Source organism: Nocardia sp. NPDC052566 (genome assembly GCF_044547285.1).
Lineage (GTDB): Bacteria > Actinomycetota > Actinomycetes > Mycobacteriales > Mycobacteriaceae > Nocardia.
In genome coordinates, this window is sequence record NZ_JBIUAF010000005.1 from 306119 (window position 1) to 421087 (window position 114969).

101 protein-coding genes and 1 pseudogene (2 of these 102 only partly in view) are annotated in these 114969 nt (G+C 68.2%); 57 read left to right on the plus strand and 45 right to left on the minus strand.

All coding sequences use genetic code 11. The annotated features are described in order from the left end of the window. Positions 1-234, minus strand: partial view of an alpha/beta fold hydrolase gene (locus ACIG5A_RS26330; RefSeq protein ID WP_397244554.1) — the 5' portion only. The gene continues 603 nt to the left of window position 1, outside the view; 234 of the gene's 837 nt are visible here — the first part of the coding sequence; the start codon lies at positions 232-234; its stop codon lies off the left edge, out of view. Positions 235-385: 151 nt separating this feature from the next. Between ACIG5A_RS26330 and ACIG5A_RS26335 the strand changes: the two genes are divergently transcribed. Both ACIG5A_RS26335 and ACIG5A_RS26340 read left to right on the plus strand, forming a co-directional pair. Further along, the gene (locus tag ACIG5A_RS26335; RefSeq protein ID WP_397244556.1) at positions 386-982 is read left to right on the plus strand and encodes a class I SAM-dependent methyltransferase; all 597 of its coding nucleotides are present in this window, start codon (positions 386-388) and stop codon (positions 980-982) included. A gap of 123 nt (positions 983-1105) precedes the next feature. Continuing rightward, positions 1106-3025 (plus strand): MFS transporter, encoded by a 1920-nt coding sequence (locus ACIG5A_RS26340; RefSeq protein WP_397244558.1) that lies wholly within the window; start codon positions 1106-1108, stop codon positions 3023-3025. On the opposite strand, the gene ACIG5A_RS26345 is transcribed toward ACIG5A_RS26340, so the two are convergent. Both ACIG5A_RS26345 and ACIG5A_RS26350 read right to left on the minus strand, forming a co-directional pair. Further along, complete coding sequence (locus tag ACIG5A_RS26345; protein ID WP_397244560.1) at positions 3022-4437, minus strand: amidase; 1416 nt, start codon at positions 4435-4437, stop codon at positions 3022-3024. The two genes, ACIG5A_RS26340 and ACIG5A_RS26345, sit on opposite strands and share 4 nt — an antisense overlap. A gap of 121 nt (positions 4438-4558) precedes the next feature. After that, on the minus strand, positions 4559-5209 hold the full coding sequence (locus ACIG5A_RS26350) for a hypothetical protein (protein ID WP_397244562.1): 651 nt from the start codon (positions 5207-5209) through the stop codon (positions 4559-4561). A 221-nt stretch (positions 5210-5430) separates the two neighbouring features. Here ACIG5A_RS26350 and ACIG5A_RS26355 point away from each other — a divergent pair, with 221 nt between their 5' ends. From ACIG5A_RS26355 to ACIG5A_RS26390, 8 genes are all read left to right on the plus strand, one after another. Then, complete coding sequence (locus ACIG5A_RS26355; protein ID WP_397244564.1) at positions 5431-6324, plus strand: TauD/TfdA dioxygenase family protein; 894 nt, start codon at positions 5431-5433, stop codon at positions 6322-6324. Beyond that, positions 6321-6851 carry an FcoT family thioesterase gene (locus tag ACIG5A_RS26360; protein ID WP_397244566.1) on the plus strand — a complete coding sequence of 177 codons (531 nt, stop codon included), beginning with the start codon at positions 6321-6323 and terminating at the stop codon, positions 6849-6851. Before ACIG5A_RS26355 ends, ACIG5A_RS26360 begins: the two co-directional genes overlap by 4 nt. Beyond that, the gene (locus tag ACIG5A_RS26365) at positions 6848-8380 is read left to right on the plus strand and encodes a long-chain-fatty-acid--CoA ligase (protein WP_397244568.1); all 1533 of its coding nucleotides are present in this window, start codon (positions 6848-6850) and stop codon (positions 8378-8380) included. The genes ACIG5A_RS26360 and ACIG5A_RS26365 overlap by 4 nt, the downstream gene beginning before the upstream one ends. Positions 8381-8385: 5 nt before the next feature. Further along, complete coding sequence (locus ACIG5A_RS26370) at positions 8386-8625, plus strand: phosphopantetheine-binding protein (protein WP_397244571.1); 240 nt, start codon at positions 8386-8388, stop codon at positions 8623-8625. Then, positions 8589-13562 carry a thioester reductase domain-containing protein gene (locus ACIG5A_RS26375; protein WP_397244574.1) on the plus strand — a complete coding sequence of 1658 codons (4974 nt, stop codon included), beginning with the start codon at positions 8589-8591 and terminating at the stop codon, positions 13560-13562. Before ACIG5A_RS26370 ends, ACIG5A_RS26375 begins: the two co-directional genes overlap by 37 nt. Continuing rightward, positions 13559-14596, plus strand: a complete 1038-nt coding sequence (locus ACIG5A_RS26380) for an ABC transporter substrate-binding protein (RefSeq protein ID WP_397244576.1) — start codon at positions 13559-13561, stop codon at positions 14594-14596. The genes ACIG5A_RS26375 and ACIG5A_RS26380 overlap by 4 nt, the downstream gene beginning before the upstream one ends. A gap of 214 nt (positions 14597-14810) precedes the next feature. Then, positions 14811-15815 carry a FecCD family ABC transporter permease gene (locus ACIG5A_RS26385; protein WP_397244578.1) on the plus strand — a complete coding sequence of 335 codons (1005 nt, stop codon included), beginning with the start codon at positions 14811-14813 and terminating at the stop codon, positions 15813-15815. Positions 15816-15918: 103 nt separating this feature from the next. After that, positions 15919-16728, plus strand: a complete 810-nt coding sequence (locus ACIG5A_RS26390) for an ABC transporter ATP-binding protein (RefSeq protein WP_397244580.1) — start codon at positions 15919-15921, stop codon at positions 16726-16728. Positions 16729-16789: 61 nt separating this feature from the next. Here the strand turns inward: ACIG5A_RS26390 and ACIG5A_RS26395 are convergent, their stop codons facing one another. Next, a complete protein-coding gene (locus ACIG5A_RS26395) occupies positions 16790-18088 on the minus strand; it encodes a hypothetical protein (protein WP_397244582.1) in 1299 nt (432 codons plus the stop codon). 280 nt (positions 18089-18368) lie between these two features. Continuing rightward, positions 18369-18935: an RNA polymerase sigma factor SigC gene (gene sigC / locus ACIG5A_RS26400; protein ID WP_397244585.1), complete on the minus strand. Its 567-nt coding sequence runs from the start codon at positions 18933-18935 to the stop codon at positions 18369-18371. A 144-nt stretch (positions 18936-19079) separates the two neighbouring features. Between sigC and ACIG5A_RS26405 the strand changes: the two genes are divergently transcribed. Both ACIG5A_RS26405 and ACIG5A_RS26410 read left to right on the plus strand, forming a co-directional pair. Further along, positions 19080-19826 (plus strand): zf-HC2 domain-containing protein, encoded by a 747-nt coding sequence (locus ACIG5A_RS26405; protein ID WP_397244587.1) that lies wholly within the window; start codon positions 19080-19082, stop codon positions 19824-19826. 38 nt (positions 19827-19864) lie between these two features. Further along, complete coding sequence (locus ACIG5A_RS26410; protein WP_397244589.1) at positions 19865-22123, plus strand: heavy metal translocating P-type ATPase; 2259 nt, start codon at positions 19865-19867, stop codon at positions 22121-22123. Here the strand turns inward: ACIG5A_RS26410 and ACIG5A_RS26415 are convergent. Together ACIG5A_RS26415 and ACIG5A_RS26420 are read right to left on the minus strand one after the other, a co-directional pair. Further along, a complete protein-coding gene (locus ACIG5A_RS26415; protein WP_397244591.1) occupies positions 22120-24066 on the minus strand; it encodes a cytochrome c oxidase assembly protein in 1947 nt (648 codons plus the stop codon). The two genes, ACIG5A_RS26410 and ACIG5A_RS26415, sit on opposite strands and share 4 nt — an antisense overlap. A 118-nt stretch (positions 24067-24184) precedes the next feature. After that, positions 24185-24619, minus strand: coding sequence for a GNAT family N-acetyltransferase (locus ACIG5A_RS26420; protein ID WP_397244593.1), 435 nt, complete (start codon positions 24617-24619; stop codon positions 24185-24187). 111 nt (positions 24620-24730) lie between these two features. Here ACIG5A_RS26420 and ACIG5A_RS26425 point away from each other — a divergent pair, with 111 nt between their 5' ends. Next, positions 24731-25639 (plus strand): NADP-dependent oxidoreductase, encoded by a 909-nt coding sequence (locus tag ACIG5A_RS26425; protein WP_397244595.1) that lies wholly within the window; start codon positions 24731-24733, stop codon positions 25637-25639. 80 nt (positions 25640-25719) lie between these two features. Here the strand turns inward: ACIG5A_RS26425 and ACIG5A_RS26430 are convergent, their stop codons facing one another. Next, positions 25720-26466 carry a HEAT repeat domain-containing protein gene (locus ACIG5A_RS26430; RefSeq protein WP_397244597.1) on the minus strand — a complete coding sequence of 249 codons (747 nt, stop codon included), beginning with the start codon at positions 26464-26466 and terminating at the stop codon, positions 25720-25722. 144 nt (positions 26467-26610) lie between these two features. Here ACIG5A_RS26430 and ACIG5A_RS26435 point away from each other — a divergent pair, with 144 nt between their 5' ends. From ACIG5A_RS26435 to ACIG5A_RS26445, 3 genes are all read left to right on the plus strand, one after another. Further along, positions 26611-27048, plus strand: a complete 438-nt coding sequence (locus ACIG5A_RS26435) for a PaaI family thioesterase (RefSeq protein WP_397244600.1) — start codon at positions 26611-26613, stop codon at positions 27046-27048. Between the two features lie 54 nt (positions 27049-27102). After that, the gene (locus ACIG5A_RS26440; protein ID WP_397244602.1) at positions 27103-27465 is read left to right on the plus strand and encodes a cupredoxin domain-containing protein; all 363 of its coding nucleotides are present in this window, start codon (positions 27103-27105) and stop codon (positions 27463-27465) included. 78 nt (positions 27466-27543) lie between these two features. Then, on the plus strand, positions 27544-28449 hold the full coding sequence (locus ACIG5A_RS26445; RefSeq protein WP_397244604.1) for a LysR family transcriptional regulator: 906 nt from the start codon (positions 27544-27546) through the stop codon (positions 28447-28449). On the opposite strand, the gene ACIG5A_RS26450 is transcribed toward ACIG5A_RS26445, so the two are convergent. The 5 genes from ACIG5A_RS26450 to ACIG5A_RS26470 all read right to left on the minus strand — a co-directional run bounded on the left by ACIG5A_RS26450 (position 28442) and on the right by ACIG5A_RS26470 (position 33640). Beyond that, positions 28442-29254, minus strand: coding sequence for a carbohydrate ABC transporter permease (locus ACIG5A_RS26450; RefSeq protein ID WP_397244606.1), 813 nt, complete (start codon positions 29252-29254; stop codon positions 28442-28444). The two genes, ACIG5A_RS26445 and ACIG5A_RS26450, sit on opposite strands and share 8 nt — an antisense overlap. Then, positions 29244-30182: a carbohydrate ABC transporter permease gene (locus ACIG5A_RS26455; RefSeq protein ID WP_397245904.1), complete on the minus strand. Its 939-nt coding sequence runs from the start codon at positions 30180-30182 to the stop codon at positions 29244-29246. Before ACIG5A_RS26455 ends, ACIG5A_RS26450 begins: the two co-directional genes overlap by 11 nt. 5 nt (positions 30183-30187) lie before the next feature. Beyond that, on the minus strand, positions 30188-31042 hold the full coding sequence (locus tag ACIG5A_RS26460) for a metallophosphoesterase (protein ID WP_397245906.1): 855 nt from the start codon (positions 31040-31042) through the stop codon (positions 30188-30190). 128 nt (positions 31043-31170) lie between these two features. Continuing rightward, the gene (locus tag ACIG5A_RS26465; RefSeq protein ID WP_397244608.1) at positions 31171-32538 is read right to left on the minus strand and encodes an ABC transporter substrate-binding protein; all 1368 of its coding nucleotides are present in this window, start codon (positions 32536-32538) and stop codon (positions 31171-31173) included. 10 nt (positions 32539-32548) lie between these two features. Beyond that, a complete protein-coding gene (locus ACIG5A_RS26470; RefSeq protein ID WP_397244610.1) occupies positions 32549-33640 on the minus strand; it encodes an ABC transporter ATP-binding protein in 1092 nt (363 codons plus the stop codon). Positions 33641-33860: 220 nt separating this feature from the next. Here ACIG5A_RS26470 and ACIG5A_RS26475 point away from each other — a divergent pair, with 220 nt between their 5' ends. Further along, complete coding sequence (locus ACIG5A_RS26475) at positions 33861-34289, plus strand: hypothetical protein (RefSeq protein WP_397244612.1); 429 nt, start codon at positions 33861-33863, stop codon at positions 34287-34289. On the opposite strand, the gene ACIG5A_RS26480 is transcribed toward ACIG5A_RS26475, so the two are convergent. The 4 genes from ACIG5A_RS26480 to ACIG5A_RS26495 form a co-directional block, all read right to left on the minus strand. Then, a complete protein-coding gene (locus tag ACIG5A_RS26480; RefSeq protein ID WP_397244614.1) occupies positions 34262-34783 on the minus strand; it encodes a hypothetical protein in 522 nt (173 codons plus the stop codon). The genes ACIG5A_RS26475 and ACIG5A_RS26480 overlap by 28 nt on opposite strands. Then, entirely contained in the window at positions 34768-34890 is a 123-nt protein-coding gene (locus tag ACIG5A_RS26485) for a hypothetical protein (RefSeq protein WP_397244616.1), read from the minus strand. The genes ACIG5A_RS26480 and ACIG5A_RS26485 overlap by 16 nt, the downstream gene beginning before the upstream one ends. Continuing rightward, on the minus strand, positions 34875-35495 hold the full coding sequence (locus ACIG5A_RS26490) for a class I SAM-dependent methyltransferase (RefSeq protein ID WP_397244618.1): 621 nt from the start codon (positions 35493-35495) through the stop codon (positions 34875-34877). The genes ACIG5A_RS26485 and ACIG5A_RS26490 overlap by 16 nt, the downstream gene beginning before the upstream one ends. Positions 35496-35573: 78 nt before the next feature. Continuing rightward, positions 35574-36545, minus strand: coding sequence for a GlxA family transcriptional regulator (locus ACIG5A_RS26495; RefSeq protein WP_397244620.1), 972 nt, complete (start codon positions 36543-36545; stop codon positions 35574-35576). Positions 36546-36811: 266 nt separating this feature from the next. Between ACIG5A_RS26495 and ACIG5A_RS26500 the strand changes: the two genes are divergently transcribed. Continuing rightward, a complete protein-coding gene (locus ACIG5A_RS26500) occupies positions 36812-37249 on the plus strand; it encodes a hypothetical protein (protein ID WP_397244622.1) in 438 nt (145 codons plus the stop codon). A 257-nt stretch (positions 37250-37506) separates the two neighbouring features. On the opposite strand, the gene ACIG5A_RS26505 is transcribed toward ACIG5A_RS26500, so the two are convergent. Further along, complete coding sequence (locus ACIG5A_RS26505) at positions 37507-37950, minus strand: SRPBCC domain-containing protein (RefSeq protein ID WP_397244624.1); 444 nt, start codon at positions 37948-37950, stop codon at positions 37507-37509. Between the two features lie 113 nt (positions 37951-38063). Then, on the minus strand, positions 38064-38360 hold the full coding sequence (locus tag ACIG5A_RS26510; protein ID WP_397244626.1) for a hypothetical protein: 297 nt from the start codon (positions 38358-38360) through the stop codon (positions 38064-38066). Positions 38361-38697: 337 nt separating this feature from the next. Here ACIG5A_RS26510 and ACIG5A_RS26515 point away from each other — a divergent pair, with 337 nt between their 5' ends. Together ACIG5A_RS26515 and ACIG5A_RS26520 are read left to right on the plus strand one after the other, a co-directional pair. Further along, complete coding sequence (locus ACIG5A_RS26515; protein WP_397244628.1) at positions 38698-39114, plus strand: hypothetical protein; 417 nt, start codon at positions 38698-38700, stop codon at positions 39112-39114. 62 nt (positions 39115-39176) lie between these two features. After that, positions 39177-39944 carry an SDR family NAD(P)-dependent oxidoreductase gene (locus tag ACIG5A_RS26520; protein WP_397244630.1) on the plus strand — a complete coding sequence of 256 codons (768 nt, stop codon included), beginning with the start codon at positions 39177-39179 and terminating at the stop codon, positions 39942-39944. A gap of 46 nt (positions 39945-39990) precedes the next feature. Here the strand turns inward: ACIG5A_RS26520 and ACIG5A_RS26525 are convergent, their stop codons facing one another. From ACIG5A_RS26525 to pruA, 3 genes are all read right to left on the minus strand, one after another. Beyond that, positions 39991-41430, minus strand: coding sequence for an amino acid permease (locus ACIG5A_RS26525; RefSeq protein WP_397244632.1), 1440 nt, complete (start codon positions 41428-41430; stop codon positions 39991-39993). Positions 41431-41585: 155 nt separating this feature from the next. After that, positions 41586-42542 carry a proline dehydrogenase family protein gene (locus ACIG5A_RS26530; protein WP_397244634.1) on the minus strand — a complete coding sequence of 319 codons (957 nt, stop codon included), beginning with the start codon at positions 42540-42542 and terminating at the stop codon, positions 41586-41588. After that, positions 42542-44179 carry an L-glutamate gamma-semialdehyde dehydrogenase gene (pruA, locus tag ACIG5A_RS26535; RefSeq protein ID WP_397244636.1) on the minus strand — a complete coding sequence of 546 codons (1638 nt, stop codon included), beginning with the start codon at positions 44177-44179 and terminating at the stop codon, positions 42542-42544. The genes ACIG5A_RS26530 and pruA overlap by 1 nt, the downstream gene beginning before the upstream one ends. A gap of 162 nt (positions 44180-44341) precedes the next feature. Here pruA and ACIG5A_RS26540 point away from each other — a divergent pair, with 162 nt between their 5' ends. Both ACIG5A_RS26540 and ACIG5A_RS26545 read left to right on the plus strand, forming a co-directional pair. Next, complete coding sequence (locus ACIG5A_RS26540; protein ID WP_397245908.1) at positions 44342-45562, plus strand: PucR family transcriptional regulator; 1221 nt, start codon at positions 44342-44344, stop codon at positions 45560-45562. Positions 45563-45638: 76 nt separating this feature from the next. Beyond that, complete coding sequence (locus ACIG5A_RS26545) at positions 45639-46097, plus strand: hypothetical protein (RefSeq protein WP_397244638.1); 459 nt, start codon at positions 45639-45641, stop codon at positions 46095-46097. 442 nt (positions 46098-46539) lie between these two features. On the opposite strand, the gene ACIG5A_RS26550 is transcribed toward ACIG5A_RS26545, so the two are convergent. The 3 genes from ACIG5A_RS26550 to ACIG5A_RS26560 all read right to left on the minus strand — a co-directional run bounded on the left by ACIG5A_RS26550 (position 46540) and on the right by ACIG5A_RS26560 (position 49866). After that, on the minus strand, positions 46540-47697 hold the full coding sequence (locus tag ACIG5A_RS26550; protein ID WP_397244640.1) for a cytochrome P450: 1158 nt from the start codon (positions 47695-47697) through the stop codon (positions 46540-46542). A gap of 487 nt (positions 47698-48184) precedes the next feature. Beyond that, positions 48185-49369 (minus strand): MFS transporter, encoded by a 1185-nt coding sequence (locus ACIG5A_RS26555; protein WP_397244642.1) that lies wholly within the window; start codon positions 49367-49369, stop codon positions 48185-48187. A gap of 74 nt (positions 49370-49443) precedes the next feature. Further along, positions 49444-49866 (minus strand): Rrf2 family transcriptional regulator, encoded by a 423-nt coding sequence (locus tag ACIG5A_RS26560; RefSeq protein WP_397244644.1) that lies wholly within the window; start codon positions 49864-49866, stop codon positions 49444-49446. A gap of 149 nt (positions 49867-50015) precedes the next feature. On the opposite strand from ACIG5A_RS26560, the gene ACIG5A_RS26565 reads away from it, so the two are divergent. Both ACIG5A_RS26565 and ACIG5A_RS26570 read left to right on the plus strand, forming a co-directional pair. After that, positions 50016-50405 carry a hypothetical protein gene (locus tag ACIG5A_RS26565; protein ID WP_397244646.1) on the plus strand — a complete coding sequence of 130 codons (390 nt, stop codon included), beginning with the start codon at positions 50016-50018 and terminating at the stop codon, positions 50403-50405. Then, positions 50402-54889, plus strand: a complete 4488-nt coding sequence (locus tag ACIG5A_RS26570; RefSeq protein WP_397244648.1) for an AAA family ATPase — start codon at positions 50402-50404, stop codon at positions 54887-54889. Before ACIG5A_RS26565 ends, ACIG5A_RS26570 begins: the two co-directional genes overlap by 4 nt. On the opposite strand, the gene ACIG5A_RS26575 is transcribed toward ACIG5A_RS26570, so the two are convergent. The 4 genes from ACIG5A_RS26575 to ACIG5A_RS26590 form a co-directional block, all read right to left on the minus strand. Then, entirely contained in the window at positions 54874-55779 is a 906-nt protein-coding gene (locus tag ACIG5A_RS26575; RefSeq protein WP_397244650.1) for a glycosyltransferase, read from the minus strand. The two genes, ACIG5A_RS26570 and ACIG5A_RS26575, sit on opposite strands and share 16 nt — an antisense overlap. A 435-nt stretch (positions 55780-56214) precedes the next feature. Next, positions 56215-57090 carry a glycosyltransferase gene (locus tag ACIG5A_RS26580; RefSeq protein ID WP_397244652.1) on the minus strand — a complete coding sequence of 292 codons (876 nt, stop codon included), beginning with the start codon at positions 57088-57090 and terminating at the stop codon, positions 56215-56217. A 191-nt stretch (positions 57091-57281) separates the two neighbouring features. Beyond that, positions 57282-58160: a bile acid:sodium symporter family protein gene (locus tag ACIG5A_RS26585; protein WP_397245910.1), complete on the minus strand. Its 879-nt coding sequence runs from the start codon at positions 58158-58160 to the stop codon at positions 57282-57284. A 166-nt stretch (positions 58161-58326) separates the two neighbouring features. Then, a complete protein-coding gene (locus tag ACIG5A_RS26590; RefSeq protein WP_397244654.1) occupies positions 58327-58977 on the minus strand; it encodes a helix-turn-helix domain-containing protein in 651 nt (216 codons plus the stop codon). 611 nt (positions 58978-59588) lie between these two features. Here ACIG5A_RS26590 and ACIG5A_RS26595 point away from each other — a divergent pair. From ACIG5A_RS26595 to ACIG5A_RS26615, 5 genes are all read left to right on the plus strand, one after another. After that, positions 59589-59939, plus strand: coding sequence for a hypothetical protein (locus tag ACIG5A_RS26595; protein ID WP_397244656.1), 351 nt, complete (start codon positions 59589-59591; stop codon positions 59937-59939). A gap of 133 nt (positions 59940-60072) precedes the next feature. Then, positions 60073-64134 carry a hypothetical protein gene (locus tag ACIG5A_RS26600; RefSeq protein WP_397244658.1) on the plus strand — a complete coding sequence of 1354 codons (4062 nt, stop codon included), beginning with the start codon at positions 60073-60075 and terminating at the stop codon, positions 64132-64134. Positions 64135-64182: 48 nt separating this feature from the next. Continuing rightward, positions 64183-64734: a hypothetical protein gene (locus tag ACIG5A_RS26605; protein ID WP_397244660.1), complete on the plus strand. Its 552-nt coding sequence runs from the start codon at positions 64183-64185 to the stop codon at positions 64732-64734. Positions 64735-64858: 124 nt separating this feature from the next. Further along, positions 64859-65143 carry a hypothetical protein gene (locus tag ACIG5A_RS26610; RefSeq protein ID WP_397244663.1) on the plus strand — a complete coding sequence of 95 codons (285 nt, stop codon included), beginning with the start codon at positions 64859-64861 and terminating at the stop codon, positions 65141-65143. 37 nt (positions 65144-65180) lie between these two features. Further along, positions 65181-65723 carry a hypothetical protein gene (locus ACIG5A_RS26615; RefSeq protein ID WP_397244665.1) on the plus strand — a complete coding sequence of 181 codons (543 nt, stop codon included), beginning with the start codon at positions 65181-65183 and terminating at the stop codon, positions 65721-65723. A 38-nt stretch (positions 65724-65761) separates the two neighbouring features. Here ACIG5A_RS26615 and ACIG5A_RS26620 read toward each other — a convergent pair whose 3' ends face one another. Next, the gene (locus ACIG5A_RS26620; RefSeq protein WP_397244667.1) at positions 65762-67618 is read right to left on the minus strand and encodes an alpha/beta hydrolase; all 1857 of its coding nucleotides are present in this window, start codon (positions 67616-67618) and stop codon (positions 65762-65764) included. 75 nt (positions 67619-67693) lie between these two features. Continuing rightward, on the minus strand, positions 67694-68917 hold the full coding sequence (locus ACIG5A_RS26625; RefSeq protein WP_397244669.1) for a tetratricopeptide repeat protein: 1224 nt from the start codon (positions 68915-68917) through the stop codon (positions 67694-67696). A gap of 280 nt (positions 68918-69197) precedes the next feature. On the opposite strand from ACIG5A_RS26625, the gene ACIG5A_RS26630 reads away from it, so the two are divergent. After that, a complete protein-coding gene (locus tag ACIG5A_RS26630; RefSeq protein ID WP_397244671.1) occupies positions 69198-70520 on the plus strand; it encodes an FG-GAP repeat domain-containing protein in 1323 nt (440 codons plus the stop codon). A 125-nt stretch (positions 70521-70645) separates the two neighbouring features. Continuing rightward, positions 70646-71023, plus strand: coding sequence for a hypothetical protein (locus tag ACIG5A_RS26635; protein WP_397244673.1), 378 nt, complete (start codon positions 70646-70648; stop codon positions 71021-71023). Positions 71024-71090: 67 nt separating this feature from the next. Here ACIG5A_RS26635 and ACIG5A_RS26640 read toward each other — a convergent pair whose 3' ends face one another. Beyond that, positions 71091-72851 (minus strand): FAD-dependent oxidoreductase, encoded by a 1761-nt coding sequence (locus ACIG5A_RS26640; RefSeq protein WP_397244675.1) that lies wholly within the window; start codon positions 72849-72851, stop codon positions 71091-71093. Between the two features lie 69 nt (positions 72852-72920). Continuing rightward, positions 72921-74576, minus strand: a complete 1656-nt coding sequence (locus tag ACIG5A_RS26645; protein WP_397244677.1) for a bifunctional 3'-5' exonuclease/DNA polymerase — start codon at positions 74574-74576, stop codon at positions 72921-72923. A gap of 162 nt (positions 74577-74738) precedes the next feature. On the opposite strand from ACIG5A_RS26645, the gene ACIG5A_RS26650 reads away from it, so the two are divergent. Continuing rightward, positions 74739-75224 (plus strand): peptidylprolyl isomerase, encoded by a 486-nt coding sequence (locus ACIG5A_RS26650; RefSeq protein ID WP_397244679.1) that lies wholly within the window; start codon positions 74739-74741, stop codon positions 75222-75224. Positions 75225-75290: 66 nt separating this feature from the next. On the opposite strand, the gene ACIG5A_RS26655 is transcribed toward ACIG5A_RS26650, so the two are convergent. After that, on the minus strand, positions 75291-75878 hold the full coding sequence (locus ACIG5A_RS26655) for a TetR/AcrR family transcriptional regulator (RefSeq protein WP_397244681.1): 588 nt from the start codon (positions 75876-75878) through the stop codon (positions 75291-75293). 174 nt (positions 75879-76052) lie between these two features. Between ACIG5A_RS26655 and ACIG5A_RS26660 the strand changes: the two genes are divergently transcribed. The 6 genes from ACIG5A_RS26660 to ACIG5A_RS26685 all read left to right on the plus strand — a co-directional run bounded on the left by ACIG5A_RS26660 (position 76053) and on the right by ACIG5A_RS26685 (position 83773). Continuing rightward, positions 76053-76889 (plus strand): CoA transferase, encoded by an 837-nt coding sequence (locus ACIG5A_RS26660; RefSeq protein WP_397245912.1) that lies wholly within the window; start codon positions 76053-76055, stop codon positions 76887-76889. 7 nt (positions 76890-76896) lie between these two features. Then, on the plus strand, positions 76897-78063 hold the full coding sequence (locus ACIG5A_RS26665; protein ID WP_397244683.1) for an acyl-CoA dehydrogenase family protein: 1167 nt from the start codon (positions 76897-76899) through the stop codon (positions 78061-78063). A gap of 14 nt (positions 78064-78077) precedes the next feature. Next, positions 78078-79292: an acetyl-CoA C-acetyltransferase gene (locus ACIG5A_RS26670; RefSeq protein WP_397244685.1), complete on the plus strand. Its 1215-nt coding sequence runs from the start codon at positions 78078-78080 to the stop codon at positions 79290-79292. A gap of 36 nt (positions 79293-79328) precedes the next feature. Continuing rightward, positions 79329-81479, plus strand: coding sequence for a 3-hydroxyacyl-CoA dehydrogenase NAD-binding domain-containing protein (locus ACIG5A_RS26675; protein WP_397244687.1), 2151 nt, complete (start codon positions 79329-79331; stop codon positions 81477-81479). A gap of 7 nt (positions 81480-81486) precedes the next feature. After that, positions 81487-83250, plus strand: a complete 1764-nt coding sequence (locus ACIG5A_RS26680; RefSeq protein WP_397244689.1) for an AMP-dependent synthetase/ligase — start codon at positions 81487-81489, stop codon at positions 83248-83250. A 157-nt stretch (positions 83251-83407) separates the two neighbouring features. Further along, a complete protein-coding gene (locus tag ACIG5A_RS26685) occupies positions 83408-83773 on the plus strand; it encodes a hypothetical protein (RefSeq protein WP_397244692.1) in 366 nt (121 codons plus the stop codon). A 267-nt stretch (positions 83774-84040) separates the two neighbouring features. Here ACIG5A_RS26685 and ACIG5A_RS26690 read toward each other — a convergent pair whose 3' ends face one another. Then, positions 84041-84433: a hypothetical protein gene (locus tag ACIG5A_RS26690; RefSeq protein ID WP_397244694.1), complete on the minus strand. Its 393-nt coding sequence runs from the start codon at positions 84431-84433 to the stop codon at positions 84041-84043. Between the two features lie 196 nt (positions 84434-84629). Between ACIG5A_RS26690 and ACIG5A_RS26695 the strand changes: the two genes are divergently transcribed. Genes ACIG5A_RS26695 through ACIG5A_RS26705 form a run of 3 tightly spaced genes read left to right on the plus strand, consistent with a single transcriptional unit; the run spans position 84630 to position 87390 of the window. Continuing rightward, a complete protein-coding gene (locus tag ACIG5A_RS26695) occupies positions 84630-85502 on the plus strand; it encodes a VOC family protein (RefSeq protein ID WP_397244696.1) in 873 nt (290 codons plus the stop codon). Further along, positions 85502-86767: a carboxylesterase family protein gene (locus ACIG5A_RS26700; RefSeq protein ID WP_397244698.1), complete on the plus strand. Its 1266-nt coding sequence runs from the start codon at positions 85502-85504 to the stop codon at positions 86765-86767. The genes ACIG5A_RS26695 and ACIG5A_RS26700 overlap by 1 nt, the downstream gene beginning before the upstream one ends. Continuing rightward, positions 86764-87390, plus strand: coding sequence for a GNAT family N-acetyltransferase (locus ACIG5A_RS26705; RefSeq protein WP_397244700.1), 627 nt, complete (start codon positions 86764-86766; stop codon positions 87388-87390). Before ACIG5A_RS26700 ends, ACIG5A_RS26705 begins: the two co-directional genes overlap by 4 nt. Here the strand turns inward: ACIG5A_RS26705 and ACIG5A_RS26710 are convergent. After that, positions 87326-88315, minus strand: coding sequence for an Lrp/AsnC family transcriptional regulator (locus ACIG5A_RS26710; RefSeq protein ID WP_397244702.1), 990 nt, complete (start codon positions 88313-88315; stop codon positions 87326-87328). The two genes, ACIG5A_RS26705 and ACIG5A_RS26710, sit on opposite strands and share 65 nt — an antisense overlap. A gap of 129 nt (positions 88316-88444) precedes the next feature. Between ACIG5A_RS26710 and ACIG5A_RS26715 the strand changes: the two genes are divergently transcribed. Then, positions 88445-88768, plus strand: a complete 324-nt coding sequence (locus ACIG5A_RS26715; protein ID WP_397244704.1) for a hypothetical protein — start codon at positions 88445-88447, stop codon at positions 88766-88768. Between the two features lie 7 nt (positions 88769-88775). Here the strand turns inward: ACIG5A_RS26715 and ACIG5A_RS26720 are convergent, their stop codons facing one another. After that, complete coding sequence (locus ACIG5A_RS26720) at positions 88776-90314, minus strand: phytoene desaturase family protein (RefSeq protein WP_397244706.1); 1539 nt, start codon at positions 90312-90314, stop codon at positions 88776-88778. A 65-nt stretch (positions 90315-90379) separates the two neighbouring features. Here ACIG5A_RS26720 and ACIG5A_RS26725 point away from each other — a divergent pair, with 65 nt between their 5' ends. Further along, positions 90380-90790, plus strand: coding sequence for a nuclear transport factor 2 family protein (locus ACIG5A_RS26725; protein ID WP_397244708.1), 411 nt, complete (start codon positions 90380-90382; stop codon positions 90788-90790). Between the two features lie 95 nt (positions 90791-90885). Here the strand turns inward: ACIG5A_RS26725 and ACIG5A_RS26730 are convergent, their stop codons facing one another. Beyond that, positions 90886-91668 carry an IclR family transcriptional regulator gene (locus ACIG5A_RS26730; RefSeq protein WP_397244710.1) on the minus strand — a complete coding sequence of 261 codons (783 nt, stop codon included), beginning with the start codon at positions 91666-91668 and terminating at the stop codon, positions 90886-90888. A gap of 88 nt (positions 91669-91756) precedes the next feature. Between ACIG5A_RS26730 and hutH the strand changes: the two genes are divergently transcribed. The 5 genes from hutH (at position 91757) to hutI (ending at position 98816) form a co-directional block, all read left to right on the plus strand. Then, positions 91757-93304, plus strand: coding sequence for a histidine ammonia-lyase (hutH, locus tag ACIG5A_RS26735; RefSeq protein ID WP_397244712.1), 1548 nt, complete (start codon positions 91757-91759; stop codon positions 93302-93304). 35 nt (positions 93305-93339) lie between these two features. Further along, positions 93340-94992 carry a urocanate hydratase gene (gene hutU, locus ACIG5A_RS26740; RefSeq protein WP_397244714.1) on the plus strand — a complete coding sequence of 551 codons (1653 nt, stop codon included), beginning with the start codon at positions 93340-93342 and terminating at the stop codon, positions 94990-94992. Between the two features lie 196 nt (positions 94993-95188). Then, positions 95189-96388, plus strand: coding sequence for an allantoate amidohydrolase (locus ACIG5A_RS26745; RefSeq protein ID WP_397244717.1), 1200 nt, complete (start codon positions 95189-95191; stop codon positions 96386-96388). Further along, positions 96385-97689 (plus strand): formimidoylglutamate deiminase, encoded by a 1305-nt coding sequence (locus ACIG5A_RS26750; RefSeq protein WP_397244720.1) that lies wholly within the window; start codon positions 96385-96387, stop codon positions 97687-97689. The genes ACIG5A_RS26745 and ACIG5A_RS26750 overlap by 4 nt, the downstream gene beginning before the upstream one ends. Next, positions 97677-98816 (plus strand): imidazolonepropionase, encoded by a 1140-nt coding sequence (hutI, locus tag ACIG5A_RS26755; protein ID WP_397244723.1) that lies wholly within the window; start codon positions 97677-97679, stop codon positions 98814-98816. The genes ACIG5A_RS26750 and hutI overlap by 13 nt, the downstream gene beginning before the upstream one ends. A gap of 7 nt (positions 98817-98823) precedes the next feature. Here the strand turns inward: hutI and ACIG5A_RS26760 are convergent, their stop codons facing one another. Beyond that, positions 98824-99390: an adenylate/guanylate cyclase domain-containing protein gene (locus ACIG5A_RS26760; protein WP_397244725.1), complete on the minus strand. Its 567-nt coding sequence runs from the start codon at positions 99388-99390 to the stop codon at positions 98824-98826. A gap of 217 nt (positions 99391-99607) precedes the next feature. On the opposite strand from ACIG5A_RS26760, the gene ACIG5A_RS26765 reads away from it, so the two are divergent. Further along, positions 99608-100645 (plus strand): AraC family transcriptional regulator, encoded by a 1038-nt coding sequence (locus tag ACIG5A_RS26765; RefSeq protein WP_397244727.1) that lies wholly within the window; start codon positions 99608-99610, stop codon positions 100643-100645. Here the strand turns inward: ACIG5A_RS26765 and ACIG5A_RS26770 are convergent. Both ACIG5A_RS26770 and ACIG5A_RS26775 read right to left on the minus strand, forming a co-directional pair. Beyond that, positions 100623-101702: a PQQ-dependent sugar dehydrogenase gene (locus ACIG5A_RS26770; RefSeq protein WP_397245914.1), complete on the minus strand. Its 1080-nt coding sequence runs from the start codon at positions 101700-101702 to the stop codon at positions 100623-100625. The two genes, ACIG5A_RS26765 and ACIG5A_RS26770, sit on opposite strands and share 23 nt — an antisense overlap. An 83-nt stretch (positions 101703-101785) precedes the next feature. Continuing rightward, the gene (locus tag ACIG5A_RS26775; RefSeq protein ID WP_397244730.1) at positions 101786-103507 is read right to left on the minus strand and encodes a serine/threonine-protein kinase; all 1722 of its coding nucleotides are present in this window, start codon (positions 103505-103507) and stop codon (positions 101786-101788) included. A 171-nt stretch (positions 103508-103678) separates the two neighbouring features. On the opposite strand from ACIG5A_RS26775, the gene ACIG5A_RS26780 reads away from it, so the two are divergent. Then, entirely contained in the window at positions 103679-104149 is a 471-nt protein-coding gene (locus tag ACIG5A_RS26780; protein ID WP_397244732.1) for a hypothetical protein, read from the plus strand. A gap of 147 nt (positions 104150-104296) precedes the next feature. On the opposite strand, the gene ACIG5A_RS26785 is transcribed toward ACIG5A_RS26780, so the two are convergent. Beyond that, positions 104297-105235, minus strand: a complete 939-nt coding sequence (locus ACIG5A_RS26785) for a pyridoxal-phosphate dependent enzyme (protein ID WP_397244735.1) — start codon at positions 105233-105235, stop codon at positions 104297-104299. Between the two features lie 110 nt (positions 105236-105345). Further along, entirely contained in the window at positions 105346-105897 is a 552-nt protein-coding gene (locus tag ACIG5A_RS26790) for a carboxymuconolactone decarboxylase family protein (protein ID WP_397244737.1), read from the minus strand. A gap of 70 nt (positions 105898-105967) precedes the next feature. On the opposite strand from ACIG5A_RS26790, the gene ACIG5A_RS26795 reads away from it, so the two are divergent. The 5 genes from ACIG5A_RS26795 to ACIG5A_RS26815 all read left to right on the plus strand — a co-directional run bounded on the left by ACIG5A_RS26795 (position 105968) and on the right by ACIG5A_RS26815 (position 112945). Beyond that, entirely contained in the window at positions 105968-108877 is a 2910-nt protein-coding gene (locus ACIG5A_RS26795) for an AfsR/SARP family transcriptional regulator (RefSeq protein WP_397244739.1), read from the plus strand. 9 nt (positions 108878-108886) lie between these two features. Then, a complete protein-coding gene (locus tag ACIG5A_RS26800; RefSeq protein WP_397244741.1) occupies positions 108887-109021 on the plus strand; it encodes a hypothetical protein in 135 nt (44 codons plus the stop codon). Positions 109022-109198: 177 nt separating this feature from the next. Continuing rightward, complete coding sequence (locus ACIG5A_RS26805; protein ID WP_397244742.1) at positions 109199-109822, plus strand: TetR/AcrR family transcriptional regulator; 624 nt, start codon at positions 109199-109201, stop codon at positions 109820-109822. Positions 109823-109830: 8 nt separating this feature from the next. After that, on the plus strand, positions 109831-110655 hold the full coding sequence (locus tag ACIG5A_RS26810; RefSeq protein WP_397244744.1) for a class I SAM-dependent methyltransferase: 825 nt from the start codon (positions 109831-109833) through the stop codon (positions 110653-110655). Positions 110656-110893: 238 nt separating this feature from the next. Then, complete coding sequence (locus ACIG5A_RS26815; protein WP_397244746.1) at positions 110894-112945, plus strand: CocE/NonD family hydrolase; 2052 nt, start codon at positions 110894-110896, stop codon at positions 112943-112945. A gap of 48 nt (positions 112946-112993) precedes the next feature. On the opposite strand, the gene ACIG5A_RS26820 is transcribed toward ACIG5A_RS26815, so the two are convergent. Further along, positions 112994-113914: an LLM class F420-dependent oxidoreductase gene (locus tag ACIG5A_RS26820; RefSeq protein WP_397244748.1), complete on the minus strand. Its 921-nt coding sequence runs from the start codon at positions 113912-113914 to the stop codon at positions 112994-112996. Between the two features lie 67 nt (positions 113915-113981). Here ACIG5A_RS26820 and ACIG5A_RS26825 point away from each other — a divergent pair. Further along, positions 113982-114128, plus strand: a pseudogene (locus ACIG5A_RS26825) (DUF6596 domain-containing protein); the annotation flags it as partial. Positions 114129-114260: 132 nt separating this feature from the next. On the opposite strand, the gene ACIG5A_RS26830 reads toward ACIG5A_RS26825, so the two are convergent. Next, a complete protein-coding gene (locus ACIG5A_RS26830) occupies positions 114261-114572 on the minus strand; it encodes a pyrimidine/purine nucleoside phosphorylase (RefSeq protein ID WP_397244750.1) in 312 nt (103 codons plus the stop codon). Positions 114573-114727: 155 nt separating this feature from the next. Between ACIG5A_RS26830 and ACIG5A_RS26835 the strand changes: the two genes are divergently transcribed. Next, positions 114728-114969, plus strand: partial view of an MFS transporter gene (locus ACIG5A_RS26835; protein ID WP_397244752.1) — the start only. 1153 nt of this gene lie beyond the right edge of the window; only the first 242 of its 1395 coding nucleotides appear in the window; it begins with the start codon at positions 114728-114730; the stop codon falls past the right edge of the window.

The window sequence follows — 114969 nt, forward strand, 5'->3', positions numbered from 1 at the left end:
GACGCTGTCGGCGGGCTTGCCTGTCGATGCCCCGATTCCGGCATTGTCGAAAACGATGATTCGCCGCTCGCACGCCAGCGCGTCGAGCAATGCGGGATCCCAGTGGTCCATGGTGCCCCGGAACCGATGCGTCAGCACCAGTGGTACTCCGTCCTCGGCCCCGAACATCCGGTAGGCGATGTCCGCTCCCGCCACCTCGATGAATTGCGTTGCCGCGCTGCCCGATACCGACATGTCATCGCCCTCCCCGCGGGCAATCCCGCTGAGCTCATGGATCTGAACTGCTGAGTTGTTTTACGCAACTTACTATACCCGCGTACTGGGCACACGGTGAGCCGCTCTTCGGCGGCTGGCGAACCACGAAGGCCGATGGCAGTATTGGCGCGTGCTTGTCGCCGATGCGGACCGATGGAACGTGAACATCCATTTCCACGACCTGCTCGTGGACGCGGTATCCGGCGCCGATGCCGTCCTCGATGTCGGTTGCGGCGAGGGGATGCTGGCCCGCCGCCTGCGGACCCGGTCGTCCGCGGTCACCGGGATCGATCTCGACGAGCCCGGTATCGACTCGGCGCGGGCGCAGTCGCCCGACGGCGAGATCGACTACGTCCACGCGGACTTTCTCGACCACCCCTTCGAGCCCGCGTCGTTCGACGGCATCGTGTCGGTCGCGACGCTGCACCACATGGACAACGTGGCGGCGTTGACGCGGATGAAGGAGCTGCTGCGCCCCGGCGGCACGCTGGCGGTGGTCGGCCTCGCCCGCAATGAATTGCCCGCGGACGCACTGGGTTTCGCGGGCTCGATCGCGGCCTTCGCCTGGTATCGCACCTTCCGCAAGCGGTGGGATCATCCCTCGCCCATCGTGTGGCCGCCGCCGCAGACCTACCGGCAGGTGCGCGAGATCGCCGAAGGCGTCTTGCCCGGTGTGCGATTCCGCAGGTATCTGATGCCGCGGTACTCGATCGTGTGGACGAAGTAGATCGTCGAAACCGCTGAGCGGGACTCGTGATCCGAACAGTGATACGGATCACTCCGAATTCGCCTACCCTGTTTCCACCCGGCATCTCGTTCTGTACGCCGTGGTCAGAAAGGCATTTCGGCTATGAATTCGTCCCAGGTCACCAGCCCGCCGACCCTGCTCACCGGGCTGTGGCAGCGAAAGCTACCGCACTATCCCGAAACTCCCGCCCGCTCCTGGTATTTGGCCATCGTCGTCATCACCTCGGTCGCGCTCTACTACCAGCTATTCGTCACCGGTGCGGTGGGTAATGAGCTGATCGCCTACTTCCACCTCTCGTTCGCGTATTTCGTGTGGATCTTCATCATCGGTGCGGCATTCGGCGCGGTCGCGTCGGTGATCGCCGGTGTGCTCGATCGATGGGGCCGGGCGAATATCGTCGCCTACGGCGTGGTGATCTGCTCACTGCTGACCCTGTTCGCGGTGCCCGCGACGACGACCAAGGAGGCGTACCTCGCGGTCTACTGCCTGGTCAGCATTGTCGAGGGCGCGGTGCTCGTCGCGACGCCCGCGCTGATCCGCGATTTCTCTCCGCAGCTCGGCCGTGCCTCGGCGATGGGCTTCTGGACGCTGGGGCCGGTGATCGGCGCGCTGGTCACCACCGAGATCTCCACTCAGACATTGGACGCGCATCCGGACTGGCAGTATCACTATCGGTTGTGCGGCATTATCAGCCTCGTCATCGCGGTGGTCGCGGTGCTCGGATTACGTGAGCTGAGTCCGCAACTGCGCGACCAGATCATGGTGACACTGCGCGACCGGGCGCTCGTCGAGGCACGGGCCCGCGGACTCGACATCACCCAGCTGGAGCGCGATCAGTGGCGGCAGATGTTGCGCCCCAACATTATCGGCTCGGCACTGGCGATCAGTTTGTTCCTGGCCTTCTTCTACACCATTGTTTCGTTCCTGCCCGTCTATATGGCGACAAATTTCGGATTCACCGCCAAACAGGCCAACGCACTGGGGAATTGGTACTGGATCGCCAACGCGCTCGCGCTGGTGCTCGCCGGAATCGCCTCGGACTATCTGAAGGTGCGCAAGCCGTTTATGCTGGCGGGCGCCGTCATCAGCATCTGCGGCCTGTTCATCTTCATCGGCTACACCGATCAGCCGAAGACCGGATACTACACGTTCGCAACGGTGTTCATCGTGATCGCGGTCGGCACCGGCATCGCCTACTCCACCTGGATGGCGAGTTTCACCGAGACGGTCGAGGAGCGCAATCCGGCGGCGACCGCGGTCGGGCTCGCGGTGTGGGGCGGTGTGCTGCGCAGTGTGGTGACCGTGGTGCTGTTCGGTCTGCTGATCGTGGTCAACGCGGCGGGGCCGCTGGTCAACTACGGGCCGAAACTCGCCGAGATCCGGCACGAATTCGGTGCCGAACTCGCGACGATCCAGAAGGTCGGTCCGGAAGCCATGGCGGCGCTGGGCAAGAACCCCGACGATAAGCCGACGCAGGCCGCCGCATTGGCGAGACTGACCGGAGCCGCACCCGCCGATATCCTGACGGTGCTGAAGTATCAGCAGGAGCTCATGACGCTGCAGGCCATCGACCCCGCGACGCAGGTCGCGCTCGTCACCAACCCCGGTGATCAGCAGGCCCAGCTCGCGGCCGTCGGTCAGGTGGTGCAGAAGTTCAACATCACCCCGGACCAGGCGGTCGCCAGGCTGCTTGCCGCCCAGCGGGTTCCGGTCGCCGACCTCATGGTCGCGGCACAGGTGGGCCCGGCGGTGGGCGCGGCGTCCGCGAAACTGCAAGCGGTGGGCGCGATTCCGGCCGAGGATCGGGAATACCTTGCCGCACATGGGAAGCAGGTGCAGAAGGCGCAGGCAGACTCGCCGAAGCAGTGGGAGCGCTGGTGGTGGATCTGCCTGCTCGCGCAGCTGATCTTCCTGCCGTGTGTGTTCTTCATGGCCGGCGAATGGAGCCCGAAGGCGGCGGCCGCGAAGGCCGAGGCCCACGACCAGCTGGTCGAGCGCGAACTCGCCGCGCTCGCCGATTAGTTCGCCGACAGATCGGGCCAGCGGTCCGCCCACGGCCTGACCTGTTCGAGTTGCCTTGCGACGCGCAGGATTCCGAGCTCGTCGTTGGGCCGCCCGACGAGTTGCACGCTCAGCGGCAGCCCGGACTTCGACCAGCCCGCCGGTACCGCGGCGGCGGGATTGCCGGTGATGTTCCACAGCGCGGTGTAGCTGGTCATCGGCAGGCTTCGCTGCATCGCGCGCAGCACGCCGACGCTGTCGAGCCGGCCGACCTTGGGCGGCAAGGTCGGCAGGGTCGGCGTCAGCAGTAGGTCGTAGGCGTCGAAAGTCTGGTTGACGGTGGCGGCGATCTGTTCGCCGCGGCGTTCGGCCCACCGCAGCACGGGTTCCGGCGCGACCACCCGTGCCGCGGCCGCGATGGTGCGGGTGCGCCGCTCCAGCAGATCCGGGCGATCGACCCGGTCGGCCTCTTCCCTGATGCCGCCGAGGAATTGCGGGAGGAAGGCCGAGGTCACATCGGGGACCCGCGGGTCGAACTCCTCGACGTGATGGCCGAGCCCCGCCAGTACGTCGGCGATATCCCGCACGGCCGCAACGACTTCCGGTACCGGGCGGACGAAAGCGACGGTGGGCCGCAGCGATACCGCGATGCGCAGCGGACCGGTGGGTTCCAGTGCGGTGAACCGGGTTTCGGGCGCGCGGAAGCGATCGCCCTCGATATTGCCGCTGATGATGTCGTAGAGCAGGGCGCTGTCGGCGACCGTCCGGGTCAGTACGCCGAGGGTGCCAAGGGCGCGCCACAGATCACGGGCCGGTGCGGTGCTGACCCGGCCGCGCTGCGGTTTGAGTCCGAACAGCCCGCAGCAGGCCGACGGGATGCGGATCGAGCCGCCGCCGTCACCGCCGGTCGCGGCCGCGACGATCCCCGTCGCGACGGCGGCCGCCGTGCCTCCACTGGAGCCGCCGGTGGATCGGCTTGTGTCCCAAGGGTTCCTGGTGTAGCCGTTGGCGGCGGATTCGGTGAACGGCCAGGTGCCGAACTCCGGCATGGCGGTCTTGCCGACGATGATCGCCCCCGCCGCGCGCAGCCTGCGCACCATCTCGGAATCGGCGGCGGCCGGTGTCGTCGAGCCCGCGCCGCCATAGGTGGTCGGCATACCCGCGACATCGACCTCGTCCTTGATCGCCATCGGCACCCCGTGCAGCGGGCCGAGCGGCGTGCCGTTCGCCTGCTGCTCGTCGCGGGCTCGCGCGTCGGCCAGCGCCTGTTCGGCCAGCACCTGGGTGAAGGCGTTGAGGCGCGGCTGCAGCCGCTGGATCTCGGCCAGTGCGCGCTCGGTCAGCTGGACCGCCGAAATAGCGCCCGTGCGAATCGCCTCGGCCTGTCCGGTGACCCCGGTGCGGCCGAGACCCTCGGTCATCTGCTCAGTCATACCTGTGCCACGATTCGCTCGCTGCGCTCGTTCATTGCGACCCTCTCGGCATGGCTGGACGATTGTTCAGCTGCCGAGTACACGCTGGATCGCCAGGGGTGTCAACCGCACGCGCGGACGATCAGCTCGTCGCTTGCTTGCCGAGCGCATCGAGGAACAGGAGCGCACCCGTGGCGGCCACCGGGATCCCGACGACGACCGTTCCGACGACCGCGCCGATCGCGCCGAGCGCGGCGGCGGTGACCAGGCAGCCGCCGAGGAATCCCGGAATGGCGAGCGTGCCGATGGTCGGCACCGCCGCGGCCGCGCCGACCGCCAGGCCGCCCGCGACGCAGCCGACCGTCGCGCCGATGGCGGTGCCGATCAGTGCGCCGAGCGAGACGCCGAGCCCCGCCTGGGTGGAGAAGTTCATCAGGGCGGTGTTGAAGGCGGTCGACTGGGGATCGATGGCGATCTCGCGGAGGTCGGGCGCCGGTCCCTGGGCGGGTTTCGCGTGGTCGGGGGCGGTGTCCGGGGTGAGCGTGACGGTGCTGCCGTCGATCGCCGCCGCGATCGGCCAGATCGCGCCGCCGCGCTGGTAGGTGAGGGGGAGCGAGGTCACCGGCGCGCCGGTGCGGTCCTTCAGCTGGAGTTGCCCGTCGCCCGCGGTGAGCGACCCGGCATCGACGGTGAGCGTCACCGACTTGTCGACCAGCCGCAGGGTGTAGCCGATGGTTTCGGGGGCCGGATCCGCGGTGGCCGTGGCGCTCGCGATCGTCGCGATCGCGGTCACGGCCGACACGGAAACGACGGCAAGCTGCATTGCACGCATTGGGATATCTCTCGCCTTCTCGGCTCGGGCACTGTCCGCCCATGAATGAAAGGTGTTGTCCGACACCTGAAATCGGGGGGTGTCGGTCATTTGTCGGCCCCGTGGTCCGAGAAGTTCCCGCAGTGGTGCACCGATGTGAGGTGTATCACCGCATCGGTGTCGCCGGGAACTACAGGTCGTAGTTGTCCGACCAGCTGACCATGCAGCGAACAGCCATGCGGATCGGACCGCAGGGAGATTTCGGCGTCGTGGTCGAGGGCTTCGACCCCACCTCCACCGACGACGTCCGCGAGGTCAAGCGAGCGGTCTATCGGGAGCGGATCGCGCTGGTCAAGGGCGTCGAATTGGAACCGCGCCAATTGCTGGCGCTGGCGGGCGCATTCGGTACGCCGGTGCCGTACTACGAGCCGATCTACCATCACCCCGACCTGCCCGAGGTGTTCGTCTCATCGAATATCGACAGCGGGCCGCAGCGGATCGGCGTGCCGAAGACCGGGAAGTTCTGGCATTCGGACTACCAGTTCATGCCGCGCCCATTCGATCTCACCTTCATCCAGCCCAAGGTGGTGCCGACCCGCGATCGCGGCACGTATTTCATCGACCTGGCGCGTGCGCACGACGAACTCGATCCCGCGCTGCGGCGCGCGGTGGCCGGCACCACGGCGACGCACAGCGTGCGGCGGTATTTCAAGATCCGGCCGGACGACGTCTACCGGCCCATTCACGAGGTGCTGGACGAGATCGACGCCAGGACACCGCCGGTCACGCTGCCGACCATCCACGCCCACCCGCACACCGGACGGGAGGTGGTGTACATCAGCGAGGGGTTCACCACCACCATCACCGAGCCCGACGGTACCGAGCGGCCCGATCTGCTGCGTGAATTGTTCGCCGCGACAGGGCAACTCGATGACACCTTCGAACATCCGGCGATCCGGTTGCAGACCTTCGAGGCGGGCGATCTGCTGATCTGGGACAACCGCAGCCTGATCCACCGCGCACTGCACACGACGACTCCCGAACCCGCTGTGTCGCACCGCGTCACGGTGTTCGACGACGCGGGGATTCCGGCATGAGGTATCCGCACGATCCGCAGCTGCTCGCGCGGGTGCTCGACTGCTACAAGCCGCACTGCCGCTATCTGCGTGAGCTCACCGTCGAGACATCCGGCCAACATGCCTGTGCGACAGGGACATTCGAGATTCCGGAGTCCTGCTACATCGACGCGACCGGTCACCTCAACTCGGTCGAGGTGAATATCGGCTACAACCAGATGCTGTACCAGACCATCGCGGTGCTGGTGCGCCATCAGGACGGTCCGCTGTTCGACGGCTGGACCATGGACGAATTCTGGCGGCGGCAGCTGCCCGACATCCTGATCACCCGCTTCGACAGCACCTTCCGCCGTCCGATCGACCCGCGCCGGTTCCACGGCGACATCACCTTCGCGGGGTTCGAGCACCGGGTCAGCGGTGCGGACGGCACGCCGTACCTGGCGCTGGACACCGAATTCCACTGCTGGGACGACGCGGGCGGGAACTGTTCGGGCAATGCCAGGATCGCCGTCGTCGGTGCGCCGCGTCGACTGGAGGCAGTCCAGTGAGCCCGCGCACGATCACCTCGATCCTCGACGATCATGCCCGGCACCGGCCGGAGACGACCGCTATCGTCTGTGCCGGAAGGGAACTCGACTACGCGACGTTGTGCGCGGACAGCAGGCGAGTGGCCGGTGCGCTGGCCGAAGCGGGCGCGGGCGTCGGGACACGGGTGGCGTATCTCGGGACCGAATCCGTGGACTACTACCGGGTGTTCTTCGCGTGCGCACGGCTCGGTGCGGTACTGGTCCCGATCAATTTCCGGCTGACCGCGCCGGAAGTCGAACACATCCTGCGTGATTCGGCGAGCGCGCTGGTGCTCGCCGACGCGGGCACCGCCGAGATCGCACGCGCCGCCGCGCCGGAGTTGCGGATCGTCCGCATGGACGGTGCGGAGTTCAGCGGCTGGTTCGACCGACCGGCTCTCGGCGATGGGTACCCCGCGGGTCGCGACGACGCCGTGATCCAGCTGTACACCAGCGGAACCACCGGGCTGCCCAAAGGTGTCGTGCTGGCGCAGCGCAGCTTCTTCGCCATCGCGGACGCGCTTGCCGGCGCCGGACTGGATTGGATCGACTTCCGCGACGGGGACCGCAGCCTGATCGGCATTCCGGGCTTCCACGTCGGTGGCATCTGGTGGGCCATGCAGGGTTTCGCGGCGGGCGTCACCAATGTGGCGCTGCCGCGCTTCGACAGCTCGACCGCCGTCGAGGTGATCGAGCGGGCCGGGATCACCACCATGTGCGTCGTCCCGTCGATGCTGCGGTTGATCCTCGGCGAACCCGGTGCGGGGCCCGCCGCATTCCGCACCGTGCGCAAGGTCGTCTACGGCGGCTCGCCGATATCGGAAACATTACTGCGCCAGGCACTTTCGGACTTCGATGCCGAGTTCGCGCAGATCTACGGGCTCACCGAGACCGGGAACACCGCGATCTGCCTGCCGCCCGCCGACCACCTGCCCGGCACGACCCGATCGGCCGCGGCCGGCAGGCCGTATCCCGGCGTCGGCGTCAAAGTCATCGACGGGGCGGGCCAGGAGTTGCCGTCCGGCGCCGTGGGGGAGGTGTGCCTGCGCACGCCCGCCGCGATGCTCGGTTACTGGCGGCGCCCGGATGCCACCGCGGACACGCTGATCGACGGCTGGATCCACACCGGTGACGCAGGATATCTCGACGCCGACGGGTATCTGTTCATCTGCGACCGGGTGAAGGACATGATCATCGTCGGCGGGGAGAACATCTACCCGAGCGAGATCGAGCACGCGCTGGCCCGCCATCCCGCGGTGGCCGACTCCGCGGTGATCGGGGTGCCCGACGAGGCGCTCGGTGAATCGATGCACGCGTTCGTCGTCGGCAGACCCGGCCATCAGGTCACGCCACGCGAGCTCATGACGTTCTGCCGGGAACGATTGGCGCTGTTCAAGATTCCGACGCGCTTCGAACTCGTCGACCACATACCCCGCAACCCGAGCGGCAAGGTGCTGCGCAGGCGGCTGCGCGAACCGTACTGGGCGGAGCGGGAAAGGCAGGTCAACTGAACGCCATGGCGCAACCACTGACCTACGACCTGATCCGTGCCCAGGTCGCCGAACTGCTGTACCTCGAGCCCGCCGAACTCGGCGACACCGACAACCTGTTCGACGCGGGCCTCGACTCGGTGCGCCTCATCGGCCTCATCGAACGCTGGAAATCCCACGGCGCCACCGTCGGTTTCGTCGATCTGGCCGAAGCGCCGACCCTGACCGCATGGTGGCCGCTGCTCGCGCCACGGCCCGCACCGTGAGGCCGCTGACCGCGGCCCAACTCGGCGTCTGGCTCGGGCAGCAACTCGACCCGTCGTCTCCGGAGTTCAATATCGCGGAGTACGTGGACATTTCGGGTCCGGTGTCGATCGATTCGCTGGTCGCGGCCATCCGCACCGCGACCGCCGAAGCGTCGGCTTTGCACGGGCGCTTCGTCGAGACCGCCGACGGTCCGATGTGGATCGAGGGGGCGCACGCGACCGGTCGGCCTCGGGACAGCTCGGGTGCGTCGAGCGAGCCCGGCTACGCGGACCGGCCGCGCGATGCGGACGGTCCGAAACCGCTGGACGTCCAAGAGGTGTGGCGATACGCCGCGAGGCCCATGCTGGACGCCGGGACGATCGACCAAGCGGGCCCGGTCGATCCAGCACCGGGATGCGCGGTCGAGGTTGTCGACCTGACCGGCGATCCCGATCCGCTGGGTGCCGCGCGCGCCCGGATGGCCGCGGACGTCGCTGTGCCGCGAGCGCTCACCGGGTCGAATCTGTTCGCGCACATCGTGTTCCGGCTCGGCGATGTCCGCACGCTCTGGTATCACCGGGTGCACCACATTCTGCTCGACGGGTACGGTATGGCACTCATCGCCCGTCGCGTCGCCGATCTGTACACCGCCGCGCTCGCCGGGGCACCACAGCCGCCATACGCTTTCGGCTCCTGGGATGCGGTGGTTGCGGCAGATCATGCCTACACCGGATCCGCCGATATGGATCGCGACCGAGCTTTCTGGCTGGACTACTACAGGAAACGTCCTGTGCCAGTGAGCCTTTCGGGGGTGTCGAAGGGCTCGGCCCGAAAGGATGGCCGCGGGCTGGCCCTGCCGGAATCGTCGAGCCCGCAGTCCGGTCGGGACCGGCGAGCGGTTACGCCGCAAAGCGCGTCGATCGACGACGCCGGAAAGGACGGGGGTGCGGTTGCGGCATGGAGTGGGCAGCTCGCGGCAGCCGGGGAACTATCGGGAATATCGGAGGTCGAGAGCGAGGGCGGCGAGTGGCAGCGCCCGAGTCCGTCGCGGGAATCCTTGATCGCAGGACGCGCGGTCGGTCCGCTGCGTGAGTGGATGGTGCTCGAAGCGGATGTTGTCGCTGCCTTGCGCGATGTCGGTCGGGCCGCTCGGGCCAACTGGACGGAGGTGCTGACCGCGGCGATCGCCGCGTTCCTGCACCGGATGACCGGTGCGGCGGAGATCTGTCTCGCACTGCCGGTGATGCTGCGTACCGGCTCGCCCGCGTTGCGCGTTCCGTGCATGACGCTCAACGGTATTCCACTGTGGGTCGACTTCGCCGGGGCGCCGAGCCTCACCGAGGCGACCGTGCAGGTTGCCAAGCACCTGATGCGCAGCAGACGCCATCATCGCTACCGCAGTGAGCAATTGCGCCGGGACCTAGGCCTGGTCGGCAGCGACCGGCCCATGTACGGCCCCTCCGTCAACATCATGCTCTTCGACTACGACCTGCGAATTCCACACTGCACCACCACGATGCACAACGTCTCCGCGGGCATGATCGACGACCTGGTCTTCAACCTCTACGACCGCTCCGACGGCGCGGGCCCCATCCTCTACCTGGACGGCCACCCCGACGCCTACACCTCCACCGACCTCACCACCCACCTGGCCCGCTTCCGCACCTTCCTGCGCGCCCTGCTCGCCACCCCCGATCGTCCGGTTCGCGGTGCCGAGTTGCTCCTACCCGGCGAGCAAGAGTTGTTGCGCACCTGGGGAAGCGGCGCCCAACAGACCTGGCCCGAAGCCACCGTCGTCGACCTGTTCGCCAGCTGCGTCGACAGTGCGCCCGCAACCACCGCGCTTGTCGTGACCCAAGCGGACAGCGCGGTGGACGTCTCACGGCCCGCGCAGGTGCTGACCTACGGCGAGCTCGGCGCGCGGGCAGCGGTGTTGGGTTCGCTGCTTGCCGACCGGGGAGCCGGGGCTGGTCGGGTGGTCGCGGTGCTCTTGCCACGCACGGTGGACGCGATTGCTGCCGTCTTCGCGGTGCTCGGGTGCGGGGCCGCGTATGCGCCGCTGGATGCCGGGCAGCCGGATCGTCGGCTCGCGCTGTTGCTCACCGGGTTGGCGCGCGGCACGCACGGGCTCCGGTTGGCCGCCGTAATCACCACTGCGGCAATCGCTTCCCGCATTCCGGGGGAGTTCCGTGAGCTGCTGGTCATCGTCGATGGCGCCGAGAGCGCTGTGCGGCCGCGGGATAGCCGGTCCAGAACCGCCGTTGATCGGGTCGCGCGGACCATCGTCGGGTCGGGCGGTGCCGGATCGCCCGGAGCTCAGGTGGCCGCGCATGATGCGGTCGGACAGGCGAGATCCGAGGGGGCGCCGAGCTCGGCTGTTGCCGATGCGGTGGCGGGGCGGGCGCGGATTCGATCCGATCAGCCTGCGTGGCTCATCCACACGTCCGGCACCACGGGAACACCCAAAGCGGTGGTGATAACCCATGGTTCGGTGATGAATCTGTTTCAGCATCATCGGCTGCGGATGATCGAGCCGACGGTGGCGGCGCGTGGTGGGCGGCGGATGCGGGCGGCGTTGACGGCGTCGTTGTCGTTCGATACGGCGTGGGAGGGGATGCTGTGGCTGCTCGCGGGGCATGAGCTGCACCTGATAGATGACGAATTGCGCAGGGATCCGGCCGGATTGGTGCGCTATGTGCGGCGGGCAGAGATCGATTTCCTCGATGTCACACCGACTTTCGCGCGCGAGCTGCTCGGCGCGGGGCTGCTGGCGGGTGCGCGCCGACCGGGGGTGATCGCGCTCGGCGGCGAGGCGGCGGATCATGCGCTGTGGGGTGAGTTGCGTTCGGTGCCGGGGACGTCCGCCTACAACCTGTATGGGCCGACGGAGTGCACGGTCGATGCCACCTGGACGACGCTGGGGGCGCATGCCGAGCCATCCATCGGCGTGCCGATCACGAACGGGCGCTGCCTGGTGCTGGATTCGGCACTGCGGCCGGTGCCGCCCGGCGTGGTCGGCGAGTTGTATATCGGCGGTGCGCCGGTCGGACAGGGGTACCACGCGGATCCGGTGGCGACCGCGTGCCGGTTCGTGGCCGACCCGGAGGGGTCCACCGGCGCGCGTTTGTATCGGACCGGGGACCTGGTGCGGTGGAAACGGGGCGGCCATTTGGAATACCTCGGACGCGGCGACAGCCAGATGTCGTTGCGCGGGTATCGGATCGAGGTCGGCGAGGTGGAGGCCGCGCTGGTGAGCCACCCCGGCGTGGCGGCTGCGGCCGTGCGGATACATGGCGACCTGCTCGTCGCGTACCTCGTCCCCGTGCCCGCTGGATCGCGGATCGAATCCGCGCAGGTGCGGGTGTTTCTCGCCGAGCGGCTGCCCGACTACCTGGTGCCCTCGGTCTGTGTGATGCTGGATCGACTGCCGCACAATGCGAATGGCAAACTCGATCGGTCGGCCTTGCCCGCGCCGTCGGCCGCGGTGACCGCGTCGCGCCCTGCGCGCACCGCCGCTGAGCGCGAGCTGGTGAAGCTGTTCGCCGAAGCCCTGGACCGTTCCGAAGTGGGGATCGACGATGACTTCTTCGCGCTCGGCGGCCATTCGCTGCGCGCCGCGCGGGTGCTGAACGGTATCCGGGAAACCTTCGGTGTGCGCTGGGATCTGCGCGCCATGTTCGACACCCCGACCGTGGCCGGGCTCGCTGAGCGCCTGATTACCGGTGCCACTGACGAATCACCGTGGGCCGGGCTGGATCTCGCGGCCGAGGTAACTCTCGACGATACGGTGGACGCGACCCGTGCCGACCCGCCCCGCCCTCGTCCGCGCACCGTGCTGCTGACCGGTGCCACCGGGTTCCTCGGTGCCTTCCTGCTCGCCGAACTGCTCGAACGCACCGATCTGGACGTGTACTGCCTGGTCCGTGCGAACGACGATGCCGAGGCCGCGCAACGGATCCAGCGGACGTTCGACCGTTACGGCTTGAGTACGGACTCGCTGTTCACCCGGGTCACGGCACTGGCGGGGGATCTGGCGCACGCGGGGTTCGGCCTCGATCCGAGCCGCTATCACGAGCTGACCGAGCGCGTCGACCTCATCGTGCACAACGGCGCCCGCGTCCACCACTTCGAGTCCTATTCGCGGTTGCGTCCGGCGAATGTCGAAGGCACCGAACGTATTTTGCGGCTGGCGGCCACCGGGGTGCTCAAGCCGGTGCATTTCGTCTCCACCTGCGATACCGCCTGTGCGGTCGACGGTAATCCGCCCGTCCTGACCGAGGATCGGCGAGTCGGTGCAACCTCGCTGCCGCACAACGGATATGTCGCGAGCAAATGGGTCGCCGAAGGGTTGGCCTACCTCGCGGCGACGCGCGGGGTACCGGTTTCGGTATACCGCCCGGGCCGCGTCGGCGGGCATTCGGCGACCGGTGCCATCGGCCCCGACGACGCGTTCTGGAGTCTGATCAGGGCGATGGTGCTGACCGAGGCCGTCCCCGGCGACGTCTACGAGCACGCCGCCGTCGACATGGTCCCGGTGGATTGGGCCGCCGCCGCCATCGTGCGCTTGATGACGCACGAAACCAGCGGGCGCACATACCATTTGACCGCCCGTGCGCCGCTCGCCTTCGCCACGGTTGTCGACGGCCTTCGGGCACGGGGCTTTCCGATCGCCACGGCCTCGTCGAGCGAATGGCAAGCGCGCCTGACAACTCAGGCCGAACAGGCCGACGCGCAGGGCGACCATTCCCTCACCATCGCCCGCGCCCACACCGCCCATCTCGGCCCGAGCGCGGCGCGTGTGCGATTCGGTCGTGACAACACCGTGGCGGCACTCGCGAACGCGCCACTGCCACCACCGGATTCGAGCGCCGCGCTGGTCGCGGGCATCGACCACCTCATTCGGATCGGCTTCCTGCCCGCAGCGCCGGAGGCATCAGTATCGAAAGGCTGCTCATGAAACGTGCCGTCGCACTGGTCGCGGGTGTACTCGCCATCGCGGGGTGCTCGACCACGGTCACGGAATCGACGACCGGGTCCACCACCGCCGCCGCGACCGAAGGCGTTACGAAATACCCACTCACCCTGGATAATTGCGGCACGGTCGAGAGTTTCTCCGGTGTGCCGAAGCGTGTCGTCGTGATGAACGGCGGGTCCATCGGCGAGGTGTCGTCGCTCGTCGCCCTCGGTGTCGCCGATCGGGTGGTGGCCAACGCCCAGTCCTATGGTGTCTCGGACGTGCCGGGCCGCGCGACCGCCATCGACGCACTGCCGACCGGTGGCATCACGCCGAACAATCAGCAGGACATTCCGCGCGAGGCGATGCTCGCCCAGCGGCCGGATCTCGTGATCTCCACCGGCGGTGGCGGTTTCGCCGCCGACTACGGCTACGCCACCCGAGCCGATCTCACTGCGGCAGGCGCGAATTCCTATGCGCCGCGGGCGAACTGCGGCATCACCGGCGCGGTCAGCGGCACCCCGACCATCGAGGACAGCTACGCCATGCTGCGCGATTTCGGCACCATCTTCGATGTGCCAAGCCGCGCCGACAAGCTCATCGCCGAATCGAAACGCAAGATCGCCGAGAGTGCGTCCCACGTCACCGGCCAGCCGAAGAAGAACGTGCTGATCGTCTTCCCCGGCATGGGTATGGGCGACTCCTCGGACTTCTCCGCCATCGCCGCCGACGGCATCTGGAACGACATCCTCGGCAAGGCGGGCGCGGTCAACCCGTTCGCCCGCACCGACGGCACCACCTTCGTCACCCTCAGCAAAGAACAGCTGGCCGCCACCCCCATCGACGGCCTCATCGTCGTGAACTACCGCAACCCCGACATCGACGCCGCCGCCCGCCGAATCCTGGACCAATTTCCGCAATGGGCCGCCACCAAGACGAAAAACTATGCGGTCCTGTCGGATTCGATCTACCTGGGCCCCAGCAACGACATAGCGGTCGACAAAATCGCCCGCCTCGTACACCCCGGACAGTTCTGACATGGTCGCCCGAGACCCCGCTGCCACCCTGACCGACTCGGAGTGCACCAACCGAGCCCGCCTCGTCCCTGGACATTCGCCGGGGCGAGGTGCCGATGCGGCGAAGCAGGACGACGGCGCTGGGCGGACGGAGGGCCGAGCGGGGCGATGGCGCAGGGGGAGGGAGGCGCGGGCGAGGAAGGAGCGCGCTCGTGCGCCGTGGGCGGCGCTTCCGTTGCCGCTGCTGCTTACCGTCGCGGTGGCGCTGCTGGCGGTGGTGATGGTGGTCGCCGTGGGGGCAGGTGCCGCGACGGTCTCCGTAGCCGATACCGCCCGTGTGATCGTTGCCCACTTGTCCGGTAAGACAGCGGATGTCGGGTTCACCGTCGATCAGATCGTGTGGCAGTTCCGGCTGCCCCGGGTGATCCTGGCCGCGCTCGTTGGTTGCGGATTGGCTATCTCGGGCGTGATTCTGCAAGCGCTGGTGAACAATCCGCTGGCCGACCCGTACGTGCTCGGCGCATCGTCCGGCGCGTCGCTGGGGGCGGTGCTGGTGATCGTCACGGCGGGTGGTGCTCTCGGTGGTGTCGGAGTGTCGACCGCCGCGTTCATCGGTGCGATGGCGACGATCGCGGTGGTGTTCGTGCTCGGTCAGCACCGCGGCACCGTCGTGCCAACCCGCCTGGTTCTGGCCGGTGTCGCCATCGGCTATCTCTTGCTCGCCGTCACCAACTACCTTCAGTTACGGGCGTCGCCGAATGAGCTACGGGCGGTGCTGTTCTGGACAATGGGCAGCGTCGCGGGTGCGAGCTGGGATCGGCTCGGCCCGGTGACACTGGTGGTCTTGCTGACGGTGGCCTTCATCCTTGCTTTCGGTCGGCGACTCAACGTGCTCGCCACCGGGGACGAGCAAGCCACCGCCCTCGGCGTCGATGTACGCCTGCTGCGCATCACACTGCTCGTGCTGACCTCGCTGCTGACCGGTGTGCTGATCGCCGCGGCAGGTGGAATCGGCTTCGTAGGGTTGATGATTCCGCATGTGGTCCGCCTCGCCTTCGGCGTCGACCACCGCCGTGTACTACCACTGTCCGCCTTGCTCGGGGCGGCGTATCTCGTGGCGGTCGACCTACTTTCGCGCACCGTCGATGCCCCGAACGAACTACCGCTCGGCATCTTCACCGCCGCGTTCGGCGCGCCGTTCTTCCTGTGGTTGCTTCGTCGCAATGGGAGTCAGACATGAGGTATGCCGAAGTCCGCTTGCGGATCTGCGCACCCGCCAGTCCGGGCTGTCGCCGCAGTGACCGGGGCTGGGCATGACGCGCGCTGAATTTCCTACGCCGGCAGTGCGTCCCCGTGCGGACACTCGCGATATCGCGTACGCCGAATTATCCATCCACGGAGTGCATCTCAGCTTCGGGAACACCCGGGTACTCGACGATGTCGGCTTGCATGCACCACCGGGAGCGGTGGTCGGCGTGGTCGGCCCGAACGGCAGCGGCAAGACCACCCTGCTGCGCACGATCTACCGATCATTGCGTCCCGACTGCGGCGCGGTGCTGATCGATGGCGCCGACATCAGCGGACTCACCGCACGCACGGCCGCCCGCACGACGGCCGCCGTACTCCAAAATGGCACCGGCGCACCGGAACTCACCGTCGCCGAATTGGTCGGCCTCGGCCGCAACCCGCACCACGCGCTGTTCAGTCGCGACACCGCCGCCGACCGTGCGGCCATCGCCGACGCCATGGCACGCACCGGCGTCACCGGCTACGCGCAGCGCCACGTTGGCTCGCTCTCCGGCGGCGAACGCCAACGCGTCCTGCTCGCCCGAGCACTCGCCCAGCAACCACGCCTGCTCGTCCTCGACGAGCTCACGAACCATCTCGACGTCCGAGCCCGCTTCGAACTCCTCGACCTCGTCCGCTCCACCGGCATCACCACCCTCGCCGTCCTGCACGAGCTGGACCTGGCCGTCCGCTACTGCGACCACCTCGTGGTCATGGACAGGGGCCGCGTCACCGCCGCAGGCGAGGTACTCGAGGTCATGACCCCCGCCCTACTCCGCGGCAACTTCGGCGTCACCGCCACCGCCGAACGCCACCCCGACGGCATCATCCGCCTGCACTACGCCGCCAACCCCCTGGCTCCCTAACCCCCGCACACCTGCTGGTTCCCGCGCACCAACTTGCCGAGCGACGCGCGGAGCTCCAGACTCAACCGTTGAGGACGGGCTTTCCGTCGACGGACGGCCTGGTTCTGTGCGCGTGGTAGAAGCGGAATGCGATGAGGCCGATGACGAGTAGGGCCGTCGATGTGCCGGTCACCCAGCCGATGCGGATCGGTCCGTGCCAGAACGTGCCCGGCGCCCCGACCAGCCATCCACCGGCCGCGAGTCCTAGTAGCAGCCAGGGCATGAGGTTCGTGAGCGTGCGGCCGATCGAGGCGGTCACTGCGACGATCGGCAGCGCCGAGGCCAGCCATACGGTGGCACTGATCGCCATCACCAATAGGCCCATGAGCGCGAAGACCTCGACGATATCGGCGATCGCTCCGGCGTGCAGGTATGCGCGCGTGTGTGCCGCGGCGGCGTACTCGCAGCCGACGGCTCCGACGACGGTAACGGTGATGAACAAGAATCCGCGCGCCGCTTTCCGCACCGCGCGTGCCGCAATCGTCAAAGATCTGGCGAGGGTGCGGGCGGTATGAACGGCAATTGCCCAGAGATAGGTGGCGATATAGATCGTGAACTCGGCTATCTCGATGGCAATCGCAATGGCGCCGTTGATGATCAGATATCCTGCGGCGACCGCGCCATCGATGAGAAATGCGCCGATCAGAACGCAAGCGCGGGCGAGTTGCACGACGAAAATCGCGACCGCGCGCTCGATACCCGCGAACCCACCCGGTGCGCGCGGTGCATCCGGCATCTCCGGACCGTGCCACGGAACTGGGCGTGGGCGCTCGAATCGCCTGCGTGCCAGCTCTGTTCCGGTTGTTTCCTCGAAGGCGCTGATGACTCCGCCGAACAGTGCGGCAACGAAACCGAGTCCGAGCAGTAGTGCCGCGGCAAGTAGCGGAACCAGGGTGATCAGCCCGGCGCCGCGAAGGAGCGGCCACAGCACGCATGCCCCGATTGCCCAGGCAAAACAGCTGGACACCAGCATGTCTCGCCGTTGGCACGCCGATTCTACGGTATGTAGCGTGGCGGTAACCGCGAAAAGCACGGCTACCGAGATCAGCAGGATCGCCGAAACGATCGAGAAAACTCCGCCGCGTCCGTAATGAGCGAACAGCGCGGCCACGACGGCGCACAGCCACGTGACGGACATGAACGTGGCATTCGTCTCGTAATTGCGCAATAGATCGCCGGTCAGATAGGCGGCGGCAGCGGTATAGATCAGGAACACCGGAATGAGGCTGTTGTTGGTCGCTGCCAGGTAGAAGAGACCGCACGCGGCGAAAAAGGCGGCGATGCCTGCCCAGTTTCGCGCCGTACTCGTCGATGTGGTCACATGCAATCCGTGATCGCGACAGTACAGGTCGATGGGCAGAATGGAACTCGTATCGCACGGAATGATATGACAACCGGATCGGAAGGCGAGTGGTTCCTCGTCGCCGAGGCGTACCAACCAGAAGTCGCTGTCCCGCAATCGCCGACGGTTGCCACGGTAAGTGGACATATCCAAGCCTGGCACGAAAACCTGCGGTACTGAGCGATAGGAATCAGATGGGGGGATATCGACGACGACTTGGGTACTTGATGAAACCTGGTCCCGGTTTGTGACCGAGCGGTCAGCCGTTGGCGGCGCGCTTGCCGCCGAAACGGCTTGCGGCGATGAGGTCTTCGCGGGCGCGGGCGACGCGGGAGCGGACGGTGCCGACGGGGCAGCCGCAGACGGTGGCGGCCTCGGCGTAGGAGAGGCCGAGGATTTGGGTGAGCACCAGCGCTTCCCGGCGTTCGGGGGCGAGATCGTCGAGCAGCATGTTGAGTTCGACGATCTCGGTGGGGCCGTGGTGACGCGGGGTCTGGCCGTCGGCCGCCGCGACCCAGTCGACGCCGTGCGCGATGCGCGGCCTGGCCACCGCCATCCGCACCTGATCGACGACGACGCGGCGCGCGATGGACAGCAGCCAGGTGCGTGCGCTCGCGCGGCCCTCGAAACGTTTGATGCTGCCGAGCGCGCGCAGGTAGGTCTCCTGCGTCAGATCGTCGGCACGCGACACCTCGGTCAGGTGGGCCAGCAATCGCCACACATCACCTTGGGTGGCTCGAATGAATCCTTCGAGGGCCCGGCGATCTCCGCGGGCCGCGGCGAGAGCTAGCCGGGTCGTCTCGTCATCCTCGGCGGGCGTCGGCATGGCGTCGACAATAACTGGTTGCCGCGGCGGGAGCGACGGGGCCCGGAGGCGGCAGCTTGCGTAACCACGGAGGGCCACCGCGGACGCCGCCAAGAAAACACAGCCCGCGGGAACTTCGGGCCGCGTCCACACGACAATTTAGACGTGGAGTGCAAAGTGTGCCGGACGGCGCTGTCGGCCCGGATCGACGGCGAGCGTGAGACCGTCCCCGCGGCCAGGGTGGACGAGCATCTGGAGCAGTGCGCCGCCTGTTGTGCCTGGTACGCGGTGGCGGTGGAGACGACGGCGCGGCTGCGCGGCGCGTCGTCCTATGCGCCCGACCTCACCGACGCGATCTTCGCGGCCGCCGAGCTGGAACGTCCGCGCCGCTCGCTCGCCGCACTGTGGCGCATCCCACGTCCGATCGCCCGGCTCGCGTGGACGCGGGTGCTGCTCGGTGTGCTGGGGATCGTCCAGTGTGTGCTCGCGCTCGGCCAGGTCGGCGGCGTCGACTTCGGCATGAGCCATCACGGCGCGGAGATGACCCAGCATCTGCTCAACGAGAGCACCGCGTGGAGCCTCGCGATCGGCATCGGCTTCATCTACTGCGCGCTGCGCCCCGTCGCGACCGCGGGCGTGCTGCCGGTGCTCGGCGTGCTGGTCGCCGCGCTCACGGTGTTCGTCATCGGCGATCTGAGCGAGGGCGTTGTCCCGGTCTCGCGGGTCATGTCCCACGGCGTGCTCGTCGTCGCGCTGGTGCTGGTCGCCGTCGTTCATCGCACCCGGCGGCCGCGGCCCGCGCCGCCGAGCCGCGACAGCCTCACCGAACCCACCGAGCTGGTGCTGCCGCCCGGCGCCCGCCTCGGCCGCCGCACCGGCCATCTGCGGTCCATGCAGGACCCCGCCGCCTGACCTCGCGCACGACTCCCGCCGCCTGATCGAACGGAATCATGACAACCGACACCATCGATGCCGCCGTCCGCACGGAACCGGCCCGCATCTCGCTGAACGTCTCCGGAATGAGTTGCGCCGCTTGCGCGACCAGGGTGGAGCGCAAACTCAACAAGGTCGACGGCGTCACCGCGTCGGTGAACTACGCCACCGGCGTCGCCACCATCGACGCCGCCGACGGAGTGACGTCCGAACAGCTTTGCGCCGAGGTGGTGTCCGCCGGATATGGCGCGCAACCGGTTTCGGATACGCCGGGCCCGGTCGACTCCGCGCCCGAGGACGCCGCCGTGCGAGATCTGTTCCGCCGCTTGGTGGTAGCGCTCGTGCTGTTCTTCCCGCTGGCGGATCTCTCGGTGATGTTCGCCACCGTGCCCGCCACCCGCATCACCGGCTGGCAGGTGATCCTGACCGTGCTCGCGCTGCCGGTGGTGGTGTGGTCGGCGGCGCCGTTCCATCGCCGCGCCTTGGCGGGTGCGAGAAACTTTGCCGCGAGTATGGATACGCTCGTCTCGGTCGGCGTGCTCACCGCGACGCTGTGGTCGCTGGACACCATGTTCCTGCAACCCGAGCGCGTCGAGTCCGCACCCGACGGTGTGTGGAACGCGATCTGGTCCAGCGATTCGATCTACCTCGAGGTGGCCGCGGGCGTCACCGCGTTCGTGCTCGCCGGACGGTATTTCGAGGCGAAGGCCAAGCGCTCGGCGGGCAGTGCGCTGCGTGCGCTCGCCGCGCTCGGCGCGCGCGAGGTGACGGTGCTGACCAGGGGTGATCGCGAAATGCGGGTCCCCATCGGCGAACTCGTCGAGGGACAGCGCTTCGTGGTGCGGCCGGGGGAGACCATCGCCGCGGACGGCCTCGTCGTCTCCGGCGAATCCAGCGTCGACGCCAGCGCGATGACCGGCGAATCACTGCCGGTCGACATCGGGCCCGGTATGGAGGTGATCGGCGGCACCACCGCGCTGACCGGGCGGCTGATCGTCGAGGCCGCCGCGGTGGGCGCGGACACCAAGCTCTCCGGCATGATCCGGCTTGTCGAGCAGGCGCAGACCGGCAAGGCGCGCATGCAGCGCGTCGCCGATCGGGTCTCGGCGGTGTTCGTACCGTTCGTGTTCGCCGTCGCCGCAGGCACTTTCGCGGTCTGGGCGCTCACCGGCTCCGGTGCCGACCGTGCGGCCGCGGCCGCGCTCGCGGTGCTCGTCGTCGCGTGCCCGTGCGCGCTCGGGCTCGCCATTCCGACGGCGCTGATGGTGGCGTCCGGGCGCGGCGCGCAGCTCGGCATCTTCATCAAGGGGCATCAGGCACTGGAGGCCACCCGCGATGTCGACACGGTGGTGCTCGACAAGACCGGCACCGTCACCGAGGGCGCGATGAGCGTGGTCTCGGTGATCGTGGACAGCGCGTTCGCCGAGGCCGAAGTGCTGCGCCTGGCCGGTGCGGTGGAATCGGCCTCCGAACATGCCGTCGCCGCGGCGATCGCCCGGCACGCCGCGGCCGCGTTCGACGAGCTGCCACAGGTCGAATCGTTCACGGCGCTACCGGGATTGGGTGCGCGCGGCCTGGTCGACGAGCGCACGGTCACGGTGGGCAGGCTGCGCCTGTTCGAGGACATCCAGGTGCCGCAGGCGATGAAATCCGCGGTGCGCGAACAGGAACGGGCCGGGCGGACCGCGGTGCTCGTGGTCGTCGACGGCGCCGTCGCCGCGGTGATCGCGGTCGCCGACACCGTCAAGGCCACCGCAGCGGACTCTGTCGCGCGGCTGCACAAGCTCGGCCTGCGTGTGCTGATGTTCACCGGCGACAACGCCTACGCGGCGCAGACGGTCGCCGACGAGATCGGCATCGATGAGGTTGTCGCCGAACTGCTTCCGGAGGGCAAGGTCGAGCTGATCGCCGCCATGCAGGAGCAGGGCAGGCGCGTGGTGATGGTCGGCGACGGCATCAACGACGGCGCCGCGCTGGCCACCGCCGATCTCGGCATGGCCATCGGCGCGGGCACCGATGTGGCGATCGCGGCCGCCGATGTGATCCTGGTGCGCGAGGATCTCGGCGCGGTGGCCGATGCCATCGAGCTGGCGCACGCGACGCTGCGCACCATCAAGGGAAACCTGGTGTGGGCCTTCGGATACAACGTGGTCGCCATCCCGATCGCGGCGCTCGGCTGGCTGAACCCGCTCATCGCGGGCGCGGCCATGGCGTTCTCCTCGTTCTTCGTCGTCTCGAACAGCCTGCGGCTGCGGCGGGTTCGGCTGGAACGTTAGCGGCGCGACCGCGCGAGCTGTTCCAGCATCGCGTTGTAGGCGGCGAGTTCGGAGTCGCCGTAGGAGTCGTCCTTGCGGTCGGTGCGCACCGCGGTGCGCCGGTCCTGCGCCACCCACTGGCTCAGCAGCGCACCGACCACGAGCAGGACGGGGACTTCGCCGGACACCCAGGCGATGCCGCCGCCCATCCGCTGATCCGCGAGCAGGTCGAGATGCCACGGCAGGTCGAGCTGGCTGTAGAAGCGGTCGCCGATCACCGAGGTCATCGACATCACGGCCACGCCGAAGAAGGCGTGAAAAGGCATGATCGCGAACAACATGCCGAGCCTGCCGAGATGGGGGAGCCTGCGCGGTCCCGGATCTATGCCGATGATGCCCCAGTAGAACAGGTAGCCGATGATCAGGAAGTGCACGTTCATCAGCACGTGCCCCCAGTGATAGCGGATCAGGCCTTCGAACACGGGCGTGAAATACAGGCCGTACAGCGAGATCACGAACGCCGAAAGCGCCGTCGCGGGATGGGCGATGATCGCGGTCGGCCGGGAGTGCAGGATGGACAGGATCCATTCGCGCACACCGGGAATCGTGTCGCGGGCGGCGGCGGGGACCGCGCGCAGCAGCAGCGTCATCGGCGCGCCGAGCACGAGCAGCACCGGGATGAACATATTCAGCAGCATGTGCTGGAGCATGTGGAAGCTGAACATGCCGTAGCCGTAGGCGCTCAGCCCCGACGAGGTCGAAATCAGCAGCACCACACAGCCGGTCAGCCACGACACCGTGCGCCACGGCGACCATTCGTCGCCGCGGCGGCGTAGCTTGACGACACCCATCGCGTACAGCGCGATGCCCGCGAGCGCGGCGGTGCCGAGCACCATGTCGAAGCGCCAGAACGTGATCAGCCGCGCGACGGTGGGGGCATCGGGCAGGTCGAAGCCGAGGAACACCTGCTGGGCGGTGAACGTGCGATCGGCGAAGGCGGGAGCCGGTTGCACCGCCATGGCCACCATGGCGACGTGCGCGAGCACGGCGAGCGCGCCGGCGACGGTGAGTGTTCGCGCGTTCGGGGTACCGCGCACCAGGAGCGCGATACCGGCCGCCGCCGCGATCACCACCAGTGCGAGGCGTCCGTATCCCGTGGTCAGCACCGCCGACCACGGCAGCAGCACGAGGACGAGCACCAGCCCGCTGAACGCCGCGGCGATCAGGCACAGCCGGGTGATGGTCACCGCGCGCCGGATCGCGGCCGCCGCCGGTTCGCCGCCGCGGCGCGCGTGCGCGGCCACGCACCACAGCAGTCCGGGCAGTACGGAGGCGGCGATCTGGAAGAGGATCATCGCACCGGTGCCGTAGTCGTGATTCGGTCCCTCACCGGCATTGCCGACCATCGCCGGCGGCAGCACCGCCAGACCGGCGAGTACGAGCAGCACCACCGATCCGTTCCAGGACAACGTCATTCGGGTACCGAGCGCGACGATACCGGCCAGCGCCGCGACCACGATCCAGGCCCGCGGCTTCTCGCTCGCGTCGACCAGCGCACCGAGCGCGCCGAGCCGGAACAGCGCACCGGTCGTCATGCCGCCCGCCTGCGCCGCGGCCACCGGGATCAGCGCGAGCGCCGACACCAGCCAGACGACGCTCGCGCGTTCGGCGATCCGGACACCGGCATACCCGTCCACGTCGACGCGGCCCTTGGTGATCGCGGTACAGCAGATCGCGTAGACGAGCGCACCGAGCGTCAGCGCGCCCGCCACCTCGGCGACCACCCGCAGCAGTACGAAACCGAGCGCGTCCGCGAGTCCCGGATACGCCGTACCGGCCAATCGATAGGGCGTCTCCCCGGAGGCCACCACCGATCCGATCACGAGCGCCAGCGAAACAACCGCCGCACCCAGCCAGACGAATCGGTCGGTCGAGCGCGTCACCTGCACGTTGTTTGCCACCATCCTCGCAACCGGATCCTCGTGCCCGCACGAAACGAACAGCATTCGACCACACGTCGGATCCGGAACCGGGGAAGTTCCCGCCACCCACCGTGCGGTGTGTCACAGTGGGCCGGATGTGTCAGGGCGTCAGTCGGTAGGTGACCGAGTCGCGAGCGGTGAAGCCCGCGCGCTGGTAGAGCCGGTTCGCCGCTTCGCGTTCGGGGCGGGAGGTGAGGTCGACCGTGCGCGCGCCTGCTCGGCGGGCGATGTCGACGGCGGCGCGGGTGAGCTCGAACGCAATGCCCTTGCCGCGGGCGGATTCGTCGACGACCACGTCTTCGATGCGTGCTCTGATACCGGTCGGGATCGCATACGTGACGAGGGTGAGCATGCCGACGATGTGCTCGTCGGACGACGCGAGGAGCAATGTCGTGGATTCGGACTCGATGAGCGTCGCCAGCGTTTCGACGGTGAGGGGTGCGGCGGTGGTCGAGAGCTGGCGAACGAGAGCCGTCACTGCGCGTGCGAGGTCCGGTGTGGCGTCGAGTGCTGTCGAGATCCGGATGTCGGCCATCCGCACAACGTAATCGACGGGCGATCCTAGGACGACGGGGGCGCGTGTCGGACAAGGGAACTGACCTATCGTGGCACAGGGAATCACATTCGAAGACAGACAGGCGGCGAGATGCGGGCGATCGCGTTCAACGAATTCGGCGGGCCAGAAGTATTGCAGGTGGTGGACATTCCCGTTCCCGAACCGACCGGTGCCGAGGTGCGGGTCGCGGTGCGCGCGGCGGGCGTGAATCCGGCCGACTGGAAGATCCGCTCGGGCGCACTGGTTTTCGGTACGCCGACGTTCCCGCAGTTTCCGGGCGGCGAGATCGCGGGAGTGGTCGACGCGGTGGGGCCGGAGGTCACCGATCTGGCCGTCGGTGACGAGGTATTCGGTTGGGCGCGTGCGGGTTACGCCGAGTACGCACTGGCGACCGAGCTGGCGAAGAAGCCGGAGGGGCTGTCCTGGGTGGATGCCGTATCCCTTCCGGTGGCGGTGAGCACCGCCGCCAAGGTTCTCGACCTGCTGAAGTTGCAGCCGGGGGAGACCGTGCTGCTCAACGGCGCCTCCGGCGCGGTGGGTTCGATGGCGGTCCAGCTGGCGGTGGCCGACGGCGTCACGGTGATCGGCACCGCATCGGCGGGCAATCAGGACATCGTCCGCGGCTTCGGCGCTGTTCCGACCACCTACGGTGACGGCCTCGCCGACCGCGTCCGCGCACTGGCCCCCGCGGGCATCGACGCGGTCTTCGACGCCGCGGGCCACGGCTTCCTGCCGGTCGCGATCGACCTGCGCGGTGGCACCGACCGCATCGTCACGATCGTCGACCCGGCGGCCACCGACCTCGGCATCGCCTTCCCCACCGGCGGTGGCGGCCCCCGCCCCACCGCCCTCGCCCACCAGGTCGCCCAGCGCCTCGCCACTGGCGAATTCCACCTCCCCGCCCCGGCCCGCACCTTCCCCCTCGACCAAGCCGCCGCCGCCCAGCAGGAAAGCGAAACCGGCCGCACCCCAGGCAAAGTAGTCCTCACCCTCACCTGAGGCTCGCCGAGCGCAGTCGAATGGCCCTCCGACACGCCGTATCAAGGGGCCATTCGACGGCGCTCGGTACATCCGTTCGCCTATTGTTTTGCGGCTTCGCGGACTTCGGGGTCGGGGTCTGCGGCGAGGCGGGTGCGGAGGCGGCGGGCTTCGGCGCCGCGGTATGTGCGCAAGGCCACGGCGAGGGCGTTGCGGACTTCTGGGTTGGGGTGGGCGATGAGGTGGGCGATGTCCGCGACGTCGCCGCGGCTTCTGCCGGCGAGTCCGTAGAGTGCATCGATGAGGTCGTCGTCGTTATCGGCGCTGCGTAATTGTTGCAGGAGTTGAGGTTTCGTCAGGGGTGGTGGGTCGATGGGGTATCGGCGGCGCAGGTCGGCGGCCTTGAACTCGCCACGCCCCAGGCACGCCGGACACGCGCAGGGTTGGCGGCCATGCGCATCCGGGCGGTATCGCCACCCTGTCACCTGACGCACGTGCCGAACCCGATGAAGCTCGGCGGGCGCGATCGCGCGGGGCACAACGATCTCGTACCCGCGTGCGTCCTCCGCGCGCATGATGACCGAAACAGCCTCGGCCGCAGTCATTTCCGCGCCAGCGTCGCGATAATGTCCGACGAGGACCGTCTCATCGTCCGGTATACGGAAATCCACCGCGACGAACAACCGTTGCCCACCCCGCCGCAACTCCCGCAGCCACTGATGTGACAACACGTACGACGGCATCACCGGCAGACAGAACACCCCGCGCCGGTATCCGCTCACCGCGATCCCCGCTCGGCGAATCCGCCGCGCGTTCTTCTCGGGCGTCAGATGCACGAGCAGCGCCACGGCACGATCCTAGTAGGTCTACCTCACCAGCGACGCGGCAACTCGGACCGGACCCTCGGGATACCTCGCAGAGCGTAGGAGGCGAATCAAACCGACCTTTCGGCATACCCTCGACCCTGTGCCTCGTATGAACGCCGATATCGGATGAGTCAGATCCTGAGCCTGGAGCAGGAGGCGCGGCTGCGAGAGAGTATCGGGCGGCAAACGCTGCTCACGACATTGGGGATTCGGATCGCGAGCCTGGGGGCCGGGCGGGTGGTGCTCGAGCTCCCGTTTCGGGACGAACTGTGCCAGCAGAACGGGTTCGTGCATGCCGGGGCGATTACTACGATGGCCGATTCGGCATGCGGGTACGCGGCGATGTCGTTGCAGCCGCTCGATCACGACGTCCTCAGTGTCGAGTTCAAGGTCAATTTCATGAGTCCGGCTGTGGGGCAGCGCTTTCAGGCCGTGGCCACCGTGGTCCGCGCGGGTCGCACGCTGACGGTCTGCAATGCGGAAGTGATCTCCGACCGTGACGCCACCCGGCCCATCGCACTCATGCAAGCGACTCTCATGGCAATTCCCTCGCCCGCGGAGTGAACCGGCGGTGCCTGCGCGTCGTCTATCGATCAGGGGGTTCGCGCAGGAGGAATCATGTCCACTCCACTCCGTCGGCGCACACGGTTCGCCCAGGCCGCCTGCGTCACCGCGGTTGCCGCGTTCGCGGTCGCCTGCGGCTCGTCGACCGGTGACAAGATGCCGGAGGCGGTCAGCACGCAGATCACCATCGCCGAATTCCATTTCCAGCCGCCCGCTTCCGTCGCGCCGGGTGCGAAGATCACCATCCGCAACCAGGATCGGGTCGAGCACAGCGTGACCTCCGATGCCGCGGGGCTCTTCAGCACCGACGTCGAAGGCAACGAGACCGCCACCTTCACCGCGCCGTCCACGCCCGGCGAATTCACCTTCTTCTGCAAATATCACCCGGCGATGCGCTCGACCTTGATCGTCAAGTGACTTCACCGAGCTGCCACGCGCGGTTCACGGCGGGTTATTTCGCGCCGCTAGCGTCGATGACGGGCGGAAGGAGGCGGCGTGGAGTTGCGGCATCTGGTCTCGTTCGTGGCCCTGGCAGAGGAGTTGCACTTCGGGCGGGCGGCGCGGCGGCTGCATCTGACCCAGCCGAGTTTGAGCGCGCAGCTGCAGCGGTTGGAGAAATCGCTTGGCGTGCAACTCGTTTCGCGCAACTCGCACGAGGTGGCACTGACCGCCGCCGGGCGGGAGCTGGAGAGTCACGCACGGGTGATCGTCGCACAGCTGGAGCGGGCGACGCGGCTGGTCAGGGCGACGGCCGAGGGGCGAACCGGTGCGGTGAACGTCGGCTACAACCTGCCCGCCAGCAAGCATGTGCTGCCGGACGCGCTGGCCAGGATGACCGGCACGCATCCCGATGTCGCGGTGTCGCTGTGGGAGAAGCGGACCGGGCCGCAGCTGGCGGCGCTCGCGGACGGTTCGCTCGATATCGCGCTGGTCTACGGTCATCCGAGCACCACCGAGTTCCGGTATCGGCGGCTGTTGCATCGGGTGCCGATGGTGGCGGTGGTCGGGCGCAGGCATCGCTGGGCGGACCGGTCCGGCGTGCGCTTCGCGGAGCTGGCCGAGCAGGAGTGCGTGCTGTTCGCGCGTGAGCAGTGCCCGGCGATGTACGACACCATCGTGCACGCCGCCGCGGACAGCAAGATCTCGCTGCGGGTCGCGCACACCGCCGACGACCCCGGCGCGACCGCGCATCTGGTCTCGGTGCGGCCGCTGGTCGGTTTCGCGTCGTTGACCAGGGCGATCTCGATGGGTGTCGGCGTGCCGGGCAGCGGCACGGTCGCGGTCAAACTGTTCGACCCGGTGCCGACGCTCGACCTGTACGCCGTCTGGCGCGCGACCGAGTCGAACCCCGCCGTGGCCGCATTCCTGGCCTGTCTGGAACCCACCGCGGTGCCTATTTGAGTCCGGAGCGGACGAAGGCGTTCACGATGTGGCGTTGCAACAGCAGATAGAGAGCGAGGACCGGCAGGCAGGCGAGACCCGCGACGGCCATCATCGGACCCCACTGGTCGCCCTCGGTGCCCATGAAACTGCGCAGGCCGAGTTGCAGGACGCCGTTGGATCGGCGCAAAACCACTGCGGGCCAGAAGTATTCGTTCCACGCGTTGATGAACAGCAGGATGGCGAGCGCGGCGAGCGCCTGGCGCAGGTTGGGGACGACCACCGTCCACAGAATCGACCAGGAGGAGCGCCCGTCGATTTTCGCGGCGGCCACGAGTTCCTTCGGGAAGCTCGCCATGTGCTGGCGCAGCAGCAGGACCGCGAGCGCCGAGCACAGCGTCGGCAGGACGACGCCGACCAGCGAATCGATGAGTCCGAGCCGGGTGAGCAGCACGTAGTTGGGCAGCATGGTCACCTGGAAAGGGACCAGCCAGGTGCCGACAAAAGCGAGATACAGCAGGCGCTGGCACGGGAAGGTGTACATCGCGAAGGCATAGGAGGCGAGCAGCGCGATGAGGAGCTGACCCGCGGCCGACAGGGTGGCGACGAGGAAGGTGTTGCCGAGCAACCCCGCGATGTCGACCTTTTCGGCGGCGTCCGCATAGTTGGCCGGCGAGATCGGCCACGGGAACGGCGACAGCGACGTGACATCCTCCGGCCTGCGCAGCGAGGTCGCGAACAGCCAGTAGATCGGGAAGGCGCACACCACCGCGGTGCCGGCGAGCAGCAGGTGACTGCCCGCCGCGCGGATTCGCTCAATCATCATGGAAGGCAACCTTTTCCGAGAACCACACCAGCAATCCGGCGACCGTGCCGAACCCGGCGAACAGCAGCACGCCCGCGGCGGCGCTGAGCCCGGCGTCGAAGCTGTGGAAGGCGTAATCCCACAGCAGGTAGTAGATATTGGTGGTCGCCTGTGCGGGGCCGCCCTGTGTCATGGTGTCGATGAGCGGGAACGTCAGTGTCGGGCTGAGCAATACGGTGGTCAGCACCAGGAACAGCAGCGTCGGCGAGAGCAGCGGCAGGGTGATCCAGCGGCGGATCTGGCTCGGCGTCGCGCCGTCGACGCGCGCCGCCTCGTCGTAATCGCCACTGATACCGGCCAATCCGGCCCACACCACGAGTACCGCGAACCCGAGCAGCTGCCAGCCGGTGATCACGATGATCACCCCGTGCGCGGTGGTGGCGTCGTAGACCCAGTTGCGGTCGGAATCGAGTGCGCGATCGACGATGCCGCCGCCGGGATGCAGCAGCCAGCGCCACACCGCGGCGGCGGCCACCGGCGCGACCAGGAACGGCGCGAAGATGAAGGCCTGGTAGATGGTTCGGGCCCGGCCGGTGACCCGGCGTCCGGCCAGCGCGATCAGCAGCGGAAGCACGACGGTGAACGGCAGCATGCCCGCGATCAGCACGCCGGTCCGGCCGAGCGAATCCCAGAATGCCGGAAGCTGGAGCAGCCGTTCGTAATTGGCCGTCCCGACCGGTCGCATCGGCGCGGTCGGCAGCAGATTCCAGGAGTAGGTGGACAATTCGAGCGCTTGCAGCAGGGGCCGATACGTCCACACCACCAGCAGTGCCAGCGCAGGAGACAGGTAGAGGTACGGCACGATGCCACGGCGGAACCGAGCGAGGCGTGACGGCCGGGCGGCCACGGCGGGCACCGTGACCGTCTCGGGTAGGTCGACGACGAACACCGCGGTCACCGGTATTCCGCTGCCAGCGCGGCCAATTGATCGAGCACCTCGCGCTCGGGCCGGTCGTAGACCGCCGGGGCCGGTGTCGCCTCGATCGCGGTGGCGATCAGCGTGGCGCCGAGCAGATCGATGCGGGTGTAGCCGAAACCGGCGAGCCCGCGCTGGCGCCCGGCCGGCGCCAGCGGATCGATCCGGTAGGACAGCGCGGGCCCGATCCAGACCGGGACACCGGCGAACGAGGCGCTCGCGGTGAGGTGGTTGTGGCCGCACACGATCATCCGCACATCCGTTCCCGCGAGGACGGTTTCGAGTAGTTCGGGCCGCTGGAGGCGGAGGAATTCCGTGGTGGCCAGCGGTGAGCGGATCGGTGGATGGTGCAGGACGAGCAGGGTGCCGCGCGGCGCGGGGTGGCGCAGCTGATCGGCGAGCCAGTCGAGTTGCCCCGGCGTCAGCCAGCCGTCGTGGCGGCCGGGCATGGTGCTGTCCAGTGCGATGATCCGCAGTCCGCGCACGTCGACGACGCTGTCGTGCGGTGCCGACGGGTCCTCGTCCGGCCCTCGATCGAGCAGCTCCGCGCCGAAAGCCGTTCGCTCGTCATGGTTTCCCATCACGTACACCAGCCGTGCGCCGAGCGCGGCCGCCGCCGGTTCCATCGCCGCGCGCAGCCGCCGGTACGCCGCCGGTGACCCGCTGTCGGCCAGATCCCCGGAGAGCACAAGCGCGTCGACAGGCTGCCCGGCAGCGAGGATCTGGGCGAGTACCAGCGTCAAGTTGGCGTAGGTGTCCACCGCGCCATGCACCAACTCGCCCTCGGTACGCAGATGCGTATCGGTCAGCTGCACGATCGTCAAGTCGCTCAGGCCCGCATCGCCGCGGCGGTCGGGCCGCACGGCGCGTGCGGTATCGCAGGCTCGCTCGTTCATGCCCACCCCTCGCTCACGAACAGCCTCGGCATGCGTGACGCCCGCGCTGTTGCCGTTTCCCTCGCTCATGAGACCGGCAGCAATCCGGCGCCCTGTGTACGGGCCGCGCCGAGGGTGGACCGCGGATCCTTGCCCTGGAACACGATCGACTCGACCGCGTCCATCATGCCGTCGCGGATCTGCAAATAGTTGTTTCCGGGCAGGGAGATCCACGGTTCCATGGTCGCCAGCTGTGCGACATTCGGTGCGAGCAGCGGGTTCTGGTTCGCCCAGTCCCGCAGTCCGTTCGGATCGTCCATCAACCCGGTGCGCAGCGGCAGGTAGCCGATCCGCTGCGAGATCTTGGTGTACGCCGCCTCGCTGGTGAGAAAGGTGATCAGTTCCCAGGATGCGCGCTGTTTGGCCGGATCGTCGGACAGGACATACAGCGACGCACCGGAATTCGTCGGCACGGTCGGCCTGCCCTGGAAGCTCGGCATCGGCGCGGACCGCAGATCCCACTTGTCCTTCGCGCCGGCCACGAAAGTGCCTTGGATGGCGCTGGTTTCGAGGATCATCCCGATATCGCCGCGCGCGAACGCCTCGTAGCCCTGCTTCTGGTTCAGCTTGGGCATGGCGCCGGACTCCACCAGCTGCTTGGCCATCGCGGTGACCTCGACGGCGGGCGGGTCGGCGAAGGTGAGGTTCTTGCGATCCTCGGAGATCACCCGGCCGCCGTTGGAACGCACCAGCGACTGGAAACACCAGTCCTTGGCGGCCTTGGTCAGGCAGTCGATGTACACGCCGTCCTTGCCGGTCCGCTTGATCGCCGCGGCGGCGTCGGCCACCTGCCGCCAGGTGGTCGGCGGATGCGCCGGATCGAGCCCGGCGGCGGCGAAGACGGTGGCGTTGTAGTACAGCACCGGCGTCGAAAAGACGAAGGGCACACCATAAGTCGTGCCGTCCCAATCGGCGAGCGTGCGCGCCCTCGGCGCGTACGGATGCCTCGCGCCATCGAAATTCCGCTGCACCCGCTGCTTTCCGATCAGCCGGTCCAGCGGCTTGGCCCGCAGCTGATGGACGGTGAAATCGAGATCGCTGAATCCGAGCTGCGCCACATCCGGTGGACTGCCCGCGACGATCTGGTTCTGGATGCTGGAGATGGTGTCGGTGGCCGGATTCGGGCTGTTGCCCTGCGGTTTCCGCGCGGTCACCGTGATATTCGGGAACTCGGCGCCGAATTCGGCGATCAGCTCGTCGAAGGTGTCGGTCCACGCACCGGCCATGCCGTAGTTGTAGGACTCGAAGACGATCGAAACCCGCTGCCCCGGTGCGAGTTCCGGGACGAGCGCGGTGGCGGATTCGGACGGGGCGGTGCTGCCGAGCCCGCCGCATGCGGTGAGCGCGACGGTGGTGGTGAACACCAAGCCGAGCAAGGGCGCGGTGCGTTTCACGGAATTCTCCTCATCGGGTAGCCATGGCGGGCTGGCGGCGCAGGCGCAGCCCCGAACCGGGATGGAACAGATGGATGCGATCCGGATCGACGTCGAGCGCGATATCGGCGCCCACCGCGACTCCGGCCGGACGGGGCGCCCGCGCGCACAACCGCTGTGCACCGACCGTGACGTGCACGAGCTCTTCGCTGCCGAGGTTTTCCACCATCGACACGCGCCCGCGGATACCGCCCGCGCCGATGCGCAGATGCTCGGGCCGGATTCCGGCGACGACGGCGGTGTCGCCGCCGGAATCCGGATCGTCGAACGGCAGCGCGACATCGACGCCGTCGGCGATGACGCGCAGCCCTCCGTCGCGCCCCGTGACCAGCGCGGGGAACAGGTTGGCCGGTGGGGCGCCGAGGAATCCGGCGACGAACGTCGAGCGCGGCCGGTCGTACAGTTCGGCGGGCGTGCCGACCTGTTCCACCCGCCCGTCGTTGAGCAGCGCGATCCTGGTGGCCATCGTCATCGCCTCGACCTGATCGTGGGTGACGTACAGGAAGGTCGCACCGAGCTCGCGGTGCAGCGCGATCAGTTCGGCGCGGGTGGCGCTGCGCAACTTCGCGTCGAGATTCGACAGCGGCTCGTCCATCAGGAACGCGCCGGGCTCGCGCACCATGGCCCGCGCCAGCGCCACCCGCTGGCGCTGCCCGCCCGAGAGCGCGGCGGGTTTGCGCCCCAGCAGCTCCGACAGTTCGAGCGTGCTCGCCACTCGCGAAACACGCTGCGCGATAGCGGCTTTGGGCACGCGCCTGGCGCGCAACGGGAATCCGATATTCTTCGCGACGGTCAGATGCGGATACAGCGCGTAGCTCTGGAACACCATGGCCAGATCCCGCCGCCGCGGTCCGAGTTCGGTGATGTCGGCGCCGTCGAGCAGGATGCGCCCGCCGCTGGGCTGCTCCAGGCCGGCGATCATGCGCAGCAGCGTGGATTTGCCGCAGCCGCTCGGACCGAGCAGCACCATGAATTCGCCGTCGGCGATATCGAGGTCGACCGCGCGGACCGCGTGTGTCGCGCCGAACATCTTCGATACCGCGTCGATCTGTAATCGCGCCATCGGTAGCCCCTCAACCGACCGAGTGCTGCACAGTTGTCATGCGGTCAGTCTCGGGCCGGCATGGGGCGCCGGGGCGTGGCGATAGGCGATATCGATCGCGCGAACGTTGCCGGATTCTGTCTGAGTCGGCGATTCACGCCCGCGCGGCGGCCTCGACGGGTGAGGATCTAGGGGTCTCGCCCGCGCTCGGCGCCGGCACCACACAACGAGGACCGAATACATGAGGTACAGGACGAACAGCTCGAACCGCGCGCGTGCCGCGGCCGTCACCGCGGTGCTCGGTGCGCTGGTCTTCGCGATGCCCACCGCGGGCGCGACGGTCACCAGGGTCAGCGTGTACTCCGATATCAACTTCGGGTCGGCGACGAACTTCGGCACCAATTGCACCTACACCGCGAAGGCGACGCTCACCGCCGCGGAGGGGCCGGTCGCCTTCTACGACAACGGAATTCGGTTCGGAGTGGTCCAGCCCTCCGGCGGCGTCGCGCTGATCCAGTGGATTCCGAGGACCACGGGCAAGCACACGCTCACCGCGCTACAGCACCCGGACGAGGTACTGCACCCGGACGACTATCCGCTGGTGAGCGTCGACGTATCGGTGGGCACCGGCGTCCATCTCGGCTACGGCTGCAACGTCTTCGGCGGCTGACGGATCAGCCACAGCCCGGCCGCCCACGCCGCGAACCCGACCGCGAGCTGCGGCCAGCCGTAACCGTGCGGCGCCGCGCCGATCGGCAGCCCGCGCGGATACAGGGTCAGCGTGCTGAGCAGGGCGATCGCGGCGGCGGCCAGCCAGCCGATGCCCATCGCGCGCACCGCCCACCGTTCGGCGCGCCGGAACCTGGTCAGTGCGATACAGCCGAGCGCGAAGAATCCGGCGGTGGCCAGCAGCGCGGAGTCGAGGACGTGCGCCTGGGTCGCCTTCGTGACGAACGAGGCGATGCCGTCGTGATCGGTCTCCGGTGTCGACAGCGCCCAGAACGCGGTCAACAGCGGCTCCTCGACGGCGACCAGGACGAGCCCGAGGACGACGAGCCACGCCGCACTGCGCTCCCGCCCTATCCAGCGCATGGCCGCGAGCAGCGCCGCGGCGATCACCAGTCCGGCGACGGCCCAGACCAGCACGATCAGTTGCGTGTCCACGCCGCACTGTCCTCCCTGGTCATCGAGTAGGCGGGGATGAGCCGCCGCATCGATGGCCGGTTGTTTCCGGCGAGCGCGCAGACCGGCATGATCAGTTGGGTGTCCACGCCGCGCTGTCCTCCTTGGTCATCAGATACGCCGCGAAGCCGGGGATGAGCCGCCGCATCGACGGCCGGCCGGTTCCGGCGACGCGCTCGATGGTGAATTGCCCACCGAAACGGCGCTCGACCTCGCCGGGCGCCATGGGGCCCAAGCCGATCCAGCGTTCCCAGCGGCGCGGCGGCCACTCGAAACACCACAGCAGGAATTGCGCGCCGGGGCGGGCGAGCGGTGCGATCTCGCGCGTGTAGCTGTCGCGCTGCGTGCCCGACAGGTCGTCGAGGACGCTGTAGTCGATGAGCAGGTCGAAGGTGCCGAGGTCGTTGCGCAGGCCGGTCAGGTCGTCCTCGATGAACCGGATGGAGACGCCCGCCGCGGCGGCCGCTGCCATGGCCTTGGTCAGCGCGTCGGCGGAGAAATCGAGGCCGGTGACGTCGAATCCCTTGTCCGCCAGATAGATAGCGTTCGCGCCCGAGCCGCAGCCGAGATCGATTACCCGGCAAGGGCGTAGGCGTCCGGTGACGACAAGGTCGACCAGTTCGTCGCGCGGTCCCACCTCCCACGGCATCCGGAAGTGGCGGTAGCCGAAGTTGTAGAACCAGCGCGCGGGCATGATCTCACGGTGTGCCCGAACGCGTTGCCCGGCAAGGGGTGCGGTGGGACGCGGCCGAATTCCTGGTGATCGCGTCCGTTATGCCCCGTTTTGGCCGCCGACCGCGGTGCGGAAGCGGGCGGGGGTGATGCCATATCTGGTGAGGAACGCTTGGCGCAGCGTTTCCGCCGAGCCGAAACCGCAGCGGGTGGCGATGGCGGCGACGGGGAGCCGGGTGGTGAGCAGCAATTGCGCCGCTGCTTCGGTGCGCGCCTTGCGGACGTAGTTGCCGGGGGTGTGGCCGAGTTCGATGCGGAACAAGCGCGTGAGATGCCTTACGCTGACCCCGATTTCGGCGGCGAGTGTAGTCGCGGAGAGATCGCCGTCGAGGTGGCTGCCGACAAAGGCGACGGCGCGCCGCACCGGCTCCTGCCCACCCGGCGGTGCGGCGACGAAGATGCTCATCTGCGCCTGGTTGCCCGGCCGCTGCAGATAGGTCACGAGGGCGCGGGCCACCATGCGGGCGGGTTCCGGGCCGTGGTCCTCCTCGATGAAGGCGAGGGTCAGATCGAGCGCGCTGGTGACACCGGCCGCGGTGGCGAGTTTGCCCTCGCGGATGTAGATCGGTTCCGGATCGACCGTCACCCGCGGGTAGCGTGCCGCGATCTCGTTCGCGTAGATCCAGTGCGTCGTCGCCCGCCGCCCATCGAGAAGCCCGGTGGCAGCGAGGACTTCGGCCCCGGTGCACACCGACGCGACCCGCCTGCTCTCACCCGCCAGCCGCCGCAGATGCCCGACCAGCCGCGCGTCACCCGCGGCATCCGCACTGCCGAAGCCGCCCGCCACGATCACCGTATCCAGCGGACCGGTCAACCGTTCCAGCGCGACCTCGCCACGCAACGTCATCCCCGAATGACAGGTGATATCCCGCCCGCCCGGCGTAGCCAGCCGCACCCGATACGGCGGCGCGACCCCGAGCCGATTGGCCGCATCCAAACTGCTGGATATCCCCGCGATTTCGAGCAACTCGGCCCGCGGGTAGCCGACGATCACGACCTCCCTGACCTCCACCCCAGCCACGCTACCGGGTTCGTGAAGGTGTCCGCCGTCGCACGGGAACGAGATGCCGAGGCGCGGGTTCGCAGGGTTTCGCCCTGGCAGTGGCCGGTCTCGTCACCGTCTGCGTGGGGATGCGCGCTGTGATCATCGCGGCCTGGCCCGACCAGTCCGGACCGTGGCGCGGAAACCTATTGGCGCGAGACGTGATTCGCAGGGTTCCGGCCATCGTTGGCCGCTGCTGTTGCTCGTCGGTATTCGGCGCGCGCAGCGTGTTGGCCATGATCATCGAACCGCGGACGTCACCAGATCGGTCCGGGAAGCTCGTCGAATTCGCCGCGCGGCGGTGGCCAAGCCTCGCGGGCATCGGATTGACCGTGGTGTTCGCCGTCGCACTTCCCGACTCACCATGGGTCGGCCGGACAGCTCTGATCGCCGCCACCGCGGCCTACCCCGTCGCGGGCTTGCTCCGGCACCACCTGCACGGCCGGAAGACGATCGCACTTCAGGCGGCCGCGCTCGCCGCGTTCACCACCGCCGCCGTGGCAACCCCGCTGATGGACCCCGGCACAGCCCGAATCCTGCTGGCCGCAACGTGGTTCGCCCACGCCCTCTGGGACCTGGCCCACCACCGAGCCGACCGCATGGTCCCCCGCTGGTACGCCGAAGGCTGCGCGGTAATCGACACCCTCACCGCCCTCTCCCTACTCCTCCTCTGACCCCACCCGAATCTGCCCGCCGAGATCACCCCCGCCGAGCACAGTCGAATGGCCCTACAACACGCCGTGATCAGGGGCCATTCGACTGCGCTCGCCGAGCTTGCCGCGCCGTTGACCGGGCCGGCATGGGTCCGCGTGGTGTGCGGCCGATGCGCACCACGTGAACCCACCGTCGGCCACGCCCATCGAGGTGGTGCGAGGGCGACCGGCAATGCCGCTCTGGGGTAGCGGCTCGGTGAGTGTGTGCTCGGCGGGGGTCAGGGGTGGTCGAGTAGGGCGCGGAGGCGGGTGAGGGCGGTGCGCCAGCCTCGTTCCATGGCGTTGCGGGCCATTTTTTGGCGGCGGTCGTCGATGTCGAAGCCGGTGTGGGTGAGGAGGAGACGGGTGCCGCGGCCTTGGGGCTGGATGGTCCAGTCGAGGATCCAGCGGGCCGGGTGCTTCGCCCGGAGGTCGACCCAGCTGATGGTCAGTTGTTCGTTGGGGCGGGCGGTGAGTACTTCGCAGGCGATCTCGGCGGTCGGCTGGGTGGGGACGGCGAAGATGAAGTGCGTGCCGACCGACGTGGCGAAGCCGACCGACCGCATCAACCACTGCTCGACCAGGTCCGGTTCCGTCAGCCCGCGCCAGACGGTCTCCGGCCGGTGCGGGAAGAAGCTGCCTATTTCGACCGCGGCAGGATCCAATTCCGCATCAGAAACCATGCGCCCACCTCCTCGCCCAATCTCCCGCCATGCCACCAGCATTCCACGACTCGACCGTCATTTGCGCAGGTCGGGCAAAGCTGTGAGTGTCTCGATGCACGACGGTTGCCCGGTCACGCGGGCCAGATGATGTGGAAGTCGGGGACCAGGGCGAGCAGTTCGGCGTGCGGGCGGTCGCCGGGGATGATCTCGGCGCCCGCGGGTGGTCTGCCGGTGGACAGGGAGATGCCGGTGAGGCAGCTCTCGCACCAGAAGGACGTCGAGGCGATCCATTCGTCGACATCGCCGACGTAGGCGATGCGCAGCCGGGCCGCGCCGCATCGTGGACATGCTGTTCCGCTGGTGTTGCCGTCGGACTCGAGTACATCGTCGAGTACGTCGAGCCATTCGTCCCAGCTTGCTTCCCGCACGGTTCCCACCCTGTCTCAGTCGGACCGCAGCCACACTGGTTCGGCTGCTGCGCGGCGCGCATCTGATGGTCCGGCAGGCGCGTTCCGGTGCGAGATTCCAGCCGAACACCATCGGATCGGTCTCCACTAGATATACCCGACCCCTACCACTGGGGAGCTCGGATCCGCCCCACCCCTTCGAGTTTCGTGGCGCCATGGTGACCCGGTGGTGTTTCGGACCAGCAGATGGTACGAGACCCCACCCGATGTCATCTGGGGAGTTCATCATGGTTGGACAGCCTGTGTCGTGCCGGCGGGGTGTGGGCGCGGCGAGGGCGGAGAGCCGTGTGAAAAAACCATGTCCCACTATGGGAATCTCTGGCTACAGCTGGCCGTGGCGTGCACGTCCGTCGGGTTGCGCAATGCGGTGCCACGGCTGCGGCCGTGCTTCCTCGTCGTGACCTGTTCGATTGTCGTACTCGCCATGCTGACCTCGACGGACGCCCTGTATGCCGGGGCGGCAACGCTTTTCGTGCAGGCGGACGCCGCGCTGCTGGTGTGCGCGCTGACCATGCCCGACTTCAACGGCTGGCAGCTCGGCGCCACCCAGGAGGTGCGGATTCCGCTGGTCCGCTTCCTGCCCGTCGGCAGCGCCGCCCGCCTGCCGAGCAGTCATCCGCTGACCCTCGTGCTGCTGTGGTTCGGCAGCGTCGCGGGCTACTACTACTTGATCTGCGGCTTCCTGATCACCTATACCCTCGGCGGCCACTACTGACGCGAGTACGCTCGAGTACGGAATCTCTTTGTCGTGCAACATCTTACGGGGAAAGGAAGCACATGGAGATCGAGGGCAGTGTTGCCGTGGTGACCGGAGGCGCGTCGGGTCTCGGCCTGGCGGTGGTGGACAACCTGTATCGGGCGGGCGCGATCGTGGCCGTGCTCGATTCCTGTGGTCCCGCGCTGGGGCAGGCGGTCACCGAGATCGGCGATCGGGTGCACTTCCTGTCCGCGGACGTCACCGATGAACAGAGCGTGCGGGCGGCACTGGATCAGGCGGCGGCGCTCGGCCCGCTGCGCATCGTGGTGAACTGTGCGGGCATCGGCGTCGTCCGGCTCACGCTCGACGATTCGGGTCCGTTCCCGCTCGACCAGTTCGAGCAGGTGGTGCGGGTCAATCTCACCGGCACGTTCAATGTGGTCCGGCTGGCCGCGCAGCGGATGGCGGGCCTGCCCAGCGAAGCGGGGGAGCGCGGCGTCGTCGTGAATACGGGTTCGATCGCCGCGCCCGACGGGCCTGCGGGCATGGCCGCCTATGTCGCGTCGAAAGCCGGTGTCGCCGCGATGACGCTCACCATCGCGCGGGATCTGGCCGCGACGCAGATCCGGGTGGTCACCATCGAGCCGGGATCGTTCGACACGCCGCTGTTCGCGAGCCTGCCCGCGGCGGCGAAAGAGAGTGTGGTGGCGCAGGTTCCGCATCCGGCCCGCCTGGGCTATCCGTCGGAGTTCGCGGCGCTCGTCGCGCACGTCGTCGAAAACCCGATGCTCAACGGCGAAGTCATCCGCCTCGACGGCGCGGCCCGCCTCGGCATGGGTGCCCGATAGACAAGGAAGACGGGACTGTCGCCCGACAGTCCCGTCTTCGCGTTACCTACCGTGCCGGGGCGTCGGCGACCGCCGCACCGGGCTGGTTCAGCTTGGAGTGCACCCGCGAGTAGCCGATGTAGATGATCAGGCCGATGATCAGCCAGGCCAGGAAGCGCACCCAGGTCTGCCACTGCAGCGACAGGGTCAGCCAGATGGAGAAGATCACGCCGATGATCGGAATCACCGGCATCAGCGGCAGTTTGAAGGTGCGCGGCACCTCGGGCCGGGTGTAACGGAACACGATCACCGCGACGCACACCACGACGAAGGCGCTGAGGATGCCGATATTGGTCAGCTCGGCGACGGTGGCGATCGGCAGCAGACCGGCCAGGATCGCGGACGCGATGCCGACGATCCAGGTCACCCGGGTGGGCACCTTGCGGGTCGGGTGCGTCTTGGCGAACCATTCCGGCAGCAGCCCGTCGCGGCTCATCGAGTACCAGACGCGGGTCACGCCGAGCATGAAGGTGAGCACCACGGTGATGATGCCGACGATGGCGCCGACCGCGATGACGTTCGCGATGCCCGGCATGCCGACCGCCTTGAACGCGCTGGAGAAGCCGCTGCCCGGATCGATCTCGGTGTACTTCTGCATGCCGGTCAGCACCAGGGTGGCCAGCACGTACAGCACCATCGCGATGCCGAGCGAGTAGATGATCGCCTTGGGCAGATGCTTCTTGCCGTCCACCGACTCCTCGGCGGCGGTGCTCATCGCGTCGTAACCGAACACGGCGAAGAACACCGTGGCCGCACCGGTCATCACCGCGCCGGTGCCGTACGGGAAGTACGGGGTGTAGTTCGAGCTGTCGATCTGGAACACGCCGAGCACGATGATCAGCACGACCAGTGCCACCTTGATGCCGACCGCGACCGTCTCGAACCGGCCGACGCTGCGGATGCCGCGCGAGAGCACGAAGGCCGCGCCGAGGCAGAACAGCGCGGCGAACACGTTCACCACGTGGCCGTTACCGGTGCCCGCCGCACCGAGCATCCAGTCGGGCAGATGAATGCCGACCGCCTCCAGCAGGAAGTTGAAGTAGCTCGAGACGCCGATCGCCACCACGGCCGCGACCGCGATGTACTCCAGCAGCAGATCCCAGCCGATGAACCAGCCGACGAATTCGCCGAGCGAGACATAGCCGTAGGTGTAGGCCGAACCCGCCTTGGGGATCATGCCCGCGAACTCGGCGTAGCACAGCGCGGCGGCCGCGCTGGCGATACCGGCGACGAGGAAGGAAAGCAGCACCGCGGGGCCGGTGGTCTGGTGGGCCACCAGACCCGCGAGGGTGAACACGCCCGCGCCGATGATGCCGCCGACGCCGATCGCGGTGAGCTGCCACAGCCCGAGCGATTTGGCCAGCCGCTCGTCGGCGGGAGTGTCCTCCTCTATCTCCCCAATCGGCTTGCGGCGCAGCATTTGGCCGCGCAACTCGGCGAGGGACATGACACTTCCTTTCCTCGTCTGCATTACGGCGGCATTGCAGTAACGCAGGTCACACTTGAGCTGTGGTCAGCTAATACGACCACAGCGACGCTGTGATCGGCGAATTGGATAAATAACGTTCATGCCCGCTTGTCCGATTGGACAAGCGGGTGTGCTCAACGGTTGCCCGGCACCAGTGCGCGCAGGAAGAACGCCAGGTTGGCGGGCCGTTCGGCCAGCCTGCGCATGAAGTAGCCGTACCACTGCTGCCCGTAGGGCAAATAGACGCGCAGATGATGTCCGTCGGTGACGAGCTTGCGCTGCTCGGTATCGCGGATGCCGTAGAGCATCTGGAATTCGAACTCGTCGCTCTTGCGGGTGGTCACCTCGACCAGTCGGCGGGCGGCGTCGATGAGCGCCGGATCGTGCGTGGCGACCATCGGGTAGCCCTGGCCGTTCATCAGGATCCGCAGGCAGCGCAGATAGGACTCGTCGACCGCGGCCCTGCCCTGGTGCGCGACGGACGCGGGTTCGCGATAGGCGCCCTTGCACAACCGGATTCGCGAATTCGGGCCGGACAGATCGCGGCAATCGCCTTCGGTCCGCTTCAGATACGCCTGCAGCACCGTGCCGAGCCAGGGGTAGTCCGCCCGCAGCTCACGCACGATCGACAGGGTCGAATCGGTGGTGGTGTGGTCTTCGGCGTCGACGGTCACCCATGCGCCCGCCGCCGCGGCGGCATCGCAGATCGCGTGCGCGTGCTCCAGCGCGATGGCGTGGCCGTCGCGCGGCAGCGATTGGCCCAGCGCCGAGAGCTTGAGCGAAACCTCCAGTGGCCGGACGTTTTCGGTGTCGTCGACCGGCAGCGCGGTGAGCGCCGACAGCAGCCGCTGGTAGTGCGCGACGGTATCGCGGGCTTGCTCGATATCGGTGATGTCCTCGCCGAGGTAGTCGATGGTGATGTAGCGGCCGGAACCGAGCAGCACATCGGCGGAGCCGACCGCCTGCTCCTCGGTCTCGCCCGCGACGAACCGGTCGACCAGCTTCTTGGTCGTCGACATGCCGGTGATGGTGCGCGCCATGCGCGGTGACCGGGACGCGGCGAGCATGGCAGGACGCAACGGGTTGGCCATCAGAGCTCCTGGTGCGGGTAGCGGTGATCGGTCGGCGGAACGAAGGTTTCCTTGATGGTGCGGGCGGAGGTCCAGCGCAGCAGGTTCTGTGGCGAGCCTGCCTTGTCGTTGGTGCCCGAGGCGCGCGACCCGCCGAACGGCTGCTGGCCGACCACGGCGCCGGTCGGCTTGTCGTTGATGTAGAAGTTGCCCGCGCTGAAGCGCAGTCCGTCGGTGGCCGCGGCGACCGCGCGCCGGTCCTCGGCGATGATCGAGCCGGTCAAGCCGTATTTCGAGCCGCGATCGACCAGCGCCATCGCGTCCTCGAACGCGCCGGAGGCGTTGTCGTCGTAGACGTGCACCGCCAGGATCGGGCCGAAGTATTCGGTGCGGAACGCCTCGTCGGTGGGATCCTCGCCGACCAGCACGGTCGGATCGATGAAGTAGCCGACGCTGTCGTCGACGGAACCGCCCGCGGCGATGGTCAAGCCCGAGGTCGCCTTGGCACGGGCGATGGCATCGGCGTTGCGGTCGAAGGCGCGCTGATCGATGACCGCGCCGCCGTAGTTGGTGAAATCGGTGACGTCGCCGTACTGCAGCGCCGACACCTTATCGATGAAGTCGCCGGACATCTTGGTCCACACCGACTTCGGGACGAACGCGCGCGAGGCCGCCGAGCACTTCTGACCCTGGTAGTCGAAGGCGCCGCGGATCAGCGCGGTGGTGAGCACGGCGGGATCAGCCGAGCTGTGCGCCAGCACGAAATCCTTGCCGCCGGTCTCACCGACCAGCCGCGGATAGGTGTCGTAGCCGTCGATATTGTTCGCGACCGAGCGCCACAGGTGCTGGAACGTCGCGGTGGATCCGGTGAAGTGGATACCGGCCAGCCTGCGATCAGCCAGCGCGACCTCGGAGACCTCGGGGCCCGCGCCGTGCACCAGGTTGATCACACCGGGCGGCAGCCCCGCGGCCTCGAGCAGCTTCATCGTCCAGTACGCGGCGACCGCCTGCGTCGGCGACGGCTTCCACAGCACGGTGTTGCCCATCAGCGCGGGCGCGGTCGGCAGATTGCCCGCGATGGCGGTGAAGTTGAACGGGGTGATCGCGTAGACGAAGCCCTCGAGCGGCCGGTACTCGACCTTGTTCCAGACACCGGGGCTGGAGATAGGCTGATCGGCCAGGATCTGGCGGCCGAAATGCACGTTGAATCGCCAGAAGTCGATGAGTTCGCACGGTGCGTCGATCTCGGCCTGGTACGCGGTCTTCGACTGGCCGAGCATGGTCGCGGCGGCGATGGTCTCGCGCCACGGCCCCGCCAGCAGATCCGCGGCGCGCAGGAACACCGCGGCCCGATCCTCGAACGAGAGCGCCCGCCAGCCCGGCGCCGCCGCGGCGGCCGCATCGATCGCCTGGCGCACGTCGTCGGCCTCGGCCACGGTGTAGGTGCCGAGCACGGCGGCATGGCGGTGCGGCTGCACGATATCGATCGCCTGGCCCGCGCCGCGGCGGTGTTTACCGCCGATGACGTGCTGCACCTCGGTGGGCGCCTGCCCGAGTTCGGCGAGTTTGTCCTGCAACCTGGCGCGCTCGGCGCTGCCAGGGGCGAACGCCCCCACCGGCTCGTTGACCGGCCGGGGTGTGGACACGATGGCGTCCATTGGATCCTCCTGCTGGATATCGCGATTCAGACAAGTGCGATTTCAACACCGCAAAACTCCCCGGAGGATGAGCCAGACGGACAAAGATGGGATGAGTGCGTTTGTCGAGTTGGCTGAAGGGGGCGCACTGGCGTGAGATCTGAGGAAGGCGTGATCGTGGCGATGGATAGTGAGTTGCTCGGTACCGATACCGACCTGTTCGGGCTCGCGCAGACCGTCGCGCAGAATGCGGGCGGCATGGTGTCCATCGAGGATCCGCAGTCACACGTGCTCGCGTACTCCGCCTCGGATCAGGCCGCCGACCAGCTGCGCATCATGTCCATCCTCGGCCGCGAAGGGCCGCGCGAATACCTGAGGGTGCTGCGCGAATGGGGCGTGTTCGACCGGCTGCGGCGCAGCGACGAGGTCATCGATGTGCCCGCGCACGAGGAACTGAGCATCAAGCGCAGGCTGGTGGTCAGCATCCGGCAGGCGGTGGGCGGTGCCACCGCGCCGCGCGTGCTCGGATCGATCTGGCTGCAGCAGGGTGATCGTCCGTTCAAACCCGATGCGGCGGACGTGCTGCGCGGTGCGTCGGCGATCGCGGCGCGGATCATCGCGCGCAGCCTCGAGGCGCCGTCGGCCGAGGGGCAGTTGCTGCGCAGGCTGTTCGAGGGCGATATCGACGGCGCGAGCGCGGCGAATCTGCTGAACCTGCCGATGGCAGGGCCCGCCGCGGTGGTCGGTTTCGCGGTGACCGGCAGCGCCGCGGCGACGACCGATCACACCGGGCTCGGCAGCATGCTCCGACTACGCGCCAGCTCGTTCCGCCACGATTCGGTGGCCGCCGTCCTCGGCGAGCGCATCTACGTGCTGTTTCCGCGCTATCAGTCGCCGCGCGCGGTGACCGCGTGGACCAGGCATCTGGTCGAGCAGGTCGAAGCCAAGCGCGCGCTGGGTCTGCGGGCGGCGATCGCGCATCCGGTTGCCGACCTCGGTGCGGTCGCGGCCGCGCGAGCGGAGGTCGACCGGGTGCTCGACAGCACCGCGGCCGGCTATCCGGAGCGCAGCGTGACCACACTCGCCGAGGCGCGCACGGCCGTGCTGCTCGGGGAGATTCTCGATCTGGTCGGCACCAGGGCCGAACTGCGCGATCCGCGATTGGACGCGCTGTACGACTACGACCGCAAGCATTCCGCCAACCTGTGCGAGAGCGTCGAAACCTACCTGCGCGAACACGGTGATGTGCGCGACGCGGCGATCGCATTGCAGGTGCACCCGAATACGTTGCGCTATCGGATAAGGCGGGTGGAGGACATCACCGGCATAGATCTCGCCGATCCCGGCGACCGACTGCTGCTCGAGCTGCAATTGGCACTGCACCGGCGGGGCATCGCGACCTGACAGACTGGGGCGGGTGAGCAATTCGGGACGATCAAGGGTCGAGCGTCGGATGCGGTCATTGGCCGTAGGCGAACTGGTGAATATTGCGCTGCAACCGTTTCTGTGGTTCGGGGTGGTCGGGTTTCCGGTGAGCGAGGCGAATGCCGTCGGGTTCGGATTGTTCGCGCTGCTGCTGGTGGTGGGAGCGGGGTATTGGTGGGCGAAGTTGCGCCAGCTCGCCGCGCCCGCGGCCGGGCTGCCCTATCTGCGCGGCTTCATCGGGGCCCGGGTCGTCACCGCGGTGGTGTTGGTGGCGGGTCTGGTGTTCGTGGTCGTCGAGGTGGCGGTGGCGCCGGGGCGGGGGAGTTGGCCCGGACTCGGGTTCGGGCTCTTCGCGGCGCTCGAGTATGTGAACTATTTCTTCGTGCAGCTGATGTACGACAACAAGGCCGATCTGCGCTACCTGTTCACACACGGCTTGCGGCGGTCTCATCTGGCGGCCGATATCGCCCGTGGGAAATCCGGTGAGCGGCATATGAGTTGGGCCGAAGTGTGATCCGCCGACAGGGAATTTGCTGTGCGGCAGGATGGTTGGGTTGAATGATGCGACTCAGTTGTGCTCAGTAATAGAATTCGAGCTAACGACCAGCTGTTATAGCCTACCCGGCGTTACATGGTATTTGCCACTACTTGATCTTATGTCGTTATCAGGTGGCTATCAGCGGCTGGCCAGGATCTCCCGGCAGTGTGTCTGGTGTCGGCAAGCGGAGAACCCGCCCACCGGCAATCGAAACACACGAACAGAGAGGTTGTTTCATGATTCCCCTTATCCTCAACACCGGTAGTGCAGCGCTGAGCGGTCTGCTGAACACTGGCAGCGCAGCGACTTCCGGAATTCTCAACACCCTCTTCACGGGTTCTTTCGGCGGCTGATTTCAGCCGGATACCTCTTCGAACCGCCCCGGGCTCCCCTCATCGCCCGGGGCGGTTCTTTGTCTTCAGCCGAGAGTGACGGGCAAAAACTGTGGCCCGCGATGGCGGAAACCGGAGCGCCAGGCGATGGTTGCGGGGTCGACGGTGAGGTCGAGATCGGGCCAGCGGGTGAACAATTCGTCGAGTACGGCGGCGGTGATGGTGCGCACCAGAACGTTGCCGAGGCAGGCGTGCTCACCGTGGCCGAGCCCGAGGTGGGGGTTACGGGTGCGATGCAGATCGAGTTCGTCTGGGCGGTCGAAGATTTCGGGGTCGTGGTTCGCGGCGGCAAGGCAGAGCAGGACGGTGTCGCCTGCGTGGATGGTGTTTTCGCCGATCTGTAGGTCGGTGCGGGCGAAGCGGGTGCTGGCGAGCACCTGCGGCGAAAGGTAGCGCAGCAGTTCGTCGACACCGGCCTGCTTGTCCGGCATATCGCGGAAGGCTTCGAGCTGTTCACGCCGAACAGTCAGCGCGAGAACCGATCCCGCTATCAGGTCGACCAGCACCTCGTACCAGACGAACAGCAGGTAGAAGATGGCCGCGGCGGCGTGATCGGTGGTGTTCGCGTCGATGCCGGTCACGAGTCGGCCGACCACTGAATCGGGCGCGCTGCGGGCGCGTTCGATCGTCGCCTGGTTGATCCCGAACATCGTGGCGAGCGTATCGCGGGCGCGCGGGGGCGTGGCCGAAGCGCGGAGCGTCGAATTCGCCCACCCCAGAAGCGCTTCGCGCTCGGGCTCGGCCAGGCCGAGCAGCTCGGTCAGTACGGCCGTCGGCAGCGGGATCGCGAACTCCTCGACCAGGTCCACGCGCTCCCCGAGATCACCCAGCAGAGGTTCGATGATCCGCGGCGCCGTCCGCGACCACTCCGCCAGCCTGCGCGGCGAGAACTCCGTCGTGATCGCTCGTCGCATCCATGCATGATCATCCGGCTTGCCGTCTAGGAACATATCGAACGGTGACGGCAACGCGAACCCGTTGTAATCCGTCCCTCCGGCATAAACGCTCCGCGTGGACAACCGCTCGTCGAGCAGCCCGGCCCGCACATCCCCGAACCGGGTCACCAGCCAAGCGGGCGTCCCGTCCGGCGTCCGAACCCGATGCACCCCACCGTCACCCCGCAGTCGCGCCAGCACCGCCCACGGCTCCGCCGCGAACCGCTCATCGAACACCTCAACCGTCACACCACCGCATTCTGCCCTGCCCTGCCCACACCCCGCCCTGGTGGCAGGCCTGAATTCCCCACAGCCGCCCACCATTTCGCCGAGCCTTTCAAGGAGTTACCCCCAAGACGGTCAAGCCCCGTTCGCAGCCGACCATCGCGCGTAGTCAAATTGCGGCACGATTGGGTGGTCGCACCGCAAACTGACTACGCTCGGCAGACTTCGTGATCTCGAGAACGGGACCACAGCCAGATGACCGGGCTGGAAGCCCAGCACATGCACCTGACTCGACTTCCAAGCCGGGGACGGCACCCAACGCGCCCAGCACTGCCAGGGGTAACCCCTTGCCGCCGAGCCTTTTCGGGGAACTAGCGCCCGAGGTCGTCACCCTCCGTTCACGCTCAACCGTCGAGCGCAGTCATATGGCCCCTGGTTACGGCGTGTCGAAGGGCCATTTGACTGCGCTCGCCATGTCCTCGGGATGTCGCGCCGCCGTTCGGTGGGTGGCCTATGCGATGGGTACGGGTACGGGGGTGGGGCGGGGGGTGTGGTGGCGGATGGTGCGGTGGGCGAGTTCGGCTGTGACGAGGCCTGATCCGATGAAGATCGCGCCGAAGGGGCCTAGGTGGTAGGGGCCGACGAGGGTGACGCCGAGGGCGCCGACGGCGGCGGCGATCGAGACGCCGATGTAGACCGAGGACGAGGCGAGGCCGCTGAGTAGTGGTGCGGCCGCGGGGCGAATGCCGATGAGGCGGTGGGTTTGCGGGGCGAGCGCGCCCCAGCCGCAGTAGCCCCAGATCGCGAGGGCGATGATCGCGGTGACGAGATGTTTACTGCTCCAGGGCAACAGGAGGAAGTCGAGCGCGCCGATCGCGATGACGGTGTTGATCATCAGGCGGCCGCCGATCCGGTCGACCAGCGCGCCGGAGCTCAGCGTGCCGAGGGTCGCGGCGACGCCCCAGATCAGCAGCAGCAGTGCGAGTGTGGCGCCGCTGCCGCCGGTGGCCCGATCGAAGCTGACGCTGATGTAGGAGTACACGGTGTACAGACCGGTGTAGACGAGCACGGTGGTGGCCAACGTCAGCCAGACCCTGGTGTCGGCGATCGGGGTGAGGCGTTCGCGCAGGCCGACGGGCGGCGGGGTGGGCACCGGCGGCAGCAGTGCGGCGATGCCGACGGCGGCGAGTACCCCGATCACGATGAGAAAGACCATGGTGGCGCGCCATTGGCCGGTGACGCTGCTCAATGCGATGCCGAGCGGTGAACCGAGCGCGGTCGCCGCGCTGAGGCCGGTCATCACCGTCGCGATGGCGCGCCCGCGCTGCTCCGGCGCGGCGAGCATCGATCCGGTGGAGACGGCGGTCGGGGTGATCATGGCGGCGCCGAGTCCGGCGAGGACGCGCCCGGCGAGCACGAGCCCGTACACCGGGACGAAGGCGGTGATCACATTGCCGAGGGTGAAGACCGCCAATCCGGTGATCAGCAGTCGTTTGCGCGGCCAGCGCGCGCACGCCGCGGCCATCACGGGGGAGAGCGCGGCATAGGTGAGCGCGTACGCGGTGATCAGCTGGCCCGCCGCGGCGGTGCTGACATCGAGTGATCCGGCCAGGTCGGGCAGGATCCCGGCGATCACGAAACTGTCCGTGCCGACCGCGAACATGCCGAGGGCGAGCACGAGCAACGAGCGATACATCAAACCTCCTAGTTGTAACTGATACAGTTACAACAAATCACAGAGAAAAACCGGTCGTGACGACCGGTTGTCGATTAGGCAGTGACGGTGTCCCGCAAGACATCCGCGATGGATACGGTGGCCAGCTCCTCCTTCATCACCTCTTCGGCGCGCTGATAGGCGCCGCGCAGTACCGGCTGAATGCCGCGACCCACCGGGCATGCCTGGTTGGGTGTGGCCGGGTGCAGTGAGAACAGCGCATCGGGTTCGATCGCGCGGTAGACATCGAGGAGGCTGATCGCGTCGGGCGTTCTGGCGAGGGTGAATCCGGCGCCGCGGCCGCGCTGAGCGCTGACCAGTCCGGCATCCCTGAGCTGTCCGAGGATGCGGCGGATCACCACCGGGTTGGTGTTCACGCTGTTGGCCAGCTCGTCGGAGGTGATCACGTCCTGCCGCTTCGGTTCGACCAGTGCCATCCAGGTCAGCACATGAATGGCGACCGTGAGCCTGCTGTTCATCGCGCCTCCTCCTTTGTCGCAACTAAGTCTGTTACAACAAGGTGCGCCGACGCAAGTGCTGTGAGCTACTTCGCCGGTAACCACCCCGCGATCCAGTACAGCGGGGATGATTGTCGGGCATCACAAAACGAATCTTGCGGCAGGAAGTTATGCCACAGCTGAATGTGACCGTCGCGGTGACGGCCGAGCAAGCCGCCGATGAACTGCGTTCACTGGACCGGGAACTGACCGATATCGACGAACTGCGCGGCCACGTGCGTCCGGCGCACGCCGAACCGCGACCGGGTGAGCTCGGCGCGCTGGAAACGGCGCTGATGGTCGGGCTCGGGCAGGGCGGCGCGGCCACCGCGCTCGCGGCGGTGCTGATCGCCTGGCTGCGCACCAGGGTCGGGTCGGTCGTTGTGAAACTGACCAAACCCGACGGTGCGGTGCTCGAGGTGAACGCGGCCCAGCTACGCGGGCTCTCCGCCGCCGAGGCGCTGGCCTTCACCGGCAGGCTGGCCGCCGATCTCGAGCGGGAATCCGACCCCTCGCGATGACCGCGCCACTCGCACTCAGCACGCAGGGTGTGCGGGTTCTGCTGATAGGCACCGGAAGTCACGTCGATGGCTCGCCGCTGTCGTCCGTACCGTCGGTGCTCCGGTCGGTGGACGCGCTCGGCGAGACGCTGATCCAGCGCTGCGGCGTCGATCCGGCGGCGCTACACATCGTGCGCGATCCAGCGGACCCGGGCGAACTGGGCGCCGCGGTGACCGAGGCGGCGAATCTCGCCGACAGCGTCCTGCTGATCTACTACATCGGGCACGGATTGGTGGGGACGGCGGACGGCGAGCTGTATCTGGCCACCCGCAGCACCGACAGCATGGTCGAGGGGTTGGCCTACCGGGCGCTGCCCTACGGCGCGGTGCGGGAAGCGTTGTCCCGCACCAGGGCTCGGTCCATCGTCGTCGTACTGGACTGCTGCTTCTCCGGCCGGGCCCGCGGTGCGTCCGGCTCCGTCGCGGCGGACGCGTTCTCCGCCAGCGCGATACGCGGCAGCCATGTGCTGGCGTCCGCGGCGCGTGACGAGGCGGCGCTGGCCAGGCCAGGCGAGGACTACACCGGCTTCACCGGTGCGCTACTGCGCCTACTGAATTCGGGCGATCCGACCCGTGCCGCCTGGCTGAGCCTGGCCGACGTCTACGACCACCTCGACCGCGCGCTACCCGCCGCCGGATTCCCGCGCCCGCGTCAGCACGTGAGCGACAACTCCGGCAGGCTGGTGCTCGCGGCCAACCCCGCATTCCCCACCGCGCCCGTGAGCCCGCCGCTGAAGGTCGACGACGGCGCGGTCTGCCCGTATCGCGGCATGGATCGCTACGACGCGCAGGACGCGCGCTACTTCTTCGGCCGCGATGCCGCGGTCGCCGACCTGCTCGCGCAGCTGGCCGAACGGGCGACGGCGGGTGGGCCTTTCGTGCTGATCGGTCCGTCCGGTTCGGGAAAATCCTCGCTGCTGCACGCCGGACTGCTGCACGCGCTCGAAGCGGGGGAGCTACCCGGCTCGTCGTCATGGCCCACCCGGGTCTTCACCCCGGGGGAGCACCCGCTCGGCCAGCTGGCGGCGCGGCTGGCGGCGGATCCGACCCGGCTCGCCGAAGATCCGGGACAGGTGCGGCGACTGATCCGGAATGTGCTGCGCGAGTACGGATCCGCCGAGCGTATGGTGCTCGTCGTCGATCAGTTCGAGGAGGTGTTCACCGCCTGCCGCGACGAACGTGAACAGCAGGACTTCATCCGCGCACTGTGCTTCGCGAGCACTACGGCGGAGAACGGCGGCGTACCACCGGCATTGGTGATCCTCGGCCTGCGCGCCGACTTCTACGACCGATGCCTGACGTATCCGGAACTGGTGTCGGCACTGCGCGATGGCACCGGCCTCGTCGCGCCGCTGACCGACGCCGAACTGCGCGAGGTCATCGAAAAGCCCGCGCGCACAGCAGGGTTGACCCTGGAGCCCGGCCTCACCGAGCTGGTACTGCGCGATCTGCGTGCGGGCCACACCGAGGTGGACGCGGCCGGTGCGCTGCCGCTGCTGTCCTTCGCGCTGCTGGCCACCTGGCAGCGCCGCAGCGGAAACATGTTGACGCTGGCCGGATATCAGGCGGGCGGCGGGATCTGGGAGTCGGTGAGCAGGCGAGCCGAGGCGAGCTTCGCGATGCTCGAGCCCGATGCCGAGGTACTCGCGCGCCGGACCCTGCTGCGTATGGTGCGGATCGGCTCCGTCGCCGAGCACACCAAGCGGCGGATGCCGAGGAGCGAGTTCGAATCGGGACGCTCTCCGGACGAAATCACCGCCATCCGTATGGTTCTCGACGTCTTCGCGGCCGACCGGCTGATCACCGTCGACGCCGACAGTGCCACCATCACGCACGAATCGCTGTTGCGCGCCTGGCCGCGCATGGGCCAGTGGATCGAGCGGGACAAGGCCGACCTGCTCATCCACCAGCAGATCGCCGACGAGACCGCGCGCTGGCAGCTGCTCGACCGGGATACGGACGCGCTGTATCGCGGTCGTGCGCTGACCGAGGCGCAGCTGTGGCGGGAATCCGGCGAGCACGAGGCCGAATTGACCGCCGCGGAACGCGAATTCCTCGACGCCAGTTCGGCCGACCGGCGCGCGCAGGCCGAGCGCGAACAGCGGCAGCGCCTGCGCGAACGCACCCAGAACCGGCGGCTGCGGGTTCTGGTCGCCGGACTCGCGCTGTTACTCGTCGTCGCGGGTGTGGCGACGGTGCTCGCGGTGCTGCAGCAGCGGGCGGCCGATGAGCAGAAGCGCAGTGCCACCGCACGATTGGTGGTCGCGGAGGCCGAGGCGGCCCGCGCGAGCGATCCGCGGCGCGCGCTGCAGCTCGGTATCGCGGCCGACCGGATCCACTCCGATCCCGGCACGCGCGCCAGTCTGGTCGGCACGCTGGCCGCGACGCGCTACGCCGGAACGCTCAACGGGTTCACCGATGAAGTCAGGGCGCTGACATATTCCGCGGACGGGCGGATCGTGGCGGTCGGTGCCCAGCACGTGAACGGCCAGACGGGTTACCAGGACGTGATCAGCCTGTGGGCGGTCTCGGATACCGGTCCGCCGCGCCGGATCGGCGACCTCCGTTCGGGCGGTGGGAATTTCGCCGTCATGCGGTTCGCGCCGAACAGCCGGATACTGCTCACCCACGGCGAGAAGGTCGACAATGAGGAGACGCTGGCGCTGTGGGATATCGCCGATCCCGCCGCACCGGTCCGCCGCGGCACGGTGATCACCGCGGGCACGGCCGGTCCCACCGGCTACCGCTACATCCAGGACGCGGCGTTCAGTCCGGACGGGCGCACGGTGGCCATCGCCCAGGGCAAGGTCGTCACGCTGTGGGATGTGTCCGATCCGGCGCGGCCCGCGCTGATCGGCGCCCCGCTGAGCACCCAGGCGGACACGACATCGGTGGCGTTCGCGCCCGACGGCCGCATCCTGGCGACCGGCAATGACGATGCGGTCACACTGTGGGATACCGCCGACCTGGCCAGGCCGAATCCGATCGGTGCGCCGATGGTCGCCAAGGCGCCGGTGGTCTTCGCGCCGAGCGGCCACCTTTTCGCCGCCCGCGACAAGGCCAGCGAGCACAACGCCAACGCCTTCGTGCTGTGGGATCTCACCCGGCCCGACGCGCCGGTCAGGCAGGGCACGCTCACCGGCAACAACGGCGCCCTTGCCTTCGCGCCCGTCGGCGGGCTGGCCGTCACCGCAGGGTTCGAGGGGTACGCGACGGTGTGGGATGTCACCGATCCGGCCAGGCCTGCCCGCTCGGGAACACCGCTGACAGGGCACGCCGATTGGGTCACCGCTGTCGCTTTCGCGCCGGACGGACGCAACGTGCTCACCGGATCCGCCGACAAATCCGTGATCGCATGGAACGTCGCCGACCGGGCCCGCGCGGTACGCATCGGCCCGCCGATCGAGGAGATCAGCACCGTCGGTTTTCGATCCGATGGGCGCGTCATCGCGGCGGGTGGCGCCTCGCTGTGGGAGTTCACCGACCCCGCCCACCCGGTCCTGCATCGGAATGTGTTGTCCGGCAATGCCGCTCTGCTCTCGCCGGACGCACGGACACTCGCGACGGTGGGGGAGGGCGAGGCGATCTCGCTCTGGGATGTCGCCGACCCCGCCCATCCGGTGCGCCGCGGGCAACCGATCACGGACGGGGGATATCCGTCGGAGTTCTCACCGGACGCCCGGATGCTCATCACCGGCGACAAGTCCACCTCGATGCTCTGGGATATCAGCGATCCGGACCGGCCGGTGCGCCGCGTCGAGAAGCTGCCCGCGATCATCGTGCTCATCGCCGCCTTCACCCCGGACGGCAAAACCCTTGCGGTCGGCCATCTTTACGATTTCAACGCCGAGATAACGCTGTGGGATGTCGCTGATCCGGCACGGCCTGCCAAGCTGCCCAGCACGATTCGGTCCGGCGACTCCGCCGATATCACGACGGTGGCCTTCACACCGGACAGCCGGACGATGGCGATCGGCCGCTCCGACAACACGATCGCGATCTGGGATATCGCGGTGCGTACCAAGCCCGCTCGGATCGGGCAGCCGCTGGCAGGCCCGGCCGACCCCAACGGCAACACCGGCGCGATAGGGAGCACGGTGGCGATCACCGCGCTGGCATTCTCGGCCAACGGCGCGACATTGGCGAGCACGAATCGGGGACGAACGCTGCAGCTGTGGGATCTCACCGATCGCACCATCACGCACGATCTCGGCCCGCCGGTCCCGTTCACGGCGAATCCCTCGGTGAAACTGGGCTTTTCGTCGAGCGGCGCTACCCTGGCGGTGGTCGACGTCGAGGACCAGGCGTCGCTGTGGGATCTGACCGGTATCACCCGCCTGCAGGACGACGCCGCGGCCGCGGCCTGCGCGATCACCGGCGCGGGCCTGGACCGTGACGCCTGGCCCTACTACATCGCCACCGTGCCGTATCAGGCGACGTGCTGATCAGTGGAGTCGCTCAGCGGGAACAGCCGTTCCTCGGCGGGCATGAAGGTGAACCGCCTGCGGTCGAAGTCCCAGAATCGGTAGAGCGGCCACTGCACGGTGTGCCCGAGCCAAGCGAGGACGATGAACCTGCGGTGCAGCGGGAGGACCTTGTAGCCCTGGCCGGTGATGGTGCGCAGCCCGGACAGCTGGAACTGCCACCAGCGCGCCGGATCGGTGCGCCGCCGCCGCGCCGAGGTTTCCGCGCGCATGTGCAGGAGCTGGTCGATGCGGAAGCCGCGCTTGGTCAGGCACAGCGCCAGGTCGAGGTCGTCGATGACGTCCGGCTTGGTCACGGTGTCGTCGCGCACCTCGAGGTAGGCGCTGCGGCGAATGGCCATATTGGGACCGTGCATATTGCCGACGACACCGCCGAGCGCACCGCGCCGGACCTGGATCGCGAGCCCGGCGCGCAGCAGGAAGCCGACCGGTGAGTCGTAATAAGTGGTGATGCCGGTCAGTGCGGCGGTGCCGGGGTTGTCGGTGAAGTGCCGGCGGATGACCGTGCCCCAGTCGGCCGCGACCTTGGTGTCGGCGTCGGTGCGGCCGATGAATTCGCCTGTCGCATGGTCGAATCCGGTGTTGCGCGCCTGGGCGACGCCGCGGCGCGGCTCCGCGACGAGGACGACCTTCGGCTGGTTCACCGCGTATTCCTTGACGATCTGAGGCGTCGCGTCGGTGCTGCCGTTGTCGACGACGACGATTTCGTCGATCGCGTCCTGGACGACGAGGCGGTCCAGGGTCGCCGTGATGCAGGTCTCCTCATTGAGCACCGGAATAACAACGGACAGTACTGTTTTCGAAGCTTGCGCGCCCAATTCGGCGCTGCCCTCCGCTGCTTCGTGTGTCATGGACTGCCCTCCCACTGTGCAAAACACCCCGCCACCTCGGCGGGAGTCGCCGAAAGGCTATCGGCGCACGCCGCCCGCCCGGCAGCCGAAAGTTGCGGTGGCCCAGACGAAAGTGCCACCAGCGCTGGGGGCACCGCAGGTCTCCACAGGATCTCCACGTTTTAGGCCCCCGCTCCGCGCATTCGGTTTCTAAGGTTGGCAGGCGTCGGAAGCGCCGAAACATGGGAGGACGATGCGTACTCGCTACTTGTGTCCAGTAGGTGGCGGCCGGAATGCCGATCAGCGTCGCGACGACCGTGCCGGATTCCCGCATCGTGTCGTTGTGCGCCGCCGCGGCCGCGGCGGCGATCACAGACCTCCTGGAAAACCGGACGGTTCGCCCGATTCTTGCCGAGATTTCGAGTGATGACGCCGCGGCCGGTTCCGCACCCTCGATCAGTTGGGCAGCGGTCGTTCCCCGCCGGGCTTCAGGGTGAAGCGCCTGCGGTCGAAATCCCAGAACCGATAGAGCGGCCACTGCACGGTGTGCCCGAGCCACGCGAGAACGATGAATCGCCGGTGCAGCGGGAGGACCTTGTAGCCCTGGCCGGTGATGGTGCGCACACCGGACAGCTGGAACTGCCACCAGTCCGCGGGTGTGGTCCGGCGTCGTCGCGCCGAGGTTTCCGCGCGCATGTGCACGAGCTGATCGATCCGGAGGCCGCGCTTGGTCAGGCACAGTGCCAGATCCAGGTCCTCGACGACATCGGCCCGGGTGACGGTCTCATCGCGGACTTCGAGATAGGCGCTGCGGCGGATCGCCATATTCGGGCCGTGCAAGTTGCCGACGACACCGCCGAGTGCCCCGCGCCGCACCTGGATCGCGAGCCCGGCGCGCAGCAGGAAGCCGACCGGCGAGTCGAAGTAGGTGGTGAGACCGGTGACCGCGGCGGTGCCGGGATTCTCGGTCAGGTGGCGCCGGATGACCGCACTCCAGTCGGCGGCAACCCGGGTGTCCGCGTCGGTGCGGGCAATGAAATCGCCTGTCGCGTGGTCGAATCCGGTGTTGCGCGCACGTGCGATGCCGCGTCGCGGCTCATCGATGAGCACGATCTTCGGCTGTGTCACCGCATACTCTTTGACGAGCTGGGCCGTCGCGTCCGTGCTGCCGTTGTCGACGACGACGATCTCGTCGATGGCGTCCTGGACCACGAGGCGGGCCAGGGTCGCGGTGATGCTGTTCTCTTCGTTCAGCACCGGAATCACGACCGACAGTGTTGGTCTCGTGCCTGCTGTCTCGACGACTTCTTCGTTCATTGACCCCTGCGTCATCGACGCCTCTCCCTCATCCAAGACCCGCCGTCAACGCGACGGGAGTCCCCTCGATACACGACTCCACCACCTGGGCGGTAGTCGGCGATCGGCTCCATGGAAGCCGAAAGTTCTTGCGCAGCACGATTTCCGAGCCAAAGGATCGGCAGGTGTCGGGTGCCTGCCGATCCTGGCTGGAAATGGTCGACGGGCTAGGCGTGCGTACTCGCCACCGGAGTCTCCTGAGCCCGCTTGGCTTGGCGCGCAAGCAGATAGGCGGCGATCGCGGCCGGAATGTTCATGAGCACGCCGTACACCGCGCCTGGCACCGACATCGTGTCGTTGTGCAGCACCGAGGCCGCGACGGCGATCGCGATGGCGCCGTTGTGAATGCCGATCTCCATCGCCGACGCGATCGCCGCGTCGGTCTCGACACGGAACAGCCGCGGCACCAGATAGCCGAGGACGAGGCTGACGGTCGCGAACACCAGGCAGATGCCGGCCAGCTTGCCGATGTTGTCGGCCAGGATCTCCCGGTTCTTGGCGACCGCGGCGAGCACGACCAGCGCGAGCACCACGATGGAGAGCACCTTGACGTTGCCACGCATCCGCTCGGCCCAGCCGGTGAAGCGGTGATGCACCCACATGCCGATGGCGACCGGGATCAGCACGATCGCGAACACCTGGGCGAACTTGTCCGGCCGCAGCCCGATGCCGGCGTCGTCGTCGAGGAACAGTGCGAACGACAGCCCGATGATCAGCGGCATGGTGAATACCGCGAGCACCGAATTGATCGCGGTGAGCGTGATGTTCAGCGCGACATTGCCGCCCGCGATATGGCTGAACAGATTCGCCGACGGACCGCCGGGCGAGGCCGCGAGCAACAGCATGCCCGCGGCCAGCGCGCCGGTGAGACCGAACAGGTAGATCAACCCGAGGCAGATCGCCGGCAGCAGCACCATCTGACAGGCCAGGGCGACCGCGGCGGCCTTGGGGTAGCGCAGCACCCTGCGGAAATCCTCGATGGTCAGGGTCAACCCGAGACCGAACATCACCAAGGCCAGGGCCAGCGGTAGCACCACCGCGAACATCGAACCCACTGTGGACTCCCGCGTGCATGAATAGATCGGTCGGACAACAGGTTCGAACGCTATTCACTCACAATGGCAATAGCCAGTCACTTAACGGGATCTTAGGCTTCCATTCGCCGCGGCGGCACGTCGATCCTGGTGTTCGGCCGCCGCGGCGAGTGGAGCGTCACAATGACGACCGTCCCGCTCTCATCAATCGGACGAGATTGGTGGCGACCAGCGCCGCCGCCCGCTTCACCGGTTCGGCCATCACGGTCAGCCGTTGCGGTTCGAGCGTCGTCGCCGCCAATGCCGCGACGACCTCACCCGACGGCCCGTGCACCGGCGCGGCCACGCAGTACAGGCCGAGCCTGCTCCCGTCGGTGTCGTAGGCCAGCTCGCCGCCGGTGGCTCCCGACAGCGCCTTCTCCGTGGCCGTCCCCGGCGGCAGCAACATGCCCGCACGCAGCGGGAAGATCTCGTCGATCTCCCTGCCGATACCGCCGATGATCATCGTGTGCCCCCGGTCGGTGACCGCGAGGCAGAAGCCGCAGCGTTCACTCGACCCGGTCAGCTGACGCATCGGCTGTGCTGCCGCGGCACGCAGTAATCTCGCGGGCTGCCAGGTCTGGCCCAGCCGAAATACCCGTGGTCCCAGTTGATAGCGGCCCGCGCGGCGTTGCACGGCCCCCTCCGCGACCAGCTGGCTGAGCAGCCGATACGCGGTGGCCTTCGGTAATCCTGCGGCCAGCGCCAGATGCGTCAGCCCCATCTCGTCACCGTGCGCCAATGCCTCGAGCAAGGCGAACGCGCCTTCGATGACCCCTCGGCCTCCCATGACCGGAGCCGCGGTTTCCCACGTCGATTGCTGTGTGCGTTCCACTCTGTCCTCCCACCTGATGCAGACCTCTGCAACGAACCGAGCACGTCCGTCTATCGCGCGCGGTCCGGCGAATGGGAACGCCGGGTCCGCTGAATCGACCGAAATCTTCCCCAGAAGCGCGGGCCGGGTACACCATCTGTCCGTCGCGCCGATCGGTCAGCCGGAGTGCCTCATCTTCCTCGACGAGTCTTCATTTCGAGGCCTTCACGCGCGTTTCACGGGCGTCTCATGCTCACTACCTGCCTATACATCGCGAGCGGACCCGTGAATGGAAACGGTCGACCGCGAATGTGCAGCAGGGGAGGGTTCGGCTGAGATGCCGGGCCGGCGCGGTGGGTGATCGAAAGGCAGTGGGCGACACGGCTATCCGGCCGGCTGAAAATTCGGTCAAACGACCAGAAAGCGGGAGAATACGCCGACCGGCCATCTCCGTACACAGTCATTAACGGTTTCTTGACCTGGACGGGCGTCAAGTTAATCGCTATTACGGTCCTGAGCGGCAGGTGCGCGAGATTGTGATCTCCGTTATGTTGACCACGATTCTGCGCGGGTCGACGATTGACCGCATGAACGTTGCTAGCAAACATCCAGCGATCGCCGGGTGTCGGGCGTCGAGCACCCGCCGGGTGCCTGCGATCCGCTCAGTGCTGATGCTGTTCACGGTGCTGGCCGGATGGTGCGTCGGCGCGACCGCCACGGCGGTCGCCGACCCAGGCCCCTCGGGCTGTACCACCGATACCGCGATCCCCAACGAGCTGACGATGCGATGCGAACCGGGCGCGGGCGAGGGCGAGCACGCCTTCCTCCGCTGCCGTGATCTCGTCGGCGTCATGCACACCCACATCGGACCGGCCATCGGCCCCGGTGGGGGTTGGTCAAGGGCGGTTTGCGCCCCTGGCGAGAACGGTCCGGTCTAGATCGTTATCCGGGCGGGGCGATTCGCCCCTGATTGCCTTCAGCGCCGGCGGTCCGTCGAGTGCACGAACGCAGGGCCAGGCGCGTAGTGACCATTACGTCCCACGGGACGGGTTCAGCGAGAGGCTCATTCCGATGCGCGTAGCCGAAAAACCTTCCAGGCAAACGAAAGCGGCGGCCAAGTGCCGCAAGGACGCCAAGCGCGCCCGGCGCGGCATGTACGCCGCGGCCACCTTCGCCTCGATGGCGACCGTCATGCTGTCCGCCGGTCCGGCCGACGCCGACGCCCCACCCGCGCAGACACCACCGCCACCTGCCGGGACACCACAGGCGGGATCGCCGCAGGCGCGGCCGATGCCGCTCAGTCCCTCGGACCTGTCCGGTATCGGCGGCGCGGTGGCGGGCCGGGTGCTCGACCCGTCGCAGCAGGCCGCGCTGAACGGCGCACTGGGCGTCGCGGGTGGCGTCTCCAGCTACACGCCGTTCGGCAACCAGGTGAACGAGGCGATCAACTCCTATCGCGAGGGCGCCACGCCGCGGCCGATGCCCGCGCCGGAGCCGGGCACGGCGCCACCGGCGCCCGTGCCGTCGACCACACAGGTCGGCGCCCCGACCCAGCAGGCCGGGCAGCCGATGACGATGCCGCCGTTCGTGCCCGAAGGGCTCGCGCCGGTCGTCTCGGAGATCGCGGGCAAGGTGCCCGCGCCGGTCGTTGAATTAGCGGCAACCGCCGCGCAAATCGCGGCGGCCAAGCTGCCGCTCGATCAGCTGGCCGCGTGGGCGGATCAGACCTTCCCGAGCGGACCCATGCGCCAGCCGGTGAACGACCTGCTGAACTTCGTCGAGCAGGCCACCGAACTGGCCGGTGCGCGGCGCGATCGCAGCAACCCGACCATCGATGATCTGATCGACCAGGCCAAGACCGTGTTCGGCTTCCCGAAGGACGGACCCGATCCGGTCGCGGGCCTGCGCGATCTGTTCCTCGCGCCGACGGTCGGCCAGGTCGGCCAGCAGGATCCGCTCGGCCAGCTCGCCCCCGGACTCGCGGCCATCGCCGCGCCGGTGCTCGGCTTCCTCGGCGTGCAGATGGGCGGGCTCGCACCCGTCCTCGGCTTCCTCGCCCCGGTGCTCGCGCTGGCCTCGAATCCGGCACAGGCGATCGGCGCGGTGCTGACCAGCCTGCGCGACACGGTCTCCGGATTCATCTCCGACAGCAGGCACAACGCGGCGCTGCCGGTGCTCGCGCTGCCCGTCGTCGCGCTGTTCGCCGCGGTGCCGCTGCTGTTCGTCGCCGGTATCGCGATCGCGGGCGTGCTCGCGCTCGGCGCGGTGGTACTCGGCGCGATCCTGTTGGCGCCGTTGATCATCGGCGCCCTCATCATCGGCGGCCTGATCCTGGCCGCGGTGGCCATCCCGGTGCTGATCGTGCTCGCGGTCATCGCGATTCCGGTGCTGCTCATCGCGATTCCGGTCGGCTTCGTCGCGTTCCAGGTGCTGGCGCCGGTCATCCTGGCCGCCGGTCTGGCCGCCTTCGCGGTGGCCGTGGTCGGTGGCGTCGCCTTGGCGGCGATCGTGCTTGCCGTGGGCCTGGCGGTCCAGATCACCGGGTTCGCGCTGCTGCTTGTTATCGCGGCGCTGGCGACGATCTTCGTGCCGTTCCTCGGCCTGCTCATCGGGCCGCTGGCGTTCACCGTCGCGCTCGGCTGGCTGGTGCTCGGCGGCCTCGCCGTCGCCGCCGCGTTCTTCGGCACCCTCGGCGTCGCCGCGCTGGTGGCACTCGCGGTGTTCGCGGTGGTCGGCCTGCTGTCGCTGTTCACCCCGTTCGGGCTGATCGCGATCCCGATCCTGCTCGCGCTGGGCGCGGCGGCGCTTGTGATCTTCGGTGCGGTCGGCCTGGCGGGCGCCATCATCCTCGCCGCGGTCGGCTTCGTGGAATTCGTCGCGCTCGGGGTGATGGGCGGCGCCACGGTGACGGTGCTGCTCGCACTTGCCCTGGTGTCGGCGGCCATTCAGATGGCGGCCACCGTGATCATGTGGGCGTTCCTGTCGGCGGCGGCCATCTTCATGGCGGCCGCGGGCGCGGTGGCGACCACACTCGCGGTGATCGGCGGGCTGTTCGCCACGGCCGCGCTGGTGATCGGCGTGCCGATCCTCGGACCGCTGCTCGCGCCGCTGCTGTTCATCGCGCTGGTCGCCGTGCCTGCCGTGCTCGGATTGTCATTCCTGTTCGGCGGCTTCACCTTTGCGGCATTCCTGGTGTTCCTCTGCTCCAACCTCGCGCTGTTCACCATCGGCTCGCTTGCGGGCACGGTGCTGGTCGCGTCGCTGGTCTTCATGATCACCATGCCGTGGGCGATTCCGATCATCCTGCTGGCCGACTTGGCCTTCGCGATCATCGTCGGTGCGGCGCTGGCCGTACTCGCCGCCGCGAACATCGTGTTCACCTGGTTCTTCGGCGGCTCGGTCGTGCTCGGCATCCTGGCGTTCACGCTGGCCGCCGTGGCCACGGTATTCGCGGGCGGCCTTGCGCTCGGTGTCCTTTCGTTCGCGATGCTGACCATCGCGGCGGCCGGGCTGATCATCATCAACCCGCCGCTGGCACTGCTGGCACTGCCGGTGATCTTCGGCGGTCTGCTGCTGAGCGTGCTGTCGATGTTCGGCACGGCGGCCGTGGTCGGCAGCCTGCTCACCGGTTTCGCGGCCTTCCTCGGCTTCGGACTGGTCGCGGCCTGGGTGGCCTTCGGCGTCATGACCCTCGGCACGATGATCGCGGTGTCGGCGGTGTTCCCGCCGTTCCTGCTGGTCACCGTTCCGGTGGCGATCGCGGCGTTCGTCGCCATCGCGGCGCTGGCCATCGCGACGCTGACGCTGTTCGGCGGCGGCCTCGGCGCGATCCTGGTGGCGGGCAACGTCCTCGCCCTCGCCCTGTCGATCGCGGCGGTCGTCGCGACGGCGGCGGTCGGGATCGCGGGGTTCGTCCTCGCCGCGGCGCTCACGCTGCCGTTCCTGATCTTCGGCCCGCTGGCGCCGGTGGTCTCGACGGCGCTGATGCCGATCCTCGCGCTCGGCCTGCTCGCGCTCTGGTCGCCGGTGTTCATCGCCGGACTGGTGGCGGCGGGCGTCGGCATCACGACCATGCTGCTCGGCCTGATCGGCATGCCGCTGCTGGCGGCGATCGTGGTCGGCGGGTTCTTCGTGGTGGCGAAAGGCATTGCCCTGACGCTGTTCCTCGGCAGCCTGCTGCTGAGCTTCGGGTCCATCGCGGCGATCGCCGCGCTCGCGCTGCCGGTGCTGCTTCCGGTGCTCGGGCTGATGGGTCTCGGTGCGCTTGCCCTGCTGGCGCTGCCCGTGCTCGCGGTGCTCGCGGTGCCGGTGCTCGGCTTGGCCGCGCTGGGCGGGCTTGCGCTGCTTGCCATTCCGGTGATCGCGATCGCGGCGCTGCCCGTGCTCGCGCTGCTGGCGGCGTTCGCTGTGCCGCTGCTGGCGCTGGCGGCCCTGGGCGCGCTGGCCGTGGTTGCGCTGCCGTTCCTGGTCGGCGGTGCGGCCGTCGCCGGTGCGGTGCTCGCCCTCGGCGCGGCATTGGCCATCGGTATCCCGCTCGCGCTGCTGATCGGTGTGCCGCTGCTGGCACTGGCCGCGGTGGGTGTGCTTGCGCTGCTCGCCCTTCCGGTGCTGCTGATCGGTGGCGCGCTGGCGGCGCTGGTCGGTGTGCCGTTGGCGGCGCTGGGCGCCCTTGCGCTGCTTGCGCTTCCGGTGCTCGCGCTGGCCGGTCTGGTCGGTGTGCCGCTCGCGGCGCTCGGCGCGCTGGCCCTTCCGGTGCTCGCACTGGCCATTCCGGCGGCCGCGATCGGTGTGCCCGCGCTGGCCGCGCTGGCACTGCTCACCCTGGCGGCGATCGCGATCGCGCTGCTGCTGTCCCCGCCGGTGCGGGTGTGGATCATCTCCGCTATTCGCGCCGGTCAGGATCCGAGCACGGGTGGTTCGGCGGCGACAGGGACCCAGTTCCTGGACAGCATCCCGGACAACCCGAGCCTGGAGCAGCTGATCGCCGGGCTGCAGCAGCTGCTCGCCCCGCAGCCGAGCGCGGCGCCGGTCGCCGAACCGCTCCCGTTCGCCAGCCTGCCGTATGCCGGGAAGGGGGCAGCCGAAGGCGTGACGCACGATCGCGCCGGACAACTGGTCAGCATGTCCGTCTGAATCGAAATATCCACTGTTCCCGAGCAATCGACATGAAGGAGCACGCAAATGACGCACGCGACGCAGAACGACGCGACCGGTACCACCGAAGCGAGCATGCACCTGGAATACCTGTACGGCCCGCAGTGGCGCGAGGTGGTCCGCATCATCGAGCGGTCCGGTCAGCTGCGGCCGGGTGAACGCGAGAAGCTCAACGCCGAGGCGACGAAATCCATGCAGAATCGCATGTCGGCGCTGTCCGGCGGAGCGGGCGGCGAGGGAGGGTTGGCCGGTCTGCTGGCCGGGCTCGGACAGATGTCCGGCCAGCAGGCCACCGAACCGCTCGCCATCGCCACCCAGACCGCCAAGGCATTCGGCAGGGCTCGCAATGTGCAGGTGGCGGGCATGGTCGCGGGCCAGGCCGTGGCGCCCGGTGCGTCCGGTATCAGCAGCGGCGATATGAGCGGGCTGTTCGAATCGCTCGGCTCGCTCGGCGCCGTCACGGTGGTCGGGCAGGCGGTGACCGCCGCCGTACTCGGCGACCTGATCGGCCGCGGTGAATTCACTCAGGCCGTCTACGACGAACTGATGCGGCCCTACGCCACCAGCATCGAGCCCTGATGCTCCTCCGCCGAGCGCAGTCGAATGGCCGTGCGACACGCCGTAATAGCGGGCCATTTGACTGCGCTCGACGGATCTCGACTACCTCAGCTGCTTTCTGGACCTAGCGAAAGGGGTTGGCGCCATGTTCGATTCACGAAACATCGGGCCCGGCGGCCTCGCCGTCGACTCGTTCGGCGGGCTGCTCGACATCACTTCGGCTCCGGTCGGATTCGGGTACTACGAGCGCAACGAGGTCGCCGCGGAAACCGGCGTCGAATGGAACACCCGGCGCCGCACCGGCAAGATCGGCTGGTGGAACCGTCACCGGTTCACGCAGGCCGCGATCAGCGCGACGATCGTGCTCACGCTCGGCCTGCTGCCCGCCACCCAGAACGCCATCCTGTCGGTGATCACCCATGTCGGGTGACCGGCCGTCGTCACGCCGAGGGCGCACATCCCTCGGCGTGGCGGCAACGGCCAGCTTCCTGCTCGGCATCGCCCTGCTCACCGGATGCGCGAGTCCCGAATCGGCACAACCCGTTTCGCGCCCCGGCGACCAGGACACCGCCGACTGCACGTTCGGCGGACGCACCATCGCCGGCCTGCGCGACACCTTCCGTCAACTCTCCGACCAGCTCAACGGCATCGGCCCCGCCTCGGCCCGCAACGACCTGGCCGACGTGAAAGCCCGGATAGCCCAAGGCATGCTGCTCGCCAACCAGGTCACCACCACCATCGACCCCGCCGTCCGCAAGATCGGCTCTCCGCTGATCGGCGATGTCTACCAAGATGTTTCGGCCGCGGGCAAACAACTCCACGACGCCCTCTCCCAGCTCTCCGCCACCCTGGACGGCACCCGTCCGCCCCAGGGCGCCGCCGACGCCATCGGTACCGCCCTCGACTCACTCAACGGCGCCATCACCCGCATGCGCACCGCCTGCCCCTCGGTCTTCCCCGCGGACGCGATGCCGACACCACAGGGACCACGCCTGGCCGGTGCGCGCTGAGCACCAACAGCGCCGGGTATGCGAGGACCGCTGACCTCTCACGGTGAGTTCGGTCCGAGGGTATTGCTCAGGTCTGTTGTTTGTTCCGTCGTCCAGCCCGGTGGCGGCGCTATGGCAGCCCATGCCGCGAGCATCGCGTCCTCGTACCGATGACCCGTGCCTTCCGGCACACTCACCCCCACGAAGGTGTCGAAGGTGATCTGCCAGAACGTCACAATCGGTGCCCAGAACATCTCCGGCGCCACACCGCGCCCGCGCGGCTCCTCTAGCCAATCGGGCTGGCTGAACAGCAGACTCGGAGACCACCAGGCAATCGGATCGTTGGCGTGCAGCAGGTACAGCACCCGGGGCGGCTGCCAATTGCCGGCCTGGTCGAGCAATTCCTGCGGGCTCGACGCGAACCGCACGGTGCGACCTCCCTCATAAACTGGCGCCACCTCCGGCGTAGCGGGATCACGATGGTCGATGAAATCGCGGGCGAGGGTGTTGCTGTGTGGTGGGCCGACCCAGAGGATGCCGTCGGTGCGACGCCGGATGTCGTCCAGGTCGGCGAAAGCAGCCTCGCCGCCCATCGAACCCAGGCTTTCACCGAACACCAACAGCTTCGGACGTGATTCTGCGGGACGTTGCGACCAGCGCTCATACACCCGATCGAATAATGCCTTTCCGGCCCGGCTGGCTCGATCCCGGTCGGTGAGGAATGAGATCCAGCTCGGCAGATACGAATACTGGATGGCGACTTCGGCAGTGTTTCCGCCGTACAGGTATTCGAGTGTGTCGGCAGCCCGCTCGTTGATCCAGCCGCTGCCTGTTGTGGTCATGACGCACAGCACGGCACGGTCGAACGCACCGGTGCGTTCCAGCTCCGCCACCGCCAGCGCTGCCTGTTCCTCGGCGGAATCGCTGGAGTCGATACCGACATACACCCGAATGGGGTCCATCGCCGGTCGGCCGAGAGTTCGCTGGATCATGCCCGCGTTCGGGCCGCTGGCCACGAATTGCCGCCCCTCACGGCCCAATGACGCCCAACTCTGCGACGAGCCCGGGCCGCCGGAGACGAGAGCGCTGGTCGGGGGCACCGTATTCGGTTTGGTCTGCCCGTTGGCGACCTTGTAGGTCTGGTTCGCGAGCCCGATCAAGCCATCATTGACGACCACCTCGATCACCACGCCGACGATCACCACCACACCGATTGCGAGTGCGGCCGCGGCCCGAGCAGGCATCCAATGCCCGAGCAGCCCCGAAATCTGTCCGGTACTCCAGCGGACAACGCGTACCGCGCCGAGCACGAGAGCGAATACGAGTACCGATATAGCCAGTACGGCGACATACCAGAGTTGATTCTCGCGAGCTTGTCCAACAATGTCGCGAACGCGGTTCTGAAAAGTCGAGCCTGCCCACAGCGCGGCGATGACCAGCACCGCACCGCCGATACCGATTGTCCACCAGGCCACACGTTTCACCGCATCCGGAAGCTCCCGTCGAACGACCTTGCGGATCACCCAACTCACGACGACACCGCAGCCGTATCCCACGGCCAGCGAGATGCCGCACACCACGCCATCGTATTTCCAACTGCGCGGGAGCAGAGACGGGGAGAGGGCGCTGACGAAGAACACCAAGGCACCCCACAGGCCCAGATAGTTCAGACCGAGTTTCCTGACAAACCGAGGCCTGTGATCAGCGCACGTCGCAGTCATGGCTCGATTGTTCTGCATCGCGAATTCGTCGATGAAAAAGGAGAACATGACACGCCGACCTATTCGCTCGCCAGCCAGCGTTCGATGATCTGCGTGACAGTGGCGCCGCTTGTCGCGTATGTCGTCGAGGCTGCCGAAGCTCAGGATTCCGCGAATATCCGAGACCCACTGCACCAGACCGGACCGATCCGCCATGACCGGAGCGGCCTTGTTGTCCTCCTTACGATCAGGGTGTCGAGGTCATGCGCCTGCTATCGGGGCGATCGCGAGCTAGTGCGAGTTGTCGTCGGAAGCTGATGCGCGGGTGCGCCATTCGGCGGCCTCGGCGTCTTTGCCGTGTGCGGCGAGCAACTTCGCCAGGTTCCACATGGCGAGCTCGTTGTCGGCGGCTGCGGCGCGGCGCCACCAGGCTTCCGCATCGGCCTCGTCGCCGTGCTCGATACGAAGTACGCCGTAGGCATTCATCGAGGCCGCGTGTCCCCGTTCGGCGGCCCTGCGGTGCCAGCGGGCGGCGTCGTCGGAGTCGCCTCGCCGGGTCAACAGTTCCGCCAGGTTGTGCATGGCGGTGACGTGGCCGGCTGTTGCGGCGCGCCGGTACCACTGCTCGGCTTCGGTGGTGTCGCCCTGTTCCTCGCGCAGGCCCGCGAGGTTGCTCATTCCGAGGACGCTGCCCGCTTGGGCCGCCGCCCGGTAGAGCGACTCGACTTCGGTATCCGCACCGCGTTTCCGGTAGAGGGCGCCCAAGTTGTTCATGGCGTCGGCGTGGCCGGTCTCGATTGCCTTGCGGTACCACGATTCGGCCTCCTCGTCGGTGCCGGCCAAGCCAAGATTGAACATCGCCATACCGTTGCCGCTCGATGCGGCGCGTAGCCACCAACCGCGGGCCGCTACGTGCTCACCGCGCCGATCGAGCATCACTCCCAAGTTCAAGGCCGCGGGGGCGGAGCCGGCTTGGGCGGCTTTGCGATACCAGGGCTCGGCTTCGCGGTCTTCTCCCCGGTCGGCGAGTACCAAGGCCAGGTTGTATGCCGAGTCGGTATCGCCGGCTTCGGCCGCTCGCCGCCACCATGCACCGGCCTCGTCGATCTTGCCCTGGTCGTCGACAATGGCGGCAAGGCTGCGCATCGCGTCCACGGAACCGGCTTCGGCGGCCTGCCGGAACCACTGCTCGGCCTGCTCGAGGTCGCCGCGGCCGCGGGACAGCACGGCGAGGTTGTTCGCGCTGTCGGCATGACCGGACTGTGCGCCTTTGCGATACCACTCCTCGGCCGCGTCGCTGTCGCCACGGTCGTCGAAAAGCCATGCCAGGGCGAACATTCCAGGTGGATGCTCCGCCTCGGCGGATTGCCGGTACCAGTATTCGGTTTTGCTCCGGTTACCCCGCTTGTAGTAGTAATCGCCGACCTTGATCATGGCCGCGGGGTCGCCCGTTCCGGCGGCCCAGCCGATACGGGCGGATCGTGCCTGCTTGACCAGCCATGTTCTGAGCCCCATTGAAGCCCCCTCCTGCTCCGAACGAAACCGACGCTACCCGGGCCGGCGGGGGCTCCTCAAGACCTCCGTGACCGACGATGGCCGAAACTGTCACTTTTTCGGCTGCTGTGAGCATGGAGCGCCGCCGGGCGGATTGATTGGCTCTACTTCGACATCGATACGAGTGGGCGGTCGGCGGGCCACGTCGTAGTGCGCCTGGGCTGAGCGAGAGGAGCCGGTCATCAACGACGGGATCGAGGGCGCCGGATATGCGTGGCGCGCAGGAGTACTCGCGGTAGCCGTGGTTTCGGCGGGCTTTGCCGTGCCGTCGGCCGGTGCGGCGCCGCCGTCCGGCTCCTCGTCGGCATCGGGCACGGGCGCGTCGGCCTTCGCGGGACCGTTCAACTTCGATGTGGGTACGGTGCCGTGGCTGGTCGATACCGGTGATGTCAATCGTGACGGCCGTCCGGATATCGTCACCGCGAACGCGGGGGCGGCCCGGCTCGGCACCGTGGCCGTGCCGGGGCTTCCTGGTGTCTCGGTATTGTTGAATACCACCGAGGTTGGCGCGCCGGAACCCAGGTTCGCCCCGGCGGCGAGTTTCGACGCGGGGCTTGCCCCCACCGGTGTCGATGTGGCGGATCTGGATGGCGACGGTGCGCCGGAGATCGTCGTCGCCAATATCGGAGATGTGGGGCCGAACGGTATTTCGGTGCTGCGCAACACAACTCCGGAGGGTGCGGAGGTCGCGAGCTTCGCACCGCCGATCAGTCTGCCCACCGGCGTGGCGCCGACGCTGGTGCGTGCCGCCGACATCAACTCCGACGGACGGTTGGATTTGGTCACCGCGGACGCGGGGATGCCGCTGTCGCCCGGTGTGACGGTGCTGCTCAATACGACGGCGCCGGGTGGGCCGCTGAGTTTCTCGGCGCCGGAGCAGTTCTGGGGCGGGTTCATCGCCGAAGGGCTGACCATCGGCGATATCAACAACGATGGCCGCGTGGATGTGCTGGCGGCGAATACCGGCTCCAGCAATGTCGCGGTCCTGGTCAACACCACCGCGCCCGGCGCGACCCGCGCGAGCTTCAACACCTCGCAGGAGTGGATCGTCACGACGACCGGTGTCGACCTCGGCGATGTCAACGGTGACGGCAAGCTGGATCTGATCTCTCCACGCACGGTCGGCGGAATCTCAGTGCGGCTCAACCAGACCCAGCCCGGCGCGCCCTACGCCGAATTCGGCGGCGATGTCGGCGCCGATCTGGTCGGCGAGGTGATTCGGGCGTACAGCACCATGGGCGTTGTCACCGAGAATGTCGCCGTCGCCGATTTCGACGGCGACGGCGTGGCCGATATCGCCGCCAACAACGACTTCCCGCTACCCGGTTGGGACGTCGTGGTTTTCGGCAACCGCACCGCCCCTGGATCCTCAGAAGTGGTGTTGGCCGCGCCCCAAGGCTATCGAGCATCCACCTGGTTCATCGGCACCAATTCCATTGCCACCGATGACTTCAACGGTGACGGCAAACCCGACCTGGTCACCGGCAACGTGCCAAGCCTCACCATCGGCCCCGTGTCACTCATCCCCGGCGGTGTATCGGTGTTGATCAACAACCGTCGCTGACCGCTGCACGGCATCCCTTTCGCGGCCGGCGGGAAACCTGACGCGCGGTTCGTTCGCCATGCCTTCCGATAGCCCGTAGGGCACAATCGTTTCCGCACATTCATTTGGAAACAGGGAGTTACATCATGGTCCGCAAACTTGCCGCGACAGCCGTCATCGCCGCAGCTCTGACCGGAGCGGGCGGTGGGATCGCCGCCGCCACAACACCTGACGCCGCAACCCCCGCCACCGTGCCCCCCGCGGCCGCCGAACTCGTTCAGCCTGTCGCGGGCGGCCAAACCCAGGCGATCGTCGGCGGACAGGTCGGCGCCGTGGTCGGCACGGTGGTCGGTGTCGGAGTCGGCGCGGTAGCGGGCGGCGCCTTGGCGTGCGCGGCGACGGCGCCCGTATGCCCGGTCGGGGCCATTGTCGGCGTCGGCGTCGGCGCGGTGGCAGGCGGTGCGATCGGCGGCGCGATCGGCGCGGGCATCGGCAGCGCGATCGGCGCACAGATTCCCGGCTAGTCCGAATCCGCGTGTGGCGCAGCGGCTGTTCGTCGAGTCGTAGCGTCGAGAAGTGGCGCCCTGGGAGTCAGCGTCGGTGTACCTCGAGTGCGGCACGGACGCCACTTTCCAGGGCGCCCTCGATCCAGGCGGTGTCGAGGCTGGTGTGGTCACCGGCGAAATGTATTCGGCCCTCGATGGATCGGGCCGCGAGGTGGTGCTCGTGCAACTGGCCGGGCAGCGGCATGGCGGCCTCGCCGAGTGCGTAGCGGGCGCGGGCCCAGCTCTGGGTGAATCCGACGCCGGTGAATTCGGTGTCGACGCGCGGGCCGAACAGTTCGCGCATGCCTGCGAGGGCGAAGTGGATGCGTTCGCCCTCGGTGAGGGAGTCCCAGCGCATCGCGTCGTCGGCGAAGGTGTAGGAGGCGAGGACCACGCCGCCGTCGGAGTTCTCGACGTGGGAGGGGAAATACAGGGAGCGGTTCGGGGAATCGGTGGCGCAGCGTCCGCCGCGGAATCCGCCAGGGCCCTGCTCCCAGAAGCGAGTTCTGAACTCCAGCAGCACTTTTGTCGCCGCGTCGTGGTGCAGTTCGATGATGGCGCGCCGCTTGTCGTAGGACAGCGGCGGGTCGAAGGCGCAGAATCGGGCCGCGGTGAGCGGGATGGCCACGATCGCGTAGTCGGCGTCGAACGATTCGACCGGATCGGCCGGGCGGCCGTCGGAGGCTTCGTCTCCCGTCTCGGCGGTGGTCCAGACCCGCACACCGTGCTCGGTCTGTTCGAGCCGAGTCATGCGCTTACCCAACAGGATTGCCGGTCCGAGCCGCCGGGCCATGGCGTCGGTGAGCGATGCCGTGCCGCCCACAAGTTCCCAATAGGTGGCGTCGGAGGGGATCAGAGTGTGATCGACGAGTGGGAATACGACGCTGTGCCGCAGCCGGGCGGTCAGATTCTCGAGTGTGCCGATCGCCGCGAGGCATTCCTTCGACCAGTTCTGTTCCATGAGATAGCTACGGAGAGAATGATTTTCGTAGGTGTGCAGCAACTCGGTCCAGTCGTCGACCTGCCGCTCGATCGGCAGATCGGGCATGACCGAGGCTTGACGGACCGCGCTGTCGAGGACTGTGCGGCTCGCTTCGGTCAGCGCGCAGCCGAAGCCCGCGTGGAGCGCGCCCGGATTCGCGGCGTATTCGCCTCGGGTGACAGTGGTTCCATTGACCCTGATCAGGCTGCGCCCGGCCGAGGGCGGCGGTTCGTAACGCAGTTTCGGCCCGTTGGACCATTCCTCGCCGGTGAACGAGCGATAGAACACCGGGGGAGCCTGCGGCGTACGCGTCTGCGTGAGCACGTCGGAGCCGTAGAACGGCCTGCGGCGCACACCGAGCTTGTCCGCGAGCGCCAGCACCGTCGGGTGCGCGCTCGACAAACGCATCGCGCCGGCCTCGGCGTAGAGCGCGGGATCGGAGAAGACGCCGCGCACTGTCTTGACCCGCCCGCCCGTGCGGTTTCCGTTGGCCTCCAGCACCGTCACCTGATGGCCGGCGTCGGCGAGCAGGTTCGCCGCGGTCAACCCGGCCGGGCCCGCGCCGACGACGAGGATCTTCTTACGCCTGTCCGTCGCGGGCAGGCCGGTATCGATGAGGATCTTCAGCGAGGTCAGCGTGAAGTCGGCGCCGTTCTCGTCGACGCCGAGCAGCAGCCGGGCGAGCGACTCGCTGCGGTCACGGGAGCGATTGTCACCCGCGTGCACGGCGGCGATCGATGCACAGGCCATCGCGCCGGACGCGACGGCACCCGCGGCCAGCGCGGTGCTCAGCAGGCGTCGTCGGGAAACCACGCTGTCGGACATTCCCGATCCTTCCGGAACGAGGGCACGCACCGAACGCGTATTCGTCGCGGGGACGGTTCCGGATGGGTACTACTTGGCGTCCCAATAGCACTCGACCACCGCCGTGGTGAACGGAAAGCGCACCGGTGTCGGTCCGAAGACAATCCGGCCCGCGTTCTCCGCCGCGGTCGCGATCGCGGCGGCGACGGTATCCGCCTCCGCCTCCGGGCAGTGCACGATGACCTCGTCGTGCTGGAAGAACACCAGCTCGCCGCGCAGGCCCGCGCGGCTCATCGTGTGCCGCAGCCCCGCCAGCACCAGCAGGGCCCAGTCGGCGGCACTGCCCTGCACCACGAAATTCCGGGTGAAGCGGCCGCGGGCGCGTGCGGCGGAGGAACTGCGATAGTCGCCGGACGGTTCCTCGTCCTGGGACAGGTCGGCGGAGACCGGCGGGCAGGTGCGCCCCAACCAGGTGCGTACCAGGCGGCCCTCCTCGCCCGCGTGGGCGGCGTCGTCGACATAGGCCACCGCGGCTGGGTAGCGCCGCCGGAGTTCGGCCATGTGCGTGAGCGCATCGCCGGAGGTCTGGCCGTAAATGGCGCCGAGCAGAGCGACTTTGGCCAGATCGCGGTCGCCGCCGAAGGCACGGGCCGCCAGATCCGCGTAGAGGTCGTCGCCGCGACCGGCGACCTCCATCAGTCCCGGATCGCGGGAGATCGCGGCGAGCACTCGCGGCTCCATCTGATCGGCGTCCGCGACCACAAGGCGCCACCCGGGGTCCGCGCGGATCGCCTTCCTGATCACCTTCGGAATCTGCAGTGCGCCACCACCATTGGTGGTCCAGCGGCCCGAAACCGTACCGCCGGGCAGATATTCGGGACGGAAGCGGCCGTCGTGCACCCACTGCTCCAGCCACGACCAGCCATTGGCGGTGTGCAGGCGGTAGAGCGACTTGTACGCCAGCAGTGGCGCGACCGCCGGGTGATCGATCCGCTCGAGCTCCCACTTCCGCGTCGACGACAGCACGATCCCGGCGCGCGCGAAGGCTTTGACGATGTCGTTGGGCAGGTCGGGACGGACCCGGGTGCCGAATGCCCGCGATACCTCCTCGGCCAGCTCCGCCATCCGGCGTGGCTCGGCCCCACCGGGAAACCGCTCACCGAGCAACTCGTCCAGCAGGGCACGGTGAACGTCTGCGCGCCAAGGGATTCCGGCCAGGGACAGCTCCGCGGCGACCAGCATGCCCGCGGATTCGGCGGCGAGCAGCAGCCGCATCCGCTCCGGGAATTCGGTCTTCGCCGTCCGGACCAGCTGCCCCGCGTACACCTCCAGCAGCGCGGTGAACTCATCCGTGCCGGACGGCAGCGGCACCGGCCCCGACTCGAACAGCGACGGCTGCGTCTCGGCGGCCCGCGCGGGCGCATCCGGCGGCACAGGTAGGTCGTGCAGTCGCGCCCACGCGGCCGCCAGCGAGCGAGCCTGCCCCGACTGCCCCTCCTCGTGCCCGATCAGCAGCGCCTCCGCGGCCTCTACGTCATAACAGCGCTCGACCCGCACCCCCGCCGCGAGCAGGCGCCGGTAGATCTCACTCGTCGACCGCCACACCCACCGTTCGACCTCGGGCCGCGCCCGCACGGCCGCGGCGAGCGACGGCTCGTCCACCACCGGACCCGCGGGCCGCCCGTCCTGCCCGAGGGGACACAGGCGCGCACCTCCGTCGCCTGTTTCCGCCACCGCCCATCTCATGCCCCAGAGTCTCGCACCGGCCACCGACATCTCCCCGGTTCGCCAGGCGGTAGCTGTGATCAGCCGGGGTTTGCGCGGACGGTGAGCGTACGGGTTGGGGGACGCAGTGGTCAGTCGGATACATTTGCTCGCCGGTATCCGTTTGTGAAAGGGCTGTAGACCATGTTGATCGCGACCGACAAGGTTGTCGCCATCGAGTACACCTTGACCGATGACGCCGACGAGGTGCTCGACAGCTCCGTCGGCGAAGAGCCGCTGGTCTACCTGCACGGTGCGGACAACATCGTGCCCGGTCTGGAGCAGGCGCTCGAGGGTAAGGCGGTCGGCGACGAGCTGGATGTCGTCGTCGAACCGGAGGACGGCTACGGCGAGTACCTGGCCGAGCTGATCAGCATCGTGGACCGCGACATGTTCGAAGGGGTCGACGAGCTCGAGGCGGGCATGGAGTTCGAGGCGGAGTCGCCGGACGGTGACTCGCAGATCGTCCTGGTTCGCGCGGTGGACGGCGACGAGGTCACCGTCGACGCCAATCACCCGCTGGCCGGGCAGCGGCTGCACTTCAAGGTCAAGGTCGTGGAGGTCCGCGAGGCCAGCGAGGACGAGCTCGCCCACGGCCACCCGCACGGCGAGGGTGACCACGACCACTGAGTTTTCCACCGGCTGAACACGCCGGGAGTTCGAGGCCGGGTCGCGACGACCCGGCCTCGAGTTGTTTCAGTCCCGCAACGTGATCGACAGGCTCGGTTTGGCGGCCTTGGGGGAGGGGTCCGTGCGGTCCCACATGATGTCGATCATCGGCGCGAGCAGGAGTTCGCCGAGCTGGCGGACCAGGACCGAGACGATCTGGTTGGACTCGGGGCGGGTGCTGGAGGCCAGGCCCGCCTCGCGGAGGCCGGAGATCTCGCGACGGGTCAGCGAGATCAGGGCGTCGAGCAGGCTGAGGCGCGCTTCGGCGGGCTCGAGCAGGGCGCGGCGGACATAGTTCACCACGGCGGGGTTGTCCTGCAACATCTTTCGCACCGCGGTATCGCGAGCGGCGGCGACCGTGCCTGCGGTGCCGGTGGCAGGAACCGAGGCGACCGCGGTGGCGAAGTAGTCGACGACGAGCTGGTCGACGGCGTCGCGTAGCCCGGCCTTGGTCTTGAAATGGTGCTGAACCAGCCCGAGGGTGACGCCCGCCTCGGCCGCGACCGCGCGTAGAGATACCCGATCCGCGCCGTGCTGCGCGAATAAATCCATGGCGGCGTTGCGGATTCGCGCTTTCGCGGTCAGGTCGTCGTTGGTGGCGCGCGGGTTCAGCATCGGTCCTCACATGTCGGTTGAGCGGTGATTCTACGTGCTGTAGTGCGAGCTGCCCCTCATGCATCGCCGCCGATACACCCGTATCTCCCGCTGTCAGGTCTAGATACTTCTTTACGTTACGACAGACCTGTGTACTATACAGTTGTATTGTGAGCGTGAATGGAGGTCGCGACGATGCACCCCCTCGCCGGAGTCGAGGTTGTCTCGCTGGCGGTGAACCTGCCCGGCCCGTTGGCGGCCGCGCGGCTGGCCGAGCTGGGCGCGCACGTGGTCAAGGTGGAGCCGCCGAACGGTGATCCGCTCGCCGCCGCCGCGCCCGAGTGGTATCGCGCGCTGATCGAACGGCAGGAAGTCCTCGCTCTGGACGTGAAGCAGGCGGCGGACCGGGCGACGCTCGACGAGTTGCTCGCCACGGCGGATCTGCTGATCACCTCCATGCGCCCGACCGCACTCGCCCGGCTGGGGCTGGCGCGACCGCAGGAACGTCTTCCTCGGCTTTCGCTGATCGAAATCGTCGGGCACGCGGACGATCCCGAAGTTCCGGGCCATGATCTGAACTATCAGGCGGTGCACCGCACCCTGACCCCGCCGCAGCTGCCGACGGTGCCGATCGCCGACATGCTCGGCGCCGAACGCGCCGTTTCCGCGGCACTCGCCGCGCTGGTGCGGCGCGCGGAAACCGGTGTGGGCGAGTGCTATCGGGTGCCGCTGGAGGAGGCCGCCGCCCGCGCAGGAGATGCCGTCCGCTATCGGCTGACGGGTCCCGGCGCGGTGCTGGGCGGCGCGTTCCCCGGCTACGCGATCTACGAGTGCGCGGACGGCCACGTCGCCTTGGGTGCGGTGGAACCGCACTTCTTCCTGCGCACACTCGAACTCTTCGGCGCCGATGGCAGCCACGAGAGCCTGCGGACCGCGTTCGCGGACAAGACCATTGCCGAACTCGAGGCTATCGCGGCCGCGAACGACATACCCCTCAACGGAATTCGAACTCCCACCCCGATCGGAAAGTAGGCCCGCGATGTCCGAACTGTTCCCCGAGTACCGCGCGAGTTGGGAGACCGACGAGCACCGCGAACTGCGCAGGCACGTACGGGAGTTCCTGCGCAAGGAGAGCGTGCCGAACCAGGAGCGCTGGGCGGCGCAGCACATGGTCGACCGGGAATTCTGGAACAAGATGGGTGACGCCGGGTTGCTCGGTCTCGACCTGCCCGAGGAATACGGCGGCGCCGGAGGGAATTTCGGCCACGCCGCGGTCGTGATGGAGGAGATCGCCCTCGCGCACGACACCGCCTCGGGTGGATGGGCGGTGCATGCGCCGATCGTCTCGCACTACATCAATGCCTATGCCGCGGCGGATCTGAAGCGGCGCTGGCTGCCGAAGCTGATCAGTGGCGAGATGGTGTGCGCGATCGCGATGACCGAGCCGGGGACCGGATCGGATCTGCAGAATGTGCGCACCACCGCGATCAGGGAGGGCGACGAGTACGTCATCAACGGTTCGAAGACGTTCATCTCCAACGGCACGCATTGCGATCTGCTGATCATCGTGGCCAAGACCGACCCGGCGCAGGGAGCGGCCGGTGTCTCGCTCATCGTCGCCGAAACCGGTGACGACCTCGTGGGCTTCGAGCGTGGCCGGGTGCTGGAGAAGATCGGTCAGCACGGGCAGGACACCCGCGAGCTGTTCTTCAGCGATATGCGCGTGCCCGCCGCCAATCTGCTCGGCGAGCAAGAGGGCCTCGGCTTCTATCAGCTGATGGAACAGCTGGCCCGCGAGCGCCTCATCCTCGCTTCCGCCTGCGCGGGGATCGCGGAAGCCGCGGTGCTGGAAGCGATCCAGTACACCAAGGCGCGAGAGGCTTTCGGGCGTCCACTGATCAAATTCCAGAACACCAAATTCGAACTGGCGGAATGCAAGACCGAGACGCTCGCGATCAAGACCTTGGTCGACTACGCCATCCAGCGCTACCTCGACGGCACCTGTGATCCGGCGACGGCGTCGAGCGCGAAGCTGTTCGCCGCGGACAAGTCCTGCGAGATCGTCGACCGCTGCCTGCAATTGTTCGGCGGCTACGGCTACATGCTGGAGTACCCGATCGCCCGCGCGTACGCGGCGGCTCGCGTGAACCGCATCTACGGCGGCACCAGCGAAATCATGAAAGAAATCATCTCCAGGTCGCTGTAGCGAGGAGCCACGACATGACCACTGAGGCATATATTTTCGAGGCGATCCGGACGCCGCGCGGTAAGGGCAAGAAGACCGGCGCACTGCATACGGTCAAGCCGATCGACCTGGTCGTCGGCCTGATCGATGAACTGCGGCAACGGTTCCCGGATCTGGATGAGGACCGGATCTCGGATCTCCTCCTGGGGGTGGTGACTCCGGTCGGCGATCAGGGCATGGATATCGCCCGCACCGCGGTCAACGTCGCGGGTCTGCCGGACACCGTGGGCGGGGTACAGCTCAATCGGTTCTGCGGTTCGGGACTGGAGGCAGTGAACATGGCCGCCAAAGCGGTGCGGTCCGGCTTCGACGAGCTGGTGCTCGCCGGCGGGGTCGAGTCGATGTCGCGTGTCGCGATGGGCAGCGACGGCGGCGCGATGGCCATGGATCCGGCCACCGCCTACGACAACTACTTCGTTCCGCAGGGCGTGGCGTGCGACCTGCTCGCCACCCTCGAGGGGTTCACTCGCGACGACGTGGACGCCTACGCGGTGCGTTCGCAGCAGCGAGCGGCGGTGGCCTGGTCAGGCGGGTACTTCGCCAAATCCGTTGTGCCGGTCGAGGACCGGACGGGATTGACCATTCTGGACCACGACGAGCACATGCGGCCCGGAACCAGCGTGGCCGACCTGGGCAAGCTCGCGCCCGCTTTCGCCGGGATCGGCGAATTCGGCGGGTTCGACGCGGTCGCGCTGCAGAAGTACCACCACGTGGAGCGGATCGACCACGTGCACACCGGCGGCAACAGCTCCGGCATCGTGGACGGCGCGGCACTGGTGCTGGTCGGCAGCAGGGAGGCGGGGGAGGCGTCGAATCTCCGCCCACGCGCCCGTGTCGTCGCCACGGCCACCAGCGGCGCGGATCCGGTGCTGATGTTCGACGGGCCGATCCCGGCCGTGACCAAAGCGCTCGCCCTTGCCGGGCTGACCGCCGCCGACATCGATGTGTTCGAGATGAACGAGGCGTTCGCGGCGGTGGCACTGAAGGTGCAGCGGCACTTCGGGATTCCCGAGGAGAAGTACAACGTCAACGGCGGGGCGATCGCCATGGGGCATCCACTGGGAGCGACCGGAGCCATGCTGCTCGGCACCGTGGTCGACGAGCTGGAACGCCGCGGTGGGCGCTACGGCCTGATCACGCTGTGCGTCGCCGGGGGTATGGGCGTCGCGACCGTTGTCGAGCGGGTCTGAACCGCACCGGATTTCATCACAGGAGTAGCACTGATTATGAGCGAGAACATCATTCGCTGGGAGCGCGACGGTGACGGCATCGTGCTGCTCACCATCGACAACCCGCACGGCAGCGCCAACACCTTCGACGAGAACTTCCGTGCCTCACTGAAGGCCGCGGTCGACCGGCTCGAGGCCGAGCGTGACGAGATCGCGGGGGCCGTGATCACCTCGGCCAAGAAGACTTTCGTCGCCGGGGCCAACCTGGAGGAGCTGCGGTCCGTCGGCCCCGAGGACGCACAGCGGTTGTTCGACATGCTGACCGACGTCAAGAACGACCTGCGCCGCCTGGAGCGGCTGGGTAAGCCGGTGGTCGCGGCCGTCAACGGCGCCGCGCTCGGCGGCGGCCTGGAGCTGGCGCTGGCCTGCCACCACCGTATCGCCGCCGAGGTGCCCGGCAGCCAGATCGGTTTGCCCGAGGTGCAATTGGGTGTGCTCCCGGGGGCAGGCGGTGTCAATCGCACGGTGCGGATGCTGGGGCTCCAGAACGCGCTGATGGGGGTGTTGCTCCAAGGGCAGCGCCTGCGGCCCGCCAAGGCGAAGGAGCTCGGCCTGGTCGACGAAATCGTCGGCAGCATCGAGGATTTGGTGCCCGCCGCGAAATCCTGGATCATGGCGAACCCTGAGAGCTGCGTGCAGCCATGGGACAAGAAGGGATTCAAGATTCCCGGCGGTTCTCCATCGTCGCCCGCGTTGGCTCAGACGCTGCCCGCCTTCCCGGCCAACCTGCGTAAACAGCTCAAAGGTCAGAACATGCCCGCGCCGCGGGCGATCATGGCCGCCGCCGTCGAGGGCGCGCAGGTCGATTTCGATGCCGCTCAGCTGATCGAAACCCGCTATCTGGTCGAGCTCTTGACCGGTCCGGTCGCCGGGAACATGATCCAGGCGTTCTTCTTCGACCTGCAGACCATCAACAACGGTGGGTCGCGGCCGAAGGATATCCCCCGGCGCGAGATCACGAAGGTCGGCGTTCTCGGTGCGGGCATGATGGGCGCGGGCATCGCCTACGTGACCGCCAAGGCGGGCATCGACGTTGTGCTGAAAGATGTTTCGCTCGAGGCCGCACAACGCGGCAAAGAATACTCCGCGCGGCTCGAAGCCAGGGCGCTCGCGAAGGGCCGTACCAGCGAGGAGAAATCGAAGGCGCTGCTGGACCGCATCACCCCGGCCGCGGACCCGGCGGACCTCGCCGGGGTGGACTTCGTCATCGAAGCCGTCTACGAGAACCCGGAACTCAAGCACAAGGTATTTCAGGAGATCCAGGACATCGTCACACCCGACGCGGTCCTCGGCTCCAACACCTCCACCCTGCCGATCACCGAGCTGGCCACCGACGTCGAGCGGCAAGCCGATTTCATCGGCATCCACTTCTTCTCACCGGTCGACAAGATGATGCTTGTCGAAATCATCCGAGGCGAACGGACCAGCGACGAAACACTGGCCCGCACCTTCGATTACGTGCTCGCCATCAAGAAGACGCCGATCGTCGTCAACGACAGCCGTGGCTTCTTCACCTCGCGCATCTTCGGCTCCTTCATCCAGGAGGCCGTGCTGATGCTGGAGGAGGGCATCGAACCACAGACCATCGAGCAGGCAGGTCTGCAGGCCGGATACCCCGCCGCGCCACTGCAATTGATCGACGAGCTGAACTTCGAGACGGTCCACAAGGTCGAGAAAGAGACGGCGGCGGCCCTCACGGCCGACGGAGGGGCGGTCGGCGTCCCGCTGGCCGCCTCGCTGCGCGTGCTCGGCGCGATGCTCACCGAACACGGCAGATCGGGCAAGCTCGGCGGCGCGGGCTTCTACGAGTATGCCGACGGCGCACGGACCGGACTTTGGCCCGCGTTGCGCGACATCTACAGCACCACAACGGAACTGAAGGTCCCACTCCAGGATCTGATCGACCGTTTCCTGTTCGCGCAAGCGCTCGAGGCGCGGCGCGTACTCGACGAGGGCGTACTGGCCTCCACCGCCGACGCGAACATCGGCTCCATCTTCGCCATCGGCTACCCGGCATGGACCGGCGGCGTGCACCAATTCGTCACGGGGTATCCGGGCGGGCGCGCAGCGTTCCTGTCCCGTGCGGACGCACTCGCCGACCGCTACGGCGACCGCTTCCGGGCGCCCGACAGCCTGCGTGCGGAGTAGTGGCGCAATGAATCCCGAAACCCTGTGTGCAGCCTTCCAGCACACTGCCGCCGTGAACGCGGATCGGGTCGCGCTGCGCACCGTCGGCGATGGGGTGACGATCACCTGGCGCCGCTATGCCGACCGCGTTCGCGCCCTCGCCGCCGGGCTCGCCCATCTCGGCGTCGGCGCCGGTGACACCGTCGCGCTGATGCTGACCAACCGGCCGGAGTTCCATCTCTGCGATACCGCGGTGCTGCACACCGGCGCGACGCCGTTCTCGCTCTACAACACCAATCCGCCGGACATCCTCGGTTACCAGTTCGAGAACGCGGATGCGAAAGTCGTGATCTGCGAACGGCAGTTCCTGCCCGCGGTGCGCGCGGGCGTCGAGCGTGGTGGCGCGGTCGAGCACATCGTCTGCGTCGACACCGAACCGGGGGTGCTGAGCCTTGCCGATGTAGAAGGGACTCCCGCACCGGATTTCGACTTCGAGGCGCGGTGGCGGGCGGTTCGTCCCGACGATGTGCTCACGATCGTCTACACCTCGGGCACCACCGGCATGCCCAAGGGCGTCGAGATCACCCACGCCAACCTGCTGGCTAGTGCGATACTTATCGAGGAGAACCTCGAACTGGGCGCCGACGACGGCTTGGTGTCCTATCTGCCGGACGCGCACATGGCCAACCGCTGGGTGTCGCACTACACCTCGCTCGTCACCGGCGCGCGGATCACCGACGTCGACGACTACCAACACATCATCACGGCGCTCACCGAGGTGCGGCCGTCGTTGTTCCTCGGCGTGCCGCGCATCTGGATCAAGATGAAGGCGGGGCTGGAGGCGAAGTTCGCCGCCGAATCCCCGGTCGAGCGGGCGTTGCTGCGTTGGGCGAGCGCGGCCGGACAACGCGTGGCGCGCGCGGAAACGCAAGGGCGGCAACCCTCTCTGGTGGACCGGGTGCGGCGGACGGCCGCCGAGCCGATTCTCGGGAAGATCCGGCGCGAGCTGGGCGTGGACAATATGAAGATCGCGGTGTCGTCGACCGCGCCGATCCCGGCCGAGGTGCTCGAATTCGCTGTCGGGCTGGGGATTCCGGTCTGCGAGGCATGGGGGCTGACCGAGGGGACCTGCGGGCTCACCATCAACCCACCGGACCGCATCCGCATCGGCACGGTCGGAATACCGGTGCCCGGCGCGGAAATCCGGCTCGCCGAGGACGGTGAGATCCTCGCTCGCGGACCGATGATCATGCGCGGCTACCGCAAGGCCGCCGACAAGACGGCCGAGGCGATCGACGCCGACGGCTGGCTACACACGGGCGACATCGGCGAAATCGACACGGCGGGCTACCTGACGATCGTCGATCGCAAGAAGGAACTGATCATCAACGCAGCGGGCAAGAACATGTCCCCGTCGAATATCGAGAACGCGATCACCGCACACACACCACTGGTCGGCCCCGTGGTGGTCATCGGCGACGGCCGCCAGTTCAATACGGCACTGATCACCCTGGAACCGGAGGCGATCGCCGATTTCGCACGTCGGCAAGGACTTTCCGGATCCGCGGTGGAGCTGGCAGCGAATGCGCTCGTGCGCGAGGCGATTCGATCGGGCATCGATTCGGCCAACGCGACGCTGTCGCGAGTAGAGCAGATCAAGAAGTTCACGATCCTGCCCGACATTTGGGAGCCTGGCGGCGACTACCTCACTCCCACTTCGAAATTGAAGCGCAAGCCGATCGCCGCGGGATACGCCGAGCGGATCGCCGCCATGTACGACGACTTGCCGTGATCCAACACGCAAAGGAGCCGCCCGCGGTCCGGTCACGCGCCGAGACGTCGGCTGGCTGACACCACGATTCGGTCCTGGCCGGATCGGAGGACGACATACACGTCACGCCGCGGTAATTCCGTTGTGCCGCAGCGTCGACGGGAGGTTTCATATCGACATGGCCGGTATGCGGATCACGGTATGTCTCCCTTCGCGCGAGGCCACGCGCGTGGAAGCGGCGGTCGCGGCGGCGATGGCGCCGTTCGAGATGGACTTCGCGCGTGGCGAAGAGCTGGACATCTGGGATACCTGGCGGGTGGCGTACGTCGCGCTTGCGCTGGAACATGCGCTGCCTCGGCGCAATGTTCTGTCGCTGGCGGGCTGGTGGTGTGAGGACGGCGGGCCGGGGATCCACGGGATGTGCCACAGCCTCGCCGACTGCCCGCACGAGCCGGACCTACCCGCGGGCTATGACCACATCGCCGACTACCTGGCGGCCCTGCCGGGTGACACGTTGCTGGTCAACGTTCGCTGCCACGTCTGAACGAGGTGCCTGGCGGGTTGTCGAAGAGTGCGGTGAATCGTGCGGGGGTCAGTCGGCGTAATGGTTCGCGGTTCATGCCATAGCGTCGGAACAAGGCGAACAGGTCGAGGAATGCTTCGTCATCGACGGCGGTCCCGACGACCGACCACCCTGCTCAGGGGTGAGCCAGTAGAGCTGGCCACGGAACGAAAGATCGCCCTCGAAGAACATGACGACATTCTGCCTGGACGCGCGGGCTCACACCTGGACGAGTAATTCCGGACCGCTTCAGTTATCGGACTCCGGCAGGGCGAATACATCGCCACGCAGGCAGTTCCCGCGGGGGTCGCGGTGCAGTGGTTGGGGTTCGTCGAGGACGAGTTGTGCTTGCCATCCGCCGAGGCTCAAACCATCGATTTCCCGGGCGGCGAGGCGGGTTTCGATCTCGTCGCCGAGTAGCTGGTCGTACTCGAGGATTGTGAAGACGGCATCCGCAGCGCAGGTAACGGCGGCTTCCGCGTCCTCGGATGTGCTGTCGGGGTGTAGGTGGAGGTAGGCGCGACGAGCGACGTCGAGAAGCCGGCCCGCATCGGTCACGCGGAAGTCCCGCCGGTACCGCAGCGAGATATTCATCCCGTCGGCCAGAGGATCGTTTCCGATGATGCCCCCGTTGTCGTGCACACCGCCACAATAGGCCGCCGATTCTCACCAGCCCCCTGTTTTCGCAACTGGGTAGGGGATCTGGTGGCAGCGCTACCGCTAGCGGTAGCTTGCGTGCTGGTCGGATTGCGCCAGATCCCGGTGCGACTGTGTCGGATTCCGGCGTGTGGCTGTCGGTTCGGCGACAGGGGTGGTGCGCCGCCGCAGGCTCGTCACCATGACGCAAGATATTCACGCCTTCCACCACACCGGCATTCTCACTCGTGATCTCGATGGGCTCGAGCGCACTTACCGCGCGTTCGGTTTCACGCTCAGCCCGCGGTCGCGGCATATGCTCGCCGCGCGGCCCGGCGAGCCGTTGCAGGCGAGTAGTACCGCTAATTTGTGTGCGTTGTTCGGTGGGTCATATATCGAGTTGCTCGGGATTGTCGACGAGTCGGCGCCGGATCCGTGGCATGCCAAGGCGATGGCGGATCAGTATGCGGGGTTTCGGATCTTGAATCTCGATACCGATGATGCCGATGCGGTGTCGCGGCGGCTCATCGCCGCAGGTCTGGGGGCGTCCGGTGTGCTCGATCTCGAGCGTGAGGTGGAGACCATCGAGGGGATCAGGACCATGCGGGCACAGTCGGTGCATATCGATCCGCGCACCACACCGGAGGGGTACATCGGTATTTCGCAGCATCTCACTCGCGAGTATGTCCATCAGCCGCGCTATCTCGATCATCCGAACGGCGCGCGCGGGATTTCCGCGGTATCGATGGTTACCGCCGATGCCGAGTTCCGCGGTGTGGCAGCGCGTTACGCTGAGATATTGCAGACGGAAGCCACTCCGGAAGGACCTTTCCTCATGCTCACCCATAAAGATATACGGCTGGAGATCATCCGCGCATCGGACGCGGCGACCGTATTCCCCGGTGAATCCGCACCCGCCCCGTCCTATCTCGCGACGATGACGATCGCGGTCGACGATCTCGCCGCCGCGCGCACGCTGATCGAGCGCACCGCCGAGACCCGGACGACCGCGCGCGGCTTCTTCGTCTCCGCGCGCGACGCGTACGGCGCCGGACTGCTCTTCGAGGAGGCGTGATGATCGTCGAAACCGGCACGGGCCGAGTCGAAGGCGTCGAGTTCAAGGGCGAGACGGGCGTACCGATCACCGCGTTCCGCGGCATCCCGTACGCGCGCGCGGAGCGATTCGCCGCGCCACAACCGGTGCCGCCGTGGCCGGAGGTACTCGCCGCCACCGCGCCGGGCCCGGCCGCGCCCCAACCACCGTCGCGCCTGGCGCACATCATGGGTTCCTTCGAGGTGCCGCAGGATGAACAGTGCCTGTCGCTCAATGTGTGGGCGCCCACCGGCACCGGTCATCCGGTGCTGGTGTTCCTGCACGGCGGTGGATTCTCCAGCGGCTCAGGCGGTCTCCCGTGGTACGACGGTGCCGAACTGGCCGCGTATGGCGAACTCGTCGTTGTCACGGTGAATTACCGTCTCGGCGTGCTCGGCTACCTCCGGCTGCCCGGCGTGAGCGACGGCAATATGGGCCTGCTCGACCAGGTTTCGGCGCTGCGCTGGGTCCGCGACAATATCGAAGCGTTCGGCGGCGATCCGACCGCGATCACTATTTCGGCCGATTCCGCCGGCGCGCTGTCGCTGCTGGCGATGCTGTCGGGGCAGTCCGCCGACGGGCTGTTCCAGCAGGCGATTCTGCAGAGCACTCCCGCGGGGATGCCTCCGGACGGTCCGGACAGGGCCGCCGCGGCGGGCGCGATGCTGTTGCGCGAGTTGGGGATCGAGCCCGGTGACGCCGCGCGGCTCACCGATGTCCCGGTCGCCGAACTGCTCACCGCGCAGGTGAACGTGGCCAGGCAGAGCCTGCCCGAGTTGCCGTTCCAGTTGGTGGCTGCCCCGGGGCTCGTCGCCGAGGATCTCGTCGCCGAGGTCGGTGCACGCGGTGCGGATGGCGTGCGAATCCTGTTGGGCACCAACAAGGATGAGGGGGCCGCCTACTTCCCGGACGACAGGTCCACGGCCGAGGCGGCCACCGGGCAGATGTTCGTCGAACCGGAACAGCGTCTGACGGCGCTGCTCACCGAATACGATGCGGCACCGTGGCTTTACCGGTTCGACTGGTCACCGGAGGGCAGTCCGTTCGGCGCATGCCACACCATCTCCCTGCCGTTCGTTTTCGGCAATGCCGCGGCATGGCGGGATGCGCCGATGCTCATGGGTGTCCAACCGTCCGAGCTGGTGGACGAGGTCCGCGGCGCGTGGATCGCTTTCGCCCGCAACGGCGACCCCGGCTGGGCCCGCGGCAGTTGCCGTCACTTCACCGGATCAGTAGAAAGAGGATGATGCCGACTGCCTCCGATGTGCGTACCGCCGCGGCGACCGATGTGCCGCGGCTCGCACGGACACTGGCCCTCGCCTTCCATGACGACCCGGTGATGTCATGGCTGCTGCCCGATCCGGTCAAGCGCGCGAAAGGTCTGCCGCGCTTCTTTGCGGCGCAGACCCGCCACCACCATCTCGCGGGCGGCGGCGTCGTGATCGCGGCCGACGCGGCGGGCACGATAGGCGGTGCGGCGCTGTGGGATCCGCCGGGATACTGGCGGCCGTCGCAACGGTCCGAGCTGTGCATGCTGCCCGCCTTCCTGCGCGCGTTCGGTACCCGGTTGCTGGTGGGTAAGAGCGTCGGTGACACCATGGCGGCCAACCATCTGCCGGAACCGCACTGGTATCTCGCGGTGATCGGCACCGATCCCGGGGTGCGCGGCACGGGCTACGGCCAGGCGCTGATGCGTTCGCGGTTGGAAATCTGTGATGCGCAACAGATTCCGGCCTATTTGGAATCCAGCAACCCGGATAATCTGCCGTACTACGAGCGGTGGGGTTTCACGGTGACCAAGGAGATCATCCTGCCGAACGGTGGCCCGCCGGTGTGGGCGATGCGGCGGTCGCCGGGGCGTCCCGTTTGACGATGCGGGTGATCGGCGCGGTGTCGACGCGCTGCACCCCCGGCAGTGCGCCGACGCGGTCGGCGACGTAGTCGAATACCGCGTCGGCGTCGCGGCAGACCACGATCGCGAACAGGTTGTGCGGTCCGGTCGTCGCGCCGACGAACGCCGCCTCCGCATCGTCGGCGAGCGTGCGGGCCACCTCGGCGAGCCTGCCCGGCGCGACGGCCAGCCACAACATGCATTGAAACGAATAGCCGAGCAGCGCCGCATCGATCTCGACATCGAAGTGGACCAGCCGCGACCGGCGCAGTTCGTCGAGCCTGCGCCGCACAGCGGATTCCGACCACCCGATCGCGGCCGCGAGCTGCGGATAGGCGGCGCGGCCGTCGGCGGCGAGCCGTGGGAGCAATTGCCGGTCCAGGTCGGTCAGCGTGACCGACTCGGCGGCTTCCGATAGCGGGCTGCGCAGTGCCGCAACCTGTTCCGGGGTCAGCGCCGAGGTGCGGCCGAGCCAGCGGCGGCCCATCAGATGGCGCAGCAGCCGATGCGCCTCGACCTCGATGACCTGTGGGTGGCGGGCCAGCATCGCCAGCGGGGCCGGGCTCTGCGCGTCGGTGCGGAAGGTGCAGGCGATTTCGGCGCCGCTGGACAGTACGGTCACCCACGCGGTGTCCTGGCGCCGGGCCAGCGATGCGGCGATCGGCTCGGCGCTGTCGGGTCGCACCCGCAGCCGGACCACCCATTCGGCGTGCCCGAGCTTGCGGCTGTCGGCGACACCGGTCACCCGGACGACTCCGGCGGCCCGCAAACGCGAAAACCGCCGGGCCACGGTGCGATCGGAGACGCCTAGCACCGCACCGATCCGGCTGAACGCGGCGCGGCCGTCCACTTGGAGTGCGTGCAGCAGCGCCAGATCGATCGGATCCAAGTCGGCTCGCCACACCGGCTCAGGATACGGGAATCGGCCAGTCGCGCACTCTCGTGCACTTCGCTGGTTTTCGGCGAGCAACGTCTTCTAACGTCCCATTGGCGAGGTTCCGGGCGACATTCGAATGTCGACGAAAGGGTGGCGATGAGGGCGAGGCCTACCGCGATCGGGTATCTGCGGCGCGATGTCTCGGGGGTCCAGCAAGTGTGGGATGAAACGCAAATCCGTAGCCTGGCAGGCAGGCTCGGCTATGACCTGGCGAAAACCGTGGTATTCGGCCCGGAAACCGATCATCCGGCCGGGCGGCTACGGAATGTCATCGAGCAGATGGAGGTGGAGGCGGTGATCACGCCGAGCCTGGCGCATCTCGGCGGAACCCCGGAACCGGTCGTGCGGATGTGCGACGTGATCACGGTGTCCCCGGAGAACACCTATGCGAGGTGGGTGGTGCCCGCGAAGGGACAATAGCGAACGCTCAGCGACTTTCCAGCACCGCCATGGCGGCGTTGTGGCCGGGGATGCCACTCACGCCGCCACCGCGGATCGCGCCCGCACCGCACAGCAGGACGTTGCGGCGGCTGGTCGCGACGCCCCAGCGGGCCGCGGGCGTGTCGTCGTCGGTCGTCCGGTACGGGAAGGCCAGATCTCGGTGGAAGATGTGGCCGCCCGGCAGGCCGACCTCCTGTTCCAGATCGAGCGGTGATTTCGCCTCGAGACACGGGCGGCCCTGCTCGTCCATGGCGAGGCAGTCGTCGATCGGTTCGGCGAGCACCGAATCCAGTTGGGCGAGGGTGGCTTTCACCAGTGCCGCCTTGGCCGCTGCCGGATCGTCGGCGAAAAGCCGTGCGGGCGTGTGCAGCCCGAACAGGGTCAGGGTGTGCATGCCGCGTGCGGCCGTGTCCGGCGCCAGGATGGTCGGGTCGGTCAGCGTGTGGCAGTAGATCTCCGACGGTGGCGCGGCAGGCAGCTGCCCGGCCTCGGCTTCGCGATAGGCCTCGGCCAGCTGGGAATACGACTCGGCGATATGGAAGGTGCCCGCGAAGGCGTCGTGCCGGTCGGTGGCGGCGTCACGCAGGCGCGGCAGGCGGCGCAGCACCATATTCACTTTGAGCTGCGCGCCTTCGGGTTTCGGCTGTTCCGGATCGCCGAGCAGGCGATCGAGTTCGTGGGGCGCGGCATTGACCAGCACGTGCCGCGCGGCGACCGCGCCGCCCTCGAAGCGCACCTCCGCGCTCATTCCGTCGGTGTCGATCGCGGTCACCTCGCAGTCGGTGACCAGCAGCGCCCCCGCGGCGCGGGCGGTGGCGGCCAATGCGTCGGTGAGCGCGCCCATTCCGCCGATCGGCACATCCCAGTCACCGGTGCCGCCGCCGATCACGTGGTAGAGGAAGCAGCGGTTCTGGCGCAGCGACGGATCGTGCGCGTGGGTGAAGGTGCCGATCAGCGCGTCGGTGAGGACGACGCCGCGGACGGTGTCGTCGGCGAACGTCTCCTCGATCGTCTCGCCGAGCGGTCGCTCGAACAGTGCCGACCACGCGGCCTGGTCGTCGACGACGCGCTCCAGTTCGGCGCGTGTCGGCAGCGGGCGGGTCAGCGTCGGAAACACGTGCCGCGCAACCTCTCCCGTCATACCGTAGAACCGCTGCCAGGCCGCGAAATCCCGATCCGATCCGGTGAGCCGCGCGAAACTGTCCCTCGTCGCCGCCTCGGATCCGCTGTCGACGAGCAAGCCGCCGTCGCCGACCGGCGTATAGGAGGAGATCCGCCTGCGCTTGGTCGCGAAGCTCAGCCCGAGATCGTCGACGATCTGGCGCGGCAGCAGACTCACCAGATACGAATAGCGCGACAGCCGCGCATCGATCCCGGCGAACACCCGCGCCGACACCGCGGCGCCACCGGTATGCGACTGCCGCTCCAGCAGCAGCACCGACCGCCCGGCCCGCGCCAAATAGGCCGCGGCGACCAGACCGTTGTGACCGCCGCCGACGATCACCACATCGTAGGAGGACTGCATGCGTCCTCAGTACCACGAATCCGCGATCCACGGCGCGGTCCGCGCCGCGCCGTTAGCGTGTAAAAATGCATCCTTTCCGTCAAGCCGTCGAATCCCGCGATGCCGACGCCCTCGCGGCCCTGCTCGCCGACAACGTCGTCTTCACCAGCCCTGTCGCGTTCAAGCCGTACGAGGGCAAGGCCATCACCGCCGCGCTCCTGCGCGGTGTGCTGCGAGTGTTCGAGGACTTCCGCTACACCCGCGAGATCGCCAACCCCGACGGCCGCGACCACGCCTTCGTCTTCGAGGCGACGGTCGCGGGCAAACAGGTCAACGGCTGCGACTTCCTGCACTTCGACGACGACGGCAAGATCGACGACTTCGTCGTCATGGTCCGCCCCCTCTCCGCCGCCACCGCCCTCGCCGAAGCCATGGGCGCCCAGTTCCCCCAGATCCAACGCGAAGCCACCGAAGAGCTCACCGCCGCAACGGAATAGCCGCGTACTGGTCTCGGTGCCGCGCAGCGGTTGTCGCGAGAATTCGTGCGCGGCGGTGATTTCGGTGCGCGGCGCAGTGCGGAGGCAGCCGCGCCTCAGGTGGTGCGGCCGCCGATGCGGCGGGTGAGGTCGTCGGCGGTGGCGCGGACTTGCGCTGCCAGGCCGGACCAGTCGGCGTCGCAGGGGTCGGTGGCGCAGTGGTGGCGCATGGTGACGCTGATGGCGGCGATGGGGCGGTGGCCGAAGTCGAAGACCGCGTGGGCGACGGAGGCGAAGCCGGGGGTGACGTAGCCGTCTTCGCTGGCCCAGCCACGGCGGCGTTCGGTGGCGAGCATGGTGCGCAGCGTGGCCAGGGAGGAGGGGCCGCGGTCGGTGCGGCGGACGAAGGAGACGGCGCGGGGGTAGAGGGCGCGGACGTGGGCGGCGGGGAGGTAGGCCAGGATCGCGCGGCCGGAGGCGGTGAGGTGCGCGGGCAGGCGGACGCCGACGTCGGTGACCAGGGTTTCCGGGCGGGCCGGGCGCTCCTTGATGAGGTACAGCATTTCGTTGCCGTGCAGTACGCCGAGGTGGGCGTTGTGGCCGACCCGCTCGACCAGTTCGCGCAGCAGCGGACCGGCGAGTCGCTCGAGCGGGTCGTGGCGTAGGTAGGCCGAGCCGAGTTCGAATGCGGCGATGCCGAGGCCGTAGCGCCGCTCGGCGGGCAATCGGGTGACGAAACGGGCCTGCTCGAGTTCGGCGAGCAGGTGGTAGGTGGTGGAGCGCGGCAGGTTCAACTCGCGGGCGATGGCCGATGCGGACACCGGTCCCGGCTTGCCCGCGAGTAGTTGCAGCACGGACAGACCCCGCCGTAATGCCGGGACATCCGTGCTCGTGCCCATGGGTGTCTCCCTGCCCTGTCTTGGATATCAGACTGATTCCGGTGCAGCCTAATTCTTTCCTGGCTGTGGTGACGGTGGAATGGTGCACATGCCGGAAACTGCGCAGGATTCGATCGTTGAGCTGGATGGGCCGCTGACCAGGGCGGGTGTGGTCGCCGTCGCCCGCGAGGGCGCCAAGGTCCGGCTCAGCGAGGCCGCCGAGAAGCGCATCGCCTCGGCCCGCGAACACGTCGAGGCGCTGGCCGCCGGGCCGGTCGCGACCTATGGGGTGTCCACCGGCTTCGGCGCGCTGGCCACCCGCCACATCCCGCCGGAGAGCCGCGCGGCGCTGCAGCGGTCGCTGATCCGCTCGCATGCCGCGGGCGCGGGTCCGGCGGTGGAGCCGGAGGTGGTGCGCGCCCAGATGCTGCTGCGGCTGCGCACCCTGGCCACCGGGCACACCGGGATCAAGCCGCAGACCGCGGCGACGCTGGCGGCGATGATCAACGCGGGCATCACCCCGATCGTGCACGAGTACGGCTCGCTCGGCTGCTCCGGCGATCTGGCACCGCTGGCCGCCGTCGCGCTGGCGCTGATGGGGGAGGGCCAGGTCGTCGACGCATCGGGTGCGCTGGTCGACGCGGCAACGGCGTTGCGCGCCAACGACATCGAGCCGGTAGTGCTCGCCGAGAAGGAGGGGCTGGCGCTCACCAACGGCACCGACGGCATGCTCGGCATGCTCGTCCTCGCGCTCGATGATCTGCACCGGCTGCTCGACGTCGCCGATATCACCGCCGCGATGAGCGTCGAGGCGCTGCTCGGCACCGACCGGGTCTTCGCCGCCGACCTACAGGCATTGCGTCCGCATCCGGGCCAGGCGCGCGCGGCCGAGCGGATCGAGGCCGCGCTGGCCGATTCGGATATCGTGGCCAGTCACCGTGGGCCGGACTGCAATCGGGTGCAGGACGCGTACTCGCTGCGCTGCGCGCCGCAGGTACACGGCGCCGCCCGCGATACCGTCGCCTACGCCGAAACGGTCGCCGATCGCGAATTGGCTTCCGCCGTCGACAATCCGGTGGTGCTCGCCGACGGCAGGCTGGAATCCAACGGCAATTTCCACGGCGCCCCGGTGGCCTATGTGCTCGACTTCCTCGCCATCCCGATCGCCGACGTGGCGAGCATGGCCGAGCGGCGCACCGACCGGATGCTGGATACCGCACGCTCGCACGGCCTTCCGGCGTTCCTGGCCGCCGATCCCGGCGTCGATTCCGGGCACATGATCGCCCAGTACACCCAGGCCGCCGTGGTGAGCGAGCTCAAGCGGCTCGCCGTACCGGCCTCGGTGGATTCCATTCCGTCGAGCGCGATGCAGGAGGACCATGTCTCGATGGGCTGGTCCGGTGCGCGCAAGCTGCGCAAGGCAGTGGACGCGCTGACCACCGTGCTCGCCATCGAATACCTCACGGCCGCACGTGCGCTGGATATGCGCGCACCGCTGCGGCCCGGTCCGGCCACGGCTGCCGCCGTCGCACTGCTGCGCACGGTGGTCGACGGCCCCGGCCCCGACCGTCATCTGGCACCGGAGATCGCCGCCGCCGAGGAGCTCGTCCGATCGGGTGCGCTGCTGCGCGCGGTCGAGCCCCATCTCGGCGCCTGAGCGTCTCGAATCATTGTGGAACGAAAGGCATTCTGATGACCCGAACGGTGCGCGCGGCGCGCGGTACACAGCTCACGGCCAAGAACTGGCAGACCGAGGCCGCGCTGCGGATGCTGCACAACAACCTCGATCCCGAAGTGGCCGAGCGGCCACAGGATCTGGTGGTCTACGGCGGTACCGGTAAGGCCGCGCGGAACTGGGCCAGCTTCGACGCCATCACCCGTGGCCTGACCACGCTGGAGGCCGACGAGACGCTGCTGGTGCAGTCGGGCAAGCCGGTCGGTGTGTTCCGTACCCACGAGTGGGCGCCGCGCGTACTCATCGCCAATTCGAATCTGGTCGGCGATTGGGCGAATTGGCCGGAGTTCCGCAGGCTGGAATCGCTCGGCCTCACCATGTACGGCCAGATGACCGCCGGCTCGTGGATCTACATCGGCACCCAGGGCATCCTGCAGGGCACCTATGAGACCTTCGCGGCCATCGCCGACAAGCGCTTCGGCGGCAGCCTCGCCGGCACGCTGACGGTGACCGCCGGCCTCGGCGGCATGGGCGGCGCGCAGCCGCTCGCGGTCACCATGAACGGCGGTGTCGCGCTGGTGATCGAATGCGATCCGGCGCGGGCGCAGCGCCGGGTGCACGAACGCTACCTGGACGAGATCGCCACCGACTTCGACGATGCGGTGCGCCGGGTGAGCAAGGCGCGCACGGAGCGAAAGGCGCTGTCGGTCGGGCTGATCGGCAATGCCGCCGAGGTGCTGCCGCGGCTGCTCGCCGCGGGCGTCGAGGTCGACATCGTCACCGACCAGACCTCCGCGCACGATCCGCTCGCCTACCTGCCGCGCGGCGTCGAGCTGGACGACTGGGCGGATTACGCCGCCAAGAAGCCGGACGAATTCACCGAGCGGGCACGGGAATCCATGGCCGACCATGTCAACGGGATGCTCGGCTTCCTCGACGCGGGCGCCGAGGTGTTCGACTACGGCAATTCGCTGCGCGGTGAGGCCAAGCTCGGCGGCTGCGAACGCGCCTTCGATTTCCCGGGTTTCGTGCCCGCCTACATCCGCCCGCTGTTCTGTGAGGGCAAGGGCCCGTTCCGCTGGGCCGCGCTGTCCGGCGATCCGGCGGACATCGCCGCCACCGACCGCGCGATGCTCGAGCTGTTCCCGCAGAACGAATCCCTGCGCCGCTGGATCAGCCTGGCCGGGGAACGCGTTGCCTTCCAGGGACTTCCGGCGCGTATCTGCTGGCTCGGCTACGGCGAGCGGCATCTGGCCGGCCTGCGCTTCAACGAGATGGTGGCCAGCGGCGAGCTGAAGGCGCCGGTGGTGATCGGGCGTGATCACCTCGATTCCGGCAGCGTGGCCTCGCCGTACCGGGAGACCGAGTCGATGGCCGACGGCTCCGACGCCATCGCGGACTGGCCGCTGCTGAACGCGTTGGTGAACACCGCATCCGGCGCGAGCTGGGTGTCGATCCACCACGGCGGCGGTGTCGGCATGGGCCGCTCGATCCATGCCGGACAGGTGTGCGTCGCGGACGGCACCCTGCTGGCCGCGCAGAAGATCGAGCGGGTGCTCACCAACGATCCGGGGATGGGTGTGATCCGGCACGTGGACGCCGGTTACGATCGCGCCGCCGAGGTCGCGCACGAGCGCGGCGTCCGAATCCCCATGCAGGACAACCAGTGACGGGGACAGTGGCCGGGCGGCGCGCCGATGAGGGGCGAGCCACCCGGTCCACCTCCGGAACACCGCGGCCCGACTCGGCGTCGTCGCGGCCCGTCGGCCTGCCGTCCCGGCGAACAGTGGGACTCACGCGCGCCGGGGATCTCGGTGTGCGCGGGGATGACAGCGTGACGGCTCACGGCAGCGAGGGGCGGAATCGATGACCGCGACGGGACTGCTCGGCGAGATCGCCGATGTCGGCCGGGATACCCGGCGGGGCGGATATTCACGCCACGCCTACGATTACGCCGAACTCGAGCTGCGGGATTGGTTCACCGAGCAGGCGCTGCGCCGCGGACTCGATGTCGCCACCGATCGCAACGGCAATATCTGGGCGTGGTGGGGGAGCGCCGGTCCCGATGCTGTGGTGACCGGCAGCCACCTGGATTCGGTGCCCGGCGGCGGCGCGTTCGACGGCCCGCTGGGGGTGGCCAGTGCGCTCGCCGCGGTGGATATCCTGCGGGACAAGGGATTCGCCCCGGCCAAGCCGCTGGCGCTGCTGGTGTTCGCCGAGGAGGAGGGCGGCCGATTCGGGGTGCCGTGCCTCGGTTCCCGGCTGCTGACCGGTGCCATCGATGCCGACCGCGCCCGCGGTCTGCGCGACGGCGCAGGGATCACCCTCGCGGAGGCGGCGGCCAAGGCGGGGCGCCAACCGGAGCATTTCGGTGTCGACACAGAGGCGCTGGCCACCATCGGCTGCTTCGTCGAACTGCACGTGGAACAGGGCCGTGGTCTCATCGATCTGAACAGCCCGATCGCCACCGGCAGCAGCATCATCGCGCACGGCCGCTACCGGTTCTCGTTCTCCGGCCAGGGAAACCACGCGGGCGCCACGCTGATGGGCGACCGCAGCGACCCGATGCTGCCCGCCGCCGCCGTGATCGCCGCCGCGCGCCGGATCGCCTCCGCCACACCGGATGCCAGGGCCACCGTCGGCAAGCTGGTGCCGACTCCTGGCGGTACCAATGTCATTGCCTCGACGGTCGACCTCTGGCTCGATGCCCGCCTCGCGGGTGCGGGCCGCACCGGCGCGCTCGTCGAGGATATCGCCGCGGCGGCGCGCGAGGCCGCGGCCGCGGAGGGGTGCGCGGTCACCGTTACCGAGGAGTCCTATTCGGACGACGTGGTTTTCGACGAATCGTTGCGTACCAGGATGGATACCGTCCTCGGCGGCCTCCCCGCCCTGCCGACCGGTGCGGGCCACGACGCGGGCGTACTCGCCGCGCACGTCCCCACCGGAATGCTCTACGTACGCAACCCGACCGGTATCAGCCACTCCCCGGAGGAGCACGCCGAACCGTCCGATGTGGACGCGGGCGCACTGAGTTTGGCCCGAGTGCTGGAGGACCTGGCCCGATGACCACTTACTGGGCCGAACACGCCTGGCTCCCGGAGGGGATCGCCGCCGGGGTGGCCATCGAGGTGGACGGTGCGACGATCCGCTCGGTGACCAGCGGCGCCGAGCGGACCGGTAAAGAGTTGCGCGGCTTGACCGTTCCCGGTTTCGCCAACGCCCACTCACATGCCTTCCACCGCGCGCTGCGCGGGCGCACCCAGCACGATCGCGGCACCTTCTGGACCTGGCGCGATCAGATGTACGCCGTCGCGGCCCGATTGGATCCCGACTCCTACTACCGGCTGGCGCGCGCGGTCTACGCGGAGATGGTGCTCGCCGGATACACCAGCGTCGGGGAGTTCCACTACCTGCACCATGCACCGGGCGGCGCCCGCTACGCCGACCCGAACGCGATGAGCGCGGCGCTCGCCGCCGCCGCCGCGGATGCCGGTATCCGGCTGACGCTGCTCGACACCTGTTATCTGGCAGGCGGATTCGGCCGCGAACTCGGCGAGCACCAGCTGCGGTTCAGCGACGGCGACGTCGGCGCGTGGGCCGAGCGCGCCGCCGCGTACAAACCGGAGCAGGATCTGGTGCGCACCGGCGTCGCCGCGCATTCGGTGCGCGCGGTGCCGCACGGCGCGCTGCGGGTCATCGCCGAACAGGGCAAGGGCAGGCCGATGCATGTGCACCTGTCCGAGCAGCAGGCGGAGAATCGCGACTGCCTCACCGCGCACGGCCGGACGCCGGCCGCGCTGCTCGCGGAGGCGGGCTTCCTCGGCCCGGATACCGTCGCCGTGCACGCCACCCATGTGACCGGCGCGGATATCCGCCTGCTCGCGGGGATGGACGTGCGCGCCTGCTTCTGCCCGACCACCGAGCGCGACCTCGGCGACGGCATCGGCCCGGCCCGCGCGCTGGCCGATGCCGGTGTCCGGCTGTGCCTGGGCAGCGACAGCCAGGCGGTGGTCGACGCGTTCGAAGAGTGGCGCGCGCTCGAGCTCGACGAGCGCCTGGCCAGCGGTATGCGCGGCCGCTTCGAGATACCCCAGTTGTACGCCGCCGCAACTGATCACGCCTCGATCGGCTGGCCGGAGGTGGGCCGTATCGAAGCGGGCGCCGCGGCCGACCTGGTCACCGTCGACCTGGACTCGATCCGCACCGTGGGCACCGCACCGGCCGCCGCGCTCTTCGCCGCCACGGCGAGCGACGTGCGCGAGGTGGTCGTCGCCGGTGCCGAAGTGGTCACCGGCCATCGTCATCGGACCGTCGAGGACGTGGAAACCATACTGCGACAGGAGATTCAGCGGCTGTGTCGATCTTGATCACGGGTATCTCCGAGCTGACGACGAACGAGCGCGGCGGGCCGCTGCACAACGCGGCCGTCGTGCTCGACGGCGGGCGCTTCGCCTGGGTCGGCGCGGCGGCGGCCGCGCCGGCGGCCGACGAGCGCGTCGACGTGCAGGGCCGCGCGGCGTTGCCGGGCTGGGTGGACAGCCACACGCATCTGGTGTTCGCCGGTGACCGCACCGCCGAATTCGAGGCGAGGATGGCGGGCCAGCCTTATCGGGCCGGTGGTATCGCGACCACCGTCGCCGCCACCAGAAGCGCCACGGACGAACAACTTTCGGCCAACCTGAACCGCCACATCGCCGAGGCGCGGCGACAGGGCACCACCTGCCTGGAGACCAAGACCGGCTACGGGCTCAACGTCGCCGACGAGGCGCGCTCGGCCCGCATCGCCGCCGCGTCCGCCGACGAGGTGACCTACCTCGGCGCGCACCTGGTGCCGCAGGGCACCGATGCCGACACCTACGTGGATCTGGTCTGCGGCGAAATGCTGGACGCGGTGGCGCCTTTCGTGCGCTGGGCCGATGTGTTCTGCGAGACCGGTGCCTTCGACGAGAAGCAGTCCGAGCGGGTGCTGCACGCGGCCGCCGCCCGCGGTCTCGGTTTGCGCGTGCACGGCAATCAGCTCGGCGCCGGGCCGGGCGTGCAGCTCGCGGTGCGCCACAACGCGGCAAGCGTCGATCACTGCACCCACCTCACCGACGCCGATATCGAGGCGCTGGCCAGTTCGAGCACCGTCGCCACCGTGCTGCCCGCCTGCGATCTGTCCACCCATCAGCCGCTCGCGCCCGCCCGCGCTTTGCTCGACGCGGGCGCCACCGTCGCACTGGCCACGAACGCCAATCCGGGGAGCTCCTACACCACCTCGATGGCGTTCTGCGTCGCGACCGCCGTGCTGCAGATGGGTCTTTCGGTCGCCGAGGCGGTCTACGCCGCCACCGCCGCCGGTGCCGCGGCACTGCGCCGCGACGACGTCGGCGTCATCCGGGTCGGTACGCGCGCCGATATCCAGGTGCTCGACGCACCGTCGGTCACGCATCTGGCCTATCGGCCGGGAGTCCCGCTCACCCACGCGGTCTGGCGCATGGGTGAGCGGGTCTGATCGGACATCACGCCCAGCGGTCGCCCGCCGTAGGCACCACGCAATACGGTGCCGGCGCCTGTAATTCGAGCTCGAACACCGAAACATGCTGTGTCACATTCCGGAACGATCGAGCGCCCAGATCGGCCGCGGCCATCCCGGCGACGCGGGCGGCGTGTGCCATCTGGTGCGTCACCAGCACCTGACCGCTGCGCGCGGTGGCGGCGATGCGGGCCGCGAGATTGACCGTCGCGCCGAAGATATCGCCGTTGCGCTCGATCACCGGGCCGTAGTGCGCGCCCGCGTGGATGTCGAGCGGACGGGAGGCCCGCGCGCAGCATTCCGAGATCCGTTGCAGTAGTTCGATTCCGGAGACGGGCGAGGCCGAGGAGATCAGTACCGCGTCGCCCATGGTCTTGACCAGCCGGTCGCCAGGGGCCAGCTGATCGATGGCGATATCGGCCAGTTCCTGAGCCATATCGGCGGCGAGCTCGTCGCCGTGTGTCTCGGTGATCGCGGTATATCCGACGAGATCGACGAACGAGACCGCCAGCGGTGCGGTCGGGTACGCCCGATAGAAGTCACGTTGAGCCACGGGTGCCTCCCAAGATGGTGCGTGTGGTTGGCGTCGACAGTGACGCAGTGCCGGATATCGGCAGGCGAGGTGGTGCGCGTCGACGGTGACGCATCGCCCTGGGTTGGCCGGAAGTTCGACCGTGTGAGGAATTGAACGGCATCCTGGCATCCCGGCGCGCGGGTATCGGTTGCTATCCTGGGGGGCAAACCGGACATGTTTGCCGAGAGTTGTCTGAATGGCGAAGCTAGATCCATTCCTCAATGCCGCAACCATCCCGCCGACCATCCTGTACAGGCTGGAAGGGATTGCCACGCGCCGGGGATATGTCACGGACGCCTGGTTTGCCGGAACCGGCGTGACGGCGGATCAACTGGGCCTACCCGGCGTCAAGCTGTCCTTTCATCAGACCGCGCAGATCCTGCGCCGCGCGCTGCGGATGCTGCCCGACGAGCCCTTCGGGATGATGGTCGGCGTCCGGGATGTGGACGCGGGGCTCGGCATGCTCGGCCTGGCCATGCGGTCGTGCTCGACCGTGGGTGGTGCGCTCGAGCTCGGCATGCAGCTACATCAGGCGATGGGCAGCGTCTTGGACTTCGAGGCCGAGTACTTCGGCGACAAGGTCGCGGTACGGCTGCATGAACGCGCGCCGGAACCGGAACTACTCCGTTTTCTGTGCGAGGACGCGCTGACGGCACTGGGCGTATTCGCTCGTTCACTGGTCGGCGGGACCGGCAGTCCGACCCTGCTCCAACTGCGCTATCCGGAACCGGGCTACGGCGCCGAATACCGGCGCTTCTTCCGCTGCCCGGTGCAGTTCGATGCCGAGGCCAACCGGATGGTGTTTCCGGCGTGGCAACTGGACCAGCCGCTGCCTACCCACAGCGAGGCCAGCCGCGCGCTCGCGATCGACGCCTGCCTGCGCCTGCTCGATCCGGGGGACACCAGGCCCGACATCATCGCCTCGGTCGAAGCGATGATGAGCAGGAACCTGCGTCAGCCGCTGACCATGGCCGAGGTCGCGTCCCGGCTGTCGATCACCGAGCGCACGCTGCGCCGTCAGCTCACCGATGCGGGCACCCGGTTCAGCGCACTGCGCGACGACGTTCGCCACCGGCGCGCGGCCTACCTCGTCGCCGAGACCAGGATGACGATCGCCGAGATCGCCGCCGAGGTCGGTTTCAGCGATCCGCGCGAGTTCCGCCGCGCCTTCATCCGCTGGACCGGCGGCCCGCCGAGCGCGGCGCGCCGGGTCAGCGGGCCGGGAATCGGATGATCCGGTCATCGCCGTTGCGCACCTCGCCGCGACCGTCGGTGTTGGATGTGGTCAGCCACAGCGCGCCGTCCGGCGCGACCGCGACGGTGCGCAACCGGCCGTAGCGGCCGCGCAGTTGCTCCTTCGGATCACCGAGGCGGCCGTCGCGCAGCGGCACCGTCCACAACCGCTGCCCGCGCAGCGCCGCGACGTAGAGCGTGTCGCCCGCGATGGCGATGCCGGACGGCGATGCCGCGGAGGTGGCCCAGGTGACCTGCGGATCGGTGAAGCCGCGATCGGCGCCGCCGGTGCCCTCCACCGTCGGCCAGCCATAGTTCTTGCCGGGTTCGATCAGATTGACCTCGTCGAAGGTGTTCTGGCCGAACTCGCCCGCGAACAAGCGGCCCTGCCTATCCCACGCCAGGCCTTGCACATTGCGGTGGCCGAGGCTGTAGACGGGGGAGCCCGGTGTCGGATTACCCGGCGCCGCATGGCCTTCCGGAGTCAGCCGAAGTATCTTGCCGTTCGGGCTCGCCGGATCTTGGGACCGCGCACCCTGTCCGGCGTCGCCGGTGCCGACGTAGAGCATCCCGTCCGGGCCGAACGCGATCCGGCCGCCGTTGTGGATCCCGGCCTTCGCCAAACCTTCGAAGATCACCTCCGGCTGTCCGCCGAGGGTGAAGCGGACGATCCGGTTGTCCGTCTCCGCGGTGAAATAGGCGTAGATATAACGAGTTTCGGCGTATGCCGGGGATATCGCGAGCCCGAGCAGGCCGCCTTCGCCGCGTGCGACCACGCCCGGCACCCGATAGACGGGCTCGGCGGACCGTCCCGGCGATATCCGCAGGATCCGACCCGAATCACGTTCCGCGACAACCGCATCGCCGCCGGGCAGGAAGGCGAGACCCCATGGGACATCGATACCGCGCACCACCTCCGCACCCGCGCTCAGGTCGGGCCGCCCCGACGGATCGCTCGGCGCGGTGCTACCGGCGACCGGCGTCGCCGAGCCGGGCGGGTGCTCGGAACCGCCACTGTCACAGGCCGTGAGCGCGCCGACGGCAAGCAGCATGGTCATCGTGGCGCGGAACAGTACGGACGTCACTCACGCCATTGTCGTCGCCGCCGGACCCGTTGTGCGGCAATGAGCCCGAGCGACGGTCAACTCTTGCGCAGGTTGCCGACGATGGTGCCGCCGAAAACACCGGGGGTGCTGTAGGACACCGAGCCGTCGGCCTGCAATTTGACCGTGCTCGGCTGTCCTTCATCGTTGCAGCTGGTGCCGGAGGTGAGCCGGGCGGTGAAGGTGAGCTCGGCCTCGGTCGCGTTGGTGAGCCGTTCCGCGCGTCCGCATCGCTCACGCGAGACCACGCCGGTATTCGAGGAGGTGGCCACCTCCTCACCGAGTTTGCCGTCGCGAATGGTCAGTTCGATCTCGAAGCGGACCGGTCCATCGGAGGCGGTGCCGCGCCATTGGCCGACAAACGCTTTCGGCACCGATGGCAGGGACGGGCCGCTGGTGCTCGATGTGGTGCCGCCCGAATCGCCGCTGGTGACACTGACGGTGACCGAGCGGCCGCCGTCGGATTTGCCCGTCAGCTGTTTGCCGATCAAGAACGTACCGACGGCGGCGAGCACGCAGGCGACAATCAGTCCGGTGATGATCGCGGTCCGTCGACGGCTCCGTGGCGGTGTGCCCTGTTGGGCGTCAGGGTGCTGTGGGTGCATGGCCGGTGCCGGATGCGGTCCGTACGCGCCGACGGCGTCCTGCGGCCAGGACTGGCTTGCGGCCGGAGGGTACTGCGCGAACTGGCCGGAACTCGGCTGGCCACCGCTCGTACCCGGTGGACGCAACCCGGCCGTCGGAGTCGTCTGCTGCCACGACGGATTCATCACCGGCCGCGGCTGGGACGGATCCGTGAACAGCCGCGGCCCCGACGGATCCGACAGCGCGGTCGGTGTCATCGTCTCCGCCGCGTACCGGTCGACCTTGTTCGGCCCCGTATCCAGATCGAGCAGCCGCACCGCCCGCCTGCTGACCTCCTCCAGGACCGGTGCGGGCAGCCAACCGCGCTGTGGCACCTCGAGATTCGTCAGCTCGGCGAGCAGCTGCTCGGTGGTCGGCCGCCCATCGACCTCCTTCGACAGGCAGGCCGTGACCAGCGGACGCAACCGCTCGGGCACCGAATCCAGTTGCGGCTCCTCGTACATCACCCGCCACAGCATCTGCATGGTGTCGCCCGCGCCGAACGGTCCGTGCCCGCTCGCCGCGAACACCAGCACGCCGCCGAGTGCGAACACATCGCTGGCCGGACCGACCGGATCGCCGGTGATCTGCTCCGGGCACATGAATCCCGGTGAGCCGATAACCTTTCCGGTGGTGGTGAGGTGCGCGTCGGTGACGGCGCGGGCGATACCGAAATCGATCACCTTCGGTCCGTCCACCGCGAGCAGCACATTCGACGGCTTCAGATCGCGGTGCACGATGCCCGCCGAATGCACGGCGATCAGCGCCTCGACCAGCCCGCGCGCCAGCACGAGCAGTGTGTGCTCGGTGAAGCTGCCGAACTGCTCGACCGCGTCGGTCAGCGAGAATCCGGCCACATAACCCGTTGCCAGCCACGGCGGATCGGCGTCCACATCGGCGTCGAGCACCGGCGCGGTGAACCGCCCGCCGACGAGCCTGGCCGCGGCCACCTCGCGCCGGAACCGTTCGCGTGACTGCGCGTCATCGATCAGGTCGGGCCGGATCACCTTCACCGCGACGGTGCGCCCGCCCATGTTCCGGCCCAGATACACCCGGCCCATACCGCCCGCGCCGAGCAGGCCGAACAGCCGGTAGTCCCCGATCCGCGTCGGATCGTCCACCCCGAGTGGTCGCATCGAGTAACCGGCTCCCTCATGACTGGTGCGTCGAACAACTCGAAGGCTACCCACCGGCGTCGCGCGGCACCTAGCGGAGCGGCCAAGGCATCACGAAATTCTCATACGGCGCTGGCCATCCTGTCTCACGAAGACATTCCGGCCCACGGAATGCTGACGGAAGGCAGAGTTGTGAAGCGAATGGTTGTGGTGGCGGTGGCGGTCGCGTCGGTGCTGACGGTGGCGGGTTGCTCCGGCGGCAGCAGTGATACGGCGAGCACGTCGAGCTCGGCCAAGGCCAAGCCCGCGGCGACCACCACCGCGGCGCTCGCGGCGGATCCGGCGGGCACGAAGAAGGCGTGCGACGACATCGTCGCCGCGATGGACGAGCTCGGCGCCAAACAAGACGGACAGCTCGGTGAGATCGCCAAGGGCAATTTCGATCCGGTGCAGAGCTACTACCGCAGCTTCTCCGCGCGACTGCGCAAGGACGCGACGCTCACCGACAATGCCACCATGAAGAGCGGCATCGAATCGATCGCGAAGATCAGCGACGGCGTGGTGAATGCCAAGACCCCCGAGGAGTTCTCGGCCGCGATGACCGTCGTCGCCGGCCTGGCCGAGACCGAAGCGGTGAAAAAGGTGGATGCCATCTGCGGATGAGCGTGAATCATCGCGGGATCATCATCGGATCACTGAGCGACCAACCGCCCTCGACAGCATGGATTCGCGTGGATATCGTTCCGCGGGGCACGGTTTCGCCGCTGCCACGGGTAGCGACCGGACTGAGCGGATAGGGGCGGGGACCGCTCAGCCGACGAGGTCGCGTGGGTCGGTGTTGGCGCCGCACAGCACGACACCGATCCGCTCACCCTCGCGCGGCAGGTACGCGCCCGTTGCCAGGGCGGCCAGGCCGGTGGCCGAGCCGTGTTCGATCGCCAATCGCCGCTGTTCCCACAGGTTTCGGCGGGCGCGGATGATCGCGTCGTCACCGACCACCACCGAGTGCGCGTCGGCCGCGGTGGCCCAGGCCAGCGCGGCCGCGGAAACCCTTGGGGCGCCGAGGGAATCGGCGGCGATCGAATCGACCGTCACATCCTGGACGTCACCGGCCGCCAGCGCCGCGTTGAGCGCTCGGCTGCCCTCGGGTTCGGCGCCGACCACGCGAATACCGACATGATGGGCGGCCGCGGTGATTCCGGCGAACATGCCGCCCGCGCCGACCGCGAGCACCACGGTATCCAGGCCGGGGACGGCGTCGGCGAGCTCGAGCAGCAGGGTGCCCGCCCCCGCCGCGGTGAGGTTGCGGTCGTAGGCGCAGGCGTCGATCGCGCCGGTCCGCGCCATGAACTCCGCCGCGAATGCCTTGGCGTCGGTTTGTGTCTCACCGGCGACGCGCACGTTCGCGCCGAGTTCGCGCAGCCGCTCGACCTTCGCCGCAGGCGCCGATTCGGCCAGGAACACCGTCGCGGGCACGCCGAATGCCGAGGCGGCCCAGGCGAATCCGAGGTCGGCGTTGGCGCCGCTCGCGGCGGTGATGCCCGCTGTCGGCAGCGCGCCGTTCTCGAGCAGCGCCGCAAGTAGATTGGCGGCGCCCCTGGCCTTGAACGAGCCCGAGTGCTGCAGGAATTCGAGCGCGAGGAACAGATCGCCGCCCGCCGGTGCGACGGTCAGCGGCCGGACCACGCCGGTGATGCGCTCGGCGGCCGCCTTCACCTCACCGATGGTCGGCGTGCACCCCTGAACCACTCGACGGTCTCCTCATCGCTCTCGGGTCCCCGTCGAGGGCACCACGGCCGTGCCAGGTCCGGCACCGGCAAAACCATACCGTGTGGTGTGGTTTGCGGGTTGTGGTGACCTCAGGCGATCGGGTGATCGGTATGCCGCACCAGCGGCCAGTCGACATCCACCCGCCCGGCCAGCACCAGGTAGTTGTCGAAGATCGCGAGCGCGACCTGGGCGATGACGTCGACGATATCGGTGGGCGTCAACGCGCCGCGTGCCACGCGGAGTTCCTCGTCGGTGACCGCACCGCGGCGGCGCACGAGTGCCGCGGTGAGCGCGAGCACGGCGGCATCCCTCGGCTCCGCGGCCGTGCCCGAGCGCGCGTCGCCGACCTCGGCCTCGGTCAGCCCCGCGGTGCGCACACCCAGGAAGCTGTGCGCCGACAGCCCGTAGTCGCAGCGGTTCTCCTGCGCGACGAGCAGGCCGATGCGGGCGCGGGTCGCCGCCGTCATATCGCTGCGGCCGAGCGCGTCGGCGAGTACGAGGTAGCCGCGCATCGCGGCCGGGCTGTTCGCCATCGCCTTCGCGATATTCGGCGTGATGCCGAAGGTCCGATGCGCGAGGGTGAGCGCCTCGCGGGCCTCGTCGTCGGCGTTGTCCGGGTCGATGAGTGGCAGTTGCGGCATGGAAACAGCATGTGGCGGCGCGTTGATACTTTTGCGATGCGTCCACGATGGGTGTTCTATATGAGCCGAGATGGGTGTGCGTTTTACGGTCCTCGGGCCGACAGAGGTTCTCGTCGACGGCCGCGCACTCGCGGCGGCGCCGCGGCATCGGGCGGTATTGGCCTATCTGCTGATCAACGCCGGGCGCGCGGTCTCCACCGAACGGCTGATCGAGGCGATGTGGGGGATGGAGCCCCCGGACACCGCGCGCTCGCAGATCCACGCCGCGGTCACCGCGATCCGCCGGGTATTGCGCGCGGCGGAAGTCCCGCACGTGCTGGAGACCATGCCCGCGGGGTACATCGCGCGGCCGGATCCGGATCACCTCGACCTGGACGAATTCACCCGGCGGGTCACCGCGAGCCAGGCGCTGGCCGGCGCCGACCCGGCGGCCGCGGTCGCGGAGCTGCGCGCGGCGTTGCGGCTGTGGCGCGGCGAGGCGCTGGCCGGGCTCAGCGCCGACTACGTCGAATCCGTGCGGCGGCGGCTGCGGGAGAAGCGGCTCACCGCATTCGAGCGGCTCGCCGAACTGGGATTGGCCCTCGGTGAGCACGATCGGCTGCTCGACGAACTCACCGCACAGGCGGCGGCCAACCCGCTGCGCGAGAAACTCGCCGGGCAGCTGATGCTCGCGCTGCATCGCGCGGGCCGTCAGGTCGACGCGCTCGCCGCCGCACGCACCTTCCGGATGACGCTCGCCGACCAGCAGGGGCTCGACCCGGGGCGTGATTTCGTCGCGCTCGAGCAGGCGATCCTGCGCGATGAACCGGAGCAGCCGAGCAAGGCCGCACCGGTCGCCGCGCGGCCCGCGGTGCGCCGGGCCAGCTTCCTGCCCTACGACATACCGGATTTCGCGGGCCGCGACGCGGAACTCGACCGGCTGCTCGCGCCGCAGGCCGCGACCTCGGCGACGATCTTCACCATCGACGGCATGGCGGGCATCGGCAAGACCGCGCTGGCCATCCGCGCCGCGCACCGGGTCGCCGATCGCTGTCCCGACGGGCAGCTGTTCATCGATCTGCAGGCGCACGCGGCGGGCCTCGCGCCGATCACGCCGGATGCCGCGCTGGAAATCCTGTTGCGCCAGCTCGGCATTCCCGCCGAACTCATCCCGGCGGCCACCGCCGAGCGCGGCGCGCTGTGGCGGGCCGAACTGGCCGAGCGCCGGGTGGTCGTCGTGCTGGACAACGCGGCCGATGCCGACCATGTCCGCGCGCTGCTGCCAGGGCCTGGCGCGAGCCTGATCCTGATCACCAGCCGCAGGCGGCTGGTGGATCTGGACGGCGCGCGGACGCTGTCGGTGGATCTGCTGCCTGCCCGCGACGGTGTCGCGCTGTTCGAACGCACCGTCGGCGCTCGCGCGGTCGACGAACCGCTCGCGGTGCTGGATGTGTTGCAGCTGTGCGGATTTCTGCCGCTCGCGGTCCGGATCGCCGCGGCCAAACTGCTGCACCGGCCGCGGTGGACGGTCGAATATCTGGCGCGGCGGCTGCGCGACGAGCGGCGCAGGCTCGCCGAATTGGCCACGGCCGAACGGGGTGTCGCGGCGGCGTTCACCCTGTCGTATCGCCAGCTGCCGCTGGAGGATCAGCGGATGTTCCGGCTGCTCGGCCTGCATCCCGGGCCCGATATCGATCCCGGTGCCGCGGCGGCCCTGGCGGACACCACGATCGACGACGCGGAGCTCGTCCTGGAGAGCTTGCTCGACGCGCACGTCATCGCGCAGCACGAGCCGGGCCGGTACACCTTCCACGATCTGCTGCGCGAGCACGCACGCGCCACGGTGGCCGCCGAGGAATCCGAGGACGAGCGCGCCGCGGCGCTGGCCCGGCTCTACACGCACTATCTGCATTCGGCACGGGCAGCGGTCGACCTGCTGTTCCCGCACAGCGCTGGGCACCGGCAGCCGCTGCCGCCGGCCGCCGTCGCGGTGAACACGGCCACCGATTCGAACGCGGCGGCGCGATGGCTGGACGACGAATGCGAAAATTTGCTCGCCACTGCGGCTTACGCGGCCGAACACGGTGCGCCTGAGCACGGCCGGGACACCTCCGACACGCTGCGGCCCTACCTCGACGGATATGCCAGGCACACCGCCGCCGCGCGCCTGCACCGGATCGCGTTGGTGGCCAGCAGGCAATTGGCCGACCCGATCGGTGAATCCCGCGCGCGAACCGAGCTGGGCTGGGTCAACTGGCGTCTCGGCGATTACGAGCGCGCGGATACGCATTCGCGCGAGGCACTGCGGCTCGCCCGCGCGGCGGGTGACCGCTATCAGGAAGCCCGGGCGCTCAATACGCTCGGCAAAGTCGCTTGGCGCAGAAGGGATTACGACGCGGCGCACGACCATCTGCTCGCGGCGCTCGACCTCGTGCACACCGCCGGTAACCGCGTGGGTGAAGCCCACGTGCTCGGCAATCTCGGCGCCGTGCTCAGCGATGACGGTCAATTCGCCGCCGCGCGTGCCCATCTCGATCAGGCGCTGCTGTTGCACCGCGAGGTCGGCAACGAGCGTGGCGAGGCGCTGGTGCTGAACTATCTCGGCGCGCTCTGCCGCCGGATGGGCCTGCTCGACAAGGCAAGGGAACAGCACTGTTCGGCCCGCGATCTGTACCGGACGCTCGGCAACGGCAGCGAGGCGTCGGCGTTGAACGGCCTGGGTGAAACTGCCCGCGCCGCAGGCGATCCCGCCGAAGCCGTCGAGCATCACCGCGCCGCGCTCGACCTGATCGGCGATACCGGCGATGAGGCGACCGGCACCGTCGACAAGCCCATCGACCTGCTGGAACGAGCGTGCGCCAACGAGGGCCTCGCCCGCGCGCACCACGACCTGGGCGACCGGGAGCGCGCCCGCACCTGCGCCGAGATCGCACTGAAACTCTATGCGGGACTGGGCATTCCGGAAGCCGACGATCTTCGCGTATTCCTCGACGCCCTGTAGTAAATGCTCATGCCGCCCTCCCAGCTCAGCTTCGACAGGTGGCGGACCGGTTCGGCGCGCGACATCGTGCCGGAGCGCTGCCACCAGGCGGCCGCGGCGGCGGTCGCGCCGATCATGGCACGCGACCACGGTGCGCCACCGTAGGTGTCAGATCGAAAGCCGCGCCTTGGCGATACCCACCCGCCGTCGTTCGACACACCGATGTGATGGGTCCCGATGTGATCGAGGCGAGCGCGCTTCGCGAAGCCATAGATACGGGATCGGCGAGCATCGACTCCGATTTCGGGTGCGCCCTGTACGTGTGAGCAGTAGACTGTACGTGTGGACAGCGGGATCGACCCGGGTGACCTCACCGGGCGGGCGCGGATTCGGGATGCGGCTGTGCGGCATTTCGGTGAGTACGGTTTCGACAAGGCGACCATTCGTGGGATTGCCGAAAGTGCTGGAGTCGCTGCGTCGTTGGTGCGTCATCACTTCGGGTCCAAAGAGGGACTGCGTGACGCCTGTGACGAGCATCTGATCACCATGCTGCGGCGGCTCAACGCCGAAGTGTGGAAATCGGGTGTCGACGCGGCCGGTGATGTTCGGCCGGGACCCGCGCTGGGGCCGTATCAGCGCTACCTGGCGCGCGCTCTGGTCGAAGGTCGGGCGGGGGCGGTGTTCGACGAGATCGTCACGATGCACGAACAATGGCTTGCCGCAACGGAAGACCCTGCCGAACCGCTGCTGGGAGACCGCCGGGCGCGGGCCACCGTGCGGACCGCGATGGCGCTGTCGATGGCGGTGCTCTCCGAGCATGTCGCGCGCAACCTGGGGGAGGACCCAACCAGCCGGGCGGGCGAGTCCCGGTTGCTGCGTGCACTGCTCGACGTCCAATCCCGCCCGCAGCTGACCACAGAGCAAGCGGCGGCCGCAGCTGCCGCTCTAGGCCCCACTTCGGATTGAAGAGTGTCATGCAACCGATTACCGTCGATGTCACCGGCTCTCAGGCCACCGCATTCCTGTCGCTGTATCTGCGCTGGCTCGACAGCAGAGACCACCATTCGATGCTGGACGACGCGTGGGCCGATGCGGCCCTGCGGAATCTGGATTTCGATTTCGCGCAGTTCCACAAGCTGGACTATGCCCGTTTCACCGTCGCCGCCCGGACCCGACTGCTGGACGAATGGGTCGGGCGCTACCTCGCCGACAACCCCGACGCGGTCGTGCTGGACATGGGTTCCGGATTCGACAGCCGCGTCTTCCGTATCGACCCCGGCCGTGGCCACCACTGGTATGACGTGGACTTTCCCAACATCATCGAGGCGCGCAACCGCCTTTACCCCGCGCGGCCCGGCCACACCACCATCGGTGCCTCGGTCGCTGATCCGGAGTGGCTCGATGAGATCCCTGGTGACCGGCCGGTGATCGCGATAGCCGACAGCATCCTGATGTTCCTGACACCCGATCAGGTGCGTACTACCTTTCGGCAGATCATCGATCACTTCCCGTGCGGCGAAGTCGTTTTCACGACCTATTCGTCGCTGGTCGAACGGCGCCAGACGAAAGGCGATCGATCGGGATTCTTCGAAAAATACAATGTCGAGTTGAAGTGGACGCTCGACGATCCACGCGAGCTCGCACAGGTCGACCCGCGCCTGCGTTTCCTGGACCGGCGCAGCCAGATGGAGCGTCGCCTGCATCGCGGCGCACCACTCTACGACCACCTGCTGTGCGCGTTCATCTCCGCCTTCCCATGGACGCGCTACTCCGCGGCGATCCTGCGCTGCGGTTTCTGAGCACGCCAGCGAGGCGGCTCGCCGGGCAGGATGTGCTGCGCCGCAACAAGATCGAATTCTGTGATAGCTGAATGCGAGCCACTGACTGTCTGATATGCCGGAAGTGTTGCTGGTGATATCAGCCGCCTGCTGAGATAGGTTGCGCACCCTCTCGTTTTTGGTTTGCAAGCCAGTTGCTATCTTCTCGTCTCGACATCGGTGATCCATCCGTGCTTACGCGTTACGGTCAAGGAGGACCATGGCGGGGCGTGAAGTGGCACAAGCGATTTTCCAATCTGGGCGCGTGGTGACCGCGGCGGTGCTCGTGGTCGCCGCGGCCGGGCTGGCGAGCGGTCCCGCCGCGTCGCAGCAGTCGCCCACCGGCACGCTCGGCGAGCGGTGGACCGCGCTACACGACGGTCCGCAGCCCTACCCCGACGTGCACATCGATTGGGATGTGCCGCTCCGGATGAGCGATGGAACGGTGTTGAAGGCGAACATCTATCGGCCCGTCGGTGCCGATGGCGTCATCGAACCCAAGCCGATGCCGACGATCGTCAACCTGACGCCCTACACCAAACTGCTGACCAACCTGATCGACTCGGCGCTCGCCGTGCCCGGTCTGCAGGCCTTCGCTGTGGACCTGGTGCGCCGCATCAACCTGTCCGGCACGCCGATCAGCGGATTCGGCGACCTGCTGCACGCGCTCGACGGCGGCACCGTCCAGACCGTGCTCGGCGTCGACCGCAATCTGATCCGCAGCGGCTACACCCAGGTCGTGGCCGACGTGCGCGGCACCGGCTTCTCGCAGGGCACCTGGAACACCCTCGGCGCGCGCGAGCAGCAGGACACCCGCGAGGTGATCGATTGGGCGGCGGCCCAGCCGTGGTCCAACGGCAAGGTCGCCATGAGCGGCGGCTCCTACGCGGGCATCAATCAGCTGCGTGCGGCCGAAAACGCCCCTGCCGCACTGAAAGCCATCTTCCCGGTCGAGCCGGGCAGCGATCTGATGCGCGACGTGGTCGCCCCCGGCGGTGGCATCGGCACCACCTTCCTGCCGCTGTGGCTCAACAATGTCAACCAGCTCAAGGTGATTCCCGATGTCCGTTCGATGTTCGAGGGCACCTTCGACTGGCACTGGCTCGAGGCGCGGATGGCCGATCCGGCGACGAATTACGATCTGCTCGCGCAGTCGCTGCTGACGCCGTCGCTGGACGACGTGCCCACCGCGCTCGCGGCCGCGCTCGACGCCGCCAGCGAATTCCGCCAGGGCATCCTCGGCCATCCGGAGCGAATCAGCGTGCCCACCTTCGTCTACGGCGGCTGGCACGACATCTTCGCCAACAGCGCGACCAAGCTCTACAACGCGATTCCGTTGCCCGCCGGGCGCAAACAGCTGATCGTCGGCGACACCTACCACGCGAACCCCGGCGCGGGCACCGGCCACGGCGATGCGCCGCCGCGGTTGGACGTGCTGCAACGGGTGTGGTTCGACAAGTGGCTCAAGGACATCGACAACGGCCTCGGCGAATTCGGGCCGGTGACCCTGCGCGAACAGGGCGGCGGCTGGATCGGGCTCGGGCAGTTCCCGCAGCCCGGCGTCAGCCATCGGCGGGTCTATCTGACGGCGGCGCCGAGCGGCACGGCGGACAGCGTGCACGACGGTTCGCTGTCCGCGGACAAGCCGGGCGAGCGGGTCACGCTGACGGTCGCGCCTGGCATCACCACCGCATGCTCACGCGACGCGGCACAGGGCTCCGCGGGCATGACGGCCGCATTGGACGTGTGCGCCAAGGACTCTCGCGTCGCCGAGCTCAACGGGCTCACCTTCACAAGCCGCGAGGTTTCCGAGCCGACGACCATCTCCGGCCCGATCAACCTGCACCTCGAGACGATCCACGACGCGGCCGACGGCTACTGGAGCGTCACGGTGAACGACGTTGCCCCCGACGGTGTTTCGACGGTGATCAGCACCGGCCAGCTGACCGCGTCGATGCGCGCGATCGACGAGTCGAAGAGTTCGCGCTCGGCCAACGGCGATTACACCGCGCCCTACAATCCGATCACGCTGGACAGCGTGCAGCCGGTGGCGGCGGGCCAGCCGGTGGCGCTGGATATCGCGATGATCCCCACCCAGGCGCTGCTGCGCGCCGGTCACCGGCTGCGGGTCGACGTATTCGCGGGCAATTCACCCAAGGCGCTCGCGTTCCGGCCGATGCTCAACAACACCGGGCTCAAACCCCAGCACCTGCGCCTGGATCCGGAAGCGCCGAGCTTCCTCAATATCCCCACGAATCGGCCGCTGGGCTGACGGGCGGGTGGTTCTCGGCCCCACGGAAGCCGAGAACCACCCGGCGGGTCAGAGCTGCGACATCACCTGGGCGGCAATGAGTTCCAGGTGGTCGAGGTCGGACAGGTCGAGGATCTGCAGGTAGATGCGGCTGGCGCCGTTGGCGGCGTACGCGCCGATCTTGTCCACCACCTCGGCGGGCGAACCGGCCAGGCCGTTGGTCTTCAGCTCGTCGACCTCGCGGCCGATCGCCGCCGCACGGCGCGCGACCTCGGCGTCGGTGGCGCCGACACAGGCGACCAGCGCGTTGGAGTAGACCATGCTGTCGGCCGGGCGGCCGTACTTCGCGACGGCCGCGCGGACCCGGTCGAACTGCTTCGCGCTGTCCTCGATCGAGGAGAACGGCATGTTGAACTCGGTGGCGTACTGCGCGGCGAGGCGCGGCGTGCGGGTCGCGCCATGGCCACCGATCAGCACGGGCACCGGATCCTGCGCGGGCTTGGGCAGCGCGGGGGAGTCGGTCAGCTGATAGTGCGTGCCGTCGTAGCTGAACTTGTCGCCGAGTTTGGTCGCCCACAGGCCGGTGATGATGGCCAGCTGCTCCTCGAACCGCGCGAACTTCTCCTGCGGGAACGGGATGCCGTAGGCGGCGTGCTCCTCGGCGAACCAGCCGCTGCCGAGGCCGAGCTCGACCCGGCCGCCCGACATCTGATCCACCTGCGCCACCTGGATGGCCAGCGGGCCGGGCAGCCGGAAGGTGGCGGCGGTCACCAGGGTGCCGAGCCGGATCCGCTTGGTCTCCCTGGCCAGCCCGGCCAGCGTGATCCACGCGTCGGTCGGGCCGGGCAGCCCGTCGGCATCGCCCATCGCCAGATAGTGATCCGACCGGAAGAACGCGTCGAACCCCAAATCCTCGGTCGCTTTCGCAACGGCCAGCAGCGTCTCGTAGCTGGCGCCCTGCTGCGGCTCGGTAAAGATGCGCAAATCCATACCGACCATCCTGCACGAACCCGCTGCGGGCCCGGCGCCCGGCATGTGCCGCACGGTGCGGAGCTGACCGGGTCGCCTCGACTCGGTGCTCGAGGTGATCTACCTGATCTTCAACGAGGGATACGCGGCGACCGTGGGCGAAGATTGGCTGCGAATCGAACTGTGTGGGGACGCTGTACGGCTCGGGCGCATGCTCGCGAAGCTGCTGCCGCGGCCGAACTCACTCGGGCGGCCGAACTGACCGCGAACAAGGCCGAACGGACGCTGCTGCTGAACCGCGCGGCGGCCTGCGCCGAGCACGAATGACGGTGGCCCTCAGCCTGTTCGGCTGAGGGCCACCGGTGGTCTAGCCGAAGTGGCAGACGTAGTGCAGGGTCTCGACCACCTCGATCTGGAACGAGCTGTCGCCGGGAACCTCGAACGATTCGCCGCCGCGGTAGGTGGTCGGCTCCGTCTCGCCCGCCAGCGTCACCCGGCACTCGCCCTCGAGCAGCTCCATGATCTCCGGCGATCCGGTGGTGAACGTGAGCGCCGACGGCAGGATCACGCCGACCGACTTGGTGGTGCCGTCCGCAAGCACCAGGCTGTGGCTCACGCACTTTCCGTCGAAGTACACGTTGGCCTTCTTCGTCACGCTGACGTTCTCGAACTGCGACATGGTCTCTTTCCCGAGGTGAAGTGGAGAGGTCAGCTTACTGGGCGGACGCTCGCCTGCCTTCCGCTGCCATCGGCGGCGTTGCTCTTGACACTTCAATACCCTAGGGGGGTATGGTACCGACATTCGATCAGTTGAGTCGGGAAGGGTGCATCGAAATGTCTGTCCAAGCTCCGCCGTCCACGCGAAAGTGGTTGGCGCTCGCGGTGATTGCCGCCGCTCAATTCATGGTCATCATGGACACCTCGATCATCGGGATCGCGCTGCCGAAGATGCAGACCGAACTCGGGTTCTCGCCGGAGAACCTGAGCTGGGTTTTCAACGCGTATGTGGTCGCCTTCGGCGGGCTGCTGCTGCTCGGCGGCAGGCTGTCCGATCTGCTGGGAGCCCGCCGGATCTT

Excerpts from the sequence above, each read along its gene's own strand:
- ACIG5A_RS26340 (WP_397244558.1), top strand. The coding sequence starts at position 1,106 with ATGAATTCGTCCCAGGTCACCAGCCCGCCGACCCTGCTCACCGGGCTG.
- ACIG5A_RS26345 (WP_397244560.1), bottom strand. The coding sequence starts at position 4,437 with ATGACTGAGCAGATGACCGAGGGTCTCGGCCGCACCGGGGTCACCGGA.
- ACIG5A_RS26360 (WP_397244566.1), top strand. The coding sequence starts at position 6,321 with ATGAGGTATCCGCACGATCCGCAGCTGCTCGCGCGGGTGCTCGACTGC.
- ACIG5A_RS26370 (WP_397244571.1), top strand. The coding sequence starts at position 8,386 with ATGGCGCAACCACTGACCTACGACCTGATCCGTGCCCAGGTCGCCGAA.
- ACIG5A_RS26375 (WP_397244574.1), top strand. The coding sequence starts at position 8,589 with ATGGTGGCCGCTGCTCGCGCCACGGCCCGCACCGTGAGGCCGCTGACC.
- ACIG5A_RS26380 (WP_397244576.1), top strand. The coding sequence starts at position 13,559 with ATGAAACGTGCCGTCGCACTGGTCGCGGGTGTACTCGCCATCGCGGGG.
- sigC (WP_397244585.1), bottom strand. The coding sequence starts at position 18,935 with ATGCCGACGCCCGCCGAGGATGACGAGACGACCCGGCTAGCTCTCGCC.
- ACIG5A_RS26410 (WP_397244589.1), top strand. The coding sequence starts at position 19,865 with ATGACAACCGACACCATCGATGCCGCCGTCCGCACGGAACCGGCCCGC.
- ACIG5A_RS26415 (WP_397244591.1), bottom strand. The coding sequence starts at position 24,066 with ATGGTGGCAAACAACGTGCAGGTGACGCGCTCGACCGACCGATTCGTC.
- ACIG5A_RS26420 (WP_397244593.1), bottom strand. The coding sequence starts at position 24,619 with ATGGCCGACATCCGGATCTCGACAGCACTCGACGCCACACCGGACCTC.
- ACIG5A_RS26425 (WP_397244595.1), top strand. The coding sequence starts at position 24,731 with ATGCGGGCGATCGCGTTCAACGAATTCGGCGGGCCAGAAGTATTGCAG.
- ACIG5A_RS26435 (WP_397244600.1), top strand. The coding sequence starts at position 26,611 with ATGAGTCAGATCCTGAGCCTGGAGCAGGAGGCGCGGCTGCGAGAGAGT.
- ACIG5A_RS26440 (WP_397244602.1), top strand. The coding sequence starts at position 27,103 with ATGTCCACTCCACTCCGTCGGCGCACACGGTTCGCCCAGGCCGCCTGC.
- ACIG5A_RS26450 (WP_397244606.1), bottom strand. The coding sequence starts at position 29,254 with ATGATGATTGAGCGAATCCGCGCGGCGGGCAGTCACCTGCTGCTCGCC.
- ACIG5A_RS26470 (WP_397244610.1), bottom strand. The coding sequence starts at position 33,640 with ATGGCGCGATTACAGATCGACGCGGTATCGAAGATGTTCGGCGCGACA.
- ACIG5A_RS26475 (WP_397244612.1), top strand. The coding sequence starts at position 33,861 with ATGAGGTACAGGACGAACAGCTCGAACCGCGCGCGTGCCGCGGCCGTC.
- ACIG5A_RS26490 (WP_397244618.1), bottom strand. The coding sequence starts at position 35,495 with ATGCCCGCGCGCTGGTTCTACAACTTCGGCTACCGCCACTTCCGGATG.
- ACIG5A_RS26500 (WP_397244622.1), top strand. The coding sequence starts at position 36,812 with ATGATCATCGAACCGCGGACGTCACCAGATCGGTCCGGGAAGCTCGTC.
- ACIG5A_RS26505 (WP_397244624.1), bottom strand. The coding sequence starts at position 37,950 with ATGGTTTCTGATGCGGAATTGGATCCTGCCGCGGTCGAAATAGGCAGC.
- ACIG5A_RS26515 (WP_397244628.1), top strand. The coding sequence starts at position 38,698 with ATGTCCCACTATGGGAATCTCTGGCTACAGCTGGCCGTGGCGTGCACG.
- ACIG5A_RS26520 (WP_397244630.1), top strand. The coding sequence starts at position 39,177 with ATGGAGATCGAGGGCAGTGTTGCCGTGGTGACCGGAGGCGCGTCGGGT.
- ACIG5A_RS26525 (WP_397244632.1), bottom strand. The coding sequence starts at position 41,430 with ATGTCCCTCGCCGAGTTGCGCGGCCAAATGCTGCGCCGCAAGCCGATT.
- ACIG5A_RS26530 (WP_397244634.1), bottom strand. The coding sequence starts at position 42,542 with ATGGCCAACCCGTTGCGTCCTGCCATGCTCGCCGCGTCCCGGTCACCG.
- pruA (WP_397244636.1), bottom strand. The coding sequence starts at position 44,179 with ATGGACGCCATCGTGTCCACACCCCGGCCGGTCAACGAGCCGGTGGGG.
- ACIG5A_RS26540 (WP_397245908.1), top strand. The coding sequence starts at position 44,342 with ATGGATAGTGAGTTGCTCGGTACCGATACCGACCTGTTCGGGCTCGCG.
- ACIG5A_RS26555 (WP_397244642.1), bottom strand. The coding sequence starts at position 49,369 with ATGTATCGCTCGTTGCTCGTGCTCGCCCTCGGCATGTTCGCGGTCGGC.
- ACIG5A_RS26560 (WP_397244644.1), bottom strand. The coding sequence starts at position 49,866 with ATGAACAGCAGGCTCACGGTCGCCATTCATGTGCTGACCTGGATGGCA.
- ACIG5A_RS26565 (WP_397244646.1), top strand. The coding sequence starts at position 50,016 with ATGCCACAGCTGAATGTGACCGTCGCGGTGACGGCCGAGCAAGCCGCC.
- ACIG5A_RS26570 (WP_397244648.1), top strand. The coding sequence starts at position 50,402 with ATGACCGCGCCACTCGCACTCAGCACGCAGGGTGTGCGGGTTCTGCTG.
- ACIG5A_RS26575 (WP_397244650.1), bottom strand. The coding sequence starts at position 55,779 with ATGACACACGAAGCAGCGGAGGGCAGCGCCGAATTGGGCGCGCAAGCT.
- ACIG5A_RS26580 (WP_397244652.1), bottom strand. The coding sequence starts at position 57,090 with ATGACGCAGGGGTCAATGAACGAAGAAGTCGTCGAGACAGCAGGCACG.
- ACIG5A_RS26585 (WP_397245910.1), bottom strand. The coding sequence starts at position 58,160 with ATGTTCGCGGTGGTGCTACCGCTGGCCCTGGCCTTGGTGATGTTCGGT.
- ACIG5A_RS26590 (WP_397244654.1), bottom strand. The coding sequence starts at position 58,977 with ATGGGAGGCCGAGGGGTCATCGAAGGCGCGTTCGCCTTGCTCGAGGCA.
- ACIG5A_RS26595 (WP_397244656.1), top strand. The coding sequence starts at position 59,589 with ATGAACGTTGCTAGCAAACATCCAGCGATCGCCGGGTGTCGGGCGTCG.
- ACIG5A_RS26600 (WP_397244658.1), top strand. The coding sequence starts at position 60,073 with ATGCGCGTAGCCGAAAAACCTTCCAGGCAAACGAAAGCGGCGGCCAAG.
- ACIG5A_RS26605 (WP_397244660.1), top strand. The coding sequence starts at position 64,183 with ATGACGCACGCGACGCAGAACGACGCGACCGGTACCACCGAAGCGAGC.
- ACIG5A_RS26610 (WP_397244663.1), top strand. The coding sequence starts at position 64,859 with ATGTTCGATTCACGAAACATCGGGCCCGGCGGCCTCGCCGTCGACTCG.
- ACIG5A_RS26620 (WP_397244667.1), bottom strand. The coding sequence starts at position 67,618 with ATGGCGGATCGGTCCGGTCTGGTGCAGTGGGTCTCGGATATTCGCGGA.
- ACIG5A_RS26625 (WP_397244669.1), bottom strand. The coding sequence starts at position 68,917 with ATGGGGCTCAGAACATGGCTGGTCAAGCAGGCACGATCCGCCCGTATC.
- ACIG5A_RS26635 (WP_397244673.1), top strand. The coding sequence starts at position 70,646 with ATGGTCCGCAAACTTGCCGCGACAGCCGTCATCGCCGCAGCTCTGACC.
- ACIG5A_RS26640 (WP_397244675.1), bottom strand. The coding sequence starts at position 72,851 with ATGTCCGACAGCGTGGTTTCCCGACGACGCCTGCTGAGCACCGCGCTG.
- ACIG5A_RS26645 (WP_397244677.1), bottom strand. The coding sequence starts at position 74,576 with ATGAGATGGGCGGTGGCGGAAACAGGCGACGGAGGTGCGCGCCTGTGT.
- ACIG5A_RS26650 (WP_397244679.1), top strand. The coding sequence starts at position 74,739 with ATGTTGATCGCGACCGACAAGGTTGTCGCCATCGAGTACACCTTGACC.
- ACIG5A_RS26655 (WP_397244681.1), bottom strand. The coding sequence starts at position 75,878 with ATGCTGAACCCGCGCGCCACCAACGACGACCTGACCGCGAAAGCGCGA.
- ACIG5A_RS26660 (WP_397245912.1), top strand. The coding sequence starts at position 76,053 with ATGCACCCCCTCGCCGGAGTCGAGGTTGTCTCGCTGGCGGTGAACCTG.
- ACIG5A_RS26665 (WP_397244683.1), top strand. The coding sequence starts at position 76,897 with ATGTCCGAACTGTTCCCCGAGTACCGCGCGAGTTGGGAGACCGACGAG.
- ACIG5A_RS26670 (WP_397244685.1), top strand. The coding sequence starts at position 78,078 with ATGACCACTGAGGCATATATTTTCGAGGCGATCCGGACGCCGCGCGGT.
- ACIG5A_RS26675 (WP_397244687.1), top strand. The coding sequence starts at position 79,329 with ATGAGCGAGAACATCATTCGCTGGGAGCGCGACGGTGACGGCATCGTG.
- ACIG5A_RS26680 (WP_397244689.1), top strand. The coding sequence starts at position 81,487 with ATGAATCCCGAAACCCTGTGTGCAGCCTTCCAGCACACTGCCGCCGTG.
- ACIG5A_RS26685 (WP_397244692.1), top strand. The coding sequence starts at position 83,408 with ATGGCCGGTATGCGGATCACGGTATGTCTCCCTTCGCGCGAGGCCACG.
- ACIG5A_RS26695 (WP_397244696.1), top strand. The coding sequence starts at position 84,630 with ATGACGCAAGATATTCACGCCTTCCACCACACCGGCATTCTCACTCGT.
- ACIG5A_RS26700 (WP_397244698.1), top strand. The coding sequence starts at position 85,502 with ATGATCGTCGAAACCGGCACGGGCCGAGTCGAAGGCGTCGAGTTCAAG.
- ACIG5A_RS26705 (WP_397244700.1), top strand. The coding sequence starts at position 86,764 with ATGATGCCGACTGCCTCCGATGTGCGTACCGCCGCGGCGACCGATGTG.
- ACIG5A_RS26715 (WP_397244704.1), top strand. The coding sequence starts at position 88,445 with ATGAGGGCGAGGCCTACCGCGATCGGGTATCTGCGGCGCGATGTCTCG.
- ACIG5A_RS26720 (WP_397244706.1), bottom strand. The coding sequence starts at position 90,314 with ATGCAGTCCTCCTACGATGTGGTGATCGTCGGCGGCGGTCACAACGGT.
- ACIG5A_RS26725 (WP_397244708.1), top strand. The coding sequence starts at position 90,380 with ATGCATCCTTTCCGTCAAGCCGTCGAATCCCGCGATGCCGACGCCCTC.
- ACIG5A_RS26730 (WP_397244710.1), bottom strand. The coding sequence starts at position 91,668 with ATGGGCACGAGCACGGATGTCCCGGCATTACGGCGGGGTCTGTCCGTG.
- hutH (WP_397244712.1), top strand. The coding sequence starts at position 91,757 with ATGCCGGAAACTGCGCAGGATTCGATCGTTGAGCTGGATGGGCCGCTG.
- hutU (WP_397244714.1), top strand. The coding sequence starts at position 93,340 with ATGACCCGAACGGTGCGCGCGGCGCGCGGTACACAGCTCACGGCCAAG.
- ACIG5A_RS26745 (WP_397244717.1), top strand. The coding sequence starts at position 95,189 with ATGACCGCGACGGGACTGCTCGGCGAGATCGCCGATGTCGGCCGGGAT.
- ACIG5A_RS26750 (WP_397244720.1), top strand. The coding sequence starts at position 96,385 with ATGACCACTTACTGGGCCGAACACGCCTGGCTCCCGGAGGGGATCGCC.
- ACIG5A_RS26765 (WP_397244727.1), top strand. The coding sequence starts at position 99,608 with ATGGCGAAGCTAGATCCATTCCTCAATGCCGCAACCATCCCGCCGACC.
- ACIG5A_RS26770 (WP_397245914.1), bottom strand. The coding sequence starts at position 101,702 with ATGACCATGCTGCTTGCCGTCGGCGCGCTCACGGCCTGTGACAGTGGC.
- ACIG5A_RS26775 (WP_397244730.1), bottom strand. The coding sequence starts at position 103,507 with ATGCGACCACTCGGGGTGGACGATCCGACGCGGATCGGGGACTACCGG.
- ACIG5A_RS26790 (WP_397244737.1), bottom strand. The coding sequence starts at position 105,897 with ATGCCGCAACTGCCACTCATCGACCCGGACAACGCCGACGACGAGGCC.
- ACIG5A_RS26795 (WP_397244739.1), top strand. The coding sequence starts at position 105,968 with ATGGGTGTGCGTTTTACGGTCCTCGGGCCGACAGAGGTTCTCGTCGAC.
- ACIG5A_RS26800 (WP_397244741.1), top strand. The coding sequence starts at position 108,887 with ATGCCGCCCTCCCAGCTCAGCTTCGACAGGTGGCGGACCGGTTCGGCG.
- ACIG5A_RS26810 (WP_397244744.1), top strand. The coding sequence starts at position 109,831 with ATGCAACCGATTACCGTCGATGTCACCGGCTCTCAGGCCACCGCATTC.
- ACIG5A_RS26815 (WP_397244746.1), top strand. The coding sequence starts at position 110,894 with ATGGCGGGGCGTGAAGTGGCACAAGCGATTTTCCAATCTGGGCGCGTG.
- ACIG5A_RS26820 (WP_397244748.1), bottom strand. The coding sequence starts at position 113,914 with ATGGATTTGCGCATCTTTACCGAGCCGCAGCAGGGCGCCAGCTACGAG.
- ACIG5A_RS26830 (WP_397244750.1), bottom strand. The coding sequence starts at position 114,572 with ATGTCGCAGTTCGAGAACGTCAGCGTGACGAAGAAGGCCAACGTGTAC.